Annotated in this window: 112 protein-coding genes and 1 pseudogene (1 of these 113 cut by a window edge); 52 read left to right on the top strand and 61 right to left on the bottom strand. The window is 43.8% G+C overall.

Features of this window, described 5'->3' with window-relative positions; translation table 11 throughout:
- The 6 genes from IQO02_RS19150 to IQO02_RS19125 form a co-directional block, all read right to left on the bottom strand.
- Window positions 1–556 carry the 5' portion of an ABC transporter permease subunit gene (locus IQO02_RS19150; protein WP_102282609.1) on the bottom strand. It extends 1,181 nt beyond the left edge of the window, so the window shows 556 of its 1,737 coding nt (coding positions 1–556); its start codon is at window positions 554–556; the stop codon falls past the left edge of the window.
- 4 nt (window positions 557–560) lie between these two features.
- Complete coding sequence (locus IQO02_RS19145; protein ID WP_102306099.1) at window positions 561–2,072, bottom strand: ABC transporter substrate-binding protein; 1,512 nt, start codon at window positions 2,070–2,072, stop codon at window positions 561–563.
- Between the two features lie 82 nt (window positions 2,073–2,154).
- A complete protein-coding gene (locus IQO02_RS19140; RefSeq protein ID WP_016799191.1) occupies window positions 2,155–3,006 on the bottom strand; it encodes an ABC transporter ATP-binding protein in 852 nt (283 codons plus the stop codon).
- A complete protein-coding gene (locus IQO02_RS19135) occupies window positions 3,003–3,761 on the bottom strand; it encodes an ATP-binding cassette domain-containing protein (protein ID WP_081276176.1) in 759 nt (252 codons plus the stop codon). The genes IQO02_RS19140 and IQO02_RS19135 overlap by 4 nt, the downstream gene beginning before the upstream one ends.
- Before the next feature lie 212 nt (window positions 3,762–3,973).
- A complete protein-coding gene (locus IQO02_RS19130; RefSeq protein ID WP_102282611.1) occupies window positions 3,974–5,287 on the bottom strand; it encodes an MATE family efflux transporter in 1,314 nt (437 codons plus the stop codon).
- Between the two features lie 254 nt (window positions 5,288–5,541).
- Window positions 5,542–6,411, bottom strand: a complete 870-nt coding sequence (locus IQO02_RS19125) for an AraC family transcriptional regulator (RefSeq protein WP_016766925.1) — start codon at window positions 6,409–6,411, stop codon at window positions 5,542–5,544.
- Window positions 6,412–6,525: 114 nt separating this feature from the next.
- Here IQO02_RS19125 and IQO02_RS19120 point away from each other — a divergent pair, with 114 nt between their 5' ends.
- From IQO02_RS19120 to IQO02_RS19095, 6 genes are all read left to right on the top strand, one after another.
- Window positions 6,526–7,674 (top strand): PLP-dependent aminotransferase family protein, encoded by a 1,149-nt coding sequence (locus tag IQO02_RS19120; RefSeq protein ID WP_016790023.1) that lies wholly within the window; start codon window positions 6,526–6,528, stop codon window positions 7,672–7,674.
- Between the two features lie 134 nt (window positions 7,675–7,808).
- Complete coding sequence (locus tag IQO02_RS19115; RefSeq protein ID WP_016790022.1) at window positions 7,809–8,279, top strand: GNAT family N-acetyltransferase; 471 nt, start codon at window positions 7,809–7,811, stop codon at window positions 8,277–8,279.
- Window positions 8,280–8,297: 18 nt separating this feature from the next.
- On the top strand, window positions 8,298–8,744 hold the full coding sequence (locus IQO02_RS19110) for a GNAT family N-acetyltransferase (RefSeq protein ID WP_016766922.1): 447 nt from the start codon (window positions 8,298–8,300) through the stop codon (window positions 8,742–8,744).
- A gap of 247 nt (window positions 8,745–8,991) precedes the next feature.
- On the top strand, window positions 8,992–9,981 hold the full coding sequence (locus IQO02_RS19105; RefSeq protein ID WP_016790021.1) for a rhodanese-related sulfurtransferase: 990 nt from the start codon (window positions 8,992–8,994) through the stop codon (window positions 9,979–9,981).
- A 185-nt stretch (window positions 9,982–10,166) separates the two neighbouring features.
- Window positions 10,167–10,424 carry a YdcH family protein gene (locus IQO02_RS19100; RefSeq protein ID WP_010432560.1) on the top strand — a complete coding sequence of 86 codons (258 nt, stop codon included), beginning with the start codon at window positions 10,167–10,169 and terminating at the stop codon, window positions 10,422–10,424.
- Between the two features lie 139 nt (window positions 10,425–10,563).
- Window positions 10,564–11,019: a GNAT family N-acetyltransferase gene (locus tag IQO02_RS19095; RefSeq protein ID WP_016785488.1), complete on the top strand. Its 456-nt coding sequence runs from the start codon at window positions 10,564–10,566 to the stop codon at window positions 11,017–11,019.
- 44 nt (window positions 11,020–11,063) lie between these two features.
- Here IQO02_RS19095 and IQO02_RS19090 read toward each other — a convergent pair whose 3' ends face one another.
- Both IQO02_RS19090 and IQO02_RS19085 read right to left on the bottom strand, forming a co-directional pair.
- Window positions 11,064–13,979 carry an alkaline phosphatase family protein gene (locus IQO02_RS19090; RefSeq protein ID WP_016795804.1) on the bottom strand — a complete coding sequence of 972 codons (2,916 nt, stop codon included), beginning with the start codon at window positions 13,977–13,979 and terminating at the stop codon, window positions 11,064–11,066.
- Between the two features lie 142 nt (window positions 13,980–14,121).
- Window positions 14,122–14,460 (bottom strand): DUF1840 domain-containing protein, encoded by a 339-nt coding sequence (locus IQO02_RS19085; RefSeq protein ID WP_016766915.1) that lies wholly within the window; start codon window positions 14,458–14,460, stop codon window positions 14,122–14,124.
- Window positions 14,461–14,792: 332 nt separating this feature from the next.
- On the opposite strand from IQO02_RS19085, the gene IQO02_RS19080 reads away from it, so the two are divergent.
- Entirely contained in the window at window positions 14,793–15,983 is a 1,191-nt protein-coding gene (locus IQO02_RS19080; RefSeq protein ID WP_010432541.1) for a GGDEF domain-containing protein, read from the top strand.
- Between the two features lie 28 nt (window positions 15,984–16,011).
- On the opposite strand, the gene IQO02_RS19075 is transcribed toward IQO02_RS19080, so the two are convergent.
- A complete protein-coding gene (locus IQO02_RS19075; protein WP_010432539.1) occupies window positions 16,012–16,293 on the bottom strand; it encodes a hypothetical protein in 282 nt (93 codons plus the stop codon).
- A 156-nt stretch (window positions 16,294–16,449) separates the two neighbouring features.
- Between IQO02_RS19075 and IQO02_RS19070 the strand changes: the two genes are divergently transcribed.
- Window positions 16,450–17,316: a pirin family protein gene (locus tag IQO02_RS19070; protein ID WP_016766914.1), complete on the top strand. Its 867-nt coding sequence runs from the start codon at window positions 16,450–16,452 to the stop codon at window positions 17,314–17,316.
- A 208-nt stretch (window positions 17,317–17,524) separates the two neighbouring features.
- On the opposite strand, the gene IQO02_RS19065 is transcribed toward IQO02_RS19070, so the two are convergent.
- Window positions 17,525–17,806: a pyrimidine/purine nucleoside phosphorylase gene (locus tag IQO02_RS19065; RefSeq protein ID WP_010432533.1), complete on the bottom strand. Its 282-nt coding sequence runs from the start codon at window positions 17,804–17,806 to the stop codon at window positions 17,525–17,527.
- A gap of 295 nt (window positions 17,807–18,101) precedes the next feature.
- Here IQO02_RS19065 and IQO02_RS19060 point away from each other — a divergent pair, with 295 nt between their 5' ends.
- Together IQO02_RS19060 and IQO02_RS19055 are read left to right on the top strand one after the other, a co-directional pair.
- Window positions 18,102–18,566 carry a DUF2850 domain-containing protein gene (locus IQO02_RS19060; RefSeq protein WP_016766913.1) on the top strand — a complete coding sequence of 155 codons (465 nt, stop codon included), beginning with the start codon at window positions 18,102–18,104 and terminating at the stop codon, window positions 18,564–18,566.
- A 443-nt stretch (window positions 18,567–19,009) separates the two neighbouring features.
- Complete coding sequence (locus IQO02_RS19055; RefSeq protein ID WP_016766912.1) at window positions 19,010–21,550, top strand: glycosyl hydrolase family 18 protein; 2,541 nt, start codon at window positions 19,010–19,012, stop codon at window positions 21,548–21,550.
- A 154-nt stretch (window positions 21,551–21,704) separates the two neighbouring features.
- Here the strand turns inward: IQO02_RS19055 and IQO02_RS19050 are convergent, their stop codons facing one another.
- Together IQO02_RS19050 and IQO02_RS19045 are read right to left on the bottom strand one after the other, a co-directional pair.
- Complete coding sequence (locus IQO02_RS19050) at window positions 21,705–22,553, bottom strand: alpha/beta hydrolase (RefSeq protein WP_010432519.1); 849 nt, start codon at window positions 22,551–22,553, stop codon at window positions 21,705–21,707.
- Between the two features lie 202 nt (window positions 22,554–22,755).
- Window positions 22,756–23,349, bottom strand: coding sequence for a TetR/AcrR family transcriptional regulator (locus IQO02_RS19045; protein WP_010432517.1), 594 nt, complete (start codon window positions 23,347–23,349; stop codon window positions 22,756–22,758).
- A gap of 285 nt (window positions 23,350–23,634) precedes the next feature.
- Here IQO02_RS19045 and IQO02_RS19040 point away from each other — a divergent pair, with 285 nt between their 5' ends.
- Together IQO02_RS19040 and IQO02_RS19035 are read left to right on the top strand one after the other, a co-directional pair.
- Window positions 23,635–24,591: an AEC family transporter gene (locus IQO02_RS19040; RefSeq protein ID WP_016766911.1), complete on the top strand. Its 957-nt coding sequence runs from the start codon at window positions 23,635–23,637 to the stop codon at window positions 24,589–24,591.
- Window positions 24,592–24,713: 122 nt separating this feature from the next.
- Window positions 24,714–25,754, top strand: a complete 1,041-nt coding sequence (locus IQO02_RS19035; protein WP_016766910.1) for an acyltransferase — start codon at window positions 24,714–24,716, stop codon at window positions 25,752–25,754.
- Window positions 25,755–25,957: 203 nt separating this feature from the next.
- Here the strand turns inward: IQO02_RS19035 and IQO02_RS19030 are convergent, their stop codons facing one another.
- Window positions 25,958–26,782: an AraC family transcriptional regulator gene (locus tag IQO02_RS19030; protein WP_016766909.1), complete on the bottom strand. Its 825-nt coding sequence runs from the start codon at window positions 26,780–26,782 to the stop codon at window positions 25,958–25,960.
- Between the two features lie 109 nt (window positions 26,783–26,891).
- Between IQO02_RS19030 and IQO02_RS19025 the strand changes: the two genes are divergently transcribed.
- Both IQO02_RS19025 and IQO02_RS19020 read left to right on the top strand, forming a co-directional pair.
- The gene (locus IQO02_RS19025; protein WP_010432507.1) at window positions 26,892–27,368 is read left to right on the top strand and encodes a YHS domain-containing (seleno)protein; all 477 of its coding nucleotides are present in this window, start codon (window positions 26,892–26,894) and stop codon (window positions 27,366–27,368) included.
- A 282-nt stretch (window positions 27,369–27,650) separates the two neighbouring features.
- On the top strand, window positions 27,651–28,286 hold the full coding sequence (locus tag IQO02_RS19020; RefSeq protein WP_010432500.1) for an START domain-containing protein: 636 nt from the start codon (window positions 27,651–27,653) through the stop codon (window positions 28,284–28,286).
- A gap of 32 nt (window positions 28,287–28,318) precedes the next feature.
- Here the strand turns inward: IQO02_RS19020 and IQO02_RS19015 are convergent, their stop codons facing one another.
- From IQO02_RS19015 to IQO02_RS19005, 3 genes and pseudogenes are all read right to left on the bottom strand, one after another.
- The gene (locus IQO02_RS19015; RefSeq protein WP_010432498.1) at window positions 28,319–28,849 is read right to left on the bottom strand and encodes a hypothetical protein; all 531 of its coding nucleotides are present in this window, start codon (window positions 28,847–28,849) and stop codon (window positions 28,319–28,321) included.
- 8 nt (window positions 28,850–28,857) lie between these two features.
- On the bottom strand, window positions 28,858–29,244 hold the full coding sequence (locus IQO02_RS19010; RefSeq protein ID WP_010432496.1) for an MAPEG family protein: 387 nt from the start codon (window positions 29,242–29,244) through the stop codon (window positions 28,858–28,860).
- A 780-nt stretch (window positions 29,245–30,024) separates the two neighbouring features.
- A pseudogene (locus IQO02_RS19005) lies at window positions 30,025–30,251 on the bottom strand (YjiH family protein); the annotation flags it as partial.
- A gap of 109 nt (window positions 30,252–30,360) precedes the next feature.
- On the opposite strand from IQO02_RS19005, the gene nhaD reads away from it, so the two are divergent.
- Window positions 30,361–31,800 carry a sodium:proton antiporter NhaD gene (nhaD, locus tag IQO02_RS19000; protein ID WP_016766906.1) on the top strand — a complete coding sequence of 480 codons (1,440 nt, stop codon included), beginning with the start codon at window positions 30,361–30,363 and terminating at the stop codon, window positions 31,798–31,800.
- Here nhaD and IQO02_RS18995 read toward each other — a convergent pair.
- The 3 genes from IQO02_RS18995 to IQO02_RS18985 all read right to left on the bottom strand — a co-directional run bounded on the left by IQO02_RS18995 (window position 31,797) and on the right by IQO02_RS18985 (window position 34,407).
- The gene (locus IQO02_RS18995) at window positions 31,797–32,183 is read right to left on the bottom strand and encodes a hypothetical protein (RefSeq protein ID WP_016766905.1); all 387 of its coding nucleotides are present in this window, start codon (window positions 32,181–32,183) and stop codon (window positions 31,797–31,799) included. The genes nhaD and IQO02_RS18995 overlap by 4 nt on opposite strands.
- 228 nt (window positions 32,184–32,411) lie before the next feature.
- Window positions 32,412–32,894, bottom strand: coding sequence for a methylated-DNA--[protein]-cysteine S-methyltransferase (locus tag IQO02_RS18990; RefSeq protein ID WP_016766904.1), 483 nt, complete (start codon window positions 32,892–32,894; stop codon window positions 32,412–32,414).
- Between the two features lie 64 nt (window positions 32,895–32,958).
- Window positions 32,959–34,407 carry a DNA-3-methyladenine glycosylase 2 family protein gene (locus tag IQO02_RS18985; protein WP_016766903.1) on the bottom strand — a complete coding sequence of 483 codons (1,449 nt, stop codon included), beginning with the start codon at window positions 34,405–34,407 and terminating at the stop codon, window positions 32,959–32,961.
- Window positions 34,408–34,641: 234 nt separating this feature from the next.
- Between IQO02_RS18985 and IQO02_RS18980 the strand changes: the two genes are divergently transcribed.
- Window positions 34,642–34,845 carry a hypothetical protein gene (locus IQO02_RS18980; protein WP_010432480.1) on the top strand — a complete coding sequence of 68 codons (204 nt, stop codon included), beginning with the start codon at window positions 34,642–34,644 and terminating at the stop codon, window positions 34,843–34,845.
- Between the two features lie 218 nt (window positions 34,846–35,063).
- Here the strand turns inward: IQO02_RS18980 and IQO02_RS18975 are convergent, their stop codons facing one another.
- Window positions 35,064–35,957, bottom strand: coding sequence for a LysR family transcriptional regulator (locus IQO02_RS18975; protein WP_010432478.1), 894 nt, complete (start codon window positions 35,955–35,957; stop codon window positions 35,064–35,066).
- A gap of 154 nt (window positions 35,958–36,111) precedes the next feature.
- Here IQO02_RS18975 and IQO02_RS18970 point away from each other — a divergent pair, with 154 nt between their 5' ends.
- On the top strand, window positions 36,112–36,465 hold the full coding sequence (locus tag IQO02_RS18970; RefSeq protein WP_010432477.1) for a DUF413 domain-containing protein: 354 nt from the start codon (window positions 36,112–36,114) through the stop codon (window positions 36,463–36,465).
- Between the two features lie 549 nt (window positions 36,466–37,014).
- Window positions 37,015–37,815 carry a glucosamine-6-phosphate deaminase gene (nagB, locus tag IQO02_RS18965; protein WP_010432474.1) on the top strand — a complete coding sequence of 267 codons (801 nt, stop codon included), beginning with the start codon at window positions 37,015–37,017 and terminating at the stop codon, window positions 37,813–37,815.
- Between the two features lie 289 nt (window positions 37,816–38,104).
- Here the strand turns inward: nagB and IQO02_RS18960 are convergent, their stop codons facing one another.
- From IQO02_RS18960 to IQO02_RS18950, 3 genes are all read right to left on the bottom strand, one after another.
- Window positions 38,105–38,641, bottom strand: a complete 537-nt coding sequence (locus IQO02_RS18960) for an MltR family transcriptional regulator (RefSeq protein ID WP_022571110.1) — start codon at window positions 38,639–38,641, stop codon at window positions 38,105–38,107.
- Window positions 38,642–38,691: 50 nt separating this feature from the next.
- Window positions 38,692–39,840 carry a mannitol-1-phosphate 5-dehydrogenase gene (locus IQO02_RS18955; protein ID WP_010432469.1) on the bottom strand — a complete coding sequence of 383 codons (1,149 nt, stop codon included), beginning with the start codon at window positions 39,838–39,840 and terminating at the stop codon, window positions 38,692–38,694.
- 193 nt (window positions 39,841–40,033) lie between these two features.
- A complete protein-coding gene (locus IQO02_RS18950; protein WP_016787508.1) occupies window positions 40,034–41,923 on the bottom strand; it encodes a PTS mannitol transporter subunit IICBA in 1,890 nt (629 codons plus the stop codon).
- A gap of 572 nt (window positions 41,924–42,495) precedes the next feature.
- Here IQO02_RS18950 and IQO02_RS18945 point away from each other — a divergent pair.
- The 4 genes from IQO02_RS18945 (at window position 42,496) to norW (ending at window position 47,456) form a co-directional block, all read left to right on the top strand.
- Window positions 42,496–43,362 carry a hypothetical protein gene (locus IQO02_RS18945; RefSeq protein WP_010432464.1) on the top strand — a complete coding sequence of 289 codons (867 nt, stop codon included), beginning with the start codon at window positions 42,496–42,498 and terminating at the stop codon, window positions 43,360–43,362.
- Between the two features lie 289 nt (window positions 43,363–43,651).
- The gene (locus IQO02_RS18940) at window positions 43,652–44,308 is read left to right on the top strand and encodes a nitroreductase family protein (RefSeq protein WP_010432463.1); all 657 of its coding nucleotides are present in this window, start codon (window positions 43,652–43,654) and stop codon (window positions 44,306–44,308) included.
- A gap of 435 nt (window positions 44,309–44,743) precedes the next feature.
- Window positions 44,744–46,306 carry an anaerobic nitric oxide reductase flavorubredoxin gene (norV, locus tag IQO02_RS18935; protein WP_029189195.1) on the top strand — a complete coding sequence of 521 codons (1,563 nt, stop codon included), beginning with the start codon at window positions 44,744–44,746 and terminating at the stop codon, window positions 46,304–46,306.
- A gap of 1 nt (window position 46,307) precedes the next feature.
- Complete coding sequence (gene norW / locus IQO02_RS18930; RefSeq protein WP_016766900.1) at window positions 46,308–47,456, top strand: NADH:flavorubredoxin reductase NorW; 1,149 nt, start codon at window positions 46,308–46,310, stop codon at window positions 47,454–47,456.
- Between the two features lie 114 nt (window positions 47,457–47,570).
- On the opposite strand, the gene gltS is transcribed toward norW, so the two are convergent.
- Window positions 47,571–48,797 carry a sodium/glutamate symporter gene (gene gltS, locus IQO02_RS18925; RefSeq protein ID WP_010432457.1) on the bottom strand — a complete coding sequence of 409 codons (1,227 nt, stop codon included), beginning with the start codon at window positions 48,795–48,797 and terminating at the stop codon, window positions 47,571–47,573.
- A 314-nt stretch (window positions 48,798–49,111) separates the two neighbouring features.
- Window positions 49,112–49,468, bottom strand: a complete 357-nt coding sequence (locus tag IQO02_RS18920; RefSeq protein WP_010432454.1) for a YibL family ribosome-associated protein — start codon at window positions 49,466–49,468, stop codon at window positions 49,112–49,114.
- Between the two features lie 244 nt (window positions 49,469–49,712).
- Between IQO02_RS18920 and IQO02_RS18915 the strand changes: the two genes are divergently transcribed.
- On the top strand, window positions 49,713–50,534 hold the full coding sequence (locus tag IQO02_RS18915; RefSeq protein ID WP_010432449.1) for a DUF4344 domain-containing metallopeptidase: 822 nt from the start codon (window positions 49,713–49,715) through the stop codon (window positions 50,532–50,534).
- A 104-nt stretch (window positions 50,535–50,638) separates the two neighbouring features.
- Here the strand turns inward: IQO02_RS18915 and IQO02_RS18910 are convergent, their stop codons facing one another.
- Window positions 50,639–51,025, bottom strand: coding sequence for a tautomerase family protein (locus IQO02_RS18910; RefSeq protein ID WP_010432446.1), 387 nt, complete (start codon window positions 51,023–51,025; stop codon window positions 50,639–50,641).
- A gap of 323 nt (window positions 51,026–51,348) precedes the next feature.
- On the opposite strand from IQO02_RS18910, the gene IQO02_RS18905 reads away from it, so the two are divergent.
- From IQO02_RS18905 to IQO02_RS18830, 16 genes are all read left to right on the top strand, one after another.
- Entirely contained in the window at window positions 51,349–51,969 is a 621-nt protein-coding gene (locus IQO02_RS18905) for an LON peptidase substrate-binding domain-containing protein (RefSeq protein WP_010432444.1), read from the top strand.
- A 110-nt stretch (window positions 51,970–52,079) separates the two neighbouring features.
- Window positions 52,080–52,727 (top strand): sigma-70 family RNA polymerase sigma factor, encoded by a 648-nt coding sequence (locus tag IQO02_RS18900; protein ID WP_010432441.1) that lies wholly within the window; start codon window positions 52,080–52,082, stop codon window positions 52,725–52,727.
- Entirely contained in the window at window positions 52,720–53,442 is a 723-nt protein-coding gene (locus IQO02_RS18895; protein WP_102282478.1) for a ChrR family anti-sigma-E factor, read from the top strand. Before IQO02_RS18900 ends, IQO02_RS18895 begins: the two co-directional genes overlap by 8 nt.
- A 175-nt stretch (window positions 53,443–53,617) precedes the next feature.
- Window positions 53,618–54,565, top strand: a complete 948-nt coding sequence (locus IQO02_RS18890; RefSeq protein WP_010432435.1) for a YbgA family protein — start codon at window positions 53,618–53,620, stop codon at window positions 54,563–54,565.
- A complete protein-coding gene (gene phrB / locus IQO02_RS18885) occupies window positions 54,562–55,992 on the top strand; it encodes a deoxyribodipyrimidine photo-lyase (RefSeq protein ID WP_102282477.1) in 1,431 nt (476 codons plus the stop codon). Before IQO02_RS18890 ends, phrB begins: the two co-directional genes overlap by 4 nt.
- A 14-nt stretch (window positions 55,993–56,006) precedes the next feature.
- Entirely contained in the window at window positions 56,007–56,438 is a 432-nt protein-coding gene (locus tag IQO02_RS18880; protein ID WP_016766898.1) for a nuclear transport factor 2 family protein, read from the top strand.
- Window positions 56,438–57,169: an SDR family NAD(P)-dependent oxidoreductase gene (locus tag IQO02_RS18875; RefSeq protein ID WP_102282476.1), complete on the top strand. Its 732-nt coding sequence runs from the start codon at window positions 56,438–56,440 to the stop codon at window positions 57,167–57,169. The genes IQO02_RS18880 and IQO02_RS18875 overlap by 1 nt, the downstream gene beginning before the upstream one ends.
- A gap of 2 nt (window positions 57,170–57,171) precedes the next feature.
- Entirely contained in the window at window positions 57,172–58,443 is a 1,272-nt protein-coding gene (locus IQO02_RS18870; RefSeq protein ID WP_016792749.1) for an NAD(P)/FAD-dependent oxidoreductase, read from the top strand.
- On the top strand, window positions 58,440–59,246 hold the full coding sequence (locus IQO02_RS18865) for a DUF1365 domain-containing protein (protein WP_016766895.1): 807 nt from the start codon (window positions 58,440–58,442) through the stop codon (window positions 59,244–59,246). The genes IQO02_RS18870 and IQO02_RS18865 overlap by 4 nt, the downstream gene beginning before the upstream one ends.
- 118 nt (window positions 59,247–59,364) lie before the next feature.
- Window positions 59,365–60,645, top strand: a complete 1,281-nt coding sequence (locus IQO02_RS18860; RefSeq protein WP_010432426.1) for an SAM-dependent methyltransferase — start codon at window positions 59,365–59,367, stop codon at window positions 60,643–60,645.
- The gene (locus IQO02_RS18855) at window positions 60,623–61,144 is read left to right on the top strand and encodes a DUF2878 domain-containing protein (protein WP_016766894.1); all 522 of its coding nucleotides are present in this window, start codon (window positions 60,623–60,625) and stop codon (window positions 61,142–61,144) included. Before IQO02_RS18860 ends, IQO02_RS18855 begins: the two co-directional genes overlap by 23 nt.
- A gap of 3 nt (window positions 61,145–61,147) precedes the next feature.
- On the top strand, window positions 61,148–61,771 hold the full coding sequence (locus tag IQO02_RS18850; RefSeq protein ID WP_016787504.1) for a chalcone isomerase family protein: 624 nt from the start codon (window positions 61,148–61,150) through the stop codon (window positions 61,769–61,771).
- Window positions 61,768–62,310 (top strand): DUF3833 domain-containing protein, encoded by a 543-nt coding sequence (locus IQO02_RS18845; RefSeq protein WP_016766892.1) that lies wholly within the window; start codon window positions 61,768–61,770, stop codon window positions 62,308–62,310. Before IQO02_RS18850 ends, IQO02_RS18845 begins: the two co-directional genes overlap by 4 nt.
- Before the next feature lie 264 nt (window positions 62,311–62,574).
- On the top strand, window positions 62,575–62,838 hold the full coding sequence (locus tag IQO02_RS18840) for a hypothetical protein (protein WP_010432418.1): 264 nt from the start codon (window positions 62,575–62,577) through the stop codon (window positions 62,836–62,838).
- Window positions 62,839–63,052: 214 nt separating this feature from the next.
- Window positions 63,053–63,727 carry an SDR family NAD(P)-dependent oxidoreductase gene (locus IQO02_RS18835; protein WP_016766890.1) on the top strand — a complete coding sequence of 225 codons (675 nt, stop codon included), beginning with the start codon at window positions 63,053–63,055 and terminating at the stop codon, window positions 63,725–63,727.
- A gap of 112 nt (window positions 63,728–63,839) precedes the next feature.
- Window positions 63,840–64,079 (top strand): RNA recognition motif domain-containing protein, encoded by a 240-nt coding sequence (locus IQO02_RS18830; protein ID WP_010432413.1) that lies wholly within the window; start codon window positions 63,840–63,842, stop codon window positions 64,077–64,079.
- A gap of 139 nt (window positions 64,080–64,218) precedes the next feature.
- Here the strand turns inward: IQO02_RS18830 and IQO02_RS18825 are convergent, their stop codons facing one another.
- From IQO02_RS18825 to IQO02_RS18805, 5 genes are all read right to left on the bottom strand, one after another.
- Entirely contained in the window at window positions 64,219–64,563 is a 345-nt protein-coding gene (locus IQO02_RS18825) for a ribosome recycling factor family protein (protein ID WP_016787125.1), read from the bottom strand.
- 173 nt (window positions 64,564–64,736) lie between these two features.
- The gene (locus tag IQO02_RS18820; RefSeq protein WP_102282475.1) at window positions 64,737–65,969 is read right to left on the bottom strand and encodes a MalY/PatB family protein; all 1,233 of its coding nucleotides are present in this window, start codon (window positions 65,967–65,969) and stop codon (window positions 64,737–64,739) included.
- A 129-nt stretch (window positions 65,970–66,098) separates the two neighbouring features.
- A complete protein-coding gene (locus tag IQO02_RS18815; protein WP_016785476.1) occupies window positions 66,099–66,560 on the bottom strand; it encodes an OsmC family protein in 462 nt (153 codons plus the stop codon).
- A gap of 26 nt (window positions 66,561–66,586) precedes the next feature.
- Complete coding sequence (locus IQO02_RS18810; RefSeq protein WP_010432401.1) at window positions 66,587–66,979, bottom strand: GFA family protein; 393 nt, start codon at window positions 66,977–66,979, stop codon at window positions 66,587–66,589.
- A 108-nt stretch (window positions 66,980–67,087) separates the two neighbouring features.
- Entirely contained in the window at window positions 67,088–68,023 is a 936-nt protein-coding gene (locus tag IQO02_RS18805; protein ID WP_016790503.1) for a LysR family transcriptional regulator, read from the bottom strand.
- Between the two features lie 125 nt (window positions 68,024–68,148).
- Between IQO02_RS18805 and IQO02_RS18800 the strand changes: the two genes are divergently transcribed.
- The 3 genes from IQO02_RS18800 to IQO02_RS18790 all read left to right on the top strand — a co-directional run bounded on the left by IQO02_RS18800 (window position 68,149) and on the right by IQO02_RS18790 (window position 71,290).
- Entirely contained in the window at window positions 68,149–68,832 is a 684-nt protein-coding gene (locus tag IQO02_RS18800; protein ID WP_016793146.1) for an SDR family oxidoreductase, read from the top strand.
- A gap of 75 nt (window positions 68,833–68,907) precedes the next feature.
- Window positions 68,908–70,116, top strand: coding sequence for an MFS transporter (locus IQO02_RS18795; protein ID WP_016790505.1), 1,209 nt, complete (start codon window positions 68,908–68,910; stop codon window positions 70,114–70,116).
- An 85-nt stretch (window positions 70,117–70,201) separates the two neighbouring features.
- On the top strand, window positions 70,202–71,290 hold the full coding sequence (locus IQO02_RS18790) for an alkene reductase (protein ID WP_016790004.1): 1,089 nt from the start codon (window positions 70,202–70,204) through the stop codon (window positions 71,288–71,290).
- Window positions 71,291–71,597: 307 nt separating this feature from the next.
- On the opposite strand, the gene rlmJ is transcribed toward IQO02_RS18790, so the two are convergent.
- The 12 genes from rlmJ to IQO02_RS18730 form a co-directional block, all read right to left on the bottom strand.
- A complete protein-coding gene (gene rlmJ, locus IQO02_RS18785; RefSeq protein WP_102282474.1) occupies window positions 71,598–72,464 on the bottom strand; it encodes a 23S rRNA (adenine(2030)-N(6))-methyltransferase RlmJ in 867 nt (288 codons plus the stop codon).
- A 236-nt stretch (window positions 72,465–72,700) separates the two neighbouring features.
- Window positions 72,701–73,639, bottom strand: coding sequence for a protein translocase subunit SecF (gene secF / locus IQO02_RS18780; protein WP_016785471.1), 939 nt, complete (start codon window positions 73,637–73,639; stop codon window positions 72,701–72,703).
- Between the two features lie 2 nt (window positions 73,640–73,641).
- Window positions 73,642–75,441, bottom strand: coding sequence for a protein translocase subunit SecD (gene secD, locus IQO02_RS18775; RefSeq protein ID WP_102282473.1), 1,800 nt, complete (start codon window positions 75,439–75,441; stop codon window positions 73,642–73,644).
- A 271-nt stretch (window positions 75,442–75,712) separates the two neighbouring features.
- On the bottom strand, window positions 75,713–76,177 hold the full coding sequence (locus IQO02_RS18770; protein WP_010432361.1) for a hypothetical protein: 465 nt from the start codon (window positions 76,175–76,177) through the stop codon (window positions 75,713–75,715).
- Between the two features lie 300 nt (window positions 76,178–76,477).
- Window positions 76,478–79,258 carry a M16 family metallopeptidase gene (locus tag IQO02_RS18765; protein WP_102282472.1) on the bottom strand — a complete coding sequence of 927 codons (2,781 nt, stop codon included), beginning with the start codon at window positions 79,256–79,258 and terminating at the stop codon, window positions 76,478–76,480.
- A gap of 215 nt (window positions 79,259–79,473) precedes the next feature.
- The gene (locus tag IQO02_RS18760) at window positions 79,474–80,322 is read right to left on the bottom strand and encodes a LytR/AlgR family response regulator transcription factor (RefSeq protein WP_016793140.1); all 849 of its coding nucleotides are present in this window, start codon (window positions 80,320–80,322) and stop codon (window positions 79,474–79,476) included.
- A gap of 51 nt (window positions 80,323–80,373) precedes the next feature.
- A complete protein-coding gene (locus IQO02_RS18755) occupies window positions 80,374–81,432 on the bottom strand; it encodes a sensor histidine kinase (protein WP_016789994.1) in 1,059 nt (352 codons plus the stop codon).
- Window positions 81,432–82,724 (bottom strand): hypothetical protein, encoded by a 1,293-nt coding sequence (locus tag IQO02_RS18750; RefSeq protein ID WP_016766877.1) that lies wholly within the window; start codon window positions 82,722–82,724, stop codon window positions 81,432–81,434. The genes IQO02_RS18755 and IQO02_RS18750 overlap by 1 nt, the downstream gene beginning before the upstream one ends.
- Window positions 82,725–82,733: 9 nt before the next feature.
- Window positions 82,734–83,528, bottom strand: a complete 795-nt coding sequence (locus tag IQO02_RS18745; RefSeq protein WP_016795440.1) for an outer membrane lipoprotein-sorting protein — start codon at window positions 83,526–83,528, stop codon at window positions 82,734–82,736.
- On the bottom strand, window positions 83,521–84,819 hold the full coding sequence (locus IQO02_RS18740; RefSeq protein WP_016785465.1) for an ABC transporter permease: 1,299 nt from the start codon (window positions 84,817–84,819) through the stop codon (window positions 83,521–83,523). Before IQO02_RS18740 ends, IQO02_RS18745 begins: the two co-directional genes overlap by 8 nt.
- On the bottom strand, window positions 84,807–85,505 hold the full coding sequence (locus IQO02_RS18735) for an ABC transporter ATP-binding protein (protein WP_102282471.1): 699 nt from the start codon (window positions 85,503–85,505) through the stop codon (window positions 84,807–84,809). Before IQO02_RS18735 ends, IQO02_RS18740 begins: the two co-directional genes overlap by 13 nt.
- Before the next feature lie 47 nt (window positions 85,506–85,552).
- On the bottom strand, window positions 85,553–86,233 hold the full coding sequence (locus IQO02_RS18730; protein WP_193838625.1) for a hypothetical protein: 681 nt from the start codon (window positions 86,231–86,233) through the stop codon (window positions 85,553–85,555).
- 612 nt (window positions 86,234–86,845) lie between these two features.
- Between IQO02_RS18730 and IQO02_RS18725 the strand changes: the two genes are divergently transcribed.
- Both IQO02_RS18725 and IQO02_RS18720 read left to right on the top strand, forming a co-directional pair.
- A complete protein-coding gene (locus IQO02_RS18725) occupies window positions 86,846–87,418 on the top strand; it encodes a hypothetical protein (RefSeq protein WP_016769323.1) in 573 nt (190 codons plus the stop codon).
- Window positions 87,419–87,927: 509 nt separating this feature from the next.
- On the top strand, window positions 87,928–88,785 hold the full coding sequence (locus IQO02_RS18720; protein ID WP_228006070.1) for a LysR family transcriptional regulator: 858 nt from the start codon (window positions 87,928–87,930) through the stop codon (window positions 88,783–88,785).
- On the opposite strand, the gene IQO02_RS18715 is transcribed toward IQO02_RS18720, so the two are convergent.
- Complete coding sequence (locus IQO02_RS18715; protein WP_016785461.1) at window positions 88,782–89,249, bottom strand: hypothetical protein; 468 nt, start codon at window positions 89,247–89,249, stop codon at window positions 88,782–88,784. The two genes, IQO02_RS18720 and IQO02_RS18715, sit on opposite strands and share 4 nt — an antisense overlap.
- Window positions 89,250–89,327: 78 nt before the next feature.
- Window positions 89,328–91,076, bottom strand: a complete 1,749-nt coding sequence (locus tag IQO02_RS18710) for an alkyl sulfatase dimerization domain-containing protein (protein WP_016795436.1) — start codon at window positions 91,074–91,076, stop codon at window positions 89,328–89,330.
- A gap of 485 nt (window positions 91,077–91,561) precedes the next feature.
- Between IQO02_RS18710 and IQO02_RS18705 the strand changes: the two genes are divergently transcribed.
- On the top strand, window positions 91,562–92,044 hold the full coding sequence (locus IQO02_RS18705) for a MepB family protein (protein ID WP_010432344.1): 483 nt from the start codon (window positions 91,562–91,564) through the stop codon (window positions 92,042–92,044).
- Between the two features lie 284 nt (window positions 92,045–92,328).
- On the opposite strand, the gene IQO02_RS18700 is transcribed toward IQO02_RS18705, so the two are convergent.
- Window positions 92,329–93,228 carry a LysR family transcriptional regulator gene (locus IQO02_RS18700; protein ID WP_010432342.1) on the bottom strand — a complete coding sequence of 300 codons (900 nt, stop codon included), beginning with the start codon at window positions 93,226–93,228 and terminating at the stop codon, window positions 92,329–92,331.
- A gap of 326 nt (window positions 93,229–93,554) precedes the next feature.
- Here IQO02_RS18700 and IQO02_RS18695 point away from each other — a divergent pair, with 326 nt between their 5' ends.
- Window positions 93,555–94,307, top strand: coding sequence for a hypothetical protein (locus IQO02_RS18695; protein WP_010432340.1), 753 nt, complete (start codon window positions 93,555–93,557; stop codon window positions 94,305–94,307).
- 706 nt (window positions 94,308–95,013) lie between these two features.
- On the opposite strand, the gene IQO02_RS18690 is transcribed toward IQO02_RS18695, so the two are convergent.
- The 5 genes from IQO02_RS18690 to IQO02_RS18670 form a co-directional block, all read right to left on the bottom strand.
- Window positions 95,014–96,297: a serine hydrolase domain-containing protein gene (locus tag IQO02_RS18690; RefSeq protein WP_010432338.1), complete on the bottom strand. Its 1,284-nt coding sequence runs from the start codon at window positions 96,295–96,297 to the stop codon at window positions 95,014–95,016.
- A gap of 254 nt (window positions 96,298–96,551) precedes the next feature.
- Window positions 96,552–97,160, bottom strand: a complete 609-nt coding sequence (locus IQO02_RS18685) for a DUF3299 domain-containing protein (protein WP_016767959.1) — start codon at window positions 97,158–97,160, stop codon at window positions 96,552–96,554.
- 94 nt (window positions 97,161–97,254) lie between these two features.
- Entirely contained in the window at window positions 97,255–98,775 is a 1,521-nt protein-coding gene (locus IQO02_RS18680) for a M20 family peptidase (protein WP_016797820.1), read from the bottom strand.
- Between the two features lie 379 nt (window positions 98,776–99,154).
- Window positions 99,155–100,030 carry an NAD(P)-dependent oxidoreductase gene (locus IQO02_RS18675; RefSeq protein WP_016797821.1) on the bottom strand — a complete coding sequence of 292 codons (876 nt, stop codon included), beginning with the start codon at window positions 100,028–100,030 and terminating at the stop codon, window positions 99,155–99,157.
- Window positions 100,031–100,047: 17 nt separating this feature from the next.
- Window positions 100,048–100,947, bottom strand: a complete 900-nt coding sequence (locus IQO02_RS18670) for a LysR family transcriptional regulator (RefSeq protein WP_010432331.1) — start codon at window positions 100,945–100,947, stop codon at window positions 100,048–100,050.
- Window positions 100,948–101,032: 85 nt separating this feature from the next.
- Between IQO02_RS18670 and IQO02_RS18665 the strand changes: the two genes are divergently transcribed.
- Complete coding sequence (locus IQO02_RS18665; RefSeq protein ID WP_010432329.1) at window positions 101,033–101,311, top strand: DUF2798 domain-containing protein; 279 nt, start codon at window positions 101,033–101,035, stop codon at window positions 101,309–101,311.
- A gap of 242 nt (window positions 101,312–101,553) precedes the next feature.
- Here the strand turns inward: IQO02_RS18665 and IQO02_RS18660 are convergent, their stop codons facing one another.
- From IQO02_RS18660 to phhA, 4 genes are all read right to left on the bottom strand, one after another.
- A complete protein-coding gene (locus tag IQO02_RS18660) occupies window positions 101,554–102,270 on the bottom strand; it encodes a YebC/PmpR family DNA-binding transcriptional regulator (protein ID WP_010432326.1) in 717 nt (238 codons plus the stop codon).
- A gap of 96 nt (window positions 102,271–102,366) precedes the next feature.
- On the bottom strand, window positions 102,367–102,576 hold the full coding sequence (locus tag IQO02_RS18655; protein ID WP_010432323.1) for a DUF3283 family protein: 210 nt from the start codon (window positions 102,574–102,576) through the stop codon (window positions 102,367–102,369).
- 283 nt (window positions 102,577–102,859) lie between these two features.
- Window positions 102,860–103,198 (bottom strand): 4a-hydroxytetrahydrobiopterin dehydratase, encoded by a 339-nt coding sequence (locus IQO02_RS18650; protein ID WP_010432321.1) that lies wholly within the window; start codon window positions 103,196–103,198, stop codon window positions 102,860–102,862.
- Window positions 103,188–103,982, bottom strand: a complete 795-nt coding sequence (phhA, locus tag IQO02_RS18645) for a phenylalanine 4-monooxygenase (RefSeq protein WP_065106909.1) — start codon at window positions 103,980–103,982, stop codon at window positions 103,188–103,190. Before phhA ends, IQO02_RS18650 begins: the two co-directional genes overlap by 11 nt.
- Window positions 103,983–104,181: 199 nt before the next feature.
- Between phhA and IQO02_RS18640 the strand changes: the two genes are divergently transcribed.
- The gene (locus IQO02_RS18640) at window positions 104,182–106,218 is read left to right on the top strand and encodes an acetoacetate--CoA ligase (protein ID WP_065106910.1); all 2,037 of its coding nucleotides are present in this window, start codon (window positions 104,182–104,184) and stop codon (window positions 106,216–106,218) included.
- Window positions 106,219–106,412: 194 nt separating this feature from the next.
- Here IQO02_RS18640 and IQO02_RS18635 read toward each other — a convergent pair whose 3' ends face one another.
- Complete coding sequence (locus IQO02_RS18635; protein WP_065106911.1) at window positions 106,413–108,107, bottom strand: FAD-binding oxidoreductase; 1,695 nt, start codon at window positions 108,105–108,107, stop codon at window positions 106,413–106,415.
- A gap of 315 nt (window positions 108,108–108,422) precedes the next feature.
- Window positions 108,423–109,043 carry a glutathione S-transferase family protein gene (locus IQO02_RS18630; RefSeq protein ID WP_010432311.1) on the bottom strand — a complete coding sequence of 207 codons (621 nt, stop codon included), beginning with the start codon at window positions 109,041–109,043 and terminating at the stop codon, window positions 108,423–108,425.
- Window positions 109,044–109,187: 144 nt separating this feature from the next.
- Here IQO02_RS18630 and IQO02_RS18625 point away from each other — a divergent pair, with 144 nt between their 5' ends.
- Window positions 109,188–110,072, top strand: coding sequence for a LysR family transcriptional regulator (locus IQO02_RS18625; protein ID WP_010432310.1), 885 nt, complete (start codon window positions 109,188–109,190; stop codon window positions 110,070–110,072).
- A gap of 125 nt (window positions 110,073–110,197) precedes the next feature.
- Here the strand turns inward: IQO02_RS18625 and IQO02_RS18620 are convergent, their stop codons facing one another.
- Window positions 110,198–111,115 carry a LysR family transcriptional regulator gene (locus IQO02_RS18620; RefSeq protein WP_016767953.1) on the bottom strand — a complete coding sequence of 306 codons (918 nt, stop codon included), beginning with the start codon at window positions 111,113–111,115 and terminating at the stop codon, window positions 110,198–110,200.
- A 117-nt stretch (window positions 111,116–111,232) separates the two neighbouring features.
- Here IQO02_RS18620 and IQO02_RS18615 point away from each other — a divergent pair, with 117 nt between their 5' ends.
- The 3 genes from IQO02_RS18615 to IQO02_RS18605 are packed head-to-tail and all read left to right on the top strand — an operon-like array spanning window position 111,233 to window position 113,176.
- Entirely contained in the window at window positions 111,233–112,174 is a 942-nt protein-coding gene (locus tag IQO02_RS18615) for an NADP-dependent oxidoreductase (protein ID WP_102282470.1), read from the top strand.
- A 51-nt stretch (window positions 112,175–112,225) separates the two neighbouring features.
- Window positions 112,226–112,852 (top strand): putative quinol monooxygenase, encoded by a 627-nt coding sequence (locus IQO02_RS18610; RefSeq protein WP_010432303.1) that lies wholly within the window; start codon window positions 112,226–112,228, stop codon window positions 112,850–112,852.
- Window positions 112,853–112,864: 12 nt separating this feature from the next.
- On the top strand, window positions 112,865–113,176 hold the full coding sequence (locus tag IQO02_RS18605; RefSeq protein WP_010432301.1) for a DUF1330 domain-containing protein: 312 nt from the start codon (window positions 112,865–112,867) through the stop codon (window positions 113,174–113,176).
- 265 nt (window positions 113,177–113,441) lie between these two features.
- On the opposite strand, the gene IQO02_RS18600 is transcribed toward IQO02_RS18605, so the two are convergent.
- The 3 genes from IQO02_RS18600 to IQO02_RS22290 all read right to left on the bottom strand — a co-directional run.
- On the bottom strand, window positions 113,442–114,128 hold the full coding sequence (locus IQO02_RS18600; protein ID WP_102282489.1) for an SGNH/GDSL hydrolase family protein: 687 nt from the start codon (window positions 114,126–114,128) through the stop codon (window positions 113,442–113,444).
- A gap of 84 nt (window positions 114,129–114,212) precedes the next feature.
- Window positions 114,213–114,917 carry a maleylacetoacetate isomerase gene (maiA, locus tag IQO02_RS18595; RefSeq protein WP_102282469.1) on the bottom strand — a complete coding sequence of 235 codons (705 nt, stop codon included), beginning with the start codon at window positions 114,915–114,917 and terminating at the stop codon, window positions 114,213–114,215.
- A gap of 21 nt (window positions 114,918–114,938) precedes the next feature.
- Window positions 114,939–115,343 (bottom strand): fumarylacetoacetate hydrolase family protein (locus IQO02_RS22290; RefSeq protein WP_228006069.1); only part of this gene is annotated, 405 nt, incomplete at its 5' end.

Here is a 115,343-nt window from a genome sequence, read left to right as displayed (position 1 = left end):
GCCAACTTTGCCAACCATACGGCGGCAGCCAACCTAACCAGATAGAGAACACCAGTATCAATACCGAGGCAACAACGTACTCTGGTAAGGATATTAATACGGTGCTTAAACTGCTGTAACTCTGCCCTAGTTTGCCCTTCTTCCAACTGCGCAAGGTAGCCAGTAAGCCTGCACCGCACAGTACGAAAGTCATCACCAATGCGCTAGACATCAGAAACAAAGACGTAGACGCTGTCTTTTGAATGCCTAATGCAACCGAAGATCCATCGATCCATGACTTACCTAAGTCACCCGAAAAGGCACTTCCTACCCAGTCGATCAGGCGCTCGCTTGCCGAACGGTCAAGCTGAAGATCAGCACGTACCGCCGCTAAAGCTTCAGGCGTAAGCAGGTGTTGTTGCCCCGCTCTCGCACGCAGGATGGATTGGCTTGGGTCGATGCCTGCAATGTCAGGCATCAAGCCAACAAGAATCACCACCACGATCAGTGAGGCGATTCTTGATAGCCAAGGCGTCAAGATAAATAAGGTTCGACGCAGAGTTTCAGCAGATAGCATTTATTTAGTTAACCTGTGTTGCCGCGTTAACTTGTGTCGTTTGATCAACCAAGCGACGTTCACTTGGGTCACGAACTACATTGCTTACACGCTCGCTCTCACCTTGAATCACACGTTCGTGAAGCAGTGGAATAGCAGCGAAGTCGTTCAGGATTTTTTGCTCAGCTTCGATGATCGCTTGCTGACGCAGTGCACCTAGTGGTTGCAGATCAGCGTAAGTCAGTGCTTGGTCTACTTCTTGAGAACAGAATTGACCAAGGTTGAATGAACCCTTACAGCCAAAGTCACTCATCATGTAAGCCACTGGGTCACCAGAATCTAGAACGGTTGCACGAGAAAGGATGAACGCATCGAACTTGCCTGACAGTGCATCGTTTTCAATCTGAGCGTATTCACGAATATCCAGCTCAACTTTGAAACCAGCCGCTTCAAGTTGCTGTTTAAGCAGCGCTGCCACTTCTGGAAGCTCAGCTCGGTCGGTAAAGGTACCGATAACAATGCTTTCACCGTTTGCTTTTAGCGTTTTGTCGATTGCTTGGCCTTCAGGTCGGAGCGGCTCAGCCCAAGCAAGTGCAGGACCTAATAGGCCTTGCGCGATATCCGCGTGGTTTTCATAAACGGTATTCACGATTTGTTCACGGTCTACCGCAGCAGCCGCTACTTTACGTAAGTTAATATCGCTAAATACACCCGACTTGTTGTTTAGGTAAAGCGTATTGGTACGAGGCATTGCTACTTCGTAAAGCAGGTCAGGATCAATGGTCGCGATTTGTGAAACTGGCACCGCTTCAACGATGTCTGCCGTGCCTGTTCTTAGAGCTGCAGCGCGCGCAAAACCGTTAGGAACGTATTCAGCAATCACAGATTCAACTTGCGCTTTTTCACCCCAGTAGCCATCGAAACGTTTTAGTTTCGCGCTAGTTGTGCCGTTGATTTCAGTCAACTCAAACGGACCTGTACCTGCACCCATTGGACTAACTCGACCATCTTCTTGGTACGCGCTTGCTGCAAGAATCGCTAATTGAGGGCTTGATAAACGACTTGGTAGAAGAGGGTCATCAAAGCTGGTTTTGATCTCTACGCGGTAGTTGTCCATTGCTTTCACTTCTAGCTCTACGCCATCTAGGATGCGTGGCTTAGGTGCCGCTTCCAACGCTTTCTGTAGTGAGTTCACAACAGACTCTGCCGTTAATGTAGAGCCATCGTGGAATTTAACACCTTGGCGAACCGTGAATTGCCAAGTCAGTGGATCAACGTGTTTCCAATCTGTTGCCAGCATTGGCTCAGCTTCTGAAGTTGGGCTCAGGTTAACTAGCGTTTCAGCCGTGCTCCAACGCGATAGTTTGAACGCGTCATCAGAAAGTGGTGATAGACCTGTTCTTGGTGGCTGCATCATCGCAACACGAATTTCAGATTTGACCGCCGCATCGCTCGACTCTGGTTGAGAGTCAAAACAGCCCGTCAAAGGCAGAGCCAGCGCTAGAGCGCAGGCTAGTTTGATTGAATTAAAACGCATAGTTATTTTTCTCTGTAAGCTGTGCTTCGTTAATAAGCTGTATTTTGTTAATAAGCTGTATTTCGTAATAAATAAGGTTGTATTAACAAGTAGATTTCGAAAGTGGCTGAGATTGAATCAGCAACTGAGTAGCAGGATGAGCAGGTACGCTCATCACTTGAGGTGTCGGTCCATGCTCCACCATCTCGCCATGGTCAAGAACCAGAACTTCTTCACAAAGCGCCTTTGCTGCGCCTAAATCGTGTGTCACCAAAACGATGCGCATATCGCGCTTCTTTTTCAATGAATTGAGTAAATCTAACAGCCTTTGACGGTTCACCGGGTCAAGGCTGGCGGTCGGTTCATCGGCTACCAACACTGCGGGTCTAACGACAAGCGCCCGAGCAATGGCCACACGTTGAGCTTGGCCTGTAGAAAGCTGATTAGGTTTCAGTGATAACAAAGTGGCAGGTAAGCCCACATCCAACAGCGTCTCTTCAATAATGCTTTCATGGTTGCCAGAAACATCTAAGTTGCTTAGCGGCTCGGCTAAGATCTGTCGAACGGTATAGTAAGGATTAAGGCTAGTGTGTGGCTCTTGAGGCACCAATTGAATCAAGCGACACACTGCGGCTTGCGCTTTGCTATTACGAATCGGCAGCAAATGACCAAACAAACTGATTTGGCCAACAGTCGGCTCTTTAAGGCCAAACAGCAGTTCAATCAGCGTTGATTTACCGGCACCAGAACGTCCAACAATAGCTAGGCTTTTGTCTTCAACATCGAGGTCGATGTTCTGTAGTGCTTTGAACGCCTTACCACCCAACCAACTTGGTATTGAGTAGTAATGCACACCGACATTCTCGAACTTAATCTCAATCGGTGTTTGTGTTTCTGAATCTATCACTGGCATTAACGGCGAGACTTCTGAATTTAATGATAAGGTCGAGCTCATGCGATTAGGTCTCTCAATGAACAGCAGAAAGCGTGAGAGCTCGATTCAAGCGCGTGTTTTGGTGCGCCATAAGCCACCACTCCGCCATCATCGATCACCAATAACTTGTCACACGCGAGCGCGCTGTGCAGGTCATGAGTGATAAGCAGGCCACCAATTTGTCGCTGTTTAACATTGTTGCGAATCAGCTTAAGTATCTCTTGCTCTGTCACGGGGTCTAACGCACTGGTTGGTTCATCTGCAATGATGATATCGGCGTTACTCAGCAACCCAATCGCAATGCACACTCGTTGACGTTGCCCTCCAGAGATTTGACTCGGGTATAACGGCAAGATGGTTTCTGGATTAGGGAAACCGAGTTGTACTAGCAATTCGGTGAGCTTGGTTTTGTCTTGCGATTTAAGCTTAGTGCGAGTGCCTGTCAATGCCAAACTGAGTTGGCCTTCAATGGAAACGAGAGGGTTCAATGCTTGAAGGGCGTCTTGGAAGATAACCGCAGGTCGTTGTGCTGCGGTTCTTTGCAGCATAGGCAAACCACATACCGCTTCACCAGACAGAGAAATATGACCTTCAACCTCAACCGTTTCCGGCAGAAAACCTGCAATCGCGCGTGAAAGCATCGACTTACCAATGCCTGATGGGCCCATGATCGCCAGCAGCTCACCTCGATACACATCGAAGTGGATATCTTGGAAAAGTGTTCTCGAAGAGGTTTTGATCGTTAATCGGTCAACAGACAAAAGTGGGGCGTTCACGCAAGTACTCATAAGTAGATGTTATAACATAACAACTCTATCATTAAGCCTGTATGATGAAAAGTGAACATTGAACCGGATCGCAAAAAATTGCCTGTGAAACCATCTATGGTCACAATCCGTTAGGTACAAAAAGCGCCTAACTACAAGAAACAGTCAGGCGCTTTCGTAATGATTCTATATGACCTCAGCTTTGTGGTCGCTGTTATTACTTATGTCATTGGAAGGCATTTCCGCTTAACTTGAGCGATGAACGGATACAAGAAGGCAATACGCCCAAGATAGAACAAAGTAAACGCCAACCACAGACCATGATTGCCCCACAAATCGACCGAAAACGCCTGTACAGCCAAGAATACCGTCAAGGTAGCGATGCTAGAGTCTCGAACCGGACGTGTAGTTCCTGTTCCAGTAAAGATGCCGTAAACCGTTAAACCAAAGCCAGCCACCAGCGGGAACACAATCAACCACGGTGCCATCTCTTGGTACAGAGTGACTAGCGCTGGAATATCAGTAAACAAGAAAACAATGCTGTCTTTAAATACCAAGGTCAAAAACGTCAGTGCGACAATAAAACCGGCCGTCCATTGAAAATTGAGTCTTAATACACGATCCAACATCGAAGCATTTTTCTGACCAACCGCTTTACCCGCAAACACACTCGATGCATTGGCAATACCATCAAACATGTAACTCACAATAAAGGTTACTTGCATCAAGATTGCGTTAGCAGCCAGAACATCGGTACCCAACTTTGAGCCTGTGCGCGCCATCATGTTAAAAAATACTAAGATACAGATCGTGCGTAACAGTAGGTCAGTATTTGATGAGATGATTGTCGAAAGGTCTTTCTTGGTCATCTTCGAGCCTTGCAGGAACTCAGAGATCGAGATGTTGCTGGTCTTCATCACCAGCGTCATACCAATCACAAAGGTGGTGATTTGTGCAATCAAACTTGCGTATGCCACACCGGCGACACCCAAGTCGAAATAAAGCACGAACACCGCATCTAAAACAATGTTCAACACGTTACCAAACACTTGTGTGTAAAGGACTTCTTTGACTTTCGCCTGCCCCATTAACCAACCAATAATGGTGTAGTTAAGCAGAACAAAAGGTGCGCCATAAATCAAAACACTAAAATAGATGTGCGCGTGCTCGGCCACATTGGCTTCAGGCTCTATCACCCACATTGCGCCTTGCCAGATGAGCGGTTGTATCAAGATAAAGATCAAACCCACCAAACCAGACAGCACAAACGGACGCATCAAGCTACCCGCTAAATCAGAGCGACTGCCCTTACCCAATGCCATCGCACTTTGCCCGGTCGTACTGACACGGAAAAAGCCAAACAACCAATACATGGTGTTCATAATGATGGTGCCAATCGCCACACCACCGATCAGTTCAGCGATGCCAAGCTGACCAATCACGGCGGTATCCACCGCGCCAAGCAGAGGCTGAGTCACCGTTGAGATGATGAAAGGGAAAGCGATTTTTAGATAATCTTTGTGGGTAATGGTCATATTCTAGCGAGTGATATTAAGAACTATTTGCAATTAGAACGGGATGCTATCGTTTAATCCGTACGTTGTCATCATTTACTGGGGTAAATTATCAACAAAGCACCTTTATCTTAGTTCACCTGCATAGAATCGTTAGCTGCCATTAGTTGTGCTAATTTTTCTCAACAAAAGAGCAAAGTCTGGTTCAAGAAAACAGCACAACCATCGATTAAGTGAATTTACGCTAGCGAGCCAAATAGGTAGCTTTAGGTCGGTTAGTAGAAGCTCACCGGAAGATAAAAATCGAGTTCAAAAACTTCATCACTGTTGAGAAAATGATTCTGATGATAGTGCACATACGCAGGAGTAGAGCGCTGTTTAAAGCCAGACGTAGGTAGCCACTTTTCTAACACCATACTAATCTGTGGTAGCAGTTCACCATAGCGGCCATTAAGTCGAAAAACGGCATGCAAACCACCTGGAATCACCATCTGATTCACAACACTGCGATACTTAATCGGTTCATCGATCGTAATACATGCCACATAACGACACTGATCCATTTCGACCCAGGCAGGGTTAGAGTGATGCAAGCCGAACTGACTCGAAAAATCACGCTGTTCAGAGTTCGCCCACGCTTTCAGTATCAACCAAGCATTGCGAATAGAGCGGTTGTAGCCCATATGTCGAACGTAGGCAGCCATGCGCTCAGGCACTTCAACGATCTTCGGTTCAGGTAACACTCTCTGCGCCACATTCAAATAGCCCGCCGCCACTTCAGGATCTTTCAGATAGGGTTTTTCAGCTATTTGTAAGTCGTGTTTACGCCATTCACCCGGCGACATATTAAAAGTCGCCTTAAATGCTCGACTGAACGAAGACACCGAACTAAAGCCACACTTGTTGGCAATTTCTACCACTGACGACGTGGTATCAAACATCAATTGATTAGCCGCATACTCCATTCGGGTACGTCGAATGTATTGGTGCAGCGACTCCCCCACAACACTTTTGAAAGTACGATGAAAATGCTGTTCGGAATAAGCTGCGATCTCAGAGAGCGCTTTGGCCGACAAAGGCTGACTGATGTCTTGGTGAATATAGAACAGAACATCATTGATTCTAGATATGTGTTGTCGCGACATCGTTTAAATAGCATAAATGGACATGTTTATAAGCATAAATGGACACGCTGTTTTTTACAATTGCCGTGTAATATCAAACCATAAAATAAAAACGAAAATGACGAGACACAACAAATGGAAATCGCACAATCACTGCAACAAATTCAGTCTTCTTACATTCGAGAAATTCTCGCGGCCGCAAGCGATCCAAATGTCATTTCATTGGCCGGTGGTTTGCCAGATGAGAAAACGTTCCCTATTGATTTAATGAAGCCAACGTTAGAAGACCTAGCGAACATGCCGGAAGTTTTCCAATATGGGTCGACTGCTGGTTATGGCCCTTTGCTTGAGCACCTAACGCAAAGCTACCAATTGCCAGAGTCACACACGGCAATGATTTGTACTGGCTCTCAGCAAGGTTTGGATTTGATTGCGCGTGCGTATGTCGACCCAGGTGATGTGGTTGTGATGGAAGCGCCAAGCTACTTAGGTGCGATGCAGGTGTTTGGCCTCGTTCAAGCAAAAATTGCGACCGTGTCTCAAACAGAATTTGGCCCGAACCTAGACGAACTGGAAACGTGCTTTGCACAGCAATCACCCAAGATGTTCTATGCTGTGCCTGATTTCCACAACCCAACAGGGGTGTGCTGGGCAACAGAAACTCGTCAAAAAGTAGCTGAGCTGTGTATCAAATACAACGTGGCATTCATTGAAGATGCACCATACCGTGAGCTACGTTTCACAGGTACAGAACTGCCGTTAGTTTCTTCGTTCTGCCCTGACAACTCTATCGTTCTTCGTTCATTCTCTAAAATTGCATCGCCAGGTTTACGTATTGGTGCGGTAACAGGTAAGCGCAGCTACCTTGAGCCACTGATCAAAGTGAAACAAGGCGCTGACTTACACTCAAGTGTACCTATGCAAGCGCTGCTTGTCGGTCTTCTGAAACATGAAGACTTCAACGTACATATGGAAAACATTCGCACACTGTACAAGTCTCGTTATGAAGTGTTATTTTCAGAACTAGAAAAAAAACTGCCTGCAGATTGCGTGTTAAAAGACGTAGATGGCGGGATGTTCATTTGGGTTGAAATCCCAGACTGCGACACCTTCGAACTGGCTAAAACTCTGCTTTCGAATGGCGTGGCAGTTGTGCCAAGCCCAGTATTCTATCCAAAGGCCGATGAAGCAAAAGCAGCGCTACGCCTAAACTTCACCAATGCAAATCCAGAAGAATTAACCGAAGCGGTGAAACGCTTAGCAGAAGTACTTAACCAAGCATGATCTTGATTGTACAGACAGCTTGGATTATTGATTGATAAGCTTATTACGGTTCAAGCAATAACGATTCAGCCAGTGTTAATTCTCAACTCAGAGACTTAACACTGGCTGATTTCGTATAGGAATAAGGACCCAAGATGATTAGAATTGAAAAATTAGCCGACAGACATATCGAGGCAATAAAATCGATTCAACTAGCTCCAGAACAAGTTAAGTTTGCAGGTACAGCGGAAGAGTTTTTAGCAGAAGCTAGCGATACTACCCACCTACATGTCATCAGATTAGACAATGACATCGTCGGCTTTTTCAAAATCGACACGGATTACGCATCTAACTATGACTTTTGCCCGAACACCGCCATCGGCCTAAGAACTTTTGTCATAGACCAAAGCCAACAAGGAAAAGGGATTGGTACACGCGCTGTGCGAGCATTAGTACTGTACATCGCCATACACTACAGCGGCTACCACTCTATTTATCTTACCGTAAACTGTAAGAATCCAGCGGCCAAGGTTTGTTATCAGAAAGGTGGGTTCCAAGATTCGGAAGTACTCTATCTTGGAGGGGCTGCTGGTCCTCAATATGTTATGTTTAATCACATTCGTTAGGCAAAATGGAAAAATCAAATGGAAGTGACCGTTGGCAACAGCCCAGATCTCATACGTAAGGCGCAATTCATTCGCAATCAAGTATTTGTTGTAGAGCAAGCTATCCCTGAAGTTTTAGACCTCGATGGCCTAGATCCAATATCGCATCACGTCTTAGTCACCGATGCTGAAAATCTGGTAGCAACCGCTCGCTTATATATTGATGACTGCGGACACGCCATTATGGCTCGTGTTGCCGTCTTGCAATCGTATCGAGGTTTAGGTATTGCTTCTAAAATGGTAGCCGCACTTCTAGAACATGCGACTCAACAGGGTGCCAAAGTCATTGAAATTCACGCCCATCAATACTTAAAGAATTACTACGAAAAATTTGGCTTTGAGTTTATCCGTGAAGTAGAAATCGTTGGAGAACACCAACTCATAGAAATGAGGTACTACATAAATTCAAAGCGTAACGTTCAATGAACCTCAAATACCTCAAGCCAATTAAATAAATATCCTTTCAACACCCGCAATTCCACACAATAAGCAATGCTAAATAGCCCTACATTTGGTTGGTTTTTGTCCTACACCGCCTTGGTTATACTGCGTCTGATTTTAATAAGCCTACCGTTGTAGACTGAGAACGACACAACGTCGCTCTATCGACATTTATGGCGAATAACAGGTAAACGCTCTGGATTTACGTTCCAGCTCGCAGAAAGGAAAAACCATGTCTCAATATGTTGTATGTGCTCTGTATAAATTCGTTGCACTTGATGATTACCAAGAAATTCGCCAGCCACTAACTGAAGTGCTAGAAGCCAACAAAATTCGCGGTACTTTGCTACTTGCGAGTGAAGGCATCAACGGTACTGTTGCAGGTAAACGCGAATCTATCGATGCACTTCTTCAATGGTTCAAGCAAGACATTCGCTTAGCGGACGTTGTTTATAAAGAATCATTCAACGAAGAACAGCCATTCAACCGTACCAAGGTGAAACTCAAGAAAGAGATCGTAACCATGGGCGTTGAAGGTATCGACCCTCGCCATGTTGTCGGTACTTACGTTAAGCCAAACGAATGGAACGACCTCATCTCTGATCCAGATGTAATCTTGGTTGATACTCGTAACGACTACGAAGTCGATATCGGTACATTCAAAAATGCTGTAAACCCAAACACAGAAACCTTCCGTGAATTCCCTCAATACGTGGCAGATAACCTCGACCCTAAGAAACACAAAAAAGTCGCGATGTTCTGTACGGGTGGTATTCGTTGTGAAAAATCAACAGCCTACATGAAAGAGCAAGGTTTTGATGAGGTATACCACCTTGAAGGCGGCATTCTGAAGTACTTAGAAGAAGTGCCAGAAGAAGAGAGCATGTGGGAAGGCGACTGCTACGTATTTGATGGTCGTGTTGCGGTAAACCACCAGCTAGAGAAGAGCGGTTACGACGTGTGTAACGCTTGTCGCCTGCCAATCACAGATGAAGACAAAGCGTCTGAGCACTTTGAGAAAGGTGTAAGCTGCCCTAAGTGTATTGATAAGCACAGCGACGAGCAGAAAGCCCGTTTCCGCGAACGTGAAAAGCAAGTTCAACTTTCTAACGCCCGTGGCGAAACCCACGTAGGTGGCGAAGCCGCTCATCTTATTGAGCAGCGTAAGAAAGAAAAGCTGGCGCTCAAAGAACAGCAACGTTCTGGCAAGCAAGCGAAGTAAGCCTCATACGATAGGCCTAAAGTTATAAACGTATAACGATAGATATTAAAAAGGGCACAAATTCGCGGACCATTCCACGAGTTTGAGCCCTTTTCTGATCGCTTTACTGCTTTGTGTTTTGAACCACATTTCTTTCGATAAATTGCTTCTATACTGTTAGTAATACGACTAGAGAGGAAGTGCCAATGCTCAATGAAAACCATGCCTTTATCTTAGATTTCCCAGATCTTAAATTAGACATTGTTCAGCTCAACCACGACGACGAAAAATTCAAAGCAGACATGCAGAAATACCACCAACTCGACTACGACATCCGCCAACTAGAAATTTCTGGCAGCCCAATCGATGACGACAGCATGCATAACCTCAAAGTAGAACGCATGGCATTAAAAGACTCGCTACATAAGCAACTTACTCGACATCACGCGCTTAAGATCGTTTAAATCACAACGTTCTTACTGCCAGATTTTAAGCCATGCATTACGCATGGCTTTTTGATTTCATAACATCGAAAATCTAAGCTAATTCGGCTTATTCAAAAGCGTTTAATAAGGAAGCTGAGTGACAATAAAAGAAGAGAATATGCAATTCCAGCTCATTTCAAATCTCGAATTCGAAGAACTGTTTGCGTGTGTTAAGCAAGGGCTTTTCATACACGTCGACAATGTGTTTGGCTGGGATGACGAATTTCAACATAACCGCCTATTAAACGACTACCAACCTTCTTGGTTTCATTGGGTATACCGAGGAAAAGAGAAGATTGGACTTGTGTGTTTTAAGCCTTATGACAACGCATACCATATTCATCTGCTGATCATTTCCCCTCAATACCAAGATCAATCTCTTGGTAAAAAAGTCATGTCACTCATCCACGAAAAAGCCCATCAAGAGCAACGAAACCAAGTCACTCTGTCGAGCTTTAGAAATAACACCCGCGCCATTCGCTTTTATCAGTCACTTGGCTATCAGGTTATTGATGATAGTGATGAAGATTTTGTGGGGATGGCTCTCAACCTAGCTAACTCTCAGTCTCGCTAACCATAGAGAAAATACAGATAGCGAGTAGGTAGAGAGCGTTTACTTTAGTGCGCGCTTGAAATATCTAACTTCTCAATCAACGACGGATACCCCCAACCATTCTCACCTTCGACTACAGCCTCTCCGGTTAAATATTCAAAAAGCGTCGGCGCTAACGAGCCATTGGATTCGATCTTTAATGGCTGTGAGTTTTCACCAATTGGCGAGCCCCAGAAACCGATGAATGCGTCCTTCTCTAAATAGTCTTCACCAGCATGACGACCCGGTACCTTGGTGTTGTAACCAATTCCAGCTTTCGGGAACAGGTTAACCGTGCCCGCTCTATCTTCAAGGTAGATATTGGCTAGTTGATTGACAGAATCTGGTCTAGGAGTCAATTGGGTTAACTCTGTCCACTGCGCACTGCTGCACCATGTAGTGACATCCACCTTCATCGCTCGGTTAATACACTTTTCAACTAATTGAGAGTAGAGCGCGAAATCAGATTGATTCGGTCTCTTGAGATAAGGATTAAGCTCTTGTGTGTTAAGTAAAACTGGCGCTCGATTTGCTTCTAGCGACTCGTAGAAAAGCTTGTCACCTTCGCGGGTAATCAATTCGTCGACTCGTTTTAAATCTCGGTTACCAATCACACGAACCGCACAACGTTGTTGGTCACATGTGCTTTCTCTTACGACCATATAATCAAGAGTTTCAGGTAAGCGTTGCGATATCTGATTAATGATGTTGATATTCTGACCAGGTGGCGCTGCAATCGGAGACCACTGCGTGAGTTCTTGGTAAACAGGCTGAACCTGCCACCCTTGAGCCGAATTAAAGAAGTCCATCATGAAGTTACCACCGGCAGTCGAGGCGACCACCACATCCAATTCCTTCGAGCTTGGGTAGCTTAGAGCATTGGTGATTTTAGGCCCTTCACCCTCGTCTGAAGATATCTTCTTCACCACAATTGGATACTCTAGCTCTGCTTGTAAGCCTTCAAATACCTGCTTTTCGGGATTGAGCGCGTAGAACACCGGCGTTAAACCATGATCCCCAGCCATGCCCCATAGCGTTTTATCGTAAACGCCTGCACTGCGGTAGGTCGCTTCAATCTGGCGAATCCAATAGTCCAGTCGGTTAAGCTCTCCAGTCGGCATCAGAATTTCGTCACTAAAAGGACCGGTAAAGTGCGCGAAGTGATCCGGCCATGGGTTATAAACCAAGGTGTAATCCGGCATCCCTTTTCCATCTAACTCGGCAAACTGAGTGATCGACTGTTTAACCTGAGCTCTCTTTGAAAACTTGGTGAAAAAATCAAAGCCAGATATAGACTGATACGCCTCAATATCTTCAATCAAGGCTTGACGCTTTTCTTGCAAAACCACTTCGACTTCTGAACGTTCTTGAAGCTCTTTAACGCAGCGTTTCTCACCATAATCACGCAGTGACTCACCCAAACCTAGGTTTACTAGCCCGTCGTAAGTCGTGTGAGCATTCCAATCGTATTGGGCGTTGCAGTTCAACGTTTTCAGATAATCAAGGCGATCAAACATGGTCTGCACCTTGTTGTTTGCCATCAACACATCCAACTGCAGGGCATCATTACCAAAGAAGTAATACGCTCGGTCGATCTCTCGGTCAACAAAGTGGAAATTAGGGATACCAGTGCCACCTTGCCCTGATACTTTCGCGCCCGTTTTAATGATCGGTAGGTTACGTACGCTGATTGTGGGAGTTGAAGAGATACCCACTCGGCTAATATTGTCTAGATGTTCTTGATAGAGTTTTTTGAAGAACGGAAGATAATTCGGATCACGGTAGGTTTGTTCAGACAGAACTTCCATGAACCTCACCTGCTGTTGATGCTCAGGCTCAATCACCGTTTCTAACTTAGGTTTGTATTGCGTTCGGTTTTTATGATTTTGGTAAGCAACCGAGATGAATGGCGCGCTTTCATCGACCAACCCCTCAATCAACCCTTGCTGTAAACCATCGACGGTCACTTGGACCGCAAAGCGCTTGTTCTGTTGGGATTCTAAGAACTGAATGAGCGCATCAGGCTGGTCACTAAACGCTTGCTGCATCCAATCATCGAGCGCTGCTGCACGTTCTTCTTTAAACACAAATTGGCGGTAGGCTTTCAGCAAGTTTAAGCGCACAAAATCAATAAGCGTGATGGTAAGAGCTTGTGCTTTGTTATTCGGCTTATCAGCGTTTTCTGGTTTACCATCTTCTGCAATCGCCAACATTGCAGACTTCATATCGCCGTCATCCATTCCCAATGCCGCTTTATCGATCAAATCAACGATGATCGGTTGAATCTGAGCAATGATCGCTAGATCTTCAGAGCTATTGGTTAAGTAGATGTAATTCGCAGGGAGCGTGTCCATATCCTGCCAAACACCAATTTCGAATAACGCATCGTAGATAACCACCATGTTGGCAATGAACTGTTCATCGATACGAATACCTTCATGATGCCCCGTTGCTTCAGTCGAGGTATCTGCCTCATGATGCTCTGAGGTTGGCTTATCTCCAACATGATAGAGGCTATGTTCAAAGCCCTTTAATGCCTGCTCATCATAAACCGTCGACAAGTAAGATTTGAATACATCTTCACTGCCCAAGCCTGAATAGCGGTCGTAATAACTATAGAGAAAATAACCCAAAGGAATTGAGTACGTCGGGTTAGATAACTGAGCAACGACTCTGGCTTTTGTTTTGACATCTAAAGGGAGAGCGAGAATATACGCATCTAATGTAACGCCACCAATCGTGAAAAGAGCCGCATCACGAGTGAGTTTGGCAGAGTAACTTAGGCTTGAAAGCACCTGATTTTTTAGCACTTCACTGGAGCTAAACACACCACCAATGACGGGCGTTGTTGATATATCAGCCATACTCGGCGCTGAAACAACGGCCAACGAAAGAGAGCCAACTAAACTAGTGTAGCTACGTGCTCGGAAATAGAAGCCCATCAAATACCCTTCAGTTCAAGATGCGTTTATAAATATAACTTATTGTTTCAGTTTACTTTCATTAGTCAACCTATGTTCAACTATGCAATATAAATTAAAACTTCAATGATATTAAACTCTACCTTTTCAGTATTAAATCATCCTACAAAAGCTTACCGCTGCCGTCTTCCCACATCACTTCGCACTCTTCTTTGATTGCAGCTTTCAATAGTTCGACCAACGGAAAAGCTCGACTGCCGATATTGACAGGAGCTTCAACAATCTCTTCTTCATTGTCGTCATCAGTATTATCTTGCTCTACCGGCTTACTTTGCTCTTCGGCGATAGCAATACGTAAATTATTCAATGCTTGAGGGACTTCTGAAGCCTCAATAGCACCAGGTATCGTGCCACTGTGTCCAAGCATGTTAATGAACTGAAGGCCTACCTCCCCAAACATCGTGACGCTAGCATGAGCCTTGCAACTAAAGGTAATTAACATAATGATCCTCTATCAAATTTAGGGTTATATAAACATTTAGCTATCTATAAACTATGTTGAGTAAAGCATTAGAAAGCAAGCACGTAATAATCCAGTGCAACCACCAGCTTGCTCTTTGAATGGTTCTCGACAAGGTTATTCTGCACCGTTAGTGATATACATCACTTTTTATATTGGCTTGATTCACTTTTAAGATAAAACCTTGATAGTAGTCACATTAAATAGACTTCCTAAGCTCCGCCAAGCCTATTATTTAACCTAGTATTAGTACCATCATCAAAATTCGTGGCACAAATCACATGAACAGGCCAGTCGGAAGACACCTAGAAGAAATGGCGGACATACGATCCACCCGCAAACAAAAAATTGTCCATTCATTTTCACTGACTGCTGCGTCTCTATTCATCTTTTATACTTGGGCTTATTTCCAAGGTCAGCATTACGTACTGTCGATTTTCGAACTGTGTTTTGCTTTTATCGCTGTATCAAACGCCATTTATGTAAGAAAGATTAACAATCCTCAATATTCAGAGTTGATATTGAGCTGTGTACTGTTGGTTCAAGGCATTATCTTATTCTTGTACAGCAATGCCATCCCTGATCGAATTCTTTGGTTGTACCCTATTTTGGCTGCAGTGATTTTTATTAATGATTTCAGAATTGGCATCATATTCAGCACCTCATTTTGCGTGTTTATTAGCACTTTAATTACCGCCTTGCCGGGCAATTTTTCTTTGCCATTTAATAGCACTCATCGCTTTATTCTTAGCTTATTTACCATGAGTTTGGTTTGCCATACTTCCGCTTATTACTACACACAAGCGGTAAACTACATTCAGCGCTTATACAAAGAAGGGATAGAGGACTTAGCCTACAGAGATCAACTCACGGGCTTAGCCAACCGTTGGAGTTTTGAACGTTGGGCAAGTGAAAAGCTTGCGACTATTGATAGTAAACATTCACTTACCGCCTTGGTTTTTCTCGATATTGATGATTTTAAAGGCATCAACGATAACTATGGGCATGATGTTGGTGACAGTGTCCTGCAGCATTTTGCGAATCGTTTGAGTAACAACCTACGCACTCGAGATAGAAAGAATCATGAATACGATTATTCCATCGCTCGGTTTGCTGGCGATGAGTTTGTTTTGATGCTCTATGATATTCCAACTCGAAAAGATCTTGATGGCATTCTAGAGCGGATATGCGGACTGTTTGAGAGCGGTTGCCAAACCAATGAGAGAATCAAAGAACTCACTCTTAGTGTCGGCGTTTCTTTATACCCTCAAGATGCTACCGATTTACATGAATTAACTCGATGTGCGGATAAGGCGATGTACGTTGCTAAACACTCAGGGAAAAACCGATATGCTTATTATCACGACAACCCGGTTTCAAACTTGATAGAAGAATTCTCGACGAAATTAGTCTGCTCAGAATCTGATGAATCCAAGCTTGAAGACTGTCTTGAAGCGAAGGTGGAAGGGAACAACGTTACTCTGCTAAAAACGCATCAACATTAACCGTTAATATCGCATACTGCTAAATGTCTTAGCCTGCCATATACATAAGCCAAAGGCTCACTAATCCAATCACAATGATCCATACGACTTGTCGAGTTCGGTTCGGGTTATTACCTCTGGGCCTCACTACCGATTTAAAGGCAGCTTGCTTGGCCGACTGCATAAACGGCGCTTCAATCTCGCGTTTTTTCACACGACGTTTAAACGCACTGTTTGCGACAGCTGTAAAGCGGTGGCTCTGCTCTGTTGTAAAATCATTTTCAAAGTCCATCCGACCTTGCCTATCGCCATGCTTTGGTTGTATTGCCATAGCGGCCTCCTTGGCGGTCTACCCTATTCAAGTATAGACATAATTTCACCTTCTTACCTGTTCAAAATTTTCGAATAAGTCACTCAACGCTATGCCATCTTCTTTTTCAATCAGATTACATAAACTACAGCTATTCAAGTTTATGAGGGTATCAAAATGACGAGTGTAAGAGTAGTAGACCATGTCATTTCAGCACATGCGACTTCAGATGGAGATGGTGTCAAAATCCAAAGACTCGCTGGTTTTAATAACACACGTTTCTCTCCATTTTTGATGATTGATGAACTTAAATCGGATGAAAGCAAAGACTACGTTGGCGGCTTTCCTCCACATCCTCACCGTGGTATAGAAACGCTCACTTATATGCTTCAAGGTCATTTCCAACACAAAGACCACCTGGGTAATGTCGGTGAGCTTCGCAGCGGTGGCGCACAATGGATGGCCGCGGGTCGTGGTGTGATTCACAGTGAAATGCCAATGATGGAAGAAGGCGCGTTGCACGGTTTTCAGATTTGGATAAACCAACCAGCAACACACAAAATGCAGCCAGCGCAATACCATGACTTTCAAAGTGACAGCATTGCAGAATATCAAAACGAACAAATCGGCTTACTGAGAGTTATTTCCGGTGGGTATAAACTGCATGACCCAGCTGACGCAGAAACTATACAAACACAAGGTCCATTACAAACGACAGGCGTGCCATTAAGCGTTGTGGATTGGCGAGCGCATTCAGGACAAAAAGTGACGTTAAGGACGGATGTTAACCATAATGCCATGACATACGTGTACCGAGGCAGTATTAAGATCGATAACAAAGTCGTCAACCAAGGCCAACTTGCACTGCTCACCAAAGCTGAATTGCTGTCTTTGGATAGCTTAGAAGATTCTGGTGTCCTGATTTTTTCTGGTGAACCGATTAATGAGCCGGTTGTGCATTATGGCCCATTTGTCATGAACTCGATGGAAGAGATTGAACAGACAATTCAGGACTACAACAACGGCGTATTTGAGACTTACTGATTTTGAGCTTTGAGCTTTGAGCTTTGAGAAAGATGTTGAAGAGGTTTTGAAACAAACAACGAATTTTGGTCGTCCATTTGATGACTGCGAAACAAGTGACACTATCCACTGCCGGTTACTATCACTTATTTAACCACGCTCTTAGAGCGTGGTTTTTTCTGTCCAAGCAGAAACAAATGATACCCTGATTGAACGAATTTAGACCTAGTTACAAGTATTCACACAAGTAAGCTGTCGCTTCTTTTACCTGAAGGTCGAAGGAAGAGTTGCCAGCAACGTCAAAAGACTCACCAGACTGGTATGTCGTCCAATCATCATCACCAACACGCTTAACAATCAATGCACCTTTAACAACGGTCATCTTTTCTGGAGCCGCTGTACCAAACGTGTATTCACCAACAGCCATCACTCCAACACTAACGTCCGCACCAGATTGGTTAAACGCTAACGACTTAACGCCGCCGTCAAAATATGTGTTTTCTTTAATCATCGTACTTCCTTGTTATCTTCAAATTGCATGCATTGGGCTCAACAAATAAGCCTATACGTAAGTTATGTGGTAATTGTTTTAACCAATTCATGACTTTCGCACAAGAAATAAATACGCATAGCTTAAGCTTTTTTGAGAACCATTTTCATTGATGACGTAAATATGCCAAAAATAGCGAACGCAACCAAATTTACTAGAACATTCGATCCTGCTTCTAACTATCATAAGAATCTTTGCAAACTAAGATTTTAGTTTATAAACTGACCGACGGTGCGTGAAGATCAATGAAGAGATAATGGCAAAAAATCCCACGAAAAGCAGAGATATATTTGCCAAATTATTGTTCTACGGCTTTCTATTAGCCGGCTTGATGGTTGCCCTCACGGCAGGGTATTTTGCTTATCAAACTCACCAACAGTCAGTCAGCCCAAGCAATGTCCATGGCACTTGGATAGAGATCGGGGCTCCACCCTACAATACCGATATCCTTACGCTTTCCGATAATGGCGTCACGATGAACCATCGCCTCATTACTACCTCATTTGATTTTGATGGCAAAGTTGTCACCATCAACACAGGATCTGGGCCAACAATTTACACCATCAGTGGTACTTATGATTCGCCTCGATTAAAGCGACTGTTTCCCAGTGTGCCATCTCAACAATTCATTAAAGAAGGCTACGAAGATACAGCAGCAGGTGACACCCATAGTGTGATGCAACAACGACGCGCTTCATTAGCTGAGCAATTCAAAAGATAACTTCTACAACGGTATCCTCTAAGGTAATGCATTCTTAGTGATACTACCCTTAGCAACACTCTTTGCATTCCCAAGTATTAGCACTATCTTCCACGTATCAGCCTCACACCCAACACGTTTCGTTCTGTGATGCCGCTTCAATTCACGATATTTTCCCATAGTTTGTCGCATATTTTCATAACTTCATGTTGTGTATTTTCACTTGTGAGATTTTCATACTGAACATTGTTTTGTTTTATAAAACATGGACTCAGCCTCTCACTCATTAAGCAACAGAATTGTAACGAGATACTATTTTTTAGTTGTCCATCGAAAACGGATTTATTTTCAGTTATAAAATTAAAACTCTCTCGAATACTGACTGGGAAGCTCCTTCAAAACTGACTGGAGCCGTTTATGGGGCCATTTGGTTCTCGTAACCTTCAAGGAATGAGAGAAAAAGTATGATTCGTATAAATACCTGTGCTGCGAGCATTGCTCTAGCGCTATCTGGTACAGCATTAGCCGCTCCAACAGCACCTAGCATCGATATGTACGGTTCCAACAACCTTCAGTTTTCTAAAATTGAACTCGCGATGGAAACGACTTCTGGTTATAACCAGATGGTTAAATATCACGACAAAGCAAAGGTCGACGTTAAATTTAACCAATGGAGCGGAACGTCAGGAAACACTTACAACATCTACTTTGATGGCGTTAAAGTGGCCACTGGCCCTATAACTGGCAGCCAAACGACAGCTTCATTCGAATACGGCCAAGGCGGCTTATTTCAGATGGAAATCGAAGCGTGTGACGAAACAGGCTGTGCCAAGAGTGCACCCGCTCAGATCACAATCGCAGATACCGATGGCTCACACTTAGCGCCACTTTCGATGAATGTGGACCCGAACAACAAGTCATACAACACAGATCCAAACACGGTAGTAGGTACTTACTTTGTTGAGTGGGGCATCTATGGCCGTGATTACACAGTCGATAACCTACCCGCTGATAACTTGACCCACATCCTTTATGGCTTCATCCCAATTTGTGGCCCTAATGAATCAGTGAAATCAGTAGGCGGTAACAGCTACAACGCACTCATGACAGCCTGTCAGGGCGTTAACGATTACGAAGTGGTGATTCATGACCCTTGGGCGGCTTTCCAGAAGAGTTTCCCTCAAGCAGGGCACGAATACAGCTCACCTATCAAGGGTAACTACGCAATGATGATGGCGCTAAAACAGCGCAATCCAGACTTAAAAATCATTCCATCGATTGGTGGTTGGACGCTATCTGACCCGTTCTTCGATTTCACAACCAAAGCGAACCGAGACACGTTCGTCGCATCGGTTAAAACATTCCTCAACACATGGAAATTCTATGACGGTGTGGATATCGATTGGGAATTCCCCGGTGGAGGCGGTGCTGCGCCCGATCTCGGTGACCCTGTAAATGATGGCCCGGCTTATATTGTATTGATGGCAGAGCTGCGCGCTATGCTAGATGAGCTAGAAGCTGAAAACGATCGTACTTACGAGCTAACATCAGCGATCGGTGTTGGTCACGACAAGATTGAAGACGTGAACTACGGCGATGCTATCCAATACATGGATTACATCTTCGCGATGACTTACGACTTCTACGGCGGTTGGAACAACGTGTTAGGTCACCAAACAGCACTCAACTGCGGTAACTTCATGCGCCCAGGGCAATGTGATGGCACAGGCCTTGATGAAAATGGCGAACAGTACACGGGCCCTGCTTACACCACAGACAACGGCATCCAATTGCTGCTTGAGCAAGGTGTTCCAGCGAACAAACTTGTGGTTGGTACAGCGATGTACGGTCGTGGTTGGGAAGGCGTATTACCATCATCACTTTCAGATCCAAGCGACCCAATGACTGGCGTAGGTAATGGTAAACTGACCGGCAGCTCTGCTCAGGGTGTATGGGAAGATGGCGTTATCGATTACAAAGGCATTAAAGCGAACATGCTTGGTGCAAACAACCAAGGCATCAACGGCTTTGAATATGGCTACGACGAAATGGCAGAAGCGCCTTACGTTTGGAACCGTACTTCAGGTCAGCTAATCACATTTGATGATGATCGCTCAGTAAAAGCAAAAGGCGCATACGTTCGTAGCCTTGGCCTTGCGGGTCTATTCTCTTGGGAAATTGATGCGGATAACGGCGATATCCTGAACGCGATGCATGAAGGTCTTGCAGGTGGAACTACTGATCCTGTAAACCGTAAACCAACCGCAGCAGCGGGCGCAGATCTATCGGTTGAAGGCCCAGCTTCTGTTTCTCTAGACGGTAGCGCTTCAAAAGACAGCGACGGCACGATTGCAAGCTACGCTTGGTCACAAGTAAGCGGAACAGCCGTAACTCTGGCCAACGCGAATGCTGCAGTTGCAAGCTTCGATGTGGTTGAAGTCGCTCAACAAGAAGTACTCACGTTCAGCCTAACGGTAACTGATAACGAAGGTGCGACTGCAACTGACACCGTTGTTGTAACAGTAACCCCTAAGGACACAGGTCCAGTCAATACAGCACCAGTTGCGATTGTTTCAGCTCCAGCTGAAGTTAATGCGGGTGACGTAGTGGTGGTTGATGCTTCGGCTTCGAGCGATGCTGACCAAGATACATTGACCTTCACGTGGGATGTGCCTGCTGGTATTGATGCTACGATTCAAGGTTCTTCAGTGAGCTTTGTCGCGGCGGAATACACGCAAGATACGACGCTGAACTTCTCTGTAACGGTCAGCGATGGCACTGATACATCGGTAGCGGCTACTTCAGTGAACGTTCTTAAGAAAACCACAGGTGGCGGTACGTGTACTAACGCTTGGGATTCAAGTGCAGTCTACACTGGCGGCGACCAAGTGACTCAAGCTGGTAAGGTTTGGGAAGCAAAATGGTGGACAACCGGTGAAGATCCAACAACGACAGGCCAATGGGGCGTCTGGAAAGAGATCGGCCCTGCGAGCTGTGCTAACTAAAATGGGATTTAGCTCAACACGAGCTAAGCACCCACTAACCCCCTAAAAGCAAAGGCCAATCAGAGAATGTCTGATTGGCCTTTTTATTTATATTTTCTTAGCCTTGAGCTAACGATCTTTATACTGATGACCTTTTTAAGTATGCTCGTTGGGTTTAGCCAATTAAGTTATCAAAGCTCTCAAATACTTGCGGGCACTTCATCACTCGTCCGTGACCTTGGCCTCGAGTGGCAATCAAGGTGACGCGATCCATTTCATTGGCAGCACGTTGAGAGACATCAAACTTAGTGAACTTGTCTTTCTCATCATGAACAATGATCGTCTGCGATTCGCGAAGCGCTAATTTACCATAAGGATCCACTGATTGAATTGGGTAGTTAAACTGCTCTTCCACTTCACCTACAACCGCCTCAAACAGCTTCATTGAGTAACCAGAACGTGCCACACTGCCAAATAGGTTTTCTAGGTAATCCAACACAGGCGCGATCAGCAACATTGGCTTGTTTTCCAATTTAACGTGCTTGCACTCCAACGCAGAAGCAGTGCCCATGCTGTGGCCAACCAAACCTGCCACTTCACCAACCGAATCTAGAATGGCCTCTAAACCGTTCACAAACGCTGGAATATGACCATGTACACCATCACTGCCACCATGAGCAGGGTGATCGTAAGCCAAAGCCGTAAAGCCTTTGGCTGCGATGTGTTCCATGAGAGGGAAAAACTGACTCGCTGTCCCCGACCAACCATGAGTAAGCACCCAAACCGGTCCAGTACCCAGAGAGTATGTCTTCAATACACCGTCACGACCTTTGATCTCACTTTTAATCAAACCTTTTGGATCGGCATTCTTTTGCTCGGTGCGCATTGGAGTCAGCAGCAATTTACGTGCTGTTTTCTTCGCATGGCTAGGCGCTAGAATATAGTGAAGGTTTGTCGTGGCACCAATTAAGCTGCGCTTAAAACTGAATTTGTTCGATGTATTAAAATAGATTTTGTCACTCATGACCTGTCCTTGTTTCGCCATACAACTTGGCGGATAGAGCTCGGCCCCAGAAATCGAACGACCGTGCTATTTGTTTATCTAAAAAATGACGGTAATTTATTATCACTTACCGCCACTTCTATAAAATTGTGGTCAGCCTTACTAAAGCAAAACTTACGTTTTTTACGAATAAAATGATTTTCGAGTAAAACTTGTCTGCAATCTAAACCGCTTTCCAACTCTCTACTAAACGTTCTACGCCACTCCAGAAATGAGTGTGACTCGCTTGCTGACCTCGTAAGGAGTAAAACAAGTTAGCACTCAAATAAAGCCCATATAACTCAAAAGTTGCCTGTTTAGGTTCTAAATCAACTCTAAACTGCTTGCTCTCGATCGCTTTAGCGACCTGAATGGTCAAGTAATCAATCCACACTGAAATGGTTTTCTGCAGTGCCTTCTGAATCACAGACGTTTCGCTGCCTGCATCTTTCCATGCATCAATAAACATGCAGCTACCTTGAAACGAGTGATTCCAACCCAGCCAATTATCGAGCAGCTGTTTCAATTTCGCTTCAATGTCACCATCTCCCAACTCTCTTGCAGGCGTGATGACTCTTTCAGTGAATATGGCGTTGGAATACTCGAGCACAGAGAGTTGTAGGTTCTCTTTAGAGTTGAAGTGCGCGAACAATCCACTCTTAGACATACCACACTGCTTGGCTAATTCGCCAATCGTTAAACTCTCGAGACCATTTTCACTCGCAAGCGCGAATGCATGGCTCAAAATATACTCTTTGGTTATCTTTCCTTTGCTCATTATTCACCAATGATAAATCTGATGATTATTTTTAGCACGTTCGTACTTTTTTTCAAAGTTTTTTGCTTAACCGCAGGGATTTAATTTCTCTTATCAAAGAATTGTGGAAAAATGCGACAGTATTCAAAGGATATTGAGCGAAGCAGCTATTGATCGAAGTAAAAATTGATCGAAGTAAAAATTGATCGAAGCAGCGCCAAGTTATTCAGTTATTCAGTTATTCAGTTATTCAGTTATTCAGTTATTCAAAAAGTAACGACTCAATTAAACAACAAAGGAAAAATAATGAACACACTTTGGGAACAGTTTGCGTTTTCGGCGTCAGTAACAGGCCCCATCTGTCTAATGCTGTTTCTTGGTGTGATGCTCAAGCGAATCGGCTTGATCAATGACAACTTCATCGATGTCGCATCAAAGGTCGTCTTTCAGGTCACTCTACCAGCAATGCTATTTTTGAGTATTGTTCAGTCTAACCACGATTTTTCGGCTAGCGGCAAGCTCGTTATTTTTGGCTTGGTGGCGAACCTTGTGTTCTTCATATTTACCACGGTAAGCACGAAAATAGCCTTTAAAAAACCAGAAGACCAAGGCGTAATAGTGCAAGGTGGCTTTCGAGCTAATACCGCCATTATTGGACTCGCCTATGTTGCAAACATCTACGGCAACGACGGCGTTGCGCTCGCAGCTCTTTATGTCGCATCACTGACCGTTCTCTACAACATTCAGGCGGTTATCGCACTCACTCCGAAGGGTCAAGAGTCTGGTGATAAAGCCGTTCAAGTGATTATTAAAACACTGACCAAAAACCCTCTGATTATCTCTATCGCAATGGGGGTCTTGTTTTACTTACTGTCGATTCCAGTGCCGAAAATGGTGTCGGATGCAGGACAATATTTTGCCAATATGACCTTACCACTGGCTCTTTTATGCACTGGAGGGTCGCTTGACATACGATCTCTGAAAAAAGATAAGGGCCCCACCTGGTTCTCTACGGGATACAAGCTGGTCTTGGCTCCGCTGCTAATTACTTCAGTTGCTATATTCTTCGATTTTAGAGGATTAGATCTTGGTCTTATTTTCTTGATGAGCGCCGCGCCAACCGCTGCCGCAAGTTACGTAATGGCGCGAGCGATGGGGGGAAACTCTACCTTAGCCGCCAATATTATCGCTCTAACGACTGTCGTTTCTCTTATCACTTGCACGCTTGGTATATTCGCACTCACTGCAATGAATTTAATATAGCTGCGACAGGCTTCAAATAATCAACACAAGCCTTAAAACTAAGGCCGCAAGCCTTGATTTAGGACTAACGTATTCGCCATAAAGACTGTTAGATTTTACGAAATTTTTCTTAGAGATCTGATATGTCTTCCGTTCAACATACGCCTGCACAACGCATTGCCAGTATCGAGTTGGGCCGAGTGATTGCTATATTGGCGATCATTGGTTTACATGGCCAAATGGCACTGACTTATTGGCAAATCAATGAAGTGCCATGGATTGGTTATGTTCTTAACCAAGCCGCGCGCTTCGCCGTGCCGCTATTCTTTCTTATTTCCGGCTATCTGATCCAACCTAAACTCACAGCGTCGCCTTGGACAACCTTCATCAACTACTCCAAACCACTACTCAAAGTTTGGTTGGTATGGAGCATCATCTGTCTGGTCATGCCATTCAACCTCGCTAAGGTTGAAGAATTGGGTTACTTAGGCGAACGCCAAGGTTACTGGGGCTTCCTAATGAACACCCCGCTCAACTCTTTCTTAGAGGGCGGACTAGTTCACTTATGGTTCCTTCCTGCTCTAATGTTCGCTGTTTTGATCATCGCCTTAATGGTTGAGATGAAACTCGACAAACTGCTATTACCAACGGCTATTCTACTTTACGTATATGGTGTGTTGGCAGGCAGTTACACAAGCTTAACCGACCTCAGTGCACCGTTCTTCACTCGTAACGGCCCATTCTTTAGCACACTGATGGTGACTTTAGGCTTCCTGATTCGCCAACATCAATGGAAGGTGTCGTCAACAAAGGCCTTGGGGTTCTTAGCGATAGGCATGTTCATCCACTTTGCCGAAGCTGCATGGCTAACCAACTTTGATGTCGGGTTTAACATGAATGATTTCTTGTTTGGAACCACATTATGGGGCGTAGGTGTATTTATGTGGCTTCTGGCCAATCCAAATATCGGCAACTACGCATGGGTTCGTTCTATTTCAAACCGAATGTTGGGCATCTACGTCAGCCATTTGTTAGTTATTATCGTGCTGTTCAATGTTTGTGGAATATTAGGTATCACAGAGATCGGTAAAGATATCACTGTATTCTTCGGCACCTTTATCCTGAGCTTTATGTTGGTTTCGGGTATCGAAAAGACACCTCTGCAACGCTGGTTGCTTCGCTAACAGCCATCTCACCGGAAACGTTAAACTCTCTTCCCAATATTTATCTGCCAGTGAAAACACTAACCCATGGTCACTGGCAGTTTTTACTTAACTCAAGTATCGACATCCATCTAAATATCTACACAATCATAAGTATTTACACAAACCTCAATATTTACACAAACCTAAGATAAATATCGACAACCTTCATTTGATACTCACCGTTATCCCTCGATCTCCTTTAGCCATTGACGTGGTGATATACCAGAGACATGTTGAAACGCACGAGAGAAGCCAGAGTAACTGCTGTAACCAACCTCATCAGACACCCAATTAATTGGCTTACTTTGTAACAGTAAAGACTGAGCCACTGAGATACGCCACTTTTGTACGTAATCTCCGGGCGTTTCACCGACCTCTCTCTTAAATGCCTCGATAAATTGAGTGCGAGACATCGCAGCCAATGATGCCATTTCCGCAACCGACAAATGACGAGCAGGCAATCTGTGGATAGCGTTCATTACAGGAGCGAGTCGAGTATGGGCAAGAGCTGAAAATAGCCCTTTATCAATTTTCTGTTGTTCAATGAGATGACGGAAAATTAAAGCCATTAATGCATCACTAAATTTATCCATTAAGTATTGTTGGCCTGACGATTCTTGGCTCGACTCCCGAAACAACACTTCGATCACTGGAATTAAGTTAGGTGCTTCATCAAACGGAATCACTATCACATCAGGAAGAGCAGACAACAAAGGATTCATCTGCCCTGCTCGATATTCCACATTCGCGCACACCAACTCTGCCCCCTCCCCCACCCCTTCAATCGCATGTGGCGTGCTGTTAGGCAAATACACCATGCAAGGCTGTGAAAGTTGCTTACTTTCCTTGTGAGCACGAGATAAGGTCAGCTTCCCCGCGCTCAACACATGAAGATGCCCTTCCTTACCCTGTCGTGGCTTGAATGACGATACACCACACAGATTTCCAGAGTAAAAAACACCAGTACGTATCGAGAAATGTTCCATTAGTTGTGACAGCAGATCCATGCATCCTCCGAACGATTCGCTTACTTTTTAGTTCTTTTGTCCCTCTATAGACCGGACTAGTGGGCTAATTTATTCAAACAAGATAACCAAAGAAGACAAGGAAATTGTTATGTCATACATCAAACCAGCCAATAAAAAACTCACTCTAATGGTAGCGTTACTAGGTACCAGCTTCTCGCTAATGGCAGCAGATATCGACATGAGCGTTGATAGCAATGACATAGCGATCAAAGGCTATGACCCAGTAGCTTACTTTACTGATTCGGGCGCCGTTCAAGGCTCATCAAAATTCACAGCAACTTATAAGAACGCTATTTATCAGTTCGCAAGCAGTGAAAACCGAGATCAGTTTCGTACTAACCCTGAAGCTTATGCGCCTCAATACGGTGGCTATTGTGCCTTTGGTGTAGCTATGGGCAAGAAGTTTGAGACCGACCCTAATGCATGGAAAGTCGAAGATGGAAAGCTATATCTGAACTTGGACAAATCTGTACAAAAACGATGGTTGGAAGATACACAAGAATTTATCCAAGATGCCAACAGTAACTGGACGACGATCAAAACTGTCGAAGCTTATAAACTCTAGTCGATAAGCTCTAGTCGACAAGTTTTAGCCTATAAATTTGTCCACTACTCATTTTAGCCTTCAACGTTTATCCATTGCCCATTAATAAAAACGGAAGCGACCGAACGCTTCCGTTTTCATGTCGACGATTTAACTATGGATAAGTAGTCAACTAATGGTGACACCACAACAAACAACGATGTGACACTCAAATCAGAGAAAAGCATAAAGCCCTCAGCACGAATCAAATTCATTTTTACTCTATACTTCTGACAAATAAGCTTTTCTTTTTCAGGAAGAATAATGATATTAGCTAGGATTGTTGCACTCGGGCTTTGCACTCTATCAACACTCACCTATGCCGCCCCATGGCAATTTGTGAAAAGCGAAGATGGAATCGTCATTGATAAGAGGCCACATAGTGAAGGCTTGGTAGAAATACGAGCGAAAATGCAAACACCGACCAGTTATTCTGGTTTTTTGTTATTGCTGGAAGATAGCGACAATGTGCCGAACTGGATAGACAATGTATCTGAAAGCCAAGTGTTAATGCAAATTTCTGAAACTGAAAACATCGTCTACACCCAGTTTAAAGCACCTTGGCCTGCTAGAAATCGAGATATGGTGACCTACTCCCAGTACAGCGTCGAAGATGGACAGTTTGTTTTATCGATTAAGGATGCTTCGAACTATTTGGCAAAAGAATCAGGGTATATTCGAATCTACGATGTGGACGCACTTTGGACATTGCAACCACTTACCAATGGCAATACCTACATTACCTATACTGCGTATGCGAACGCGGGTGGGATATTACCAAATTGGTTGATGAACAAGTTATCGATCGGCAGCGCACTGAGTACGTTTAAAGGGTTGAAAGAGCAGCTACCAAAATACCAAGGCCAGCAACACCCTCACCTGCCAAGCGAGTCTCGCTAGCTATATAACTGCCAATAGTGGAAAGCAAACCACTAAGGCCTTCTTGCCAGATCTCGAGCTAAGATCAGTGCTAAACCAAATACCTGAAGAAAAAGCGCGATATTCTTGTAGAAAGCCATTTTCTCATCGAGCCTTTGTATTAACTCAACCAAGGTTAGGTTATCCAAATAGTAATCGTCGATTCGTGTTCGTTGTGCTTCTTGAGCACGGTTTATCAACACCATAATCTCGGGTAAATTAGCCAACGAAATCGTTGGCACTTCATCACTCACCCAGCGCCTGAGCTGGCCGCGCAACGCTTCATTGAGAACTGTCGCAGGTTGAGCCACTTCTGTTGGTCGTTTATCAAGGTGAATTAGAATGGCTTCACGCTTGCGTTCTAGGGTTTCGATCGTATTCCAGGCTAGTTGTATCGAATATACATTGCCGTATTTGCGATCGTTGTATTCCGCTTTTTCCGCTTCAAGTTTATCTAACACCAAGCTCGACATAACAATCGCCATGATGTTGAGTATCAGACCTGCAAGGACAATTGCCCAAGCAGGAGGAAGGCGTAATACCATAATGCTCCCTAGAACATTTTATCAAAAGGTAGGTAAGCTAAGTTTAGGACAATCAAAGAGATCATGCAGATAAGCGTTAACACCATACCCACTTTTCGACCCTTAAAATTTTCCGCTAGAATTCCTTTAGCATGAATCACACGTCCCAAAAGAAAAGCCACGCCCAGTACATGAATAAACCAAACATTGGCTCCGTTCATCTCTAAGAACCCCATCAAGATAATTGTAATGGGGATATAATCCATTGCGTTGCTTTGTGCCGAGCGTGCTATCTGCAACGACTCAACACCGCCATCGGCGTAAGCGACCAGGTTCGCTCGCCTCTGCTTAATAACTTCGATCGCTAACCAGATCATGACGACCGTCAGCAAGGCTGCGTAAAGTGCTGTAACCATTATGTTTCCCTATCACTTGGTGTTAATTCGTCATACATTACCCATCAATTCATTGGTGCAGTCAATGCAAAATGATATTTGAGCCCGAAAATATGTAAGAGATCTCTTACATGTAACGTAAGAGATCACAATTAAGCTTCGCAGAAAACACCTAAAAAACAAACCCAACCCTTTGTTTTGTATGAATCTACGCATATTTATTTCAGTTAGCGTATTCATTTATTTCTTACCATCAATTGCGAGCAAAGCCTCCAAAGTGTTTAATACACAGGTCGACAGGGAGTTGGCAGGAACAGGAAAAAGCCTAACGGATTAGGTATCTTCAGGACGAAGATTTGATGACTTAGGATGAGTGATCAGCATGGAAGTTTTCCTCTAGGATAGAGCCACTCGCCAGGATGACGAGTTAGCAAGGACACCGCTAGGAAGGCGACGAATTGGATAGGTTAAAGGATTTAGCCACGTCAAGGAATGATGCAGGGAGCACCAGTTACCTATTGAAAAATTAGTAACGCGCAGTAGCAGGATGGCTACAAAAAGAATAAACCCCGTTTGGTGAAAGCCAAACGGGGTTTCCTTTTTTTTTAGCGTTTGAAAAGTCTCATTGGCAATTCATTTACCATAAACCCTAAAAAGTTTCGAGAACTGTCATTCTACAAAAGTTATAGAATAATATTCATCAAGAACATCGCACCAAACGCATTCAATACTGAAATCGCGATCATCACTGGAATATAGCGACCTTCAATACCAATTGGTCCCATGATACGTCCCATGTATTGCACCAACAAACTTGAAGATAAACATCACAGCAACCGCTAGGCCAATTGACGAAGTTACCGCCAAATAACCATCCATAACTGGAAGGGTGAACAGTACTGTACCTGAAGAGAAGAAGTTAACGATCGCCCCGCGCCAGCATCAGTACTTTGAAGCGACGCAATCAATGCTAAGCCTGAGTTGCCAGGAGTATCCATCAAAGCTAATACTTTCGCCACCGTCTTTCTTTTTCACTATAATCTATTGAATTATTAAGATATCTATCACACCCCACATGCTTATTTAGGTCTACGCTTTTACCCGTGTTAATAACTTATTAACTTCGGAGCGTAATCCATGCTAGGTATCCAGCTTTCAGCTGTTCTCTCTCTATTCTTCTTTTCAACGGTAGCAGCTGCTTCCACTTCTCAGCTAGAGGAATCGCTCAGTCTAACCAACTCGTTTGCTGGCTACCTGTCGCTGACCATTTTCGTTGTCGCCTACATAGTGGTGATGATGGAAGAATACCTAAAGCTCAGAAAGTCAAAGCCCGTGTTACTGGCAGCTGGCTTAATCTGGATTATCATTGGTTTCACTTACCAAGAACACAACCTTGTCGAAGTGGCCAAACAAGCCCTTGAACATAACTTACTAGAATACGCTGAACTACTGCTGTTCCTACTCGTGGCCATGACGTACATCAGTGCCATGGAAGAGAGGAGGTTATTTGATGCATTGCAAGCGTGGATGGTAGGCAAAGGGTTCAATTTCCGGTCTCTATTTTGGTTAACAGGTATTCTTGCATTCTTCATTTCCCCCATTGCCGATAACCTCACCACGGCTCTATTGATGTGTGCTGTGGTTCTTAAGGTCGCAGGCTCTAATCCAAAATTCGTTAACCTCGCGTGTGTGAATATCGTGATAGCTGCCAATGCCGGCGGCGCATTCAGTCCGTTTGGGGATATCACGACACTAATGGTTTGGCAGGCTGGACATGTCAGTTTTACCGAATTCATTCCGTTATTTATTCCTTCAGTGATGAACTACTTGGTTCCAGCACTGATCATGTCTTACTTTGTTCCAACCACTCAGCCCGATACTGTGCACCAACACATCGAGTTAAAACGTGGCGCAAGGCGAATCGTCTTCTTGTTCATCATGACAATCGGTACCGCGGTCGCTTTCCACGCCGTGCTTCACTTCCCTCCTGTAATGGGCATGATGATGGGGCTCGCCTACCTCCAGTTCTTTGGGTATTACCTACGCCAGACCTTGCCCAATTCGCTCGCTAAGAAAAAAGCGGTGGCGATTGCTAACAAAGACGAAGGCGCGCTTAAGAGATTAGGTTCAGTCGTGCCATTTGATGTATTTCGTAGGGTATCTCATGCCGAGTGGGACACGTTATTGTTCTTCTACGGTGTCGTAATGTGCGTGGGCGGCTTGAGTTTGTTAGGTTACTTAGAGCTTGCCTCTGGTGTGATGTACAACCAATGGGACCCAATTTGGGCCAACATCATGGTCGGGATCTTGTCTGCTATTGTCGATAACATTCCGGTGATGTTTGCGGTGCTGTCCATGGAGCCACAGATGTCAATAGGTAACTGGCTATTGATTACCTTAACTGCAGGTGTTGGGGGCAGCTTGTTGTCTATTGGTAGTGCAGCAGGCGTGGCGTTGATGGGGGCAGCGCATGGGAAGTACACCTTCTTTGGGCACTTAAAATGGATGCCAGTGATCATGATAGGTTATGCCGTCAGTATCGTCGCTCACTTATGGCTTAACAGCGCTCTTTTCTAATTAGACAACTCGCCCAAAGGCTTCTCAACCCTTGTCCAGACATTGCTTAGTTGCATCGCTGGGCAGCGGTTGCAGGTGAGTACCGCACCTTGATGTTGAATCCGCATTACCAATCCAGGGTCAACTCGACTATTTGCGGAATTTAATTTAATGTTGATCAAATCATCTTCGACACGATACGTGCGGGTAACGGTATTACCCATAGTTTGATAAGTCACTTGCCCCGATTCGAACACTAAATAGCTGCCATTCTCAGCGTTCTCATACATGCCTTTGAACAAAACAAGCTGTGGTACTTCGAAGGGGCGACTCGTGTCGGTTAAGCAGCCAGTTAGCAATAATGCGCTACTGCAGCAGAATATAAGTGAATAACGGCTATTCATTTGAGCATCCTTGCTTGGAGAATATAGTTAAATAGTATGCAACTAAACTAGTATTTTCCAGAAAGCGCCAATTTTATTGTAAAGTCACTCTTTACGTCCCTAGCCCATGAGTTTTTAACCATAAATCGATACATCAATGAATGGCATTAGTACTCAATATCAATTTGTGCACCATGAAAAGCAATGCACTCTCGATAAAGCCCAATCAACATTCTCTACAGAACCTATCTACTCCTGTTCCCTTCCTTCGATAACCAATAAGCGTTGCTTTCGTTCGACACCACCTGCATACCCGGTCAGCTTGCCATTTTTACCAATCACACGGTGACACGGCACAATCACTGACACCGGATTTTTGCCATTCGCTAGACCAACAGCACGCACCGCTTTCGGATTGCCAATCGCATCAGCCAATTGTGCATAGCTCCAGGTTTCACCGTATGGAATCGTCGTGAGAGCTTGCCACACCGACTGCTGAAACGGTGTACCCTTGGCTGAGATCGGCACAGTAAATTGAATGGCTTCGCCAGAAAAATATCGATTGAGCTGGTCGGCAACCAATTCAAAGATCGGAAAGTCATCATCTCGAACGCCTAACTGATCTGGCTTGGTTGTGTATGTTTCAAACCAAAGACCGAGCAGCCCTTCATCGTTCCCCTGTAAAGTCACGGTTCCCAGTGGGCTCTCATAATAAGTAAAACGGTTAGTCATAATATCTCCTAGCCTAGTACTACAGATGTTTGTGTATTGTAGATGTTTGTGAGCACTCTTTATTTTAAGACTGATTCCAGCAGTGGAACGTGGCGTAGCTTCCCCAAGGCGAAACACTCTCTGTATTAATCGTAGAGCGATGCTCAATGAACTTCTTCACCACCAAATCGCTAATCAACAGGTGGTTAGGCTCACTTAACCCTCTGAGCAGCGCGTACTGAATCGTCCAAGGCCCAATGCCCTTTAGGTCAATCCACTTAGAAGGGTGTTCGGCTTCGTTGTCGACCATGTATTCGGCAAAACGCTTTAAAGTTTCCTTACGACTTCCCGGCATTCTTAAAAAGCTCACATCAGCATCAGCTATTTGTTTAGGTGTTGGGAAATACGCTTTCTCAGATGCATAAGCAATTTGTTGTAATTCAGAGCACTCTTGGGAATTAGCCAACTCTTGTAAAACAGAAGCTTGATGCGTACCAGAAATCTCTCGCACCAGTAAGTTGAGTTGGCCGATCGCTGCTGTTACTGAGACTTGCTGCCCTAGAATCGCTCTTACACCAGCCTCCCAAGCACTCCAAACGCCAGGAATACGGATACCACTCTTGGCAACCAAGTTAGGATCAATGGTCATAAAAAAAGCCTCAACCTTGGCAATATCGACATCAAGGTCGAACATACGTCGAATGTTAGCAATCAAACTTCTTAATTGGCTTATATCGTCCAACTCAAATTCAATATCTAAGCGGTTTTCTTTTACTAAGGTGGCCTTGAACCAGCCTTTAGAACCATTCACATTCACCGTGCGTTGATAATAGTTTTCACCGATGCCCTCCAGACCTTCAATCATTCTTCGTCGATAAAAACCCAACAGGTGCTCCCAATCTAAAGGGCCATGAAAAGAAAGTTGGATATGGTTACTCAGGTAGTTGCTGGGTTTAGAGCGTCGGATTTGGCTTGGTGAGAGCTTCAGCTCTTTTAAAAAGGCATCATTGAAACGGCGTGTACTGTTAAAGCCGCTCGCAAAACCGACATCAGTAATGCTCATGCTACTGGTGTGCAGTAACTGCTTCGCAAACATTAACTGGCTATATAGGCTGTATTGCTTTGGTGACACACCGATGTAATTGTCGAATAAGGTTCGTAAATAGCGGTCTGAGATACCCAAACGAGCCGCAAGTTCTACGATTGAGCCTGAATTCAAAGCACCGTTATCGATCAATTGTAAAGCACGCAAAAACGTTGTTTCGACGCCTTTCCACGCGGGTGAGAATGGTGCGCTATCAGGGCGACATCGTAAACAAGGACGATAACCCGCTTTCAAAGCCTGAGCTTGATGAGAAAAGTATTCGACATTTTCTTCTTTGGGCGGGCTTGCCGGGCAAATAGGTCGACAAAAGATACCTGTCGTTTTCACTGCGGTAAAAAACATGCCGTCAAACCGAGCATCTCGAGAGTAGCGAGCCAAACTACACTGCTCAGTAGTTAAGACACTGTTGTTATTGATATTTTTTAACATGTCATACTCTTCTAATTAACGGCTGCTCTTTTTCCAATAACTAAAAGTCTACCGCGAACCGCCATTGCCGCTAGCCACTTTCGGAAGTGAAGGTTAAATAAATCACAAAAACAGTTTTATTTTCACTCAATTCAGCTATTTTTAATAGGTAGAAGGGATACTTCTAACAACGTCAACAACTGGTACTTAGCACATTAAGATGCAGAGACCTATTGGATAAAAAGGAAAAAGGCTATGGATCTTCATACGTGTCGAATTGTGTTATCAAACCAACAAATTCTCACCAGTCAATCAGTCGAGCAATCTCTCAGTTACCTTGAGGATCAAGCCGACATCGGAATTTCTATGATCGAAATTGATGCTACCGATGGAAATCAAATCCATTCGTACATGTCTCGCTCTCTTGAAGAGTCAATCGAGAATCTAATGAACTTATAGTTCCGCCAAATAAGGCACATTGACCAGGCTTAACTTCTTTTATGTGGGTTAGAACTGACTTTTGATTTGGTTTAGAGCTTATCTTTGATTTAGAAAATATTTATGTTTTAAAGAATGGGATGATCTCGGATTTAAAAATAAAGTTCTCGCTGGTTTAAAAACAAAAATGGCTCCTTTAACAAGGAGCCATTTTTTATGAAAACATCGTGAAATTAAAACTAAGCGTTTGGAGCTTGCTCAGCTGCTTGTTGAAGCGTATACGCCGTTGATGGGTCAATCTCATTAACCAATTGCTCAACCTGCATGATAGCGTCAACTGAAGTACTGCTTTTACGGTAGCTCAAGTAAATAGGGCGATACCAGTCTTCAACCCCTTTAACCTTGTGTAACTGACCCGAAGCAATAAAAGGTTCAACCAGAGATACAGGTAGGTAGGCACTCCCCCCTTTCTCCAAAATGAAGTCAAGGGCAATACGAGCCGTAGAGGTACGTAGATACGGCGCGGGCACTTTTGGGTGACGCTCGGCGTGTTCAGAACCAAAACGCGTTCCCCAGTCGACATAAACATATTTATGTTGGAATACAGATTCCAGATCATCTTGTTGCGTTGATACCAACACCAAAACCAAATCAGCGACTTTTTTACAGTTCAACTCTTCCGCTTTGATCTGATCGAAAGCGAAAGCCATATCTAAGGTGCGTTCAAGTAAATTTCGGTTGAGTTGCTCACGCCCCATCACCTCGGCCATAAAGCCATAACCACCAAAAGAATCGGTTACTACACTCAAACAATTTTGCAGATACGCATCCCAAATATTCGGTGTACCACCCAGTGTTAACTGCAAAGCTTTACCACTCTCCAACGACAGCTCAAATTTAGCTTGTTGTAAGGTAGACACCATCACTTCCGCATAACCAATCAAACGCTCACCGGAAGAGGTGAGCTTGATGTTATTGCGATCACGAATGAAGAGCTGAGTATCAAAATAGCCTTCTAGCTGTTTGATACGCGCACTCACCGCCGCCTGTGTCAGATACAAATTTTCTGCTGCACGCCCAAAATGGCGCACCCTTGCAACCTCAAGAAAGGTTCTAAATACTTTCACATCCATCAAATACATCTCTGTAATAAATCTGCTAACTAGCCGATCTAGGATTGTTTATCGTAAAGGCAAAAACGTTTTGTTTTCTATTTTTGCCTTTTAACAATATTTTCGCGTGAACAATAAACACTAATTTCTATCTAACCACATTACTGAGGCTGATATGTCTGAGACCGAATTCCGACACGGAAAAAAACGTTTTTATGACACCATTAAATTCCCACGAGGGTTCGCTAAGTCAGGTGATTTTACTCTTTCAGAAGAGGAAATCCTAACCTTGTTTGGTGACACTATGCTTGCACTTGAAACTGGTGAACTCACACCAACCAATGCTGAAGAAAAACACTTCATTAAAGTGCTATCTCACCCTCATAAGGCTAAGTCCAAGTTAGAGCGTGTTTGGTTGAAGTACATTCAACTAGCTCGTGGACGCCGTCGCTTTCATACCCTAAACGGCTGCAAACGCGGTGAAGTGCCTAGGGAAGAATACGAAAGTGAGTTAGTGTTAGAAGATTAGTAAAATAGCTCAAAGTGATACCTCATCACTTTGGGCTTTTTTTTGCCTTCAACACACTTTACCTTCGCAACAGTTAAGTTTAGCTAACCCGGCTGGTTTTACCAATATATATAAATAATTCATAACGATAGCACCGAGACACCTCGACTCAGGCATAATCTCAACGGTACTTGCATCACTGTAGAATTTACGTTTATCTCCTTCCCCCCTTCTTTAATCAATATCACTCTACATTACCACCCTTATTTTTCTGCCTGAACTCTATTCTAGCGGCCTGTTAATGCATCGAAGTACACAAACAAATCAAGCTTATCGACCCTTTCAGACGCTGAATTGAATCAATATTATGCTATATGACAAACGTATTAATCTTGTTTAACGCCACCAAATATCCATACAATAATTATGCAATTCTGAGAGATCTAGTCACAAATACAATGAAAAAAGTAAAATATTGACCTAAAACAATAGCAGAACACGACAACTTATTTTATAATGCGAATTAATGTTTCAGAACACTATAAAATTTAATTTCTAGGGGCAAAATCAATGAGACTTATTCCATTAAGCAACAAAGCAAAAGTAGGTAAATGGGCTGCTCGTCATATCGCAGATTCTATCAACAAATTCGCTCCGACTGCCGAGCGTCCATTTGTACTAGGCCTTCCTACTGGTAGCACACCTCTAACTACTTACGCTGCGCTAATTGAACTTTACAAAGCTGGTGAAGTAAGCTTTAAGCACGTTGTAACATTCAATATGGATGAGTACGTTGGCATCGACCCTAACCACCCAGAGTCTTACCGCACATTCATGCACGAGAACTTCTTCAACCACGTTGATATCCAAGCTGAAAACATCAACCTTCTTGATGGCAAAGCTGACGACATAGATGCACACTGTGCAGCGTACGAAGAGAAAATCCGCTCATACGGTAAAATCAACCTATTCATGGGCGGCGTAGGCATCGACGGTCACATCGCATTCAATGAGCCAGGTTCTTCTCTGTCTTCACGCACGCGTATCAAAACGCTAACTGAAGACACTCGTATCGCGAACTCTCGTTTCTTCGATGGCGACATTAACCAAGTGCCTAAATACGCACTAACTATCGGTGTTGCGACTCTTCTAGATGCTGAAGAAGTAATGATCCTTTCTCTAGGACACAACAAAGCGCAAGCACTTCAAATGGCTATCGAAGGTTCTGTAAACCACATGTGGACTGTTACCGCTCTACAGATGCACCGTAAAGCTATCATCGTTGCTGATGAGCCAGCTCAACAAGAGCTAAAAGTTAAGACTCTACGCTACTTCCAAGAGCTAGAAGCTGAAAACATCCAAGACCTATAATCGATTGTCTTGAATAAAAAGGCGTTTTTAATAGAAAGAGCGTCTTGAATAGAGAAAGCCACAGAATGTGGCTTTTTTTGTATCTGCAATTTGAGGAGGTGAGTAACAGGATCGATAATAGAGCGACAAGCTCGTTTAAACAGGCTACAGAAACAAAAAAGCGATTTCTCAAACAAGAGAAACCGCAATGACGGTATATTCTAAGATGGATAAAACGAATTAAAGCTAGATAAACACTTTAGGTGTAAGCTCAAGCGAAAGCTTCAAGCTATGAACTCAATAGCAAAAACTAAGAACTCAGCGCGTTATCTCGGCACAAGGTGTTAATGATGTCTGTAATAGCCAAAACGATCGTGGATTTCACTTTCTGGTTATGTCGACCCAAGAACATTTCTAACATTGGACCAGACATGGTTTTCACCATCTCAGGGTCGTATTCAATAGGCATAATACGCTGAATAGCATGTACTTTGTTTAGCTCAAAGATGATATCCACTTCAGTAAAACTGGTGTCATCACCCTGTATTTTCGCCCATTCTTTTAAGGTCACGAAAATCTCTAAGTCGTCATAAAGCTCTTTACTGATCACGCCAAGCCCCAGAAGCAACTTTCCGCGTATCATTATTTCCCCTAGCGGCCCGCCACTATTGAGAAGAGGTTCTACAACGAACTTAATCGCAGTATCGTCTTTCTTGAAAATATTTTTTAAAACCGAATCTACCGTATCATCCAATGCATCATAAGCGGCCATCAGGCAAGCGCCAGCACTCTCAGCCTCGGAAAGTGCTTCGAGTAATTCTGTTTCATGATTAGTTTGTATTGGCATAACGGCTCGGCAATAAGAAAGTGCCACAGGAGTGGCACTTTGGTGGTTTATCATTTCAATGCTAGATAAGCTTGTTCCGCTAGTTTAACAACTTCTGAGTCACTATTCAGCTCAGAATAATATGCTAATGTCTCTGCAAAGCCTTTTTCTGCAAACATTGCCTGAAGTTCAACCGCTTGAGGGTCATCTTCGTTCTTATAATGGAACGCTGCCGCAATCGCTTTTACTAGGTGAGCGTTTGGAAGGCCGTATTCTAATGTGCCGTTCAGTGGCTTAACCAAGCGATCTTGTGGGCTCAGCTTACGAATTGGTTGACGACCAACACGATCTACTTCATCACGTAGGAATGGGTTTGCAAAACGACCAAGGATTTTTTGGATGTATGCAGCGTGAGCTTCAGGATCAAAACCGTAACGCTTAATAAGTACAGCACCACTCTCTTCCATTGTTGCTGTTACTTCAGCACGGATTACGTCGTCTTCAATAGAGTCTTTGATTGTCTCATGACCCGCAAGAACGCCAAGGTATGCCGTTACTAGGTGACCAGTGTTAAGAGTAAACAGTTTACGCTCAACGAAAGCCATTAAGTTATCAGTGCATTCCATTCCTGGGATGTTTGGGATATCACCCTTAAATTGTGTTTGATCTACAATCCATTCGCTGAACGTTTCAACCGTTACTGCTAGAGGGTCTGTCTCGCCAGCTTCTGCCGGTGGAACAATACGGTCAACCGCTGAATCAACGAAACCAATGTGCTCTTCAGTGAAGGCTTTCATTTCATCAGAAAGGTGCTCTAATACTGCAGCTTTAAGTTGGCTAGTACCACGAACCATGTTCTCTGCCGCGATTACGTTCATTGGTGCAGTGTTACCAGCAGCAGCACGTTTTTCAATGCCTTGCGCGATAGATTTAGAGATAATCTTGAGAACCGTTGGGCCTACCGCTGTTGTAATAAGATCCGATTCAGCAATGCAATCCACCACAGCGCTTGTCGCTGAGTTCACTGCTGTTACGTTTTTAACGATCTCAACAACACACTCTTCTCCAACAATCTTTACTGGGTATTCTTTACGCTCAATTAACGCATTAACAACCGTTTCATTTACGTCTGCAAACGTAACCTTCATACCAGCATCAGAAAGAAGCTTACCAATGAAACCACGACCGATATTACCTGCACCAAAATGTAACGCTTTCATAATTTTAGACCTTATAAATATTTGAATCTAGATAGCTAACTACTCAACAACATGCCCTTTCCAATTAGGTTCTAGGCATTAAACAGTAAGCTATACAGACTGAATCTTTATTAAACCGATAAAGAGTAAGACCGAAAATGAGGCCAGTGGGGGGACACCGGCCTCCTTCACTCAGGAGCTTGACTAGAGCGTATTAATTTCCGTTTAGAATACGTAGAACATCATCTGGGTTAGTTGTGTTCTGTAAGCATTCCACTGCTTCTTCGTCATCAAGTGAATTGGTAATAGCCATCAACACCATGTTGTGTTCATCGCCTTGTGCTGCAATACCGATAACCATCTTCGCAATATCATCTTCATCTTCACCCCACTGAATGCCTTCAGGGTATTGACAGAAAACGATGCCGGTTTTTTGTACGTACTGTTTCGCTTCGATTGTGCCGTGTGGTACCGCGATAGACTCGCCTAAGTAAGTAGACACAAGCTCTTCACGAGCAAACATACCTTCTACGTATTCAGGTGACACATTGCCAAGTTTTACTAATTGGTCACCAGCAAACTTAATCGCGTCTTTTTTCTGAGTCGCTTTTAGACCAAGGAAGATGCTGTCGTTAGTCAGAGCAAGTTTGTTGCCTTCTTGTGCTGGAGCCGCTGCCGCAGGTGCTACTACTTTCGCTTCACCGCTTTGTGCTTCTACAAGGTCTACAACCAACTGGTCATATACAGCGCCATCTAGGAAATTGTTAAGAGACATGTGCATTGCACCTGGTACGGTTTTACGTGCACGGTCTGTTAGGTCTTTGTGTGTAATAACAATTTGCGAATCAGCTGGTAGGTTGTTGATTGCATAGTTAGTTACCACAATGTTCAGGCCTGCTGTTTCTACTTTTTTACGTAGTAGACCAGCACCCATTGCGCTTGAACCCATACCCGCATCACACGCTACGTACACAGCTTCTACATTAGCTAGGTTCACGTTTGCACCTGATACCGCACCTTTAGAAGACGCTTTCATGTCTTTCATTTGTGCTGATGCTTTTTCTAGTGAATCTTCGTCGTCACCTTGAGCTGAAGTCTTAAGTAGGATTGAAGCTACGATGAAAGACACAGCGGTTGAAGCGATTACTGAAAGTACAACACCTAGGTAAGAACCTTTTGGCGTCATCAGTAAAACTGCGAAGATAGAACCTGGAGATGCTGGAGAGATAAGACCAGAATCAAACATTACGTTAGTGAATACACCCGTCATACCACCTGCGATTACAGCAAGAATTAGACGTGGGTTCATCAGTACGTACGGGAAGTAAATCTCGTGGATACCACCTAGGAAGTGGATGATAGATGCACCAGCAGCAGACTGTTTCGCGCTACCTTTACCAAATACCATGTAAGCAAGTAGAAGACCAAAACCAGGACCTGGGTTAGCTTCAATTAGGAAGAAGATTGAACGACCAATCTCTTCAGATTGCTGGATACCTAGTGGAGAGAAGATACCGTGGTTAATTGCGTTGTTTAGGAAAAGAATTTTCGCAGGTTCAACAAAGATAGAAGCTAGAGGAAGAGCACCTGCTTCAACCATTGCGTTAACACCGGCCGCAAGACCACCAGATAGAATCTTAACTGCAGGACCAATCACGACAAACGCGATGATTGCGCAGATCATACCGATGATACCAGCAGAGAAGTTGTTCACTAGCATTTCGAAACCGCTCTTCACCTTACCGTGAACAGCTTCATCGAATTTCTTAATTGCGATACCACCTAGTGGACCAACAATCATTGCACCCATGAACATAGGGATATCTGTACCAACGATGACACCCATCGTTGTAATTGCACCAACAACCGCTCCACGGTCGCCGCCAACCATTTTACCACCGGTGTAACCGATCAATAGCGGTAGTAGGTATGTGATCATAGGACCAACCATTGATGCTAACGTTTCGTTAGGCCACCAACCTGTTGGAATAAATAGTGCAGTAATGAAACCCCACGCAATAAATGCGCCGATGTTTGGCATTACCATATTGGATAAGAAACGACCAAAGTTTTGAACCTTAATCTTTGCTTCTGGTGATAACATAGGTAGAACCCCGTAGTGTATTGGTTGGTCAAATGACCGAAAGTGTTTATTCAAAAGTCGATTAAAATGTATCACAACATTTCGAAAATGCACCTTGAGGCAATTTTAGTGACAGTGGTCACACACAAAAAACACTTTCGGGTTATCGATAGCCACTTAGATCACAAAAATGGTATGAATTTAAATTACAAAGCAATGTAAATGGGAATAACACTCATTATCGAGTGATATTGATCACATTTTGTTTTGTAATACTTAAAAATAAATAGTGATCAATATCACACTTAATAAAATAGGGTATCTAAAATCTATAATTAGTGAGCAAAATAACAGCGTATCATGCTCAATACATATGCATCAGTACGAACCAAAAACTTGACTTTGTAATTTAATTACAAAAACAAAACCTAAGCTTCAAATGAAATGAGACATAGCGCACTATTAAAACTACAGGCCAGAGCGCTGCAGTGAACACTAGATGGATGTGATATGGTATTTAGCTACTCAAATGCTATTTATTTAATTCCCCTTCAACACCAACCAGCAGGTTGCTCTGCTATTTGAGAAAAACTATGCCAGAAAAAATCTCCACATCAGCACTCGCCAAACACAAAGGGGTGGAACCTAAAACTCTCTTCAGTGATCTAAAAAGTGCTGGCTATATAGTGCGATCGCAAGAACGTTGGGTGCTCACTGAGCGCGGTGAAAGTTTTGGAGGGGAATATGTAGAGCACAAAAAATTTGGTATCTTTATTGTATGGCCGGAGAATCTGCTCATCGACTTAGATTCATTCTCTGGTAAAACGCTAACCGCGACTCAGTTGGGCAACGCTTTTCAACTCAGCGCGAAGAAAATTAACCTGCTACTCAATGAGCTTGGTTGGATAACCAAAGAAGAAGATGGCTGGCATGTGACTTCTACGGGTTTAAAAGCCGGTGGTGAACAGAGAGAAGATAAAGCAACAAAAAACTTGTTTGTGGTGTGGCACGACTCTTTGGTGCGTAATAAGCGCTTAAAGCAATCTGTTGTCGAATTTTTAGGTCACGACGCCGAAAGCCATTCTACCGACGCTTCGTTTTCTAGCTTTCGTCAGAAGTTCGAAGCAAAACACCGAAGCTTGGACGGACACTATGTTAGGTCGAAAGGTGAGCTGATCATAGATAACTGGCTCTATATGGCAGGAGTAGTCCACGCCTACGAACGTCCACTCCCAATCGCAAAAGAAGTCATGAGCGATTTCTACCTGCCAACTGGCAAGGTGTACATTCAGTTCTGGGGAACGGATTATGGGTCAATAGATCAAGACCAGCGCATTGCCACTAAGAAAATTTACGAGGAGCATGGTTTTGGTTTAATCGAAATCTGCCCAGAAGATATTCCCAATCTCGACAAGGTATTACCGCCATTATTGCGTGAATATGGAATAAAGGCGTATTAAGTCACTGAAACTCGCACACCATAGCTAATCAAGATCACATTAATTCGCTTATTATGGACTTTAACTACCATAGTGATTTGATATGTTCGCTATTTTTCTCAAGCGACTCTTCTATTATCTTACTCCCATCGACTCGAGCTACTACAGTAATTCGGTATTTGGGGCATGTTCGATAGCCATTTAAACGACTTTATAAAAGGTTTCGATTTAACTGAGCTGTCCGTTTATTGTTGACGTCACTGAACATTAAACCCTACAACATTTATTCTTATAGATATTAGGAGCCAACATGACTCATCCAATCATCACAGATTTGAACACTCGCTACACTGCTAAAAAATACGATGCCGACAAACGTGTATCAGCAGAAGATATGGAAGTAATCAAAGAAGCTCTTCGCTTGTCAGCTTCTTCTATCAACTCTCAGCCTTGGAAGTTCATCATCATTGAGAGTGACGAAGCAAAACAGCGCTTCCACAATACTTTCGAAAACATGTTCCAGTTTAACCAACCACATGCGAAAGAAGCGTCACACACGATCTTGTTTGCTCACGACCCTAAGTACACTAAAGAAAAATTCGCAAAACGTGCTGACACAGAAGTCAGTTCTGGTCACCTACCCGCTGAAATGTACGAGCAGTTCTTAGGTGCTTACGCATTCGCTGAAATGAACACAGACGAAGAAGGCTTTAACGGCAATTGGACTAAATCTCAAGTTTACATCGCACTTGGTAATACACTGCACACGCTAGCTCGTCTTGGCATCGCTTCAACACCGATGGAAGGTGTAGACGCAAAAATGATCAGTGAAGAATTTGCCGATGAGTTAGATGGTCATGTTGTTGATGTTGCATTGGCGATTGGTTACCACAAAGATGGCGAAGATTATAACTACGGTAAACCAAAAGCGCGTCTAGCGGTTGATCAAGTTGTAACAACTCTCTAGTTGATACGAACAACCTTGCTAAATGAACCATTCATTTAGTTTAGTGTGAAAACCAATTTTAGCTTTAAAACCAATATTAGTTATAACGCCAATTTTAGTTATGACTACATTTAATATGCTTAAACGTACTGCCTTATATTTTGGCCAGACACTTGTCTGGCCTTTTTTGTATCTGCTACTGATTTTCCCAATCAACTAGTCATATTTATAGAGGCTCAGTTTCATCTATCTTTATCCATAAGCATACCAATACCTAGAACAATTTCGCGCGAGTTAAAATGACACTAAAGGATTATTAAGACAACAAATATAAAAAAGTCATAATGACACAAACCCTTGCCGATATTAAATTAACCTAATTAAAAACAATTACTTAAAAACATGGCACACCAAATGCAATGATGAGATCAGATATTTAAATAAGGTATTATCATTATGACTATTCACGTTAAATCAAATGTTCATTGGGTCGGCGTCCACGATTGGGAAACCGAGCACTTCCACGGTAAGGAATACCACATGAACAAAGGTACGAGCTATAACTCATACCTGATCCGTGAAGAGAAGACGGTGCTTGTCGATACTGTCGATCATCGCTTTACTGAACAATTCCTTGCAAACCTAGAGATGGAAATCGATATCAACGAGATCGACTACATCATTTGTCAGCATGCAGAAGAAGATCACTCAGGCGCCCTCTCTGCGCTACTGGCTAAAATTCCGAACACACCCGTCTACTGCACAGAAGCTGGTGTAAACTCTATTGTTGGCCATCACCACCAGCCTGACTGGAACTTCCGAACCGTTAAAACAGGCGACACGCTCGATGTCGGTAACGGTAAGCAACTCATCTTTGTTGAGATGAAAATGCTGCACTGGCCAGACTCAATGGCGACATACCTAACCGGTGATGAAATCCTGTTTAGTAACGATGCTTTCGGGCAACACTACTGCGACGAGAACCTATTCAATGACCAACTAGACCAAGTAGAGCTACATGACCAATGTCTGCGTTACTTCTCAAACATCCTCACGCCTTTCGCGCCTTTGGTGAAAGCGAAGATAGAAGAAGTCTTGAGTTTAGGCGTGCCAATCGATGTTATTGCTACTTCTCATGGCTGTATTTGGCGTGACAATGCGACTCAAATCGTTGAGCAATATTACGAGTGGTCAAAAGCCTACAAAGAAGATCGTATCACCATTGTCTACGACACCATGTCCAATAACACTCGCATGATGGCAGATGCGATCGCAAAGGGTATTCGTAAAGGCAGCCCAGAAACAGCCATCAAAGTCTACAATATCTCTAAGCACGATAAGAATGACATCCTTGCCAATATCTTCCGTTCAAAGGGCGTACTTGTTGGATCATCGACCATGAACAATGTGATGATGCCGCAAATCGCCGCACTACTTGAAGAAGTACACGGCCTGCGCTTTGCAGAAAAAAGAGCCGCAGCATTTGGCTCTTCAGGGTGGACTGGCGGCGCAGTAAAACGCATCGATGCTCGCTTACGTGAAGCCAACTTCGAAGTGAGCGCACCTCAGCATATCCACTGGAAACCAGATACAGACGCACTTCGTCAATGTATTGATTATGGTATGACACTGGCCGAGGTTTGGCGTGTGAATCCAGACGAAGTCAGCGCACCAAAGCAAGTATCACGTAATGTGACACCGCTTGAAACCGCGCCTTCGCCAACGAGCACTCCAGTCGCGCTCGCTGACACAGACGAGCTGCAACTCGATCAGCAGCAATTCGATCAGCAACAACTCGTCGAAAAACAACTTGAGAAACAGCCCGAGCAAGTTCAAGGCCAGCCAAACCACAGCGCAGATTGCACTTGCTGGCGCTGCACTGTCTGTGAATGGGTGTACGACCCACAATTGGGCGAACCCTACCAAGGCGTTGAACCAGGAACACCTTGGGCACAAGTGCCGGATGACTTCCTTTGCCCAGAATGCCATTTAGGCAAAGAAGTGTTTGTGGAGAAGTAATATGGACAACATTGTTCTTGTGGGCGCTGGTTTCGCTGCTTTACAAACCATAAAGATGATCCGTAAAACTGACCCAAATATCGCTATTACAATAGTCACTGCTGATGCGGGTATTGAATACAGTAAGCCGAATCTTTCGCATGTATTCAGTCAAGCTCAAACACCTCAGCAACTTGCGATCAATACTGCTCAACAATTAGCTGAGCTGCATAACGTTGTCATTAAAACCAACGTTTGGGTAAACGAGATTAACACCGAGCAACAGTTTATTGTCGCTGGCGATGATATCATCCCATACTCAAAACTAGTGCTGGCAACCGGGGCAGCGCCTTTCATACCTGCTGCTGAGGGGTTGAGTGCTCAGGCAACGATTACTCTCAATAGCTTGGAAGAGTTCGAAAAACACAAAGCTCAGATCGACGCTGCGCAACGAATCACCGTTATCGGTGGCGGGCTCATTGGCGTCGAGTTAGCTTTCGACCTTCAAACGGCGGGGAAAAGTGTCACGGTCATTGAACCAGCAAGTTATCTATTAGGTAGTTTGGTGCCACCTTTTATCTCCCTAGAACTGGAACGAGAGCTTCGTAAAGCCGGTGTGACAGTTGAGACGGATGCAATGGTAAGCCATGCCACCTATCTCGCTGACGGAGTAAGGTTACAAACGACCTCTTCTCGATTAATCAAAACCGATGTGGTCATCGCTGCAGCTGGGTTAATGCCAAATACAGCACTCGCGCAACAGACAGGAATGGCAGTGAACAGAGGTATCATCGTTGATGAAGCAATGAGAACTAACATCAAAAATGTCTATGCCATTGGGGATTGTGCTGAAATTCAAGGACGAGTAATGGCTTACCTGCAACCCGCGATATTAGCGGCCAACGTATTGGCGAAACAACTCACTACGGGTGAAGGAAAGCTAAGCTTGCCGCATATTATGACTAAAGTGAAAACGCCTAGTTATCCGATTCAGCTGGCAGGCCGTGATATTCAAACTGCTCAGAGTTGGGAGACTCGGTTTGATCCAAAAGGGATTGTCGCCAAAGGTTTTAATGAGGCAAACCAACTCGTCGGATTCATTGTCACAGGGGAACACACTAAAGCAGCATTTCCTCTGCTTAAAGAACTACAGACCAGTTCACCGACATAAGATAAAATCTATAAGTTCGGTATATGCTAGACAATAAAAAAGCCAGTCAATCGACTGGCTTTCTTGTATTCATCTTGGTGCGATTAGCTCATCGCATTTAAGCAAGGACGAACATTAACCGATAAACGAGATGTAACCTTGAAGGATGATCAGGTTAACGATATCGATAAAGAAGGCACCAACGATTGGCACAACCATGAAGGCTTGTGGCGACGGACCGAATCGGTTCACCAAAGAACCCATGTTCATTACCGCTGTTGGTGTTGCACCTAGGCCGAAACCACAGTGACCACCCGCCATAACCGCTGCGTCGTAGTTAGAACCCATTACTTTGAACGTCACAAAGTAGGAGAAGATACCCAGCACCACAGCCTGAACCGCAAGGATAACCAAGAACGGAATCGCAAGGTCAAAGATGTTCCAAAGCTTAAGGCTCATTAGCGCCATAGCTAAGAACAGTGATAATGACACCGTGCCCAGAATATCGACCGTTTCGCTATCGGTTTTATGCAGCTTAGTGACTTCAAAAACATTTGTAATGAATACACCAATAAACAACGCATAAACGAAGTCAGGGATCATCAACCAAGAAATTTCAAAGGTCGCTACCCACTGCTCTAGGTATTTCGCGCCCGTGATACAGATAAGAAGAATGAACAATACTTCGATCACCTTCTTCGCGGTCACTTTGTCTTCTTCGTACTCATTGTAAGTAACGAGTTCAGGGAAGCGTTCGTGCGTTTGCGTGCCAGTACCGTATTCAGATTCAAGTTGGTTCTTATCAATCAACTTTTGGGCCACAGGGCTACCGATGATGCCGCCAATAATCAAACCAAAGGTGGCTGAAGCCATCGCAATTTCTAGAGTATTGGCAATACCGAATGTGTCTGAAAACGTCTGTGACCAAGCTGCACCGGTACCATGACCGCCAGATAGCGTAATAGAGCCTGCAATCAAGCCCATCAAAGGTTCAAGACCAAGGGCTGTGGCTAATGTCACACCTACACCATTTTGGATAATGATGTAAATCGAAGCGACCCCTAAGAACAGAAACACCTTTGCACCACCTTTCATCAACTGGGTGTAGTTAGCAGCAAGGCCAACAGTCGCAAAGAACATCAACATGAAGGTGTTCTGCAATGGCAAAGAGAACTCTAGGTCAACGCCGTTGAAGTGTAGGGCAGTAATAGCAAAAGCGACGATCAAACCGCCGACGATGGGCTCAGGGATATTGTACTTTTTGAGAACCGGTAGCTTTGCATTTACAAAATGACCTAGAAACAAAACGCTAATTGCGATTAGGAAAGATTCTAGTGGCCCTATTGAAATTAATTGATTCATATAACCTCTATTGTTTTGCGTGCTCATCTTCCCTAATGAGTCTGGTTTTGTCTGTAATTATGTGTGCTGCTCTACCTGTGCTATGAGAATGGGTAAGAAATTGTGGATGAGAAAACCAGCGCATTGCTGCGTTCACTCCGTACCATGTTAGTAGTACGTTAACTTTTAAGTAGAGAGCGACGGTTTTGTGATAACAATCAATCTCCAAAAGTATAAATCGACAGCAATGATACTGCTGCTCAATCTCTTTTTGAATACCTAAAAAAGCAAAAAGGAGCCATTGCTAGCTCCTTTTTTATTACCATTGCTGGTAATTAGAATTTTTTCGGGGCATACCCTGTCATAACCTCAATGCGAAGCTCTTTACCAATCTTCGTCATTGGGTGAACAATCACTAATCCTTTTACAGACTTTTTCAATTTGCCCATATCCGCTTGCTCAGCTTTTGTAATTTCACGGCTAAATGGCATATCAATCAGCGACTTACGCTCTTGATTCACATCGAAGCTTTCTTTGTGTTTAAGCTGGGCAATTTTCTTAGTTAGCTTCTTAATCTCATCTTCAAATTGACGAACAACAGGACGATCATTACGAGTTTTAGCAGCCGCTAACTTGTTGCGACACTTGTCTAGACGGTTGTTAATTTGTTGAAGTTCGTTTTTAACACTCATAATAATTTCCTAAGATTAAACAAGCCAATTCGGATTGGGGCGCGGAGTATAGCACAAGGCTTTACCTGAACCGAAATTTATCTGACAAATAGCCAATCGAATCAAAGATAACCTAAACTGATTACCACTCGATAATCATTCTAGAATAGATTAACCCTCGATAAGTGATGTTTCACTCGTCTGTGCCACTCACCAAAAATCCAACGGCAAAAAGAACTTAGTGCCAACCACATAAGGATCTACGATGACATTCATTAAACTCGTGCAGAAACGAGCACTAACCTACAGCCTAGCCATTGGCTCTGTGTTCGCCACAACTTATGTGTCTAGTGAAACATCCCGTGTCAATACGCTACCTGATAACCTTATTGTTGAGTACTCGACACCTAAGACTGAGGCAGAACAACAGATCAAAAAAGAGATTCAACTTAGTGGCGTCAACGACACCGTGATTGACCTATCCAATCAGCTCTTCATGTTTAATAACCCATTAACCATTCAATATGGCAACGAAGACGGTCCACTCTACGATCCACAAACGCATCAAGTGCTCATCCCTTATAGCTTTTATGCTGAATCGTTAACTTACTTTGAAAAGAATCAGTACGAAAAAGAGTACGGGAAAACGGCACAAACTGGAGCTATCGATACCTTACTTCACACCCTACTGCACGAAGCTGGGCATGCTTACATAGAAGATCAAAAAATTGCTATTTTGGGGAAGGAAGAGGACGCCGTTGATAACCTCGCTACCATCATGTTGCTCAACTATGTAGAACACGGCGGAGATGCCGCAATTAGTGCCGCTGACATGTTTGCTTTCGAGTCAGAAGACCGTCCTGAATATTACGATTTAGGTGAATACATTGATGAACACAGCTTTGATCTCCAACGTTACTTCTCTACTCTGTGTTTAGTATATGGAAGCGACCCTGAAGCTTATAAAAACTTACTCGATGACGTGGAAAATGACTACCTAAAAAATAGAAAAGAGTTCTGCGTGGAGCACTTCGATGTGATTAACGCGAATTGGCATCAGTATTTGAAAGAGAGTAGTGAGGGTTAGTTAAAGACCTAAAGAGACAAAAAGCCGAAAGTTCTACAAAAGAGTTAGAGTTAAGCGAGCGGCCTAGAAACCAATTCTGAAGCCGCTATCAAACAGGGTTAAATCTAGACTTTTACTTTATACTTAAGGTCTTGAGCTTCATCACCGGTCATTCCTCGGAATCCCCAACAGTGCGATGGCTGCTCTTTAATGGTGATTTCGATATCAATAGGAGAGATAGAGAGTTGCTTTTCTATTTCGGAGAATATTTTCTTAATCAGACGCTTTTTAGTATTTACCGCCCGACCTTCCATCATGTTGATTTCGATAACCGTGTATGCGTCGGTTCTACCCTCTGGGTAAAAGAAGTCATCCCTTTCCAACGGCACAAACCGATGGGCTCGCTTGTCATCGGGCAACCCCATCTCACTGTTTAAGCATTGCTGCAACACGTTAGATAGCTGCAACTTAATTGGATTTAAGCACTCTTTGATACCATAAATAACAATCATGACCATTCCTTTGATGTGATGTTAGGTAAAGAAGAACGTTAGATAGAAGGACCGCTTGGCTGCTATCCACTCGCTTACTATTTGTTCATATATTACCTAATGACGTCAATGAAAGAAGGTTAAATCAATGAATTTATGAACAGGTGCAACAAAAAACATAGGGTTCGATTTTTCACTCAGTCACTCCTCCGTGAGATATCGATCAGACCTCAGTAAAGTAGCTATTCTAGAAACGCTCAGAGGTACTCATTACAACAAATTGATCGAACACCAGAAATACCCCGTATATCTGTTCACATTAAATTTGAACTAAGGAGTACTATGTGCCGAACTCACTCAACAAGACCACACAGACAAAAGACGAATTAGAAACACCTGTAAAGTCTTCTCCAGAACTCGCCGTGTTTCCTCTCCCCATCTTTCTTTTGCCTGGAGGCCGACAAAGATTACGCATTTTTGAGCCTAAGTACCTTGCCATGGTCGCTCAAGCGGCACAGGGGGATGGTTTTATTCTCGCCACTCAAGACAATTCAAATTCAGAACACCATAGTTACTGGGGAACAAAAGTTTCTATTGTCGATTTCAATATGTCTGATGATCAAATTTTAGAAATCGATGTCGAGGGACAAGAGCTTGTCCAACTTCATTCGTCTTTTCGTTCTCAAGACGGTTTAATTAAGAGTAGATTTAGTTCAATGCCTCACTGGCCTGAGCTTGAGTACAAAGTCCCTAATGTGGTAACAGCGTTCTTGGTGCAACTGTTTCGCGACCACGACTCAATCAGAAACCTCTACCCGACCCCTGATTTTGAGAGCTCACAATGGATATGCGCTCGGTTGCTTGAGATAATGCCTATCCCTATAGAAAAGAAAACAAAATTCACTGAGCCAACCAGCTTTCCATCACTAGTTCCTTTTTTGAATCAAATCATTACGGGGCAATAAACACTTTTATTCACTATAATTTTGTATAGTAGAAATTATTTTAATTAAAAGTGATCCCTCTCCTCTTTAACCACGTAATGCCAATCAAATTCGAACAGCGGTAATTTGCTATGCAAGTGGAAAGCAGAAGTTTAGGGATAGGCAAGGAGCAAGTCATTATTCCCGACAATAACTCACCTACCAACAACAAAGTACCTACAGAGCTCTCAAGCTGGCTAATTTTGGTTGGTACAGACCGAGACAAGCAGGCTTTTACCTGTTTGTTCAAATTCTTCGCTCCGAAGATAAAACGTTTTGGCATTAACAAGTTAGGTAGCGAAGCCGCGGCTAACGAGCTAGTTCAAGACACTATGACCAATGTGTGGAAGAAAGCACATCTTTACAACCAAGAGAAAGGTGCAGCGACCACTTGGGTTTACACCGTGATGCGAAATGCTGCCTTCGACATGTTGAGAAAGGTCAAAGCAAAAGCAGAACAAACGATCGCCGACGACATTTGGCCAATTGATGCGATGGTGGCCGAGTCTCAGAATGAAGAATTGCCTTTTGGTGATCATTTGATGAGTCGTCACGTAATGACTCAAATTGAGAAGCTGCCTCTAGCTCAAAAAACGATTGTCAAAGGTGTGTATTTTCAGGAGCTATCTCAAGAACAGCTCGCACAACAACTCGGCGTTCCGCTCGGAACAGTGAAATCGCGACTAAGACTCGCTTTAGCCAAACTCAAGGTTCACATGGGGGACCAAAGTCATGATTAAACATCATCCAAACGCAGCAATGTTGAAAGACTTTGTCGATGGCACTCTAGCCGATTCAGTTTCCTTGATCGTATCAAGCCACGTTGAACTGTGTGAACACTGCCAGCAACAAGTAAATCAATTGACCGCAGAAGCGGCAAATAATGTTTTTTATGCAGAAGAATCGGGTCAACGCGTGTTGTCAGAAGATCAATCATTCTCTAACGAAGAAATAGATTTGGATATAGAAAAATTCCTGTCCGAAAATAGTGATTTTGATTTCGAAGCTATAGCGCAGATAACATCCGATCCATCTCAATCAGTTGAGGTGACACCTGAACTGCAGAAAGTAACCATCGCCGACACCACGTTCACTATTCCAAGAGCATTGAGTTCGGTGACAAGAAAAGATTGGATGAATTTAGGAAAAATTTCGCGAGCGAGATTGGATTTTGATGACGAGGCACACCACACGAGTTTGTTACACATCGACAAAGATGGAAAGGTACCTTGCCACACTCATAAGGGCTTCGAGATCACACTACTTTTAGAAGGTAGCTTCGAAGATGAAATGGGCGTCTACAACAAAGGTGATTTCATCTGGTTGGACGGTAATCATACTCATCAACCAGCGACCAAAGAAGGTTGTGTTTGTTTGACTGTTTCGAGTGATGCGCTTTACTTCACAAAAGGTGTAAGCCAGTTATTCAATCCACTCGGCAGGTATATCTATTAATCCAGTTGCACGCTATAAATATACAGGATGGCATTAAGCCATCCTGTAAATCGTTAATATCACTGGATTAAAACATCGACAATATTGAGACTTGAAAACAACTTGGCTCAGTAAGTACGATTAGCAATGTTGAAATATAATAAATAGCTCAGAGCAAGAGCAAAGGAGTTGGCCAATGGAAAAGAAAATTAAAATAGGTATCAGCGCATGTGTTGCAGGACACAAAGTACGCTTCGATACTGGTCATAAACGCTCTCGTTTTTGTACAGATGATCTTGCAGATTATGTTGAGTTAGAACCTGTATGCCCAGAAATGGCAATCGGCCTTCCAACGCCTCGTCCTACTATTCGCCAAACAAGAATGTTAGATGACGTCATCCATGTTTCTCGTCCTGATGGTTCAGGCGATGTGACCAACGAACTTATCGAGTTCGGACAAAACTACTCGAAGGCCAATCAGCACATTGCTGGTTTCATTGTTTGCCAAAAAAGTCCTACCTGCGGTATGGAGCGAGTAAAGATTTATCACCACCACGGTCGCGGTTCTGAATCGACAGGTGTCGGCATGTTCACCCAACAAATCATGGATGGTAACCCTTTACTTCCTGTTGAAGAGAATGGCCGCCTCAACGACCCAATTCTACGTGAAAACTTCATGACACGAGTTTTCACTTATCAAAAGTGGCTGGATCTTGTCGACGAGGGCGTTACCAAACACAAATTGATTCAATTCCACAGTGCGCACAAGTATTTGGTGATGTGTCACCACGTTGAAGGGTACAAGAGCCTTGGCAAATTGCTAGCTGGCAATGAACTTGAAATTGATGAATTAGCAAACCAATACATTGAAGGGTTGATGACCGCATTATCTCATCACGCGAATCGCGGTAGCCACGCTAATACTTTGCATCACTTGCAAGGTTACTTTAAAAAACAGCTGAGCAGCGCTCACAAACAAGAACTCACCAATCAAATTTCATCATTCAGAGAAGGGCTAGTTCCTCTGTTAGTCCCATTAACCTTGATTAACCACTACTTGATGGAATACCCAAACGAGTACTTAGAATCACAGGTTTACCTGAACCCTCATCCACAAGAACTTAAACTGAGATACGGATATTGAGCGACATTCTATGGATAAGACGAGATCTGCGGATTCACGATAACCCAGCGCTCGTCGCGGCAGTTGAAAACGGTGTAACTAACGCCGTTTTCATCTCAACCCCGCAACAATGGCAACAACATGATCTCGCACCAATAAAAGCTGATTTTATTTATCGCCATCTCAAGCAACTTGAATTGCAGCTTGCTGAATTTGGGATAACTTTGCTGCATCTGAAAGCGACCGACTTTGACGACCAAGCCGCACAACTCACTCGTTTATACAATGAGCTCGATGCCAAGTGTGTTTACACTAACTCTGAGCCTGAAGTAGACGAGCAGTTACGTGACAAACGTTTAATCGCTAGCGGTATCAAACTGAAAATGACCGACTGCGACACCATTCTTCCCTTGGGCAGTGTTTTGAATAAACAAGGCGAGATGTTCAAAGTTTTCACGCCATTCAAAAACGCCTGGTTAAAAGAAGTGCAAGTCAAAGGGATCCAGTGTAGCCCAGCTCCAATCATACAAGCAGAGCCTACACAGACCGAGCGTCTTAACACCCAGTTGTCTGGCGATCTTACTCCTCATAAGCTTTCTGATGAGTACGACTTTGACTTTCCGCGTGTTGATTCAGATCGTTGGCCACTAAGCCAAGATGTACTAAATAGCGTGATCCCAAACTTCTTAGCCAACAAAGTTAACGACTATGGCAAATTTAGAGACATTCCTTCGATCAAAGGAACCTCTGGCCTGTCGCCATACTTAACGATTGGTGCGGTCAGTCCGCGCTGGCTAGCGATTCAGCTGATTCAACAACAGCCCGATTTGTTGTTTGATACTCGACTGCCCGCTTTTTCTTGGCTCAATGAATTGATTTGGCGAGATTTTTACAAGCATTTAATGTTCCACCATCCTAGACTGGTTAAAGGTGCTAACTTTCAACAGAAATATAATGGCTTAGATTGGTATCAAGATCACCCAAGTTTCAAAGCTTGGTGTGAAGGTAAAACTGGCTATCCATTGGTTGATGCGGCAATGCGTCAATTGGTTGAGACAGGTTGGATGCACAACAGATTGAGAATGGTGGTGGCGAGCTTCCTTACCAAACACCTGTTGATTGACTGGCGCTGGGGAGAGAGATTTTTTATGTCGCACCTTATCGATGGCGATTTTAGTGCGAACAACGGTGGCTGGCAGTGGGCTTCGAGCACTGGTTGTGATGCTCAACCTTACTTTCGAATTTTCAATCCAATCACGCAAAGCGAAAAGTTTGATCCAAAAGGAATTTTTATTCGTAAGTACATACCAGAGCTGCAAAAAATTCCGGATAAGCATGTGCACTTCCCGCATGACTACATCAAGAAAAACGGAATAAACAGTGAATACTGGCAACCCATCGTTGAACACAAAGAAGCACGATTGAGAGCCTTAGCCTTTTTCAAATAATTAGAGTGTAGATTATGGATAACTCTCTCTGGCTTAATAACTTTCTCAACATGTATCAAGAACTCGGAACAGACAGTTTCGACATACTAAGAACGGTTTATCACTCTGATGTCGAATTCCAAGATCCGCTGCATCACGTCAGCGGAATTGATGAACTAACCCATTATTTTGAGAACATTTATACACAAGTGACAAGCTGTAACTTTCATATCGAGCACGCCTTTGAGGCAAATAATGAAGCGTCAGTATATTGGACCATGCAGTTTTCTCACAAACAGCTGAACGGTCAAAAACCAATCGAAGTGCAAGGGCACAGCCACCTGAAAATGCTCGACGATCAAGTGGTCTATCACAGAGACTATCTCGACGTTGGCGCTATGCTATATGAACATATCCCAGTGTTAGGCTGCGCGATCAAATCCATCAAGAAAAGAGCGAGCCGCTAATGCGTATTATGATTACTGGCGCGACCTCAGGTATCGGCCAATCACTGTCCAAGGACTATGCCCAGCAAGGACATCAAGTCATCGCTTGCGGACGTAGCGCGGAAAAGTTACAGGCTCTCGTTGATTCTCACGAGACAGACCTGTCCCATCCGTCAATTACGCCACTCTGTTTTGATTTAACTGATTACCATAATTTCCCAGAACTCAACCAAAATGAACCTCTCGACCTGTTGATTTTGAACGCCGGAGACTGTGAATACATTGATGACCCAATTAACTTTGATGCCGAGCTATTCGAACGTGTTATCAATATTAATCTGATATCAATCGGTTATTCGCTTAAGTCGTGGTTAAAAAACATTAAGCCTGGTGGTCGCTTGGTACTAGTCAGCTCAAGCGCCAGTTTTCTCCCTCTACCCAGAGCAGAAGCTTATGGCGCTTCAAAGGCGGCACTGACGTATTTAGGAAGAACCCTGTCGGTTGACCTAGCAAAACACAATATTCATGTCTCAATTGTGCATCCAGGCTTTGTTGAGACACCACTTACCGAGCGAAACTCTTTCTCTATGCCTATGATTATTAGTAGCGAAGCTGCAACTCAGAGAATTGTAAAAGGTATTGCTCAAGGAAAGAGTGAAATTGATTTCCCAAGACGATTCATTATGTTGATGAAGCTACTCAGAATGCTTCCAACTTCAGTTTGGCAAAAACTCGCTTCAAGGATGGTATAACAATGAAGAAAATCGCCATTATAGGTTCAGGTATTTCTGGACTGACTTGCGCACACATATTAGATAAACACCACGACGTAACGGTTTTCGAAAAAAATGACTACGTCGGTGGTCACACCGCCACGGTTGATATTGAACATCAAGGCACGGCGTTTTCAATAGATACTGGTTTCATCGTTTTTAACGACAGAACCTATCCAAACTTTAACCAACTGCTTGAGCAGTTAGGCATAGAAAGACAACCAACCGAGATGAGCTTTAGCGTCCATAACACGACGACTAAGTTTGAATACAACGGCCACAGCATTAATTCGTTATTCGCTCAAAGAAGCAACATTTTCAAACCTCAGTTCTGGTCTTTAGTCTCCGACATTCTAAAGTTCAACAAGCTGTGTAAAGCTCAGTTCGAAAGTAACAAATTCACGCCTGATGTAACCCTTGGCACTTTCCTACGCGATAACCAGTTTTCAGATTTTTTCAGCCAGCACTATATTCTTCCAATGGGTGCCGCTATTTGGTCCACAAGCTTAAAAGAGATGGAAGAGTTTGAGCTTAAGTTCTTCATTCAATTTTTCTATAACCACGGACTATTAGATATCGCGAATCGCCCTCAGTGGTATGTGATTCCTAAGGGTTCTCGCTCTTACGTGGAAATTATCCTTTCACGCTTGAGCAAACCCGTCGCTTTGAACACATCGATTAAGCAAGTGACTCGCCAAGAATCAGGTATAACGATTGAATTCAAAGATGGCGGCACTCAAAATTTCGACGAAGTGATATTTGCATGTCACTCAGATCAAGCGCTACATTTACTCGGCGATGCGACAGAGCAAGAACAACAGGTTCTAGGGGAGATCCTATACAGCCGTAACGAAGTAGTTCTGCACACAGATACTCGCTTATTGCCAGACAGAAAACTGGCTTGGGCAAGTTGGAACTACATGTTGGATGGCGACAGTAAAAGGCCAGCCTGTGTCACTTACAACATGAACATTCTGCAAGGTATCGAAAGTCAAGACACCTTCTGTGTCACCTTGAATCAAAGCGAAGCCATCGACCCAGAAAAAATCATTCGCAGCTTTGTTTATCATCACCCGGTACTGAACTCGAACACGGTAGAAGCTCAGCACAAGCGCGAACAGATCTGTGGCAAAAACCAGACTCACTTCGCCGGCGCGTACTGGTATAACGGGTTCCACGAAGATGGTGTCCACAGTGCTCTCGATGTAACCAAACGCTTTGGCTTAGATTTGAGTACGAGTTCAACACTATGAACACTCACACCTTAACACCCGAAATGGGCATCGCATCCGAAAAGAGTGAAGAGCTCAGCGGTATCTATTGGGGTAATGTCAGACATCGCCGTTTTGGTGATATCACACACGAGTTTAGCTACCAGCTTTACATGATGGGGTTAGATCTTGACGAATTGCCCCAAACCACAGCGCGCAGTCCGCTGTTTGGGACTCAGTGGTACAACCTGATTCGCTTTGTCGAATCGGATTATCTCGCTGAAAAAAAAGAAAATCTCACGAATGATGAACCAAAATCACTCAAGCAACGTATAGCCTCCAAAGTACAACAACTTGGTGGAGTTTGGTCAGATTCAAATCGTGTAACGATGTTAGCCCAGTGCCGTTGTCTAGGTATCTATTTCAGTCCAATCAACTGTTTTTTCTGTTATGACGATACTGGCGATTGCAAATACATGTTGGCCGAAGTGAGTAATACACCATGGCGACAACGACATTATTACCTCATCGACATGCATCAAGAATTAAAAGTTAAGAAAGAGTTTCACGTTTCGCCGTTCATGGATTTAGACATGACTTACTTTTGGAAAATTAAGCCACCCGCGAAACGGACATTAGTACACATCGAAAGCCGCCGAGACGATAAGCTTTTCGATGCAACACTAGCACTGACGAAACAGTCAGTAACGAAGAAAAATATTAGACGGACGTTATTAAAAGTTCCGGCAATGACGATAAAGATCGTGATGGGAATTTATTATCAGGCTCTCAAACTATTCCTGAAAAAGGTACCGTTTATAGCGCACCCAGATTCAACATCTTAAGCGCTTAAAAAGCAATTAAATGACAACAAGGCAATTAGAATTGAGTTATCTCAAACCGACGAGCAATACTCAATTTTAGTTGGCCGAAAAATTAGAATGAGTTCTCAGCGAGGTTGACATGGAACAGCTTGCAAAACAAAACAACAATATTGAACATCAAGCTAAAGCCGTTGCTGTTTCGAGCAACTGTAAATATCGTGCTTTAATATTCAAAGTTCTTGAGCGTCTGCAATTTGCGACTCTTGAAGTGATTGAGCGTGACCAACATTCAGTGTTCGGCGACAGAGAAGCAGACCTCAAAGGTCAAATCGTCATTCATGATGCTACTTTTTTTAGAGACGTTGTCATCAACGGTAGTATCGGCGCTTCAGAAGCCTATATTGACGGTAAATGGACAAGCCCTGACCTCACACACGTTATTCAGATCATGGCTCGAAACCAAGCGCAGCTTGACGAACTAGACGACAAAACTCAGTGGATCTCTCGCATCAAAAACCTGTTGTTGCGTCGTAAGAATGTGAACACTGAACAAGGCTCTAAAAGAAACATACTCGCACATTACGATATCGGCAACGAACTCTATGAACGCTTCTTAGACAGTTCAATGCAATACTCTTCGGCTATCTACAGCAAGGAAGCGGAGACCTTATCTAAAGCTCAGCAGAACAAAATGAAGACCATTTGTGAACGGTTAGAGTTATCGGAATCCGACAGTGTCGTTGAGATTGGTACGGGCTGGGGTGGCTTAGCTATTTTTATGGCTCAACATTACGGATGCCATGTCACTACAACCACCATATCAGATGCGCAACATGAGCTCGCGGAGCGGAGAGTAAAAGCGCTCGGTTTAACGGACAAAATCACCCTACTTAAAGAGGATTACCGCAACCTCTCTGGCGAATACGACAAACTCGTATCGATTGAAATGATCGAAGCCGTTGGTCATGAATACCTGCAAACTTTCTTTGAAAAGTGTTCTTCGCTGCTAAAGCCTTCGGGAAAAATGTTAATTCAAGCGATTACCATCGCCGACAGTCGTTATGAAAAATATCGCAAAGGCGTCGACTTTATTCAGAAATACATATTCCCTGGCGGTTGCTTACCCTCTGTTTCAGTCATGACTCAGCATCTTGCCACCAGCACTGATCTTGTGGTTCAAGAGATCGATGATATTGGCTTGCACTACGCTCGAACGCTAAGCGATTGGAACATCGCCTTTGAAAACAGCTGGGACGAACTTGAATCTCTCGGATATTCAGAAGAGTTCAAGCGCTTGTGGATCTTCTATTTCTGCTACTGTGAAGGTGCATTCAAAGAGCGAGTAATCAGCACTCACCATTTAGTTGCAAGAAAACCTCGTTACTTTGGAGCGAAAGATGAAACGGTTTTGGATTATTAATCTCGTTCTGTTTCAAGCGACCTGGGTTTGTAGTGCGTTTTTTACCGCGCAAGCCCCGTTCGTGACCCCATTGATCGTGGTGGTTCACTTCCTTCTTTCTCCAACCCGCAGAAGCGACCTCAAAATACTCGCTTTATTACCGTTAGGGCTGTTGCTTGATAGCTTCTTACTTCATTTCGGCGTGTTTGCAGTCGACTCAGAGATTGCTAATCAATCTTGGTTTCCTGTGTGGCTTATTTGCCTGTGGATCATGTTTTTAATCAGTTTCAATCACAGCCTAAATTGGCTTTTAAAATGCTCGAAAGTGATCTTGTTTGTCATAGGGTTCGTAGCAGGTACTAGTAGTTATTGGGGAGGTATCAAAGCAGGTGCCCTCATTACTACTTGGCCAGATGCTTGGGTGCTTGCCGCCCTTGCAATAAGTTGGGGGATTTTGTTGCCCTTACTGGTGGCCGCCTACTCCAACTTGGTCCAACCTAAAATGGCAACAACGAGGTGATTTATGGCTTATTCACGCAAACCGACGCAAGCGTTCAGACCAGAGAGCGATAGCAGTCGCGTTCGTATTCATCCAGGCTCGTTTGCTCAAACCAGCTCTCAAAACCGGTCAAACCCGCAAACTAACAATAAACTGCTCAGCTTAATCGCCTTAGCGTTAGTTTGCGCTGCACTCCTTTTTACCGGAAATTCGAAAGCTTCTGCCGTCGATGATTTGAATAAGCGTGGTCAAGGCGAGATGAGTTACCTGTTTTGGACACTTTACTCGGCCGAGTTCTACACCACACCCTCTAATTCGGAGCGAGCGTTAAAAATTGAGTACTATCGATCTATTGATAGTCAAGACTTAGTAAATGCAACCAAAGATCAGTGGAGTAAACTTGGTTACTCTAGCAGTAACATTCAGCGTTGGTTGAAACCGTTATACGCAATGTGGCCGAACGTTGAAGAAGGAAGCACCCTAACCATCCGTGTCGCTGAAGATAATGTGAGCCGTTTTTATTTCGATGAACAACCTATCGGCACCATACAAGACAAACAATTTGGCGAGGCCTTTCTGGCGATTTGGCTCTCTGAAAACACATCCGAGCCGCTTCTACGCAAGCAACTTTTAGGTTTGAATAAATGAATCCAAAGACAAAAATATTAAAATTCACCCTAGCTATTTTGTCACTCACTTGGCTAGTCGGCTGCGGTTCGGCGAGTTTAGATAATCACGCAAACACCACTCCAGAGCTCAAGCTTGAAACCTTTTTCAACGGTGAACTTAAGGCCTATGGCATGGTTCTCGACCGTTCGGGCGATTTATTGCGACGCTTTGATGTCAAACTCATCGCCACTTGGGAGGGTAATAACGGAGTAATCAAAGAGTGGTTTTTTTTCGCTGATGGCGAGCGTTCAACTCGAGTATGGAACCTAATCAAGACCGGAGAAAACACGTATACCGGAACGGCCAATGACGTAGTTGGTACCGCTTATGGTGAAACTCAAGGTTCAGCTCTATATTGGAAATATGATTTAGAAATTGAAGTAGACGGCAGCACTTATGAAGTAGTCTTGGATGACTGGATGTTCTTAATGGACGAAAAACGCTTATTTAACAAAACTGAAATGTCCAAATTCGGTTTCAAAGTTGGTGAAGTGATCTTATACATTGAGAAGATTTGATTAACCCAATTTTAGGTTCAACAGAGTTTATCTGACATTCCTATAAGCCAACAAGCACCATCCAGTCCTTACAAAAACCACAGCCTACAACATTAAATTGTAGGCTGTTTTGTTTAATCCCTCGAATAGCGTATCTGCAACATCAAGTCTCTGTGCTAAGATGCGCCACCAGCACACAAATAGGCTAGACTCACACACAGCAGTTCCTATTTGTTTCGCTAAGTGTAGATTCCCTACCATGATTAATTGAAAAGGCTTTAAAGCATGAGCAAGTTGACCTCAGCGGAGCGTAAAGCTCGCGACAATGAACGTTTCTCACAACGCGTAAACGACCGCAGAGAAAAAGGCGAAGACGTAGTTGCTTACGCATTGACCAACAAAAAAGCTGTAAAATTCCTGACTAAGTCAGAGAAAAAACGTTTCAACGAAACGAGAGCAACGCTTCAAGAAGAGAAGCGAGTTAAAGAACAAGAAGAACTAAACCGAATCGAAGACGCATTCACGATCAAACAGTTCGACGAAGAATAATCACGGCTGATTACTCAAAAGCGCTGGCTCAATGCCGGCGTTTTTACTTTCTAGCTCTGCTTCATCATTCTGCTCCTCCACTTTCACTATTCTGTAATCTCGATCTATCGTAAAGACTATCAACGAAGCTATCCGTCAACTTTGGCCATAGATCTCAGAAAAACTCAGCCTAGCCCCTTACTATCTCGAATCAACTCTACAAATTTAAGACAGTATGATTTTAATTACCGGATCAAGCAGCGGATTAGGTGCAGCTCTAGCGAAACAATATGCGAGCTCTACAACAGACGCTCAACGCGTAGCCATTACAGGTCGTAACACGCAACGTTTAGCTGAAGTGGCGAAAATTCTGCCAGCGAATACCATTAGCCAAACCTGTAACTTATGTGACCCGCAATCAGTAAGCGATTTGTTGGATGCGTTACCTGAAACACCCAAACTGGTCATTCACAGCGCAGGCAGTGGATACTTCGGTAAGATAGAGCAGCAAGACCCAACCACAATCAGCGATATGCTTAAAAACAATATCGAGTCTTCAATCTTTCTGATTCGAGAAATGGTTAAACGCTACAAAGAGCAACCTGTCACCATAGCTGTAATAATGTCGACCGCAGCGCAAGGAGCAAAAGCGGAAGAATCAACTTACTGCGCGGCCAAATGGGCAGTAAAAGGCTTTATCGAATCGGTTAGGTTGGAACTAAAAGGTCACCCGATGAAAATCGTTGCCGTTTATCCTGGAGGAATGGCGACCGAGTTTTGGGGAACGAGTGGCAAAGCGATGGATACCTCAAGCTTTATGACAGCTACAGAAGCCGCTCAGATGCTGCAACAGGCGTTAACCAGCACTGAGCATGGGTATATTTCAGATGTCACAATAAACCGCGGCTAACACGTAAACAGAGAAGCGAATAGCTAAAGAGTTACATTCGAGTAATTATTTGTGAGGGTGAGCATGAAAGTGTGCGACAATGCTCGGCGTAAATTCATATTCAAGGTTTATTATGAAACTTCTAGTTCGTAACCTATCACGCTCTACTGCTGAGCAAGACATCCGTGTTCTATTTTCTGAGTTTGGCTCAGTAAAAGAGTGCAGCCTAGTTTTAGACCAAGAAACTGGTGAATCTAAAGGCTTTGCTTTTGTTGAAATGCCAGAGCACGAAGAAGCTAAAGCAGCACTAAACAAGCTAAACATGTCAAAGCTTGGCAAAAACACGATTCGTGTAAAAGTGGCTAACTCTTAATCGAGTAGATGCTTTGTAAGCCCTACGGCTTAACTGCAACACAAATGATAAAGCCTGTAACGATATTGCGTTGAAAAACGTAATATCGTTACAGGCTTTTTGCTGACCGCAAATCTCTTTTCATACGATTCGAATATGCCTACAGTCCTTCATGTTCATCAATAGCACGTCTTGCCTCTGCCATTGAACATCCAGATTCCATAATCAACTGAGCCACAGTCATTGAGGGTGTCGCGACCAACAGAGATGCCAAACATACCACTGGTTTAGGCAGTACTTTGTCGATTGCGATCGCTATCCAACCGTCTTTTTCGTGGGTTAACATCGTTTTAAACTCAACGAGCTGACGCTCTTGAGCGACCAACATCCAATTACGCGAACGACGAACGCGTTTTAACTGACATCCACACTCTGCAGCATTGGCCATCAATTGGCTCTTATCACTCACACGATGTACAAAACTATTCAATGGGACGCTAAACATAACTCTCTGATAACCAATCCATTCCTACCATTCAAAAGCTCTCTACCTATCTCTCCGAACTTTTTAACTGTTACTCAATAAACCGCACGTAGGATTACACAGACACAAAAAAACCGCCAGTGGTGCACTAAGCAGCCTGGCGATTTTTCGTTTTTTAGGACTAACGATCGATATCAGCAGCAGCTTTTTGAAGCACCGCTATCACAACAAATTGAACGAGTATGACTTCCTCGCTCAAAGCCATCAATCGCGTCCGCTAAAACATTAAATGATTGCTCGATATTGTCGCGTGACGTCGCAATATTCATTCGCATAAAGTTAGGACTTTCAGCACCAAACCAATCACCTGGAGTTAAACCCATTTTAGCCTGCTCAAACACCACATTTTTTAGCTCTTCTCCCGAAAAGCCTAAGCCTGAGAAATCAAACCACATTTGGTAGGTGCCTTGCGGCTGAAAGACTTTTAATTGAGGAATACGTTGCTCTGTAAACTCGGTAATCCACTTAACCGTGTCTTGCAGGTACACCAACATGCCATCTAACCACTCTTCACCCTTTTCGAAGGCCGCCACGGTTGCAAACGTGCTGAATGCATTCCCGTGATCAAGATACATCGCGACCACATTGGTTTTGAACGCTTCAAATAGCTCATCATTGTTGGTGTACACATAGCCGTTTGAGATGCTGTGCATACCAAATGTTTTTGCCGGAGATCCAATTAAGGTGATGACCTTGTCGTAATCAAAGTTGGTTAAACTCGTAAAAGCGTGACCTTCAAAGATAATGTCTGAATGGACCTCATCACTGATGATCAATACATCATGACGCTTAGCAATCTCGATGACTTGTTCAATGTCTTGAGATGTCCACACGCGCCCAGTCGGGTTATGTGGATTACAGAAAATCATCGCCTTCACTTTTTGCTCGATGATTTGTTGTTCCATACCAGCGAAATCAATTTGGTAACCCTGTTTATCACTGCACAACGGGCTTTGCACGACCTGACGGTTTGCTTTATTCACCAAGTTAGAAAACTGATGATATGCCGGAGTGTGGATAAGCACGCCATCGTCTTCGTTGGTAAATTGACGCAATAACAGTGCAATACCTGATAGCACTCCCGGGACCTGAACAAATTTATCAGCCGAAAGGCTCACACCGTGACGCTTTGAATACCACTGAGACAAAGCTTCAAACACCTCTTGCTCACTAAATTCGTAAGAGTACACACCACGTTCAACCAATCGGTTCAGCTCTTGAGTGATAGGTTCTGCAACCTGAAAGTCCATATCAGCAATCCAATATGGGAATACATCTGTGGTGTTATAAATATTCTGTAGCATCTGCGGTTTGTTTTTTATAAACGCATTTTCACCATAGTTAGATGTGCTGTTAAACGCTGTCATGGAGGTGCCCTCAAATAGTATATTCGGTCTTTTTACAATCAACTGAATTGCATTAATACCCTTAAGACGATGGTGAAGCCAGAAAGACGAAACTTTTTAGAAAATAAGATGATGAGATAAAAATTAAACTCACACTTCTACCTTTATCTCTGTTTTGACAGAGTTCGCGATAAAGCAGTTTTTATGGGCTAGGTGATGAAGTTTTTTGAGTTGTTTGGCGGTTGGTTGTTTAGAGCCTAGAAACACAATTTGAGGTCGTAGAGTCACAGTGGTAACCGATGAGCGGCCTGATTCATCTTCTTCAAGCACACCAATTGCAGCATCGACATAAGAGTCGACCACGTACTTCTGCTTTGCGGCAATGCCCAAAAACGTCAACATATGGCAGCTAGAAAGTGCCGCGATAAAGGCTTCTTCTGGGTCAACATTCTCTTCTACCGAAAACGGCAGTGGTACCACATGGGGAGAAGACGAAGCTGGCACAGTAACACCGCCATCAAATTCCCACGTATGACCGCGGCTGTATTGATTATCGTTAAAGACTTCATCTTCCGCTTTTTGCCAACGAATGAGCGCACCGTATTCAGACATAGAACTGTTCCTTTTTAATGTTTATCTTATCGATCAGCAGGGTGATTGACACCATCGTTGGTCACTACATCGTCAATATCAAAAGGGTTTACCCCTTCCAAACAACCAATGTTAAACCCGTATTCATTTGGGCTAGAACGGCGTTGATGATGCGTATATATACCGCAGTTCGAGCAGAAGTAGTGCTTAGCCGTATTAGTATTAAATTGATAAAGCTTGAGATGCTCAGCACCTTTCAGAACCTTAATCCCATCAAGCGCCACAGAGCCAACTATCGCGCCTTTACGACGACAGATAGAGCAATCGCAGCGACGCGGCTTTTCGATCCCGTTAGGTAGGCTGAGTTCTAATTCCACCGCACCGCAGTGGCAGGTGGCTTTGTGAAAAGGTTGGATAACCGTGTTACCGACGACTTTCATTTCTCTCTCCAATCACGTCCTTATGTTGCAGGTATCATAACCAGAACGATGATCTCTGTCCGTAAGCTGACGCTGAGTTCGAGAGATCCGTCATACGTAGGTAAGCGTCTACTCTTTACCTGATCTTTCGACCAAACCACTGAAGTTCTCAAGAAGATAATCTAAGAAGAGTCGGATACGTTTCGGCTGATATTTCTTGCTGATGTACACCACATTCAAATCGGTACTGGACACAGACATCGCGGTATTGAAGTTCTTCATGTAGCCGTTAAGTAACGTCACAAGATGCTGATTATTGATGTCATCTTGCACATCCAGAATGGATTTCAGTGCAATCCCCTCTCCTTGTAGCGCCCAATAACGGATCACTTCGCCATCATCCGAAAATCGCTTGGGAACCACCGTCACAGCCTTCTTCATGTCATGATCTTGGAAGTGCCAGGTTTTGAGTTCTTCGTTGCTGCGAAGCATCGCCAGACACGCATGATCAACCAAATCTTGTGGCTTGATCGGCGTGCCGTGTTTAGCGAGATATTCTGGTGAAGCACATAGCACTCGTCGGCTTGGTGATAAGCGTCTAGAGATCAAACTACTGTCAACCAATTCACCGTAGCGGATCACGATGTCCATGCCTGATTCAGCGATATTCGATAAGTTATCGTTCAAATACAAGTAGGGAACAACGTCTGGATACTGCTGACAAAACTCAGTCAAAATAGGAAGAATGTACTGTTTCCCGATGTCTTTTGGCGCAGCAATCTTTAACGGACCTTTAACTTCTTTGACGCCATTTTGAATCAGGTTTTCGGCCTCACTGACGTTGTCTAAAATCTCCAAACACGCCTTGTGATACAGCTCTCCAGAGTCGGTCAAAGACACATGGCGCGTACTTCGATTCAACAACTTCACACCATATCGTTCTTCAAGTGCTTGAAGCCTTGCTGTCATGGTCGCGGGTGATAAACCCAGTTCACGTCCCGCAGCAGCCAAACCTTGATGTTTCACGATACTGACGAACATCGCCATGTCTGAAAACTTATCCATGCTATTCGTGCTCTCGCCCTATTGTTCATTTAAACCGAATAATGAATTTATATTTTAGCCAATTATCAAATTTAGTCGAACAAATATAATGACAACCATCAGCAGAACACGCAGGAATTCAGACCATGAGCAACACACTAGCGAACCAAGAAAAGAGCACTTTTGTCATCATTGGTGGCACATCTGGTATCGGCAAAGCATTAGCAATGCAATTGAGAAACGAAGAAAACACGGTACACATTGCCAGTCGACACACAGGCCTCGATATCAGAGATGAAAAGTCAATTTGTGCTTACTTTGAGTCAATTGGTGCCTTTGATCATTTGGTAATAACCGCAGGCTCATACGCTCCGGGCGGAAAAGTGACAGACGTTGCTATCACAGACGCAAAAGCAGCATTTGATACAAAGTTTTGGGGAAGCTTAAACGTAGCCAAGCACGCCGCACGTTACATGACTCCAAACGGCTCAATCACACTCACAACCGGCATGCTGTCACGCAAAGTGGTTGCTGGTACTTACGTAAAAACCGCGATTAATGCCGCACTAGAGAGCGTGACTAAAGTACTGGCGAAAGAGCTATCACCGATTAGAGTCAACGCCGTCAGCCCCGGCCTTACCATGACTGAAGCCTACAAAAATATGGATGACTCAGCTCGTTCAACAATGTACGACAACGCGAAAAACAACCTACCAGCAGGCAAAGTCGGAGAGGCTAAAGATATCGCAATGGGCTATTTATTCGCGATTAACAACCCATATGTAACGGGGTCAATCATCGACATCGATGGCGGTGCTCTACTCGGTTAACACTCCGCAAAGAACAATCGTTAGGGCGTGTATGTAAACGTCCTAACAAACAAGAATTAACACAGGTACTTCACTATGAAACCAGAAGCGATCCATAAAGAAAAGATCCCATTCCAAGTTTGGATACTGACACTCGCGGCGTTCGCTATTGGTACGGCTGAATTTGTTATCGCAGGCATCCTTCCACAAATTGCCACATCCCTTTCGATCACCGAAGGTCAAGCCGGATACCTAATCAGTGCTTACGCATTGGCTATCGTTATTGGTGGCCCTATCTTAACCATCTACCTCGCACGTTTTAACAAGAAGATGGTACTGATTGGCTTAATGGCACTGTTCATCATCGGCAATATCTTGTCAGCCTTAGCTCCTAGCTACCCACTTCTACTTGCAAGCCGCGTTATCGCAGGCTTAGTGCAAGGTCCTTTCTATGGCATAGGTGCAGTTGTCGCGACCAATTTAGTGTCTGAGAAAATGGCAGGTCGTGCTGTTGGTCAGATGTTCGCTGGCTTAACACTCGCTAACGTTCTAGGGGTTCCCGCAGGAACTTGGGTGAGCTTGCAATTCGGTTGGTACACCACTTTCTTTACCGTGGCAGCACTTGGCACAATCGCCATGATTTCAATCTTAACGTCAATAAAATCTTCAGGTCACAGCGAAGCGAAAGACATCAAAACTCAGCTGTTGGCATTCAAAAATCCAATGCTTCTCATCAGCTTGGCGATCACCGCTTTTGCTTGGTCTGGCTTCATGACGCTTTACGGCTACCTTGCGCCTATCGCGATGCACATCACGGGTTACGGTCAAGAATCAGTCACTTGGATCTTAGTGATTGTTGGTGTCGGCTTAATCATCGGTAACACCTTGGGCGGCCGCTCTTCTGACAAAGATTTAGGCAAAGCATCGATGTTTTGGGCTATCGCGATGATCGTTTCATTAGTAGTGGTTGGCCTTGTTGTAGACAACAAAATCCTATTCGTTGCAGCTGCATTTGTCTTTGGTATTGCATCATTTGCGAACGTTCCTGCTATGCAGCTTCGAGTAATGAATCACGGTGGCGAAGGCCAAGAGCTAGCAGCAACCGCGAATATCTCAGCCTTTAACTTGGCCAATGCCTTCGGTGGCTTCCTTGGCGGCATGGTACTCGACAGCCAACTAGGCGCAGGAATGATTCCATTCACTGCCGTTGTCGTTCCTTTCATCGGCTTGTTCTTGATTGCTAAAGCTAACCGAAACGGAAAACCACAAAGCAACTCAATATTCGCACCAACAGAAGCTAAGTAATTTAAGAACTCAGAAACTTCAAAATGCCAATTCATTCTCAAACTGGCATTGGCACAGCAGCTAAAAATTCACAAAGGTAGAGACCATGAACAAATTATTCGAAACATCAGAACTAAAAGGCCTAGAACTGCAAAACCGCGTGGTTATGGCACCTATGACGCGCGCTCGTACTAGCCAACCTGGAAACGTGCCAAACGACATGATGGCAACCTATTACCAACAACGCGCAAGTGCTGGGCTTATCATCACTGAAGCCACGCAAATCTCAGATGATTCTCAAGGTTACTCATTCACACCCGGCGTTTATACCGATGCACAAATCGAAGGTTGGAAGTCAGTAACCACAGCCGCAAAAGAGCAAGGTGCCGCGATATTCTGCCAATTATGGCATGTGGGGCGCGTGTCTCATCCAACCTTCCAAAAAGGTGAACTGCCAATCGCGCCTTCGGCACTGGCTCCGGTAGAAACTCAGGTTTGGATCTCTGATGAGAATGGTAATGGCAACATGGTCGATTGCATCCAACCAAGAGAAATGACCCAAACCGATATCGATCGCGTTGTTCAAGATTTTGCTAACTCAGCTAAAAAGGCTGTCGAGGCAGGATTCAACGGCGTCGAGATCCACGGTGGCAATGGCTACCTCATCGATCAATTTCTACGCACCAATTCAAACAAGCGCACCGACAACTATGGTGGCAGCCGCGAGAACCGACTTCGCTTCCTAATCGAAGTGGTCGATGCTGTGATTGAAGCGATCGGCGCCGATAAAGTTGGTGTGCGTTTAGCTCCTTTCATCACCTTCAAAGACATGAACTGCCCAGACATCGTGCCAACGATTCTAGAGACATCAAAGGCGCTGCAAGCGCGTGACATCGCTTACTTGCACCTATCAGAAGCCGATTGGGATGACGCGCCTGTGATACCTGAAAGCTTCCGTGTCGAGCTAAGAGAACTATTCTCTAACACAATCATCGTCGCTGGCAGCTACACACCAGAACGCGCCGAAGAAGTGTTAAGCAAAGGCTACGCTGACCTTGTCGCATTTGGTCGCCCATTCGTAGCTAACCCAGATCTCGTATCACGCCTACAAAACGGCAACGAACTATCCGATCTCGACGGCGCCACTCTGTTCGGCGGCAACGAAAAAGGCTATACCGATTACCCAGCATTGTAGTGAATTTGGAGGAGATGATGGTTTCTAACCACTAGAAACATTTCCTTCAGGCAAAAGAAAGGCTCGCGTGACTAGTGCGAGCCTTATGCAGTTTAGGGGGTAAACCACAATCTGATATTAATCTTAGACTAATTATTTAACTTATGAGCCTTTATGCACTTGCGCGCATTGATATTCTATTTTTAAATGATTCACTGCAATTAATCAATCGATAAAAGTTAGCGTTTGGTCAATTTAAACCACACAAAAATTAGCGATTTAGTGAGACACATCTCGAAAGTAATCATAAACCCCATATAAATCAGAGCTATAGACTTCTGATTTGCCAATACCCTTCACCATTGGTCGCGAGTTGGCTGTGTAAATAATCGAGCGTATCTGCAACTGTCCCAGCAATGCCTTGTGGTGGATTGAACAACAGTAAACCACTACCGATCAGGCGATCATCACCCTTAGGATCTCGAAGGCGAAGCTCCGATTTAATCGGACTTGGCAGTAAACCATCTTTCACTGCGGTCACACAGTGGTTCAAAATCAGTGAGCTCTTGTCATCCGTGTAGAGCGGGTACCAAATTAGTGCAGATACTTTCTCCGACTGCTGATATGCCTTAACTAAGGCATCAATCACCGCGAGATATTCTGAATCGGTTTCATAGGGTGGGTCGATAACAATCAGATGATGATTGTCATGTTTAGCTACGTCATCAGGTAACGCTTTAAGCCCATCACCTGCGCTAATCGTAAGCTTGCTTGAAACACCCAAGTTACACTGTAACTTATCGATATTAGTTTGCAGTAAATCAGCTTCATCTTGCTGAATGTCTGAAAAATAGAAGCTATCTTGGCTGCGACCTTGTTGGTAAGTGATGGCGGCAGAACCCGGATACAAAGAGATAAGTTGATTCGGATTGTAGTATTCCAGTACCGACATAAAAGAAGCGAATGCCGGAGGAAGATAAGCCTTATTGCGCCACAAGTACCCGACCCCTTCAGCAAACTCACCTGCATGATTACTTGGTGCGGTGGTGAGGTCATAACACCCTGTACCTGAGTGCGTGTCGATAACATTGAGGCGTGAATGCTGCTGCATTAATGACTGAACAAGTGCACTCAATACTGGATGCTTCAGTGCATCACCATGGTCGCCTACATGACATTGATGTCGATATTCCATTCCCTTGCCTCATTTCTACTAACGTCATCTAAACATACTTCATATCATGAGGGCTTGCCTGATCAATCCATCGTTTTTTGAAATAGGCTCACTTTTCTCTAACCAGTTGACTCTTATATAAAAAATAAAGCCCCTGAACTTACTTAGGGGGCTAAGTAAGTTCAAGGGCTTCATTATTGGGTTCAGTTAATAGCGTAAGTAAATCGGCCTACCGTGCATAAGCTAGCTTAGCTTGACTAAGGGTACTCACCCTCAACTTCCACTGGCGCTTTCACTTGGTAGTGACAAGGCTGTAGGCCAAATAACTTAGGCAGTGTGATGCCGACAGACACTGAAGACCACGTACCGCTGACAATGCCGACAACCAATGCGATTGCAAAGCCTTGCAGCGCAGAACCGCCAAGTAGCCAAAGTGCCGATACGGTGATTAGCGTTGTACCTGAAGTCACCATGGTGCGTGAGAAGGTCGCTTTAACCGATTCGTTAAGCAGGTTATCAGTATCACCGTTTGGATTGCCGCGCAGCATTTCACGTACACGGTCGGCGATGATGATCGAGTCATTTAATGAGTAACCGAGAATCGCTAGCACGGCCGCCAATACCGTCAGGTTGAACTCAAACTGAGTAAAAGCGAACAGACCCAAGATGAGCGTCACGTCATAGATGATCGCGGCAAGCGCACCAAGTGCCAAACGCCACTCAAATCGTACACTCAAGTACAGCATGATCATGAGGAAACACACCAATACCGCCAAGCCACCTTGGTCAACCATGTCTTGGCCTACTTGAGGGCCAACCACGCTGCTGTTGAGCACTTTCACTTGGTCGCTAACCGTTGTCAATGCATCCACTAAGTTTGGCTGTGGAGTATCTGTCAGTTGGCTGTAACGAATCGTCCAACGATCCTGTTCTGCCATACCAACCACTTGAACGTCTTGTTGGAAAGCCGTGTCGAGTTTTGTTTTTAAGGCGTCTTTAGTCACTTGTTCAGAGAGTTGCACCTCGGCAACTACACCGCCTGTAAAGTCCAAACCCCAGTTAAAACCTTTTACTGCCACCAGCATCACAGAGCTCATGAACAGCACAATAGAGATCATAGACATCACCTTACGAAGGCGAGTCATATTGCTGTTTGAAAAATAGCGGTCTGAAATAGTCATTTTTGAAATACTCATGCTTAAATCCTTACATCGTGGCGTTGGTCACGCCCCCAAACCAAATTGATGATCGCTCGTGAAGCAAAAATGCCCGTAAACATACTGGTTAGAAGACCTAAGCCCAGTGTCAGAGCGAAGCCCTGAATCGGTCCATTACCAATGGTGTATAGGGCTACAGCAACAATCATGGTGGTGACGTTGGCATCGAAAATAGAAGAGAACGCACTGTCAAAGCCACTATCGATAGAACTCGCAAAGCTGCGCCCTTCTTTCATCTTGTCTCGAATACGCTCGAAGATAAGCACGTTGGTATCTACCGCCATACCGACAGTCAATACCAAGCCCGCAATGCCCGGCAGGGTTAATACCGCACCTGGTAGCAAGGCAATCAAGCCAAACAATGTGGTCATGTTCACCACCAATGCACAGTTCGCGACCCAACCTAAGCGGCGATACCATAGCGCCATAAACGTCAGAGTAAGACCCAAGCCAAGCGCCAGAGCAGCAAAGCCGTTGGTTACGTTTTCTGCACCCAGAGATGGGCCAATAGTACGTTCTTCAATGATGGTAACGGGCGCGGTTAATGACCCCGCACGCAACAGTAACGCAAGCTCTTGTGCGTCTGCCAAGCTGCCTGCGCCAGTGATTCTGAAGCGGCTACCCAGTTGAGATTGGATGTTTGCTACACTAATCACTTCACTGTCTTGCTTGCTGTTGCCTGCTCTATCACGGCTGTATTCGCTGTAAACAGTCGCCATTGGCTTACCAATATTATGGCGAGAAAATTCAGACATTTTTTTGCCGCCAGAAGAATCCAGTGTGATGTTTACTTCTGCGCTGCCCATCTCACCAATGCCACTACGAGCATCGATAATGTGTTCGCCACTCAACACAGCCTTGCGGTCGACTACCACGCGGTTGCCGTCTGTGTCCTTCAGCGTTTGAGTGCTGCGCGTTGGGTTGTCGTACACAGAATAGAAAGCAAGTGATGCGGTTGCACCAATCACATCTTTCGCTGCTGCAGGGTCTTGTACGCCCGGCAGTTCAATACGAATACGGCTTTCACCTTGGCGTTGAATTGATGCTTCTGTGATGCCTAACTCTTCAATACGGCTGCGCATGATTTGCAGGTTTTGTTGAACCGTTAGGTTACGTAGCGTTCTTTGCTCTTCTTCAGATTGGGTTAACGTTAGCGATTTATCTGAACGATCACGTTGCCATTGTGGGAACTCTTCACGAATCAGCTTTTGAGCTTGTTCAAAATCAGCATCAGTGCGGAAATTAAACTTAACTTGGTTGTTCACCACTTCACCACGGGCATAACGCACTTCGCTAGTGATCTCGTCGACCACCGCTTGAGCTTGCGCGTGATAAACCGGTGCCATATCCACTTCTAGCAAGAACTGCACGCCACCGCGTAAATCAAGACCTAGTTGAATCGGCGCAAAACCCATATCAGTTAGCCATTTAGGTGCAGCTGGCTCCATCGCTAGAGCAACGGTTGCGCTGTCGAGGAAGCGCTCATTAAGCACTTCTTTGGCTTTCGCTTGCTGCTCTGCATCTTCTAAGATCACAACTAAGCGTTTATCTTTTTGAAAGGCTGATGTCGCTTGAATGCCTTCGCTAGCAAGGTATTGCGTCACTTGAGTGGCGTCGATCGTCTGCTCAGAACGGTTACTGATTTGAACCGAGGCGTCCTCACCAAACCAAGAAGGTAAGGCACTTAGAATCATGATAATGATGGTGGCGATAAGCACCACGTATTTCCACTTTGAGTAGTGGTTAATTTGTTTTCTTGGAATGCGTTTTTTCACAGTCAAGATCTCTTCTTTGTACCAATCACCGTAAATACGAGCTCAAAAATAGAGCCGAAAAAAAGCAGTGTTCGAGCATTTTAACCAGCTTGGGTGACCAGTCATTTACTACGATTGGTATAACTGATGTTTTGCGAACACGAGCGATAGCCGAAACCAGAACAAGCTGATTGAACGGTAATGATGCTAAAGCTGATGTCGCTATGTTTGTCTTGGTTAACTGGCGAGCTCAACGGGCACAAGTGACCATCGAGACGACCAATTTAGGGTCAAACGATTAGCTAAGAAGTTCTCGGAAATGCGAGTATTGGATGTTGCCCTCTTTCCACCCCGAAAGCCGGGAGGACGGAGAACTCACAATGCTGGTCCAATGCTGCTTAGTATCCAACATCGGCGTGTTGAAGAGCAGAGAAGCCAGTAGTGATGGGGGAGAGAAGTCGATCAATAGATGATAAGCAGGCTCAAGGTCGGCCACGCTTTCTTGCTCGTTGCTGAGCATACGTCTAAAGGTTACCGCTTGGAGACTCGATTCAGTGTCGTGATAATTGGAACTATCACCTAAAGACGCAGTGTCAAACTGAACCTGATCACATTCCATGTAGCTCGACGGATTATCCGCAGCAGCTTGTTTACAAAGATTATTCTGCGAAGGCTGCTCTTGAGCGGAGTGGATTTGGAATGGCTTAGAAGGGAACGAATAGCCGTTAGAATTCACTAAGCCAAAGCTCAGTAAAAACAACATTAAGACTAATCGGGTACCTAATTTAAGCAATCTAATATCCAAACAACATTCTCGTAGATCGCCAATTTACAATACAAATGAAACGCTGTCTTGATTTAAAACATTTTTTTAGAAAATGATACGAAGCAACCGATTAAGCGCTCTCGCATTTAGAACTACATGCCTTTAAATGCGGCCAACAACACCTAATACATTGATGTTATGAATAATGTAAAAAAACAAAAAACCAAGCAGTGCATCAGTGCATGCTTGGCTTTGAGTTAAGTCTTTCTGTTTGCTTATAGCTTTAGGCTTTAGGCTTTAGGCTTTAGGACGCATGATATTTTTAACCTTACGGCTGTTTTCACCAAATATACGCTGCACAAGTTGATTCATGTCTTCACGAGAAATTGAGCGAATCGTCGCTTTTACGTTAAACAAAGCTGCTACGCCATAGTCGTGCAAAAGATAACGAGACACGAACCATGCTTGGTCAACAGTGCTAGCATCTAAAGGCGTAAAATCCGCTTCTAATTGCTTGCCCGCCGCTCTAACCTCATCTTGTGAGACCCCCTTCAAAAGGTCTGCAACCACTTTATCAATCGCCACTTCTATCTGTTCAGTATTTTCAGGGGCGATCATCGCACCAATAAACCAATCATGACTTGTTTCTCCATCTTGAGATACATAGTAAGAATAAGGTGAATAATCTAGGCTTAAATCTTCACGAATGTACGCATCTAAACGAGTAGAAAGCACGCGTTGTAGCAGATCTTCCATAAAGATATCTTTCGCCGTTTGCCCTCTTACCATTCCAGTATTAACGGAAGGCTCCGCAATCACTCTTAGCATGTACTCAGTACTGTTGGCACTGTTAACCGCCAAATCAATACGCGCTTTGGAAGGGTGCTTGTACGCGACGTTAAAGTCAGGTGCAGCGGTTTTCTCCAACGGAATAGAAGCCAAGTACTGGCGAACCAAAGGTTTCAGTTCACTAGGATCAATATCGCCCACCATAACCAGTTGGTTACTTCGCAATTGCCCGAATAACTGCTGATGCACATTCTTTACATCCTCAACGGAAACCGCTTCAACACTTTTTCCGTCTAACAACACATGATCGCTGTTTGCTTGATAAGTATTTTTGTTCATTGCATAGGCGAACTGACCAGCTGGGCTTGCTAGGTAGGATTCTCGGTTTTGAATGAACTCTTGCTTAACCGCCGCTAGTTGCTCTGGTGATACTTTCACTGATGTCACGATCGCGTTGAGTGCGGCAAAAGTTTCCGCTAAACCACTCTTTTTGATCTTAAACTCGACGCCGTGGCGAGTCGGTTCGATGAACGGATAAACTTTAATATCTTCACGATCAAGATGCGCATCAAGCTCCGTTCCTGTAAAACTGCCAACACCACTTCGACCAATAGCCGCAAGAGCCAACTCGGTCGCTGGATATAAGCTTGAGTCTAAAACGGCCTTGCCCCCTAAGCTTGTGTAGTACATACCCACTTCATTACCAGCAAGAGAATCACGCAGATACCACATATCGATACCATTACTGAGCGTCCACTTTTGAACATATGGGTCAATATACATCTGTTCGACCAACACAATATCACCTTGAGAACTCGGTACGGCAAAAGCACTGCTGGTCACTGCAAGCACAGGTTTGGCGCCCGCTTCGCTATAGGTTGCTTTTAAGCTATCGATAGCTTGGGTAACCGCAACTTTATCTTCGCTTTCACTCATCCCTACCACTAAAAAATAGTCACTAGAAAGCAAGGCATTGATACTGGCATTAATCCCTTCAAGATCGAGATTCGCGACAAACTCTTCAAGGCTCGCTTCATAGTCTCTTTGTGATTGCACGGTTTGCTCGTTCACTAAAGCCAACGTTTTCTGATTAGCGTGTTGAGCACTGTCCATGTTGTCCCAGTCGACCTCAACATTATCGAGCAAGTCTTGATAATAGTTCTGCTCGCTGATGATCTCACTTTCAGAGACACCATAATCACGTAGAGATGCCAATGTCGCGATAAGCTCTTGTTGAGTCACCTCACGCGCACCAACAGGGAAACCAACACTGATCGATGAATAGCGCTGATATTCCATTGAGTAATGTTCAGCCACCACCCATTGAGTCGCTAAGGCCGCGTCATTGAACTTGGTGTTGAGTCGTTGTCGAATCAGTTGTTGTGCAGTTTCATCGAGCCAAAGTTGATGCTGTTGTTCGCGAGTCTTTATCTCGCTTGAACCTCGGTTGATCATCAAAGAAATACTTGGGGTTTCCCCTTCTGCATACTCGATATAATCACCGTCATTGAACTTTATGATTCTTTGTTTTCCTGGCTTTGGTGTTTCACCACGTTCCCAGCTAGAAAACTTCGCTTCAATGAGTGGAATAGCCGTTTTTTTGTCAATGTCACCCGAGACAATCACCTCGACAATTTGGGGCTGATACCAAGTCTGATAAAAGCTATTTATCCCTTGAGAAGTCGCGTTGAGCACAGCTCCTTTGGAACCCAATGCATCTTGGTCTTCATACTGGCTGCCCTCTATAAAGTGATCGAAGAACTGCTCTGCGAATGGTTTATCATCTAAGCGTGCATAACGAAATTCACCAATAATAACGCCTTTCTCTTTTTCTACTTCCGTATCGGCGATTTCAAGGCCATCACCGACATCACGCAGCCAGGTTAAAGCCTGCTCTAATTGTGTATTATCTGGTAAATCTAATTCGTATACGGTTTCTTGGTAAGAGGTATAAGCATTAATATCAGCACCAAAGCTAGCGCCGGCATCTTCAAATAAGCGAATCACGTCATTTTGAGAGAAATTCTTGCTGCCATTGAATGCCATGTGCTCCAAGAAATGAGCATAACCTTCTTGTTGGTCAGTTTCTTGGAACGAACCCGCGTGCACGACTAACCGAACAGATACGGATTCTTCATGATCTGGATAAACATGGTAGGTAAGACCATTTTCTAGCTGGCCTGATGTCCATGCCGGATCCGGCTGGATTAAGGTTTCGGTGATATTTGATGTTGAACTACAGCCAACTAAGGTGAGGCATAGTGCCGTCGCTAAATAATATATTTTCATAACAACCTCTTAATGTCATTCATCGACAATATACAGATTGAATTAATGACTATTATTTAATATTTAACCCGATGAATATCTTTGTGATCTGCATCCTCATTTTATAAACCATCACGCGCTATAAAAAATCGACAGTATTCGTTTAAAATGGCGTTTTGATAAGAACTTATTACGTCCCTTTAAAATCAATGGCTACATCCCTTTAAGCTAGTTCTCTACATACCCTTAAACAAAGCTTGCGACGCTCGACTAATAGGTAGCTTCTCGCCTGATACATACGCCGACATTTGACCTGAGAGCCCTTTCTTCACCTTATCAATGGCCGAGACTTTCACCACGACAGAACGATGGATCTGCCAAAACTCATCAGGATTAAGCTGGGCGATCAGCTCTTTTAGTGATACGCGAAGAATAAACTCCTCTAACGAACCGCCTTGGCCTTTTTTGAATATCGAGACGTACTTGTCTTCCGCTTTGAAGTAAGCCACATCATCAACGGCGATAAGGTGGATGTCTTCCCCAACGCTGGCTTTGAGCCAAGTGAGATGCTTTTTCTGAGATTGAGAAGGAGACAGCATTTGCTGTGACGTCGATTGTGATAACTGTTGAAGCTGAGCCATTAACGCCGTGATATTCGGTTGTTCTGGCGTAATACCTGATTGCGCTTGGTTACTCGACAGACGCGCTTGCACCTTCTTACAGGTAGCGAGTAAGCGCTCTTCATTGATCGGTTTAAGCAGGTAATCCATCGCATTGTGCTCAAAGGCTTTAACTGCGTATTCATCATAAGCGGTAATGAAAACCACCAAGGGCGGCGAATCTAGCTTGTTCAATTGTTTCGCCAACGAGATACCATCCAGCTCCGGCATACGAATATCAAGAAAGACCACATCAGGCTCAAACTGCTGAATACTCTGCATCGCCTCCAATCCATTTGTTGCCTTGCTGACAATCTCTAGCTCAGGCCAAACCTCAGCAAGGCTCTTGTCTAGGTGATGCCTTAACAGTGCTTCATCGTCTGCGATAATTGCCGTTACGTTCGGCTTTACTGCTGGGTTAGTCATTATTATTCCTTTAAATTCACACTGTAAATCGTCTGTTTTTAGTTGCTGTTCTTAGAGTTTCGGCTCATCGCTCTCGGAGCCAGTTTCGCTTATGAGCGGTAATAAGATCGTCGATACCACCCCACCCTCAGCTTGCTCAGTGATCGTCAGGCTAGCTTTCTCACCGTAAAGAGTTTCTATTCGCTGACGAATATTGCTCAACCCAACACCGTGCCCCGTATTCGCAGAAGGCGTTTTTAGCCCAGCGCCATTGTCTGAAACTTCGATTTTTAGCAGCTGTGCTTGTTGAGTAATGCAGATATTCACTTTACCACCTGCGGCTTTGGGCTCGATGCCGTGCGTGAGTGCATTTTCGACTAAAGGTTGAATCAAGAACGGGGGAATCACCTGCAAATAGCTAATCTCGTGTGTTTCAATAGAAAACGCTAAACGCTCACCCAAACGTATCTTTTGGATATTAAGATATGCGTCTAACAAGTCGACCTCTTGTGCGATGGTCGATTGCTCAGTACGGCTGTTTTTCAAAGTCACACGCAACAAGTTAGTCAGTTTTTCGAGCATCAACTTGGCTTTCGAGCTGTCACTCTCAATCAATACATTGATGGTCGCAAGTGTGTTGAACAAGAAGTGCGGTTCAATTTGGCTTTGCAATTGCTTAAGCTGGCTTAGCACCACCACCTTTTCTTGATCGGCCTGACGACGTTTGGCTACTTCCAATTCGTTGTCGGCACGTAACTGTTGCTCTCGGGTGTAGAAATAGTAATAGCAAACCGAACAGAAAATCACACCGAGCAACACCACAGATTTAAGGTCCGAGATATTGGCCCCGAAATATCCGTTCAACCAGTAGTGCGCATTCAAGGTACCAACCGTCATCGCGAACATCATTGAGATCCCCACTTCAAGCGTTCGGGATGTTCTCTTGAACAACTTAACCAACATGAAAGAAGAACCCACCGCGCTGTAGCCAAAGCCAAAACTGATTGCCAGGTTAACCGTTAATCCACCGCCCCAAATCGTATGGGTTGTAATCGCAATAAGAACACAAAATAGCGTGGTGAACGCGAAGCTTTTAATCCATGAAAACCGACTGTTTGAAGAAGTGTTCATTAAAATCGTCCTTTGATATTTAAGAGAATCATATGACTATCAGGTAAGTTGGCGTAAGCAGAATCACTTTTACCTTCTAGAAAGCGTGCAGCAAGTTCCAAATCCAACGATGAATTACCATTATCTAAAGCCTGATAGTTGAGCCACTGCGTTGCAATAAAGCCGCCGTCTTGTGGAGATAACATGACGTCGAATGTCGGCGTGATATCTTCAAGCCAGCCATGTGTCGAATCCATAGACCAGTGAAACATGATGTTGTGTTGAACTAAATTGGCGTGCTGATAGCCTTGCGCATAAGAACCTGCCAACGAAGCTGTCATCGGATTAACCGACAAAGACACTGCACTTTCTATCGCACTTTGCCATTCAGAGTTACTCCAAGCTCGGCTATCAAACCAATATTCCAGAACCACATTGTGCCCCGAGTCATTGGCCCATGTTAGTCCTGCCAACGCTTGATAAGCCTCGCCCTGCTCTTCTAGATAAACCGGTTTAAGCATTGAGCTCGGCTGACTGTAGCCTAGGCTTTGTCGCTGATAAACCACAGAACCGTGAAACTCCCACGCGAGGTTTAATACCGAAACCAAACTAGCCCCGAGCAAGCCGTGGCGTACATCATCGTAATAAGCGACCCATTGATATTCGTGATCGCCCACTAAGTTATAACGACGTATCCCAAGCCCTTGTTGCTGATTCTGCTTTTCGAATTCATTTACATCTTGGGAAGTCCATGACGAATCACTGTAAAGCAATGTCCACTCGCCCGTCATATCGAACAGTGACGCCGAGGCGACTCCCGCCCCTTCTTCAGCCACAATACCCACAGGATTTTGGCGATAAGGTTTGATGATGTCTAAAGGCCGATAGCCATAACCCACCCCCCAATCCAAACGAACCTTACCAAGCGTCACATCAAGATAGTGGTCACCGATTACTGAATTCGACATCTCAACACCACCTTGCCAAAACAACTCACGCACAATGAATTCAGACTCAAAGCTCGCGTCTTGTTGTTGAGGGTTGTTGCTTAGAATATCGTTGGCTTTCACGGCAAACAGGCCAAGCCAATTGCCATAGCCAACCTCTAGATCCAGCAAACCATTGAGTGACTGACGATTATCTGATGCTAAAGGACTGAATGGCGATTCTCGCGATTCAACCGACTCAGCGCTCAGTTGCCAATCCCAGGCCAAGCTCAGATCGTCTGCTTGAATCGTGTTACTCACACAAGACAAAGCAAGCAAAGTAGTGATTGAAGACTTTATGTGGAATCGGCGATTGGGCGCTTTCATGACGTCCACCTACAGACCAGAAACACTGTTACGCGATAAATAAGCAGGGTTGTAATATTTGTCTTCCAAGCTTTGTTCAATCACTTTGCGGTACTCAATCACGGTTTTCTTGCTTGGTTGAATCTTATCGAGCAAGGTCATCGACACCACTGTGGGTAAACCATCACGCACGCCCTCAGTAAACCAAGCTTGTTTTGCCAGCTTTCCTGAACGCAGATACAGATCCGCTTTAACTGGAAACGCTCGGTCTGCCGTTAACCACAGATCAATCGATTGATAGCTGGCACCCTTAGTTTTCGCCGCGAGCTTTAGGTGATGGGTATCGAGCTGTTCACCATTGGGCATCTCAACCTGCTGATCGGCAACCCACTCGCCTTGGTAATCTTCGCTCCAAGTCAGCGTCGAGATATCGCCAACCGACGCTTCACCTAATAGCTTTTGCATTGGTGTGATACGAATTGGGCGGCGCGATTTCGGCATCAGTAACCAATAATTATCTTCAATCATCAGCATCTTTTGACCTGCCTCAACAGCTGATTTAAAGACGACTAATGACTCTCGATTTGGCCTTGTGTAGACATTGTATTCTCGCGTTTTATCCAATTGCTCGTCTTGATATAGCGCCACCAAAGACACTACCTTAGACGCCTGTTCGCTGTTCAAGCGATAGCTATCCGCTTTGGCAATCATCTCAGTGACTTGTTGTGAATCGACAGCCCAGCTTGGTGTCGATGCTAGAACCAGAGCCAAAACAGAGCCCAACGCGCAAGCCAAGATATTGAATGAACGAGTTAATTTACACATAAACGAGTGCCTCCGTGATTGGCTTATTCACGCCTTTGCGAGCAGAGAAATAAGCAGCCAGCAAACATATCGTCAGCACACCTAAAGTGGCGTAACCAACCAGTTCCAATGAGAAGTAAATGTTGAGTGGATAACCTTCGGTTCGACCCGGAGGTGGTGGCATTTGTATATCAACCACCAGCAATAACACCGACACTAAACCACTCACTAGCGCGCCAATCATGCTACCAATCACCGCCAGTAGTCCCGCCTCTTTTAAGAAACCCGCCACGATTTCAGAAGGGTAACTGCCGAGTGCTGACAAGGTGCCAATTTCACGAGTGCGTTCGGTCACCGACATGGTCATGGTGTTAAACAACGACACAAACACTACCAACGCCATCACTGCACCCATGATGCCGAAGATCCGGTCGTAAAGATCTTTAACCTTGGTATAGAAAAACGCGCGATCTTGCCATGGAGTGATCTCGATCTCTGATCCTTGTTCGCTTTGGCTAGCGCTATTTCGATCTAAAGCAGTTTGGATACGTTGTTGAACGGTCGAGGTCTTGCTTGTTTCAAATAGGAACACCGATAAGGTACTGACTTTGTCTGAGGCCAAAAGCTCTTGAGCGGCAGTGATATGAACATACAGCTGACGCTTATCCAACTCTGGCACGCCTGTCGAGTAGATGCCCTGCACCTTAAAATCAAAAGCGTTCAAAGCACCGTCACTTGTTGTAGCGAGCAGAGTCACCCAATCTCCTACCGCAACTTTAAGATTACGAGCCAAGTCAGTACCCAGCATCACTTGTGGCTCTTGGCTATCGTATCTTGGGGATTTCACATCCGACAGGGTTTGCCCGCTGCGCACATCAAGGAAAGGGCCTTTCATGTCGAACTCACGCTCATTGACACCCGTTCCCATAAAGATGGTCGACTTACTGCCGTTAGACACCAAACCACTGAAATAGACTCGCGGCTGCACACCACGCACGTCACTATCACCGATAATGCTCTTGGTTAGCGTTTGTACGTTATCCAGACCATTGCTCAGCGGCATGTCTTCATCTTGTTCAAAATAACCTGGCGTACTCAAAGTAAGGTGGCCAGTATCACGCGCAGTCGATTCTCTCAGTGACTCATAGGTGTAAAGCCCATAACCACCAGCACTGGTCAGTGCAAATACCGCAATGGCGATGATCAACACCGACAACAAACTACGTCGACCATTTCTTAATAGATTAAGCCACGCCAAACGCACCGAAGTTGGAAGTAAAAACGTGCTCATTCTTTGTGTTAACTTGCCCATGAGATCGTCTCTGTTGCTGTGGCTTGTGGAGCCAATTGTCCGTCGATAAGTTCAATCACTCGGTCACAACGCTGCGCCATTCTTGGGTCGTGCGTTGCGACGATAAAAGTCGTACTCATTTCGTGACCAAGCTCTTTCATAATGTCGATCACAAGGTTCGCAGTGTGGCTATCTAAGCTCGCGGTCGGCTCATCGGCAATCACTAAGCTTGGGTTGTGGATCAGTGCTCTGGCAATCGCGACACGTTGTTGCTGACCTCCAGACAAATTGTCTGGACGATGATTAACGTAATCCCCTAGCCCAACACGCTCTAACATGTCTTGCGCTCTGCTCTGCTGTTCTTGCTTAGAGCATTGGTTCAACATCAATGGGTAAGCGACATTCTCAAGCGCAGTCATCACAGGAACCAGATTGAATCGCTGAAACACAAAACCCAGCGACTGACGACGAAAACGTGCAGCGGCGATTTGCTCTGTCGGATACGGTTGGTCATCAATATTAATCTGCCCTCGATAATCCATATCCAATAAACCAAGAATATTCAAAAGTGTGCTTTTTCCTGAACCCGACGGCCCACATAGCGCCACCATTTCACCGTGTTGGATCTGACCATCAACGCCCTTGAGTGCATCTACGCTTTGACCACCAGTCACATACGCTTTGCCGATACTGTTAAATTCGATCATTTCATTGTCCTCTGAAGACCAGCTCGTTAATGAGATTTAGTAAACCGTTATTTAGCATTTGCAATGAGCGCCTTCGCAGTCATAGTTTCGATATTGCCAGCATCAGCAGTTTCCATTTTTTCAAGCCACACTTGTGCTTGTTTGAAGTCTTCAGCACGAAGCGATGCGGTAATGGCGTAACGGTAAATCCAGGATGTCGCTGCGAAATGTTGTTGCTGGAAATCATCTTCCGCGAGTAACGAGAGGAACAGGTCATAACCACGGTCAAAGTGGTTAAACATGTCTGGCAGAGAGGTGTAAGTCACCGCAGCCATGGCGCGAGTTAAGTAAGAATCCGGCAACCCTTGAACAAGAGGTTGCTCATGAATCGGTTGGTCTTCGTCTTTAAGCAGCACCAGTGATTTATCAATGGTTGATAAGCCCTTCTCCACATACTTCATCTTGTTCCATGGTAAAAACGCATCACGCCCCATCAGGGTTTCTGTGCTGCCTAGGTAAACCAAGGTCAGTGGCGTAGCACCATCTTGTTGTAGCGTGTCGTTCAGGCGTTCGTAAGCCACTTCCACCAAGTCTTCATTGCCTTGCGCGGCTTGGTTATAGATATCGAGCACGTCTGAACTTGGGTTGGCCTGCGCCAAAGTAGGTGCCAATGAAACAAGTGCAATCAAAAATGAACGCTTAAGCAAAGAAGTGGTAGAGCTTGAATTAAATGAGTGTGAAGTAGCCATGATTTCTAATCCCTTTCAAATGTTGACGTTGAAAGGTTAACTAGAATTTGTCATGCAGTTTTATCAATGCGACGAATGGTCATTACGAGGAGCGAATGGTTGAGCTGGGGCGTGAGTGGAAAATTCAAAAAAGAAAGAGTAGCGAAAGAATAAAATGGATGGATCAAAACATAATCTGATATTGCCCATTTCAGGCCTTAATCAGAGCTAACTCATTTCTGCCCCGAAATGCGTTAGACCAAATAATCTACGAAATTAAGGGGCGTGCGTTTTCCCTACCAAATCTAATCAGATAAAAGAGGGGCAGACCATACATTTTGGGATGTGAGCAGGTTTAAAATCGTGCTCAGAATCCTCTGAAGTTATACGGAAACTTTCGGAAATTTCTGATGTTCACATCCTAGGCGCTAGGCAATACGGGCATTAGATTGAGCATGAGTATGATTAACGTTATGATTGGCCACGTATAATTACTGATAAGCCTCAGTTTACATGTGAGCGAATAGTACATAAAAAAGTTGTTAATAAGAAATCTAGGTGGATGAATGTTAGAAGTTTTGAACAAATAACTAAAAAGAGTATCGATCCAATACTTAGAAATGAGAGTAAATTATGAAAGTTTTAAAGTTAATTGGGATATTTTTGTGTATGCTTTTGATTTTTCCAACATCTGCATCTGAGAACAGCGACACCCTAAATATTACGCAAACCAAGTTATACGACAGCTTATCTTGTGAAAAAGTAGGGGAAACAGCTTCAATTTGCCTTATTTCTAGCCAATTTCACTCAAATCCGAAAGCGTATGTGTTCAAATTTCTAGCTAGTGGTGACTTTGATAAAAACAAGGTTGAAGAAATTACGGTTATGTATGCCACATTGATGTCTACATATTTGAACCCAATAACAGCTTCATTTTATGATGCGAAGCCCGCATTAATTGATATGGTGGATCAAAGTCAATTAAAAGCTGAGAATATTATCGTAGAAATAGAACTGAATAATAATGATCTTTATTATTCATCATACCTATACCCTATGTCGGTGAATGGAAAGGTGAGCTTAGTGCATAATTTTTTCGTAGGAAAAGTGGATGCTTATGAACACTTAAAAAGTGTCTGCCATGACATGAAAGAATTTTCAGAGAGCAAAATATATCTACAAAGGTGTACCTTTTATAAGGAATAAAGGCGAACCTCGGTATCCGCTCTAGCAATTTGGGACACTGAGTCACGTTATTTACCATACTTGAAGTTATTCCTATTTTATCAAATTAAGTAAAAGCTCTAAGTAATTCCTGTCCAAAAGTTTCTCAGGTAGAATTTTTACCTGTGGCACTTTGTAACTCGAAAGTGCCCCAAAGTGTGCCAAAATCAATTGAGCATATTCTAGGTTGGTTTGTCTCATGACTTAGTTTTACGAATACGTGTAGTACGGCTAATAAAAGGCGTTTTCTTTCTGAGCTACGCAGCTTGCGGGAAGTTATCAATGCTGTTTGAGGCCAAGAATCTTAAATATAAAACCGATTGCGAGTTCAAGGAAGCATTTATGAGGCACCTGCTGACCGCCAGCTATATCTGATATCAATGTAAGTTAGATAGCTAATTTGGTCATGGTCATGCTCATAAGGTTTTTCTAGATATAGATGTTTATTCGGGCTATGTTAGATGTATTCAATCCACTTTTATTGGCTGGTTATGGATTTAAAGCTTATTCATATATTTCTAATGGTGCATAAACACCAGTCTTTTACAGAAGCGGCAGAAGTATTGGGAGTCAGTCAGTCAGCTGTCAGTCAGTCCATCAAAAAGCTTGAGACATCACTTGAAAAAAAGTTGTTTGTTAAATCTGGTCGGACGATGAGTTGTACGCGAGCTGCAGATCAGTTGGCCGTAGAATGTAGTCGCGGAATGGATATTATTCACAATGCCATTTCAACAACACAACATTTTATTGCTTATTGTCCAGAAGACCTTATGCAAATAACTCGAGAGCTCCCCAAAACCACTTTCAAGCTACCGCCCACCCTACATGAAAAGCTACTAACAGATCTTCGCTTGCAGAAGGTTGACTTGGCAATCGATTTTACTAATCAACATGATCGTTCTTTTATTAGCGAGCCAGTCTGTACCGAAAAGTTTAAAGTCATTTGTAGAAAAGGACACCCAAGACTTTCGGGTCGCACCATTTCTAGAGACGAGTTTTCTGCAGAGTCCCATATCGGATACAAGAGAAAATTCAACGGATTGTCGATCTTTCAAAACCAAGTTGAGACCCAAGATGGTATAGATTTGGAAAGGGATGTCGTTATGGAGGTCTCTTCGTCACACTCTATTTGTATGATAGTTGCTCAAACTGATTATGTAGGGTTAGTTAGGGAATCTGTTACCAAACGCTGGGCAGACAAATTGGGACTACTGGTGATGAATCTCCCTTCTGGTGCTGAGTTAGAATTTCCTTTAAATATTCTTTACCATCAGAGATTTAAGCATCACTCTGATCATGCTGAAATGCGTGAGATGGTAAAATCTAAACTCATTGAGATATGTTCTTAGTGAATGTGCTGTAAGCCGGAAAACACCAGTCGAGCCTCCTTAGCCTCGTTAAAGTTAATTTTTCCTGACAAGATATTTGATAACGCGATTTGCGTAATAACTAGGTAGGTGAACTCTCCCTTTGGGTTTACTTCAATAGACATCTTGGTAGTGCCAGATGGATTGTAGTAGGACCACATACCCACGTCAGCAAGATAAATATACGTCTGGGAAATCCCCTGATTTTCTAGCTCTTGAGACAACAACTTTAGCCACCATGTAGCGCGTTGGAACCCCGCGCTTCCTTCTAGCTTTGCAATCGACTCCAGCTGTTGTTTCTGTTCTTGCTCTATTGCTCTCAAGACGGTCCAGTCCGAACCTGATGGAATATTGGTATTAAGATCCGATGGCTTTGCATGAAACAGACAAGCAAAAACAGAACTTGAAGTTAGTAATAAAATTCCAGCGAAGATGTGCTTAAACATGATTACCTCAACTAAAAATATGAGCAAATAGATAAAAAAGAGGGTAATGACTTACCCTCTGATAAAGAGTTAATTAGATTATTGCAGGTGAGTAAAACTACGTGGATACATAGTTACTGGCTTGTACTCATCAAAGTGGCTAAGAAGCTCTAGAGCCTTCCCAGAAGCAATATCAGAAGCAGCAATAGTGCCGTCGTAGTACTGACCAAGCTTTTCACCAGAGATCTTGATTACTTCAGCATCATCAGCAATGGTTGTAGAGAACTCAGCTACACGATTACGCATCTCAAGCTGCATCTCTTTACCATCGACGATAAAGCCAAGTTTTCCACTAATGTTCGCCGCTTTTGCTGGATTCAATCGCGTACGTAGATAATCTATTGCTGTTTCAGGATCGCTTGCTACCCAAGAAGCCGATGGTGAAGCCATTAAGCTGACATCAGAATCGCTTGTCTCAAGAGATTTAACTCCTGCCATGTAGAAATTACGAGCTATCAGGCCTTCTGATTCTTGACCTAACTTTCGCAAAGAATCAGCATGTGCTTGTCTAGCTACGTCGTTATCGGGCGCATTATAGTAAAGCATTGTTGATAGCTCTTTAGCCCAAATGGTTTCACCCTTTTGTATCGCGGTTTGCCAAGCTTCATAAACTTTATCTACGCCCCCGGATAGTTTGATTAGGCGGTGCGCCTTTTCTACTTTTTCCATGGTGTGAAGATCATCAGGGTGACCAGAGAAATTACCGTGGTTTCGCACTGGGAATGCAGCAAAGAATGTATCAAATTGACCATACATATTGTTCACATATGGGTGCTCGTTAAATGTCGTTGGCATCTCTACATGGTGATGGATCTGATTAGGAGCAACACCTAAGTTAGTTAGGCGAATAGATTGATCATAAACATAGCTTTGAGAATCAAGCACAGCATTAATGGTTTGCTGTATGTTCTCTTTACCAACTAAAGCTTTTGCTCCGCCGCCAACATTGAGTACGATTTCTGGCTCAAGATCACGGATGTCACGAAGACCACCTAACCAAGTGTGAGGCGCGCGATAAGCATCGCCCCGAAGTGTGTACATGTTATGGAAAGGCCAAACGACGTTATCAACAATCAACTCGTATTCTGGGATCCAGAAGGTCAAAGTATCTTTTGTGTCGGTATCATGAATAAATGCTTGGATCTCGAGACCTTCAATAGTTACGCTTTCACCATGACCAAGGATTTGAGTTGGTTCTAAGTAGCCGTTCTCAGCACCAAATTTGATGTTGCTTGGTACAATAGATGCGTCAGATCCAGACTTATCTGCGTGGTTTCCGTAATGTATAGAAGCGCGTGCAAGAAGGTGTGGAGCCATTTCTGGGATCTCAGTATTTGATTGACTATCACCAGTTCGTGCAGAAATTATCTTATGTAGATCAGGGTGAGCGTAGATTTCAGCGTTATCCCCATCAAGCAGGGTTTGCGTCCCTTTGGTGTAATGGTTATGGTCATAGAACACTGCGATGATAGGTTTATCACTGATGTTCGCACGAATATATTGACGATATTGAGCACCTTCATCCGCATCATCACCAGTACTGAAAACAATCAGCCCCTTATCCAGTTCTATAACCACTGGTGCATACGGCGCACCAGAGAGCAGATGCACGTTGCTCAATGGGCTTTCATGCTCAAGGCCATACCCCATACGAAGAACTGGCTGGACTTTCATTACTGAAGTAACGTTACCTACTTGGCCAGTTGGTAACTCAGCAACCTGAGCAGCTGCAGAAAAAGAGCTAAGCGATAAAGCGGTGATTGTTAGTGATACAAGAGTATTCTTCATTTTCTAACCTTTAAGTACGAATCGGTTGATTAGAAGAATAATCATCATTGAGGCTTATAACAATTAGGTGTGATTATCTTAATTATTAGAACGACTAATAATAAGGTTTGAATTAAATGAAAGGGATTTGAAGCCTTCTGAAGGGATTTGTGATTGTGTACGAAGAGAAGAGCGTGATAAAAGCGGCTGAACAGTTGTTTTTATTATGTGGTAAAGACTTTCGAATTGTTATTGATACTTCACATAATCCGTTAAATGCTAATTTAGCAAAACCACTGGCTTGTTTCTGTCCAGAACCTTCATTTGTGCTGATTCTTTTACTTGTGTGGCTTTCTTCATTAGATAACGGCTCATTAACGTGTACTATGTTGGATCGAATTTTTTGAAGGGGGAGCATTTTGTCTCAGTATAAGTATCTTAATCAGGTAAGTGTGTTTATACGTCATAACTTCATATCTAAAGGATGCGAGTTAACCAGTCCCGTCGTGTTAGATCGATATCCTCAAAATAGTAAGTATGAAGCTCTTGAGTTCTCAATAGATGGAAAAAAAATACTTTATAGAAAGGGAAATGTTACACCAGATAGACCAGGTAATTTTCTATCAATATGGAAGAGACCTGATGAAAATAGTACCGATCCGAGAAGAACGATGCCTTACGAAGAACATGATTTAGATTATCTTTTTGTTGAGGTTAGTGATTGCGACATATCGAAGAGAGGTATTTATATCTTCCCGTTAACTGTTTTGGTTAATAAGGGAGTTGTAACCTCAAACAAAGCTAAAGGGAAAATGGCTTTCAGAGTTTTTCCGCCGTGGACTTCAAGCCGTGGAGAGTTAAAATCTAAAGTTTTTTCCGATTCAGCAAAGAAAACTCAGAGGTGGCAGAGTAATTTCTTTTTATGGATTGAAGATAATGAGATTGTTGACTTAGACAAATTCAATAATATTTTCATTAATTTAAATTAGGTTTACTCAATCCTCTTAGACCAAACCTTTTTACTGGTGTGACGCGATTTTATTCATCATACTAGCTTTCCAAAACCCCGTTTTTTCCCCCATACAAAAAGTGATTGGTCAATTGCTAACTTAGGAAATTTACTGGCTCATTTATGTCCAGAACTTGGATAGTCCAATATTTAACTCTTGGCGCTTTATGACTCAAAGTGCCCTAAACGAGTTCATAATAGATAGCTCATCAAGCTCAATACTTCTATAGCCTGATGAACTCATCCCAATACAGTGTCCGTTTTTTAGTACGCTGATTTATTTATATAATAATCAGCGACCTTGATGATCGATTTTTTTACCTGAGCAATCTGTTTTGAATGTGGACACCAAAGGGATATGGGAACCATTATTTCTTGTTTGATCTCGTCACATTTTATCTCTACCAAATTCTCAGTCATATATTCAGATTCAATTATCGACTTTGGTAAAAGAGCCCAGCCAAAATCATCTTGGACAAGCTTAACAATGACCGCTAATTGATCAACATATTCATGTTTTGAAGAAACAACAACCTTCTCCGTCATTTTATCATCGACCATAGATTTGAGTACAAACTGGCGTAAAGATTTCATCTTTGAGAGCGTTTCGTTTGAGGGCTTAGCCGATAATTCACTTCCTGCATGAGCAAATGGAACAAAAGGCATATTCCCCAAAAAAGTAAAATCAATACTATTAATCACTTTGCTTTCGTATATATTCACAATCCCAAAATGAATGCTTCCGTCTTCGATCCCTGCTTTTATTTCTGGTTTCGTTCTGACCAAAAAATTAACGCGCATGGATGGGAAGTCTTCATAAAGCTGTCGACGAATTTTAGAAACAACGTGATGAGGTAAAAAGCTCGCATAGGCTATCGTCACCGACTCTAGCCCGCCAAATGAAAGACTTAATGCAAATCTATCAAGAGTTTTAGCCTGCTCTAGAATTTGCTTTGCGTAATGATAAAGGAGAACTGCATCTTCAGTGGGTTCAACACTGCGGCTCAACCTATCGAATAGAGTAATCGCTAACTGGTCTTCTAAACTCGTGATGACTTGTGCAACCGTTGTTCGGTGCTTATTTAATTTTATCGCAGCTTTACTAAAAGCCTGCTGTTCATATACCGCAACGAAAGTATTTAGTTGCTCAAGACTAAAATTCATATCATGCCCTGCGAGTCTTCATATTCGATAATAAATCTTACCACCAGAGTCTACATTAACCAATACAGCGTCTGTTTCTCTTATCAAATAACACATTTCTATCATCACGCTCTAATTTCAATTCAAAATATCTTCCCAAATACACTTTAAACAGGCGAATAGATATATTTTTCACCACGAGAAACCGAGCTCACCCCCTTTCCTGACGCTGCTTGGATGGCAGCGATGGTTCGAGCCCATCGCTAGAGAGTTAATGAGTCTAAAAACCTTATGTAAAGTTGCGTCATTGCTTCGGCAACTTAACTTAAATAACTCAGGAACGTACCATGAACACTCTAAAAATGACCGCTTTGTCTACTGCTTTACTTGCTACCATTTCTATTTCTGCATTTGCTGGCGATGATACTCAAAAAGTCGATCCATCCGATATGACTCGTGCCAGCTCTAATATGTATGTTGCAACCAATAACAAAGGTGACCTAAAACTATCAGGAGCACTATCATACGCTTATGACAACGGACAGATGTCTATGTTCACATTGGAAGGTTCGATGGATAATGAAGGTAAATATAAAGACAGCCGAGCTCAATATTTCCATGTGTTCAACATAAATAATGCTATTACACCTCGCGTAGCCGCATCATTAGATATCATTGATAATGCAAGCTTTACTACTGCTGCAGTAGGTGGTGTCGCTATTTTCAGAACTCCAATCGACTCTCTGACCTTTTTTGGCCGTGCAGCAGTAATGGGCGGTGAATATTCAGATAGCACAACAAATGCCTTTGGTGTTACAGACAATAGTATCGTAGGTGGTATGGCTGCTGCTTATGCAGTTTGGAAGCCAGGCGCCGATGGTACTTATTTTGCAGCCTACCCAGAATTTACGTACATGGATGGTGATATTGAAACGAGTACTGTTAAAACCACCCTACTGGCAGCAACTCCTTTTTCGGCAGACAAAACACGTTGGGGACAAGTCAAGGTTGAAAATACTTATGGAAGCATGGAATCAACCAATCAAAAACTAGACATTGACGACACCGTGGTTTGGTTCCAATACAAAGTATTCTTCTAAAACGATCAAAAACCATCATACGTTAAAAGGCGAATCGAGAGATTCGCCTTTTTTAAATTTTGTTTCTCTTACATCCTCTCACTTTTCTCTATTAAAATAGCCACGATTTACTATTCAGTTCGGCCTTACCTTGAACTGACTCTCTATCTCTATCTCTATCTCTATCAAGTACATCTACATCCCGTATTGATTCAACACTCAAAACCTTATTCCAGCGAGCGAATTCGATGCTTCTATTGATTGATATCTAACTGTTTACGTTTGCTAGTGCATACCTAAACCCATCAAGATAAGTGAATTCAAACGAAGCCTCTCTTAACTTACACTGCATCCTAACCCTACGTGTATTGCCAATGAGTATAGGGTAAGAGGAGCGAATGTATCGTCTGAATGCAATGAGTAACGGGAAGAAGCTCAAACAAGTCGTATCTATATGATGACGTAAACTTATTTAGGCTCTGACATCGGTGTTTAACCACGAGCCTAAAACGCATAACAGTGTTGCTACAGCGATAATGGATAGTGCTGTAGATAAATAACCTAAAGGTTTCGTGATGCTTAATCACCCGCTCGCAAGGAATCAATAACCAAACTCAGCAAACAAAAAACGCCAGTCAGGCGACTGGCGTTACAAAAAAGATAAAACTTATTCAATGTTCAAATCTATCAATGATTGGTCACATTAGGTGGTAATCACCGTGCATAATTAGCGGCTAAAATATTTCGCAATCTCACGAGCATAAGTTTCTTCTTGGTTTTTACCGTTACTGGTTGAAAAGAAAGATATAACTAAGTCTTTTTCTGGTGAAATATACACACCTTGACCGCCAACACCTGCCTTGAATAAGTCGCCATCCTCAAAGATTGCATCAAATTGATAACCATTCTTGATGTTTGTGTCGTTGTAGAAAGAGTTTTCCATCATCTTGCCAACATAACCACCACCGTAAGCTTCTGAGTTACCAGAGTCTTGAATTAACGTAATGACTTCTTTGCTAACTCCACCATTACCCAACTTTATGGCGGACGGAGTAAGTAACATGCCGAATTTAGTCATATCTTCAATTGTGGTATTCATTGAGAAAAACATTAAAGGGTATCCCCCTTGTGGAGAAACGACAGTATAAGCGTCATTATTAGCCCCCATCTTCTGCCACATATCACGGCTGACAATCTCATTCATGGGTAAGTTACGAACGTTCTCAATAAGCCGAGCTAGAACAAACGTATTAATTGAATTGTATTCGAATGTTTTTCCGCCCGGTGCTCTTCGCTTCATTTCAGCAAGTACTTCAAGTGGGCTTTGGTTGCCTTGACCTTCAAACACGCCAATGGAAACCGCCCATTTAAACCAAGGTTGTTCTGGGTTTATACGTGAGTCTGCCTCTGGCTCATCATGCTCTGTTGCGTTCAAGCCTGTCGCCATATTTGCAGTATCAGAAACGGATACCATGTCCCAGTCAGATCCCTTTAATTCAGGAATGTATTTAGAAATAGGGTCTCCTGGGTTAACTTGCCCCTCGTTGACCAATTTAGCCAGCTCGATACCTACTGTAATTTTCGAGTTTGAAAACCAATTATGCTTGTCTGTTTTTCGCATCGTGTTGTAACGCTCAAAGACAACCTCTCCGTTCTTAACAACAAGAAAAGCATCGACAGGATAGGAATTGAGATGTTCGTTTAGAGTCTTGCTTTCACCGTGTACAGTCGCTGATATTTCGCCAATATTTTGGTCAATTTGATATGGGAATTGATAGACAGGCCCATCACGTTCTATTTGAGCGGTAGGGTAGAAACGACTTAGGTTCTGCCAAGCAAACTTGGATTGCTCGATAGGAAACTGAAGTTTAACTCGATTGCCTTTTTTCAAAAAAAAGTCATGAGTGTTGTAAACATCTACATTTGTGGATGATTCATTAACGATCTCATTAGCACACGCTGAGCCTGCCGACAGAGCCGTTACTATGGATATAGCGATTAAGCTTTTCATATTGGTTTTCCTATTGGTATATAAGTTCTGTAGGGCGGACTGCATGCAAAAGCTGCGAGTCAGTCGCCTTTGTTAATACAGATACGGTATAAGGAAAACGGAATAACACCTCATCGCCTCCGATGGATTGCCCCCATCAAAGATCGAAGTGGGGAGCATGAAGATAAGTGAGTTAGACGGTACATAGTGAGCCGATTGAACCTAACGATTCCCCCGTTAGTCACCATTTTATATTCTAAATTCGTTGAACAGATTTAGTGGTAAAGCTCAATATCCGACGCATCAATGACGTATCCAGTTTGAATATCTTGATTGCCATCAGAAAGTGCAACCGACGTATCAACCGCCCCTGTTTTAATATTCCCTGTCACCCATACTGGTGTGTATAAACTTTGTAATTCATGGCCTTCTGGAAATTCGACTAAAATCGTTTGGTTTACAGGTGGGGGAGGTGTGTGAATGCAAGCCCCTGCGGTAGGCACCAATATAAACTGCTTTCCTATTAAACCTTCCATTTCGAGCGGTACTAAAAATCCGGCTAATTTCATATCGTTAATACTAAGGTCGGGAACAATATCGTTCGTTTGTTGTGTTCTTTGTACAAGCAGCTCACGTACGTTTAAGCCAAATTGTTCAGCCAATACCACACGTTGATTGTATCCATCTTTTTCCATTGGACTTAACTGACGAGTTTTTTGAACAGCCTCGTAGGCGTAAATCTCAGAAAGTAGCGCCTTATTCCCAGGAGAAAGAACCTGATACTGATTCTGCACAGGTCTTAATGACTCCCAAGATATCGTTTCAGCAGCTTGTGTGAACAAACTAAAACAGCAAGCCATAACCATTAATAATGTATTTTTCATGTCAATATTTTCTTATTAGAACAAGGGCTAATGAAAAAATGGCTAAGAAAATCTTAGCCATCGTCTCGTTTTATATGAGTCAATAATATTTAAATTACAAACTTTCGAGGTTATCCATTAGTTGGTAGAAGAACCCAATAGAGCGACCGTATTCTTCAACTAAGATACGTTCGTTCACGCCGTGGAAGCCTTCGAATTCTTTTACGCTTTCTAATTGTATCGCCGTCATTGTATATACATCAGGGGCAAAATCTCGCGCTTGGAAGTGTTTAGAGTCTGAACCACCAATAACAAAGAACGGTGAAACAATCAGATCATTACCCCAAGTTTGGCGAATCGTTTTCTCTAACATGGCATAACCTGGACCACTAGGATCCGCAACATTGGTTGCAGGCGTTGATGCTGAGATATCACGAATGGTCATTCTTTCATCGCCGATCGCTTTCTTCACATGTTCGATAATCACCTCAGGAGTGTCACCCGGCATCGGTCTAAAGTTTACAACTGCGGTAGCTGCTGGCGGTAATACGTTGTCTTTAATACCAGCATTAAACATAGTAACCGCCGTTGTAGTATGAAGCATGGCGCGAGTAACCTCATTTTTAGACATCACATCAATAAATTTTTTCTCTAAGTCCGTCACCGTGTCGTTTTCGCCATAGGCCACGGCTTTGTACAGTGGTTGCTGCGCTTCTGGGAGTTCCGGCCCCATGTATCGATATTGGTATCTCACCGCATCATGAATTTTGTAAGGGAATTGCGCTGCTTCAACTTTCTCAACTGCTTTTGCTAACGCGACAATATTCGATTCTTCTCCCGGTTGTGATGAGTGACCACCAACACCATTGATAGCAATCTCTAGACTAACGAACCCTTTTTGAGCAATGCCGATTAATGCCGTGTTTTCACGGATGCCAGGAAATATACCTGGGACAAGAGGAGCAGATTCATCCATAACAAACGCAATTTTCTCATAACGTTGCTCAATGATATCAGCCGCGTGCTTGGCACCTTCTGGCCCACCCACTTCTTCGTCGTGGCCGAATACAAACAAAATGGTACGTTCAGGCTGGAAACCTTCTTTTAGCTTCATCTCAGTAGCTTCTAACAGCGCCTGAAGTTGGTTTTTGTCATCTAATGAGCCACGACCCCAGATATAACCGTCCTTAATCGCGCCTGAAAACGGCTCTTCTTTCCACTCATCACGAGACTCTTCTGCAATTGGTACTACATCTTGGTGCGCCATAAAAATAGCGGGAGCAAGTGATGGATCTTTACCTTTCCACGTGTAAATCAAGCTGAAAGGGCGCGGGTCACCGACTTCTTCTCGCTTGAGTGTTTTGTGCACTAATGGGTACGATTCTTCAAGAAATTGGTGATAGTCACGAAAAGCCTGCTCGTCAAAATCACTGCGATCTTGGTTAGAGATAGTTTGAAACTGAACCGCTTGCGATAAGCGTTGCGCAGCACCTTCTATATCAACTTGAATATCCACTTTTTCGACGCCTTGCATTTGCATCGAACTAAAATCTTGCTCATCAGCCCATACTGAAACACTAGCGGTCAATGCCAAAGCAGAAGCGATACTGGTAAAGAGTTTTGATGGTTTTGTCATGATTTGAAGCCTTAATTAGGTAGAGAGTAAATCTGTGTTTTGGTTTATGCGGTAATTATTAACGAACAATACAGGCCAAACCAATCTCTAGCGATGGACTCCATCCATCAGAAGGCGTCGGGAACAATTTTTAGGGGGATGAGTAAAATTAGACATGACTTTGTAGGGGGAAAAGTTTTTACATTCTCGGAAATGCTCCGAGCTCACCTTAAGATATGAGATTTGTGACAAGGTTTTGTTCGATGGTGAGTTTCAGAACCAACGCTTTCACTGCATTCCTAAGTTCACACAAACAAAAATAGCCGCTAATCAGCGGCTATTTTTAATTATCTAAACGAAGCTTTACTGCTTATTCGCTGGGACAATTTCTTTGTTTCTTCTACTTCTTCGTCTCTTCAACGACAGCTTTCATCAATACTGACGTATCCATGCGGCCTTGTCCTTCAGCAGACAATGCCTTGTATGCGTTGTTGGTCTTTTCCGTCAATGGCAATTGGATACCTTGACGCTCTGCTTCATCTAGGCAGAAACCTAAGTCTTTGATCATCCAGTCAATTGCGAAACCGAAATCGAATTTGTCTTGCGCCATTGTGGTCGCGCGGTTTTCCATCTGCCATGAGCCAGCTGCGCCGTTTTTAAGGCAATCGACCAGAGTTGGGATATCCAAACCTGATTTCTCTGCAAGTACCAAGCCCTCAGATAGGCCGTTCAATACACCTGCAATGCAAATCTGATTGACCATTTTCGCGCGTTGGCCTTGGCCGACTTTGCCCATTAGAACTGACGACTTACCGTAAGCTTCAAATACAGGTTGAAGGTCGTTGAATAGCTCTTGTTCTCCACCACACATGATGGTTAATACGCCGTTTTCTGCGCCCGCTTGGCCACCAGACACTGGTGCATCCATAAAGCGAACACCCGCTTTCTTCGCTGCCACTTCAAGCTCTTCAGACAGAACCGCAGACGTTGTGGTGTGATCAACAAGAATCGCGTTTGGCTTCATTGCGGCCAGAGCGCCTGTTTCACTGGTCGTCATGCTGCGCACGTCGTCGTCGTTGCCGACACAAACCAATACTACGTCAGCTTCGGCTACACATTCAGCCACGCTCTCAGCAGCTTTACCTTGGTGTTTATCAGCCCAGTCTAATGCTTTGCTGTGAGTGCGGTTAAATACCGTCACTTCAAAACCGGCTTTGACTAGGTGGCCTGCCATTGGGAACCCCATTACGCCTAGCCCGATAAAACTTACTTTCATTTCTTACTCCTTTTTATTTAACTCAGCTCATCGTGATGGAATGACTGAACGCTCTCAATCAACGTGTCGATAAGCAAAGTCAAAGCCTTCGGCTGATATTTTCTTTCTTTGTACACTAAATACGCTTGGCGATCACCCCGATGATACTCAGGCAGCACTTGAATCAGATTCATTTTTGGAGAAACATGGCGAAAAGGCAGTGAGGCGATACCCAACCCCTTTTGCGCTGCGGCCGCAACGGCATAAATATCATTAACGATGAACTTGGGTTTAATCGTCACCATCTGCTCTAAGCGATCGGATTTGTAGAGCGGTATATCAAACACATCATCGACATTAATCCACTCTTGATGCTCGAGATCGTCTGGATTTTTAATCTCTTCACGAGAATCTAAATATTCTTGGCTCGCAAAAAAGCCATGCTTGGCCTTAAACAGTGGTCGAGCAATCATGCCGTCCATGTCGGAAATTTTAAACGTGATCAACAAGTCACGATCGGTTTCAGGCACTACTTGCTGCTGACTCAAAATGAGATTGAGCTGCACGTTCGGATACTGAGTGAGGTATTGCTCAACCGTTGGCCGAAGAAAACCACTATAGAAGTTATGAGGCACCGCGAGCTTTATCTTGCCTTGAATCGCATCGCGCTCTTCAAGCAGGCTACTAAACCCTTGATGCAAAGATTCCATACCACTGCTCAGCGCTGCAAAGGCCGCCTCACCGTCTTTGGTGGCCACCAGCTCTCGTCCTTTCTTTTCCAGAAGGCGGATGCTCAAGCGCTCTTCCAAGGCGGTTAACCGACGCGACATGGTCGACACAGGCAATTGCAGACGTTTCGATGCTGAAAGCAAAGACCCCTCTTCAACCACTGCGCAGAATAAGAACAGATCATCAATGTTTCCAAATATGGAATTCATACTTCTATATGTGCCTATTTTTCTCATTAATGGATATATGTAACCTTATCTCATCAACAACAGAAAATCACGGGAGAAACATACCATGAACAATAAACAATTTTGGGTCACCGCCCTTTTGTCTTCCCTGACCATGGCAACGATTATGTCTGGAGTTATCTCAGGTTATAAAATGGGATTCAGCCACGAATGGCCGTCGATTTGGCTGCAAAGCTTCTTTATTGCTTGGCCTTGCGCATTCACGCTCAACCTAACCGTACTGCCATTGATTCGAAAATTCGCAGCATGGATTTGCAAGCCAAAAGCTAAAACGATGCCGACCCCATTACCTGAAACTTCAACTTCACCGGAAATGATGAACTAAATGGGTTACTCAACTAGGTCGATCATGTCGCCAATATGGAACGATGATCAAGGGAAATTCGTCCGGTAGTTTCGAACAAATACGGGAAATGAAAACAACGATCAATCTCGGCCTGCAAGCAAAAACAAAGAAAACAGCCAACATCCAGAGTCACACTTTTAAGTTCTTCTATCTCTGAATAAACGGCATAAAAAAACCGAGCACTAGGCTCGGTTTTTTAATAACTGTTGTTACTGTAAAGATTACAGCTCAGCGTTGTGGTAAACCTGCTGAACGTCATCACAGTCGTCAAGCATGTCTAAGAACTTCTGGAACTTCTCAGAATCTTCTTCAGCAACTGGCGTAGTCGTTTGAGGAACGAAAGTGATTTCCTCAACGTCTAGAGTTAGCTCTGGGAACGCAGTGTTTAGTGCAGTCTTCGTTTTGAAGAACTCTGTCGTTGGAGCGAATACAGTGATAACACCGTCTTCTAGCTCAACGTCAGTCACGTCTACGTCTTCCATCATTAGCGTTTCTAGAATGATCTCGTCATCTTCGCCTTTAAACTGGAATACAGCTTGGTGAGCGAACATGTGAGAAACCGTACCTTCAACACCGATTTTCGCGCCAGTCTTAACGAAACATTGGCGAACGTCTTGGAAAGTACGGTTGCCATTGTCTGTTAGACAGTCAACGATTACGCTTGTGCCACCTGGGCCAAAACCTTCGTAACGAGCTGGTTGGAAGTCTTCACCGCCGCCGCCGTTAGCTTTGTCGATCGCTTTTTCGATAACGTGAGCTGGTACTTGGTCTTTTTTCGCTTTAGCAATCAGGTGCTTAAGAGGTAGGTTCATGTCTGGGTCAGAGCTACCGTTCTTAGCCAGTACGTAAATCTCTTTACCGTATTTAGAATAAACTTTAATTTTTGCGCCTGCAGTTTTCGCCATTGAGGCCTTGCGCACTTCAAAACTTCTTCCCATCGGGATCTTCTCTCTGATTCAGTTAACGGAGCAAATTCTAGCAAATTACTGTGTCATTTCAATTCTACAGCTTTGCTGGGTAAGGTTTGTCTGCGTTTATGCGACACCCATTACCCGTTTGTATTTTTCTACAGACTGTTCAAACCAAGCCTTTTCTTCTGGATCACCTAGCTTCATTGCTTCTTCAACAATGGCTTCAGGGCCACATTTCGCTTGCTTCAGTTTCCATACAAGAAACGATGCCTGCTTATCCAGTTCGATTTTATTTTTCTCGCTGGGTGGAAGGAGTGAAAGGTTGATAGACATTATTAGCCTTCGTCTGTAATACACTTGGCCGAGAAATATATCATAGAGCAGCCTCATAAAACCAATACTATGAGCAATAGTGGGGGTTGTAGGACGAGAAAGCGGCAAGTCACTGATGCAGGTCAAGCTAGTTTGGGAGAAGTTACACCCTATGATACGAAAGTATCGCTTATTCAACTCATACCATGAGTTGATTAAGGTGATTATTCAGCTCACCTTAAGAGCCGAATAATGAGGTAATAACACCACATAAGGTTGCAAGAGTAACCCCTAACCCAAAATACTATTCACTCACAGCAAGCACATCACAGCGTGAGGCGCAGATGAAATCATTCTTGTGCAGGCCTTTGATTGAGTGGCTCCACCAAGTAACAGTGACTTTGCCCCACTCCAATAAGATCGAAGGGTGATGGAATTCTTCTTCTGCCAACTCCGACACTTTATTGCTGAATGCCCATGCTTGTTTGTAGTTCTTAAACTTGAACACCTTCTCAAGCTGTGGGGTGCCGTCTCTTTCGATGATCTGCCAATCAGACAACTCCAACAGTAAAGACTTTTGTTCGTCTTTACTTAGGGCAATCGCGTCGATACTGCAGGCTTCGCATTTTTGTTCATTCAACATGTGTTGGTTCCTTAGGTTCAAAAAGTGGTGGTAATAATCCCTCATCTATCGCTAGATCAGCTTGCTGCAATAGGTTTTCCTGGCTGATTTTGAAGAGATCAGACAGCTTATCAATCACATAATATTTCGGTTGTATAATATCGATACGATAAGGTGTTCTTAATACGGTTTGCAGATCAAACCGCTCACGAACGGCCAAATCCGCTCCCAGCGCATACATGGTTTCCGCCGGAGACGAAAGAATGCCGCCGCCATAGATTTTCAGCCTATCGCCTTCTTTTACTAAACCGAACTCGACCGTAAACCAATACAAACGGGCAAGATAGGCGCGCTGTTTAGGTGTTGCTGCTTGGCCTAGTTTTCCGTAATGCTCAGTGAATGTCGCAAAATCGATATTGGTGAGCATGGCACAGTGTCCGAAAATTTCATGGAAGAAATCGGGCTCTTGTAAGTAATCGAACTCGTCTCGCGTTCTCAGAAATGTCGCGACTGGGAATTTCTTATTGGCGAGCAAATCAAAGAAACGGTCGAAATCGATCAACGCAGGCACAGGCCGAACCTGCCAACCTGTTGTTTTAATTAGAACTTTATTTATTTCTGGAAGCTGGGGAACTCTGTCTAATGGCAGATCCAGCAGGGTCAAGCCATGCAAATAAGCATCGCATGCACAGTCATTAATGACGTCCAGTTGCCTTTTTACCAAGTCGTGCCAAATAGCGTCTTCTTCGAGGCTCCACTCAACCCATCCCTCTTGGCTCACGGGCTTAGAATGATATTGAGTCATTACACACCTCCTTTCGAATGTCTCACTTTAAGCCTATCTCCACTCGTTATATCCGCCAATTTGCGCGACTTTTCGAAACAGGCGATCGTGTAACATTTTATTTACACAATTCCGACAACCCCTTATTTTGCTGATCTTTTGACTTTGTAAAACCTAAATACCAGACTGAAAACGTTAACTTTTTGTTAAAGGCAAATAAATGCACGAAAGCAATAAGCCAGTTTGGCAACCTAGCGAGCAGCGCATCGCAGACGCCAACTTAACCCAATTCATGGATAGCCTTGCTCAGCAGGGCGTACTCGGACGGGAATTACAAAACTACACGGATTTCCATCAATGGTCCGTGGAACATCCCGAGTCGTTTTGGCAGAACGTTTGGCAGTTTTGTGGAATGGTGGGCTCGCAGAACAGTATTGATAACGCACAAAGAGAGCTCATCAAAACTCAAGGCGAGAGCCGCTGGCTGCAGCCTAAATCGAATCGCGATGCAGTTTGGTTTCCGAATGCGCAAGTAAACTACGCCGAAAATTTGCTGCGCTTGGCGCATGAGATACCGGATGAACGTGCTATTTGGTTTGAGAATGAGCGTGGCGAACAACAGAGTTATACATGGCAAACCCTAAGTGAAGGCGTCTCTAGCGTTCAACAATGGCTTGTTGATAACGGAGTTCAACAAGGTGATGTGGTTGCTGCTTATACGCCTTATCTACCGCAAACCGTGATAGCGATGTTGGCGACCACTAGCTTAGGGGCGATTTGGACATCGACCTCTCCCGACTTTGGCGTAGAGAGTGTGATTGAACGATTTGGCCAAGTGAAACCTAAGGTGCTATTCACCTGTGATGGCTACACCTTCAATGGCAAAACGTTCGATATGACGGACAAGAACCATGAAATCATCGAACACTTAACCGAGCTAAAGCAGGTGTGTCAGATCGGTTATTTAAAGCCAAGTGATGATTTAGAGAAGAGCAATTTGGAGAAGAACAAAGTTAAACATGGTGTGTCAATCCAAAGTTGGATAAACATCATTAGTCACTATCAACCAAAGCCTCTTCGATTTACTCGTGTGAACTTTAATGAACCACTGTTTGTACTCTACTCTTCTGGCACAACGGGCAAACCCAAGTGTATTGTGCATTCTGTCGGTGGCACCACCATCAATCACCTAAAAGAGCATCAACTTCACTGCGATGTTAAGCCACACGATCGCATGTTCTACTACACCACTTGTGGTTGGATGATGTGGAACTGGCACGTCTCTGCGCTCGCCAGCGGGGCTTGTTTGGTGATCTTTGATGGTAGCCCGGTTTATCCGCAAACCAATGTACTTTGGGACTTGGCACAGCGCGCGAATGTATCGTTGTTTGGCACCTCAGCCAAGTATTTAGAGGCGATTGAGAAAGCCGAACTCTCGCCAATAGACAGTCACTCGCTTCCTCATTTGAGAACACTGTGCTCGACGGGATCCGTGCTTTACCCAGAGCAGTTTGATTACGTTTACAAACACATCAAACAAGACCTGCATTTAGCCTCAATTTCTGGCGGCACGGATATTTGTGGCTGCTTTGTATTGGGTAACCCGATCTCGCCTGTGTATCGCGGTGAGTGCCAACAGGCAGGGCTTGGAATCGATATCAAGGTGTTCAACTCTTCTGGTGACAAGGTCAATCACGAACGTGGCGAACTCGTGTGTACAAACTCCCTACCCAACTTCCCTGTTGGTTTTTGGAATGACACAGGGGGGCGCTACCACAGCACTTACTGGGACAGGTTTGATAATGTGTGGCATCACGGTGATGAAGTCGCACAGAGCATACATGGTGGCTACCTGTTCTACGGGCGAGGCGACACCACTCTCAACCCTGGTGGCGTGCGAATTGGTACTGCCGAGATCTACCAGCAAATGAATACCATTGAGGGCATTGTTGATTCGATAGCAGTCGGCAAAGACATCGACCGCAATGAGCAAATATGGCTGTTCGTTCAACTGCAGCAAGGTGTGAGCTTAGATGATAACTTACTGACAGCCATCAAAAGTAAACTCAAATCCTCTTGCTCACCGAGGCATGTACCAAGCCAGATTTTTGCGATCAGCGACGTGCCAAAAACACGCTCTGGTAAATTGGTGGAGTTGGCAGTGAAGCAGGTCGTGAATGGCAAAGATGTAGAAAACCTCGGAGCAATCGCTAACGCCGAGGTTCTAGAAGAGATAAAGCGTGCTGTTTCGCTGTAGCGCTGAGACCTAGAAGAACATGATTTAGAAATAAAAAGTCCTCCGTGGAATTTAACGCCGCGGAGTTTTTTTGATCTTCGTATTCGATTTATCTAAGTGGGCTAATCAGCACGAGCCTGTCATTATCAATCAAGGTTTGAGCTGTTCCAATCGGTTGTCCAACCATCTGTGCCTCAAACCTCGAACAGCTAAATTCAAAACTCAAAACTTTCAGTATAAATTTGTGCTGCTGGGACGCCTATTGAAACTAGGTACTCAGTCATATCCCTCATAAATTGAGTCGGCCCACATATATAGGCTTGCTGGCTAGCCGCATTCGGCACCACCTTTTCCAGTGCATCTTCTGTCAACCGCCCCTGACGACTACTAATGATATTTATGTAATTGAAACTAGGGTAATTCATTGCTCGGCGTAATAATTCTGATTGGCTAATGAGGTGCTTTTCATCTCTTTCTATGTGGATCATAGTAATATTGGTTTGGTCTTGTAGTGAAAATGCGCCGATACCACGAACCATCGCCAGATTAGGCGTAATACCAATGCCAGCACTCAGTAACAGCAAATGTTTAGGAACGACCGGTTTTTGCGTTTCTATGTCCAATCGAATTGCAGTCATTTCGCCTTGAACACCCAGCAATTTAACTTGCATGCCGAGCTCCGCATGGTCGTGTAACCAGTTCGTTAGCAACCCATTTGGGACACGCTTCACCGTAATATCTAATGTATTGTCGCCATTAATACTGTTAGGTGTTTCCGATAGAGTCCAAGTACGTACCTCAAGCGGTTCACCATCGGGAATATTGGAAAATTCAAAAGTAGCATATTGACCAGGCAGAAAAGCAATACGACGCGGTATCACAAAGCGGAAAGTCTTAACATGCTCGCTTTCGTCCACAATTTTCGCCAACGTTGCCACTTGCGGATATTCAGTTTCAGAATCTAAGATTTCTGCACCCGCTACCACAGGGTTATAAGGAGAGTAATCTAAGCGTTGCCAACGATGGCTGGTAACATTGTCTGTTCGGATAAGACTTGTTATGTGAAAGACTATTTTCCTTGAAGCACCTTCATAACTCCCATCGTGTGCCCAATCTACAGTTGCTCGGCCTGTCATTTGAATCATGCTACCTGATTCAAAATTTACTAAAGTAACTCCAGCTCTATCACAGGATTCCAAATTACCCGAGGTAAAAAACATGCCATTACCACGATACTCAGGCCACTCTATGATAGATGGTGATATTACTCGTATAAAACCTGGTTGCCCGCCTCTATGATTGCAATCAGCACCGACATTAGGTGCGTAACTGCCGATCCACAAAGTATCGATTGTCCGAACAAACGCTTGATCATCAGGAGTTAACTGAGTGCGGATTACTGCCTTTGCATCTTTGTTTAAGGCAGACGCTTCATTTGATGCATGGATGATTTGTCTACGATTAATGTATTTAGGGCAGTTGGGGCTATATTCCTCAACTTGTAAATTCAATCCACGGCTCTCTTGATTCATTGAAGTTAGCGAAGTGCCGCTAATGCGATGTCTTATTCTTCTATTTAAATCAATTCCTAATAATGAAAGAGGCGTGCCAGGCTCAATAAATTTAAGTATTTCAGAGTTTGGGATGCAACTTGCGGAGATTAAAATTTCGTGTTCTGAGGTAGCCGTTAAATCACCAGCTTTGCCGAACAAAGGGGTTACCCACACAGACTGACTCTTTATATCAACACTTGCTAAAGCGGCAAATGATTGAGCTGCCAAAAATGCATCATGACTAGAAGAAAAGCTAAGGGCACTGCGCTTACCGGCAGCGAGTTCAGCGGCTGCGCCTCTTGTTCCCGCTTTGTCTTGGGCTGCTAATTCCCCCGGATGATAAGATAAAAAAGACATAGTATCCCTTATTTTTTCGTTGTTAATTTGCTTGCTTCAGAGCTTTAATACCATCGAGGCTTTCTACCGAAAAAAGCCATGTTTATAGCTGAATCCGTGCTAGTCATGGATGGTGATTAATTAAAAAACTGACGGTGCTGTCCAGCATGTGCGGGCAAACAGCCTGTCGATAGAAATGAACGATGATCTATCACGTCCCTACTCGTACCAGCATATTAGCTCTCCCTTATAAAAGGGAGAGATGTCACTTTTCAGATCGTGTAATCGTCTATTTATGAGCGTGCCTCGTAACGCTTCTCACGCGAAATAGCCGTGTTAGGCATAGAGCCCTACAGCTGTGCGAGGCATCGCTTTGAAGCCATCAAGATTCTCAATGTTGCTTAGCAGACGGAGTACATTCGGGTACTTGTCTAGCGACACGTTACCTTCGGGTGCATGAGCCACATATGAGTAGACGGCAATATCCGCAATGGTTGGTCGACCACCAACCAAGAAGTCTTTGTTAGCCAATAAAGTATCGAGTTTGGTAAGTGCCTTTTCAGCAACAATTTGACAAAACTGAGCATCGAATGGCGCGTCAAAAACAGTAATTAGACGGGCAGCAGCTGGACCAAAAGCTATTTCACCAGCGGCCAGTGTTAAGAACTTTTGCACTTCAGCTTCTAGCATAGGATCCGAAGGAAGAAAGTCTGGAGCATATCGGCGCGCCAAGTAAACGAGGATGGCATTTGAATCGCTGATGACAATGTCATTGTCTTCAATGACCGGTACCTGTCCCAAAGGGTTTAATGTTAGGAACGGTTCTTTTTTGTGCTCTCCTGATGGAAGATCAACATAAACAATTTCGTGTTTAATATTGGCAATGCTTACAAAAAGTTCCACACGGTGTGCATGGCCTGATAATGGAAAACTGTAGATTCGAATACCATGTGACATTGTAGCCTCCTAAACGGACTGGTTTGATTGTGTATGCTAGGAGTATATAAGGTGTTTAATAGGTTATAATCTACCCATATATACAATAATAATGTACATTTTGTAGATAATCATAATTCTGAGGTCAGCAGAGAAAGGGAGTTTATGGACACTATTGAAGCGATGCGGGTTTTTGTTAATGTGGCACGTCAAAAATCCTTTACTCAAGGAGCAAAGCAATCAGATCTGAGTACGAAGCTAGCAAGTAAGTATGTTCGTCAACTTGAAGCGAGATTGGATGCTCAACTTTTTTATCGAACTACACGCAGCGTGACATTAACCGAAACGGGACGAGCTTACTATAAGCGTTGTCAACCGATACTAGAGCAGTTTGATGAGCTCGAAGACTTGGTACAAGACCGTCAAAAAGAACTTTCAGGGACTATCCGGTTAACAGCATCCACAGGCTTTGGAAGCAAAGAGTTGATAGAACCGCTGCTAAGCTACCAAAAGCAGCATCCCGAAGTAAAAGTCGATCTTCGCCTGTCAGACAACCATATTGCGGTCGTGGAAGAGGGCGTCGATATTGCAATAAGATTTGGTAAGCTGCAAGATTCAAATTTAATGGCACGAAAGCTGAAAGATATGCGAGTGGTATTTTTTGCTTCCCCAGACTATCTAAGTCTCAATGGCTTACCTACTCATCCTGAAGAACTTGTCGATCATAACTGCCTGCTTTTTCGTAGCTCTACTGATTCGAAAAACTGGCATTTTAACCTCAATGGCCAAATCGTCTCTTGCCCAGTGTCTGGGACTTTCAATGCAGACTCACCAAGGGCAATTACCAATATGTCGCGTGGTGGTTTAGGTATCGGAATTGGGCCGTATTACGCCGTCGAAAACCATGTCAAATCAGGTGAGCTAACGTTGCTTTTCGAAGAGATGGAAGTAGAGCCAATGGGGTTATACGCCGTATATCCCGAGAACCGACATTTAACCGCAAGAATCAGAGCTTTAATCGATCATCTTGTTGCTTGGTTTAACGACTAAGCGCTAACCAGTATTAGGAATTTAGGTGCCTCGCTTATATCTAGTTCTGGGCGAATTCTGACCGGCTCATTTACATTCTAATGAGTCTCAGAAATAGTCTTAGTGTGCTCTAGGTAAGAGCCAAACTACATCAGTAAATCCCCGTATCTCACTTTATTGGTATCTACGATTTTTTTCTCAATAAAGTCTAAGAATACTTTAACTCTAACGGGTAAAACTCTGCCAGGTGGCCGTACCGCCCAAATTTTTGTGTCGTTCACAAGCTTATAATCCGGAAGGATTTGAATCACTCGACCAGATTTTAACGAAGGCCCTGCATGCCAGTAAGAAGCCATACCAATCCCCATACCAGACTCAACAAGATCACTGACCGCATCCCCTAAGTTTAAGGAGATCGGATTTGCTACAGATACCTTGTGTACTTTCCCGTCAGCACTCATAAACGCCCAATCGACAGCATGACCCAAGGGCAAACATCGATGCTTGAGTAAATCTTCTGGGCTTTCAGGCGCACCATATTTTTCAATATAGTCTGGTGAAGCAACTAGCATAATTGGATTGTCAGCCAGTCGCCTCGCTAGCAGGTTACTTGAAGACAAGTTACCAATACGGAAGGCTAAGTCGTAGCCATGCTCAATTAAATCCTCGGTTTTATCGTTAAAGTCAATTTCCAATTCAAGATTAGGATACAGCTCGAGTAACTCAGGGATAAAGGGAACAATGTAATGTCGACCATATGAAGCTGATACAGCCACTTTTAATCGCCCTTGAACATTGCTTTCGCTACCTTTAAAGACATTTGCCACCTCTTCAACATCGTCAACAATGCGTCTGGCATGAGGTAGAAACATTTCACCATCATGAGTCAATGTGATGGTTCTTGTTGAGCGATGGAACAGTTTTACGCCCAGCTCCGCTTCTAATTGTTGGACTCTTTGGCTGGCATTAGTCGTTGAAAGCCCAAAGTCTTCGCCAGCACGTCCAATTTTTCCTATTTCTACAACTCGTAAGAATAACGCTAAAGTTTTTAGATCAAAGTTCACTTCATCCGCCTCTCTATTAATCCCGAATTTAAGGATAGTCTTTCCTTAATCTGCTAGATGATACCAAATAATGGCATATATATAATCATTTACGAATTCACCAACGGAGACAAACCAATGAAAGCAATTATTACTCATCAAGCAGGCGGCATTGAAAACCTACAGTTGCACGACGTAGAAAAGCCAACAATTAGAGCCAATGAAGTACTAGTAGAAACTCGAGCCATCAGCATTAATCCTGCGGATACCAAAGTGAAGTATGCAGAAGAAGCGTTACTTGATTTGTATGGCGAAGAGCGTCCTATCATTTTGGGGTGGGACATTGCAGGCACAGTGATTGAAGCTGGTGCAAACGTCACCAATTTCAAAGTGGGTGATAACGTCTTTGGTATGGTGAATTTTCCAGGAAATGGTAAAGCGTATGCGGAGTATGTTGCCTCTCCAGAATCACATATCGCATTAATACCTGAGGGCGTTAATTTTATCGATGCAGCAGCAACCACACTTGCTGCCATGACAGCCTATCAGGCATTAAACGGTCGGGTAAACCAAGGTGATAAAGTTCTAATTCATGCGGGATCTGGCGGCGTGGGCCACTTTGCCGTTCAAATAGCCAAACAGATGGGCGCTTATGTTTATTCGACAAGTTCGGTTCGAAATAAGGATTTTGTGATGTCACTTGGTGCAGATGAGCACATCGATTACCGTGAGCAAGACTTTGAAAAAGTACTTCATGATATTGATTTAGCGTTCGACACGGTGAGTCCAGAAAACGCTGAAAAGTCGCTACAAGTGCTGCGTTCTGGTGGTCAACTCGTTTCAATTACTATTCGAGAGCCTTCAGATAACATGCAAAAAACTGCGTTTGAATCAAATTTAAAGATTACTCCGCTTCTTGTTCAATCTAACGGTGAAGACGCTTCAAAAATTTCTAAAATGCTCGCCAACAACTCGATCAAACCACACGTATCTCAAATTTTCGAGTTTAAAGATTTAGCTCTGGCGCACACTGCTGTCGAAACTGGCCGAACCGTAGGTAAAGTTATCGTAACGGTTTAGTTCCCATAAGTCATTGAAGTTAAAATTAAAAATCTAGCAAGGTGTAGAGTAATGATTAACCAAATTGTAAAGTTCACAGTAAAGCCAGAATACGAAGACGAATTTCAACAACAGCTATTGGAGCACCAACTGGCGAGTAGCCAAGAAACTGGCAATGTGGAGATGCGAATCTATGTTGATAACCAAGATTCGAATCTATTTTTTGCCTACGACCGTTGGGTTAATCAGGAGGCTTTGGATTCACACTTACAGCAGGCACACACTCAAAAACTCATCAAACTGACAGAAACTGCTTTGGTTGAGCCTGCGATGGTTTTGAACCTTAGTGAAACAACCCCTGCGCCTGTGGCCTTAAAGCAAGCAGATAAAGAGGATGAGAAATTTAATATTTTCTTCATTTTCAAACTAAAAATGGAACATCGTGAAGCGCTAATCGCCCAGTTCGAGGAGCATATTCAACACACTCGCACCGAGGCAGGTAATTTGTTGTTTGATTTGTTTACCATTAATGGCAATGACGACACGTTAGCCGTGTATGAACACTGGAGAAAAGAATCGGATGTTTGGGATATCCACTTTAATCAACCTTATTCGAAAGTGACTGGGGCATTAATGGAGAAAGCCGTGGTAGGTGATATGAACCAGTACATGAACTTTGTCACTCAAATAGCGGGTTGATTGGAGATAATAATGACGGCTTATTATGTAGTTAATTATGATATTGCGGATGAAGAACTTTATGCGCAATACAACCCTGGGTTAAATCATGTCACTGCTAACACGGTTGCAAAGCATGGTGGTGAGATTTTGGTCGCAACAAGTGAAGGTCAAACACTGTCGGGGCAATGTTTACAAATGAAAGTAATCATTCAGTTCCCAAGTAGAGAAGCTGCATTAGCATGGGATAATGACATTGAATATCGTGACGCAAAACTCATACGCCTTGCTGCCACTACCAATATAGATTGCTACATTGTAGACAAATTGGTTGTTCCGTCTTAATACCAAGAATCTTATTTAAGTACAGGTAGTGGAAGGCGTAGCGGATGAGTAAAGTTGATCGTTACTTTTAGGTGATTCGAATACTTTGTAGAAGCAGAGATTATTCGCATCACCTTAGTTCTATTGGCTTCTTAACAAGCTTTTGTCCCGCGGCGTTCAATCTAACCCTCACCATAGTTTGCCAGGACGAAAAATATCAAAGCAAAAGGATGACTAGAAATACCAACATAAGGCTTTCTAACCTCGGAAAAGCCTACAGCTATAACTAAACAGCGGTTTCCAAGATGGTGGGAATTCGCTTTGCTAGTATCTCAGCAAACTTTTCATGCTGAGATGCTTGCCAATGTATACCTTCTTTTGGGCAAGGTTGGATTTCGGTTGCAGCATCAAAGAAATGACAACCCAGTTCTTGGGAGCGAAGTTTAAAATAGTGTCCTAGCTGCTTTGATTTAGCTTCAGCGTTCGTAAAACCCTCTTTTAATGGATTCACTTCAAGGACATGAGTAGGTGACACTAGCAAGACTTCAGCAGGCTTAGTCATAAAACCGTGTTGATAGTTTTGTATCAGTTGAACGAGTCTTGCAGCCCCTTTAGATATATCACTGGCAGTCAAATTGAAACGAGATTTGAGGTCATTGGTTCCAAGCATCAGTATAACAAGATCGGGGTGATGGCTTTCTATGCACGGTAAAAGGTAATCTAGCCCTTTTTTTCCTGCTTCATAAGGGTCATCTAAAACGGTTGTTCTGCTGTTTAAACCCTCTTCAATCACGACATAATTAGGGAGTTTTGATTGAAGTAACATCGTCCAGCGCTCTGCACGGTTATATCTACGCGGTAAGTCTGGGGAACATCCCCAAGTGTTGGAATCGCCAAAACATAGAACTGATTTCATAGCCATTTTATTCGTTGATTTAAAGATGTTTAATTGTATTACAAATGAAATGAAAATTGTTAGCACTACGTCAGACACATCTTAGATATTTGTGGTGTATCGTATTGCAGTCGAAATTAGCCGTAAATTGTTGCCATTCGTTCACATCGGTACATTCGCATCCGCTTGGTTCTCTGGCATCGCCTCAATAAAAGCGGGTAACTGATTACACGCTTCGACAATTGAGTTAATCAGCGGATACGGCGACATATCAACATCAAAGCGCAACGCGTTATACACCTGCGGCACTAAGCAAATATCGACGATGCAAGGCGAATCAGTGAGGCTATACACCGAATCACCGTGTGTTTTTCGGTGTTTGGCCAGCTTCTCTTCTAACGCTGAAAACCCTTGGCTCATCCAATAGTGAAGCCAATCCATTTTAGCCTCTTGCCCGCATGACAATTCTCGCTCCAAATACTGCAACACGCGCAGGTTATTAAGAGGATGAATTTCCATCGCAATATCCTGAGCCATCGCCAGTGCTTGATAGCGCAGTGGTGTTTGATCAGGAATCAGCGAGACTTCCGGGCTACTCACACATAAATAGTGCTCGTCGAGATATTGCAAAATAACTAGTGACTGATTGAGTTGAACGTCACCATCCACCAGCACCGGCACTAATTCACTGGCGTTGAGCTCACGATATTGTGGGTCATGCTGCTCGCCACCATTACGCACCAAATGCACCGATTTAGACTCATAGTTGAGTTGCTTTAGGTTCAATCCAATACGCACTCGATAGGCTGCGGACGAGCGCCAGTAACCGTAAAGTAAAATGTTCTTGTTCACGATGCTCTCGCTCATACTGAAACCCTATTACGTGGATTATAACGCTCGATACTGGCTCACTTTTTGGTCAATCGCACCAAAAATGGAGTCACCCGCTGCATCAAACATCTCAAGCTTGATCGAATCGCCAAACGACATGAATTGAGTCGACGGTTTACCATCACGAATCGTCTCAATCATTCGCACTTCGGCAATACATGAATAACCCACACCGCCTTCGGCAATTGAGGTGCCGTGGTCAGTCCCTTGCTTATTAGAAACCGTGCCCGAGCCTATGATTGTGCCTGCCGACAGTGGACGAGTTTTCGCAGCATGGACGATCAGCTCAGCGAAATTGAAGGTCATGTCCACACCTGCATTTGGACAACCAAAAGATGTGTCGTTGTAGGTTGAAGTCAGTGGCAGATGCACCTTGCTGCCTTTCCACTGTTCACCTAGCTC

Origin of the sequence: Vibrio sp. OPT24, assembly GCF_015163545.1 — a bacterium.
GTDB classification, from domain to species: Bacteria; Pseudomonadota; Gammaproteobacteria; order Enterobacterales; family Vibrionaceae; genus Vibrio; species Vibrio cyclitrophicus.
Note: the sequence above shows the minus strand (reverse complement) of the source record. Positions and strands in the feature narration are given on the sequence as shown.

Bases quoted from the DNA above. Each gene is read 5' to 3' on its own strand.
- IQO02_RS19145 (WP_102306099.1), bottom strand. From the start codon at position 2,072: ATGCGTTTTAATTCAATCAAACTAGCCTGCGCTCTAGCGCTGGCTCTG.
- IQO02_RS19140 (WP_016799191.1), bottom strand. From the start codon at position 3,006: ATGAGCTCGACCTTATCATTAAATTCAGAAGTCTCGCCGTTAATGCCA.
- IQO02_RS19130 (WP_102282611.1), bottom strand. From the start codon at position 5,287: ATGACCATTACCCACAAAGATTATCTAAAAATCGCTTTCCCTTTCATC.
- IQO02_RS19125 (WP_016766925.1), bottom strand. From the start codon at position 6,411: ATGTCGCGACAACACATATCTAGAATCAATGATGTTCTGTTCTATATT.
- IQO02_RS19120 (WP_016790023.1), top strand. From the start codon at position 6,526: ATGGAAATCGCACAATCACTGCAACAAATTCAGTCTTCTTACATTCGA.
- IQO02_RS19115 (WP_016790022.1), top strand. From the start codon at position 7,809: ATGATTAGAATTGAAAAATTAGCCGACAGACATATCGAGGCAATAAAA.
- IQO02_RS19110 (WP_016766922.1), top strand. From the start codon at position 8,298: ATGGAAGTGACCGTTGGCAACAGCCCAGATCTCATACGTAAGGCGCAA.
- IQO02_RS19105 (WP_016790021.1), top strand. From the start codon at position 8,992: ATGTCTCAATATGTTGTATGTGCTCTGTATAAATTCGTTGCACTTGAT.
- IQO02_RS19100 (WP_010432560.1), top strand. From the start codon at position 10,167: ATGCTCAATGAAAACCATGCCTTTATCTTAGATTTCCCAGATCTTAAA.
- IQO02_RS19095 (WP_016785488.1), top strand. From the start codon at position 10,564: ATGCAATTCCAGCTCATTTCAAATCTCGAATTCGAAGAACTGTTTGCG.
- IQO02_RS19090 (WP_016795804.1), bottom strand. From the start codon at position 13,979: ATGGGCTTCTATTTCCGAGCACGTAGCTACACTAGTTTAGTTGGCTCT.
- IQO02_RS19085 (WP_016766915.1), bottom strand. From the start codon at position 14,460: ATGTTAATTACCTTTAGTTGCAAGGCTCATGCTAGCGTCACGATGTTT.
- IQO02_RS19080 (WP_010432541.1), top strand. From the start codon at position 14,793: ATGGCGGACATACGATCCACCCGCAAACAAAAAATTGTCCATTCATTT.
- IQO02_RS19075 (WP_010432539.1), bottom strand. From the start codon at position 16,293: ATGGCAATACAACCAAAGCATGGCGATAGGCAAGGTCGGATGGACTTT.
- IQO02_RS19070 (WP_016766914.1), top strand. From the start codon at position 16,450: ATGACGAGTGTAAGAGTAGTAGACCATGTCATTTCAGCACATGCGACT.
- IQO02_RS19065 (WP_010432533.1), bottom strand. From the start codon at position 17,806: ATGATTAAAGAAAACACATATTTTGACGGCGGCGTTAAGTCGTTAGCG.
- IQO02_RS19060 (WP_016766913.1), top strand. From the start codon at position 18,102: ATGGCAAAAAATCCCACGAAAAGCAGAGATATATTTGCCAAATTATTG.
- IQO02_RS19055 (WP_016766912.1), top strand. From the start codon at position 19,010: ATGATTCGTATAAATACCTGTGCTGCGAGCATTGCTCTAGCGCTATCT.
- IQO02_RS19050 (WP_010432519.1), bottom strand. From the start codon at position 22,553: ATGAGTGACAAAATCTATTTTAATACATCGAACAAATTCAGTTTTAAG.
- IQO02_RS19045 (WP_010432517.1), bottom strand. From the start codon at position 23,349: ATGAGCAAAGGAAAGATAACCAAAGAGTATATTTTGAGCCATGCATTC.
- IQO02_RS19040 (WP_016766911.1), top strand. From the start codon at position 23,635: ATGAACACACTTTGGGAACAGTTTGCGTTTTCGGCGTCAGTAACAGGC.
- IQO02_RS19035 (WP_016766910.1), top strand. From the start codon at position 24,714: ATGTCTTCCGTTCAACATACGCCTGCACAACGCATTGCCAGTATCGAG.
- IQO02_RS19030 (WP_016766909.1), bottom strand. From the start codon at position 26,782: ATGGATCTGCTGTCACAACTAATGGAACATTTCTCGATACGTACTGGT.
- IQO02_RS19025 (WP_010432507.1), top strand. From the start codon at position 26,892: ATGTCATACATCAAACCAGCCAATAAAAAACTCACTCTAATGGTAGCG.
- IQO02_RS19020 (WP_010432500.1), top strand. From the start codon at position 27,651: ATGATATTAGCTAGGATTGTTGCACTCGGGCTTTGCACTCTATCAACA.
- IQO02_RS19015 (WP_010432498.1), bottom strand. From the start codon at position 28,849: ATGGTATTACGCCTTCCTCCTGCTTGGGCAATTGTCCTTGCAGGTCTG.
- IQO02_RS19010 (WP_010432496.1), bottom strand. From the start codon at position 29,244: ATGGTTACAGCACTTTACGCAGCCTTGCTGACGGTCGTCATGATCTGG.
- nhaD (WP_016766906.1), top strand. From the start codon at position 30,361: ATGCTAGGTATCCAGCTTTCAGCTGTTCTCTCTCTATTCTTCTTTTCA.
- IQO02_RS18995 (WP_016766905.1), bottom strand. From the start codon at position 32,183: ATGAATAGCCGTTATTCACTTATATTCTGCTGCAGTAGCGCATTATTG.
- IQO02_RS18990 (WP_016766904.1), bottom strand. From the start codon at position 32,894: ATGACTAACCGTTTTACTTATTATGAGAGCCCACTGGGAACCGTGACT.
- IQO02_RS18985 (WP_016766903.1), bottom strand. From the start codon at position 34,407: ATGTTAAAAAATATCAATAACAACAGTGTCTTAACTACTGAGCAGTGT.
- IQO02_RS18980 (WP_010432480.1), top strand. From the start codon at position 34,642: ATGGATCTTCATACGTGTCGAATTGTGTTATCAAACCAACAAATTCTC.
- IQO02_RS18975 (WP_010432478.1), bottom strand. From the start codon at position 35,957: ATGGATGTGAAAGTATTTAGAACCTTTCTTGAGGTTGCAAGGGTGCGC.
- IQO02_RS18970 (WP_010432477.1), top strand. From the start codon at position 36,112: ATGTCTGAGACCGAATTCCGACACGGAAAAAAACGTTTTTATGACACC.
- nagB (WP_010432474.1), top strand. From the start codon at position 37,015: ATGAGACTTATTCCATTAAGCAACAAAGCAAAAGTAGGTAAATGGGCT.
- IQO02_RS18960 (WP_022571110.1), bottom strand. From the start codon at position 38,641: ATGCCAATACAAACTAATCATGAAACAGAATTACTCGAAGCACTTTCC.
- IQO02_RS18955 (WP_010432469.1), bottom strand. From the start codon at position 39,840: ATGAAAGCGTTACATTTTGGTGCAGGTAATATCGGTCGTGGTTTCATT.
- IQO02_RS18950 (WP_016787508.1), bottom strand. From the start codon at position 41,923: ATGTTATCACCAGAAGCAAAGATTAAGGTTCAAAACTTTGGTCGTTTC.
- IQO02_RS18945 (WP_010432464.1), top strand. From the start codon at position 42,496: ATGCCAGAAAAAATCTCCACATCAGCACTCGCCAAACACAAAGGGGTG.
- IQO02_RS18940 (WP_010432463.1), top strand. From the start codon at position 43,652: ATGACTCATCCAATCATCACAGATTTGAACACTCGCTACACTGCTAAA.
- norV (WP_029189195.1), top strand. From the start codon at position 44,744: ATGACTATTCACGTTAAATCAAATGTTCATTGGGTCGGCGTCCACGAT.
- norW (WP_016766900.1), top strand. From the start codon at position 46,308: ATGGACAACATTGTTCTTGTGGGCGCTGGTTTCGCTGCTTTACAAACC.
- gltS (WP_010432457.1), bottom strand. From the start codon at position 48,797: ATGAATCAATTAATTTCAATAGGGCCACTAGAATCTTTCCTAATCGCA.
- IQO02_RS18920 (WP_010432454.1), bottom strand. From the start codon at position 49,468: ATGAGTGTTAAAAACGAACTTCAACAAATTAACAACCGTCTAGACAAG.
- IQO02_RS18915 (WP_010432449.1), top strand. From the start codon at position 49,713: ATGACATTCATTAAACTCGTGCAGAAACGAGCACTAACCTACAGCCTA.
- IQO02_RS18910 (WP_010432446.1), bottom strand. From the start codon at position 51,025: ATGATTGTTATTTATGGTATCAAAGAGTGCTTAAATCCAATTAAGTTG.
- IQO02_RS18900 (WP_010432441.1), top strand. From the start codon at position 52,080: ATGCAAGTGGAAAGCAGAAGTTTAGGGATAGGCAAGGAGCAAGTCATT.
- IQO02_RS18895 (WP_102282478.1), top strand. From the start codon at position 52,720: ATGATTAAACATCATCCAAACGCAGCAATGTTGAAAGACTTTGTCGAT.
- IQO02_RS18890 (WP_010432435.1), top strand. From the start codon at position 53,618: ATGGAAAAGAAAATTAAAATAGGTATCAGCGCATGTGTTGCAGGACAC.
- IQO02_RS18880 (WP_016766898.1), top strand. From the start codon at position 56,007: ATGGATAACTCTCTCTGGCTTAATAACTTTCTCAACATGTATCAAGAA.
- IQO02_RS18875 (WP_102282476.1), top strand. From the start codon at position 56,438: ATGCGTATTATGATTACTGGCGCGACCTCAGGTATCGGCCAATCACTG.
- IQO02_RS18870 (WP_016792749.1), top strand. From the start codon at position 57,172: ATGAAGAAAATCGCCATTATAGGTTCAGGTATTTCTGGACTGACTTGC.
- IQO02_RS18865 (WP_016766895.1), top strand. From the start codon at position 58,440: ATGAACACTCACACCTTAACACCCGAAATGGGCATCGCATCCGAAAAG.
- IQO02_RS18860 (WP_010432426.1), top strand. From the start codon at position 59,365: ATGGAACAGCTTGCAAAACAAAACAACAATATTGAACATCAAGCTAAA.
- IQO02_RS18855 (WP_016766894.1), top strand. From the start codon at position 60,623: ATGAAACGGTTTTGGATTATTAATCTCGTTCTGTTTCAAGCGACCTGG.
- IQO02_RS18850 (WP_016787504.1), top strand. From the start codon at position 61,148: ATGGCTTATTCACGCAAACCGACGCAAGCGTTCAGACCAGAGAGCGAT.
- IQO02_RS18845 (WP_016766892.1), top strand. From the start codon at position 61,768: ATGAATCCAAAGACAAAAATATTAAAATTCACCCTAGCTATTTTGTCA.
- IQO02_RS18840 (WP_010432418.1), top strand. From the start codon at position 62,575: ATGAGCAAGTTGACCTCAGCGGAGCGTAAAGCTCGCGACAATGAACGT.
- IQO02_RS18835 (WP_016766890.1), top strand. From the start codon at position 63,053: ATGATTTTAATTACCGGATCAAGCAGCGGATTAGGTGCAGCTCTAGCG.
- IQO02_RS18830 (WP_010432413.1), top strand. From the start codon at position 63,840: ATGAAACTTCTAGTTCGTAACCTATCACGCTCTACTGCTGAGCAAGAC.
- IQO02_RS18825 (WP_016787125.1), bottom strand. From the start codon at position 64,563: ATGTTTAGCGTCCCATTGAATAGTTTTGTACATCGTGTGAGTGATAAG.
- IQO02_RS18820 (WP_102282475.1), bottom strand. From the start codon at position 65,969: ATGACAGCGTTTAACAGCACATCTAACTATGGTGAAAATGCGTTTATA.
- IQO02_RS18815 (WP_016785476.1), bottom strand. From the start codon at position 66,560: ATGTCTGAATACGGTGCGCTCATTCGTTGGCAAAAAGCGGAAGATGAA.
- IQO02_RS18810 (WP_010432401.1), bottom strand. From the start codon at position 66,979: ATGAAAGTCGTCGGTAACACGGTTATCCAACCTTTTCACAAAGCCACC.
- IQO02_RS18805 (WP_016790503.1), bottom strand. From the start codon at position 68,023: ATGGATAAGTTTTCAGACATGGCGATGTTCGTCAGTATCGTGAAACAT.
- IQO02_RS18800 (WP_016793146.1), top strand. From the start codon at position 68,149: ATGAGCAACACACTAGCGAACCAAGAAAAGAGCACTTTTGTCATCATT.
- IQO02_RS18795 (WP_016790505.1), top strand. From the start codon at position 68,908: ATGAAACCAGAAGCGATCCATAAAGAAAAGATCCCATTCCAAGTTTGG.
- IQO02_RS18790 (WP_016790004.1), top strand. From the start codon at position 70,202: ATGAACAAATTATTCGAAACATCAGAACTAAAAGGCCTAGAACTGCAA.
- rlmJ (WP_102282474.1), bottom strand. From the start codon at position 72,464: ATGGAATATCGACATCAATGTCATGTAGGCGACCATGGTGATGCACTG.
- secF (WP_016785471.1), bottom strand. From the start codon at position 73,639: ATGAGTATTTCAAAAATGACTATTTCAGACCGCTATTTTTCAAACAGC.
- IQO02_RS18770 (WP_010432361.1), bottom strand. From the start codon at position 76,177: ATGTTGTTTTTACTGAGCTTTGGCTTAGTGAATTCTAACGGCTATTCG.
- IQO02_RS18765 (WP_102282472.1), bottom strand. From the start codon at position 79,258: ATGAAAATATATTATTTAGCGACGGCACTATGCCTCACCTTAGTTGGC.
- IQO02_RS18760 (WP_016793140.1), bottom strand. From the start codon at position 80,322: ATGACTAACCCAGCAGTAAAGCCGAACGTAACGGCAATTATCGCAGAC.
- IQO02_RS18755 (WP_016789994.1), bottom strand. From the start codon at position 81,432: ATGAACACTTCTTCAAACAGTCGGTTTTCATGGATTAAAAGCTTCGCG.
- IQO02_RS18750 (WP_016766877.1), bottom strand. From the start codon at position 82,724: ATGAAAGCGCCCAATCGCCGATTCCACATAAAGTCTTCAATCACTACT.
- IQO02_RS18745 (WP_016795440.1), bottom strand. From the start codon at position 83,528: ATGTGTAAATTAACTCGTTCATTCAATATCTTGGCTTGCGCGTTGGGC.
- IQO02_RS18740 (WP_016785465.1), bottom strand. From the start codon at position 84,819: ATGGGCAAGTTAACACAAAGAATGAGCACGTTTTTACTTCCAACTTCG.
- IQO02_RS18735 (WP_102282471.1), bottom strand. From the start codon at position 85,505: ATGATCGAATTTAACAGTATCGGCAAAGCGTATGTGACTGGTGGTCAA.
- IQO02_RS18730 (WP_193838625.1), bottom strand. From the start codon at position 86,233: ATGGCTACTTCACACTCATTTAATTCAAGCTCTACCACTTCTTTGCTT.
- IQO02_RS18725 (WP_016769323.1), top strand. From the start codon at position 86,846: ATGAAAGTTTTAAAGTTAATTGGGATATTTTTGTGTATGCTTTTGATT.
- IQO02_RS18720 (WP_228006070.1), top strand. From the start codon at position 87,928: ATGGATTTAAAGCTTATTCATATATTTCTAATGGTGCATAAACACCAG.
- IQO02_RS18715 (WP_016785461.1), bottom strand. From the start codon at position 89,249: ATGTTTAAGCACATCTTCGCTGGAATTTTATTACTAACTTCAAGTTCT.
- IQO02_RS18710 (WP_016795436.1), bottom strand. From the start codon at position 91,076: ATGAAGAATACTCTTGTATCACTAACAATCACCGCTTTATCGCTTAGC.
- IQO02_RS18700 (WP_010432342.1), bottom strand. From the start codon at position 93,228: ATGAATTTTAGTCTTGAGCAACTAAATACTTTCGTTGCGGTATATGAA.
- IQO02_RS18695 (WP_010432340.1), top strand. From the start codon at position 93,555: ATGAACACTCTAAAAATGACCGCTTTGTCTACTGCTTTACTTGCTACC.
- IQO02_RS18690 (WP_010432338.1), bottom strand. From the start codon at position 96,297: ATGAAAAGCTTAATCGCTATATCCATAGTAACGGCTCTGTCGGCAGGC.
- IQO02_RS18685 (WP_016767959.1), bottom strand. From the start codon at position 97,160: ATGAAAAATACATTATTAATGGTTATGGCTTGCTGTTTTAGTTTGTTC.
- IQO02_RS18680 (WP_016797820.1), bottom strand. From the start codon at position 98,775: ATGACAAAACCATCAAAACTCTTTACCAGTATCGCTTCTGCTTTGGCA.
- IQO02_RS18675 (WP_016797821.1), bottom strand. From the start codon at position 100,030: ATGAAAGTAAGTTTTATCGGGCTAGGCGTAATGGGGTTCCCAATGGCA.
- IQO02_RS18670 (WP_010432331.1), bottom strand. From the start codon at position 100,947: ATGAATTCCATATTTGGAAACATTGATGATCTGTTCTTATTCTGCGCA.
- IQO02_RS18665 (WP_010432329.1), top strand. From the start codon at position 101,033: ATGAACAATAAACAATTTTGGGTCACCGCCCTTTTGTCTTCCCTGACC.
- IQO02_RS18660 (WP_010432326.1), bottom strand. From the start codon at position 102,270: ATGGGAAGAAGTTTTGAAGTGCGCAAGGCCTCAATGGCGAAAACTGCA.
- IQO02_RS18655 (WP_010432323.1), bottom strand. From the start codon at position 102,576: ATGTCTATCAACCTTTCACTCCTTCCACCCAGCGAGAAAAATAAAATC.
- IQO02_RS18650 (WP_010432321.1), bottom strand. From the start codon at position 103,198: ATGTTGAATGAACAAAAATGCGAAGCCTGCAGTATCGACGCGATTGCC.
- phhA (WP_065106909.1), bottom strand. From the start codon at position 103,982: ATGACTCAATATCATTCTAAGCCCGTGAGCCAAGAGGGATGGGTTGAG.
- IQO02_RS18640 (WP_065106910.1), top strand. From the start codon at position 104,182: ATGCACGAAAGCAATAAGCCAGTTTGGCAACCTAGCGAGCAGCGCATC.
- IQO02_RS18635 (WP_065106911.1), bottom strand. From the start codon at position 108,107: ATGTCTTTTTTATCTTATCATCCGGGGGAATTAGCAGCCCAAGACAAA.
- IQO02_RS18630 (WP_010432311.1), bottom strand. From the start codon at position 109,043: ATGTCACATGGTATTCGAATCTACAGTTTTCCATTATCAGGCCATGCA.
- IQO02_RS18625 (WP_010432310.1), top strand. From the start codon at position 109,188: ATGGACACTATTGAAGCGATGCGGGTTTTTGTTAATGTGGCACGTCAA.
- IQO02_RS18615 (WP_102282470.1), top strand. From the start codon at position 111,233: ATGAAAGCAATTATTACTCATCAAGCAGGCGGCATTGAAAACCTACAG.
- IQO02_RS18610 (WP_010432303.1), top strand. From the start codon at position 112,226: ATGATTAACCAAATTGTAAAGTTCACAGTAAAGCCAGAATACGAAGAC.
- IQO02_RS18605 (WP_010432301.1), top strand. From the start codon at position 112,865: ATGACGGCTTATTATGTAGTTAATTATGATATTGCGGATGAAGAACTT.
- maiA (WP_102282469.1), bottom strand. From the start codon at position 114,917: ATGAGCGAGAGCATCGTGAACAAGAACATTTTACTTTACGGTTACTGG.